This is a genomic window from Streptomyces sp. NPDC006512 (genome assembly GCF_040611935.1).
Lineage (GTDB): Bacteria > Actinomycetota > Actinomycetes > Streptomycetales > Streptomycetaceae > Streptomyces.
This window is the reverse complement of record NZ_JBEXPG010000015.1, coordinates 1-110,799: the sequence shown is the minus strand read 5'-3', so window position 1 is coordinate 110,799 and position 110,799 is coordinate 1. Positions and strand designations below refer to the sequence as shown.

General features: G+C 72.3%; 107 protein-coding genes, 2 tRNA genes, 1 other RNA gene and 1 riboswitch (1 of these 111 only partly in view). Of the genes, 31 read left to right on the top strand and 79 right to left on the bottom strand.

The features are described 5' to 3' along the window. From ABZZ17_RS13745 to ABZZ17_RS13705, 9 genes are all read right to left on the bottom strand, one after another. A protein-coding gene (locus tag ABZZ17_RS13745) for a 2-aminoethylphosphonate ABC transporter substrate-binding protein (RefSeq protein ID WP_356875402.1) crosses the window boundary here: on the bottom strand, positions 1 to 1,029 show its 5' portion. The gene continues 45 nt to the left of window position 1, outside the view; 1,029 of the gene's 1,074 nt are visible here — the first part of the coding sequence; its start codon is at positions 1,027 to 1,029; its stop codon lies off the left edge, out of view. A 32-nt stretch (positions 1,030 to 1,061) separates the two neighbouring features. Continuing rightward, entirely contained in the window at positions 1,062 to 1,859 is a 798-nt protein-coding gene (locus tag ABZZ17_RS13740) for an ABC transporter permease subunit (RefSeq protein ID WP_356875400.1), read from the bottom strand. Further along, positions 1,846 to 2,829, bottom strand: a complete 984-nt coding sequence (locus ABZZ17_RS13735; RefSeq protein WP_356875398.1) for a 2-aminoethylphosphonate ABC transporter permease subunit — start codon at positions 2,827 to 2,829, stop codon at positions 1,846 to 1,848. Before ABZZ17_RS13735 ends, ABZZ17_RS13740 begins: the two co-directional genes overlap by 14 nt. After that, positions 2,822 to 3,871 carry an ABC transporter ATP-binding protein gene (locus ABZZ17_RS13730; RefSeq protein WP_356875396.1) on the bottom strand — a complete coding sequence of 350 codons (1,050 nt, stop codon included), beginning with the start codon at positions 3,869 to 3,871 and terminating at the stop codon, positions 2,822 to 2,824. The genes ABZZ17_RS13735 and ABZZ17_RS13730 overlap by 8 nt, the downstream gene beginning before the upstream one ends. Continuing rightward, positions 3,868 to 4,593 (bottom strand): phosphonatase-like hydrolase, encoded by a 726-nt coding sequence (locus tag ABZZ17_RS13725; protein WP_356875394.1) that lies wholly within the window; start codon positions 4,591 to 4,593, stop codon positions 3,868 to 3,870. Before ABZZ17_RS13725 ends, ABZZ17_RS13730 begins: the two co-directional genes overlap by 4 nt. A gap of 5 nt (positions 4,594 to 4,598) precedes the next feature. Continuing rightward, positions 4,599 to 5,720, bottom strand: coding sequence for a TIGR03364 family FAD-dependent oxidoreductase (locus ABZZ17_RS13720; protein WP_356875392.1), 1,122 nt, complete (start codon positions 5,718 to 5,720; stop codon positions 4,599 to 4,601). Between the two features lie 157 nt (positions 5,721 to 5,877). Then, entirely contained in the window at positions 5,878 to 6,642 is a 765-nt protein-coding gene (locus ABZZ17_RS13715) for a GntR family transcriptional regulator (protein ID WP_356875390.1), read from the bottom strand. Positions 6,643 to 6,747: 105 nt separating this feature from the next. Continuing rightward, positions 6,748 to 7,563, bottom strand: coding sequence for a hypothetical protein (locus ABZZ17_RS13710; protein WP_356875388.1), 816 nt, complete (start codon positions 7,561 to 7,563; stop codon positions 6,748 to 6,750). Positions 7,564 to 7,783: 220 nt separating this feature from the next. Beyond that, positions 7,784 to 8,953 carry an ROK family transcriptional regulator gene (locus ABZZ17_RS13705; RefSeq protein ID WP_356875386.1) on the bottom strand — a complete coding sequence of 390 codons (1,170 nt, stop codon included), beginning with the start codon at positions 8,951 to 8,953 and terminating at the stop codon, positions 7,784 to 7,786. Between the two features lie 55 nt (positions 8,954 to 9,008). On the opposite strand from ABZZ17_RS13705, the gene ABZZ17_RS13700 reads away from it, so the two are divergent. Further along, positions 9,009 to 10,130 carry a Gfo/Idh/MocA family oxidoreductase gene (locus ABZZ17_RS13700; protein WP_356875384.1) on the top strand — a complete coding sequence of 374 codons (1,122 nt, stop codon included), beginning with the start codon at positions 9,009 to 9,011 and terminating at the stop codon, positions 10,128 to 10,130. 111 nt (positions 10,131 to 10,241) lie between these two features. Continuing rightward, the gene (locus ABZZ17_RS13695; protein WP_356875382.1) at positions 10,242 to 11,468 is read left to right on the top strand and encodes an ALF repeat-containing protein; all 1,227 of its coding nucleotides are present in this window, start codon (positions 10,242 to 10,244) and stop codon (positions 11,466 to 11,468) included. An 87-nt stretch (positions 11,469 to 11,555) separates the two neighbouring features. Here the strand turns inward: ABZZ17_RS13695 and ABZZ17_RS13690 are convergent, their stop codons facing one another. From ABZZ17_RS13690 to ABZZ17_RS13665, 6 genes are all read right to left on the bottom strand, one after another. Further along, positions 11,556 to 12,413 (bottom strand): fumarylacetoacetate hydrolase family protein, encoded by an 858-nt coding sequence (locus tag ABZZ17_RS13690; protein ID WP_356875380.1) that lies wholly within the window; start codon positions 12,411 to 12,413, stop codon positions 11,556 to 11,558. Between the two features lie 120 nt (positions 12,414 to 12,533). After that, positions 12,534 to 13,322 (bottom strand): YidC/Oxa1 family membrane protein insertase, encoded by a 789-nt coding sequence (locus tag ABZZ17_RS13685; RefSeq protein WP_356875378.1) that lies wholly within the window; start codon positions 13,320 to 13,322, stop codon positions 12,534 to 12,536. Between the two features lie 134 nt (positions 13,323 to 13,456). After that, positions 13,457 to 13,738 carry a DUF6412 domain-containing protein gene (locus ABZZ17_RS13680; protein ID WP_356875462.1) on the bottom strand — a complete coding sequence of 94 codons (282 nt, stop codon included), beginning with the start codon at positions 13,736 to 13,738 and terminating at the stop codon, positions 13,457 to 13,459. A gap of 268 nt (positions 13,739 to 14,006) precedes the next feature. Beyond that, positions 14,007 to 15,473 carry a sodium:solute symporter family protein gene (locus ABZZ17_RS13675; protein ID WP_356875460.1) on the bottom strand — a complete coding sequence of 489 codons (1,467 nt, stop codon included), beginning with the start codon at positions 15,471 to 15,473 and terminating at the stop codon, positions 14,007 to 14,009. Positions 15,474 to 15,511: 38 nt separating this feature from the next. Beyond that, the gene (locus ABZZ17_RS13670; RefSeq protein ID WP_356875376.1) at positions 15,512 to 15,781 is read right to left on the bottom strand and encodes a DUF3311 domain-containing protein; all 270 of its coding nucleotides are present in this window, start codon (positions 15,779 to 15,781) and stop codon (positions 15,512 to 15,514) included. Between the two features lie 10 nt (positions 15,782 to 15,791). After that, the gene (locus ABZZ17_RS13665) at positions 15,792 to 16,646 is read right to left on the bottom strand and encodes a class E sortase (protein WP_356875374.1); all 855 of its coding nucleotides are present in this window, start codon (positions 16,644 to 16,646) and stop codon (positions 15,792 to 15,794) included. Positions 16,647 to 16,702: 56 nt separating this feature from the next. Here ABZZ17_RS13665 and ABZZ17_RS13660 point away from each other — a divergent pair, with 56 nt between their 5' ends. From ABZZ17_RS13660 to ABZZ17_RS13650, 3 genes are read left to right on the top strand one after another with little or no spacing between them, the layout of a single operon-like run. Then, positions 16,703 to 17,716 (top strand): SEC-C metal-binding domain-containing protein, encoded by a 1,014-nt coding sequence (locus ABZZ17_RS13660; RefSeq protein WP_356875372.1) that lies wholly within the window; start codon positions 16,703 to 16,705, stop codon positions 17,714 to 17,716. Further along, a complete protein-coding gene (locus ABZZ17_RS13655) occupies positions 17,713 to 18,612 on the top strand; it encodes a NaeI family type II restriction endonuclease (RefSeq protein ID WP_356875370.1) in 900 nt (299 codons plus the stop codon). The genes ABZZ17_RS13660 and ABZZ17_RS13655 overlap by 4 nt, the downstream gene beginning before the upstream one ends. Beyond that, the gene (locus ABZZ17_RS13650) at positions 18,605 to 19,072 is read left to right on the top strand and encodes a very short patch repair endonuclease (RefSeq protein ID WP_356875368.1); all 468 of its coding nucleotides are present in this window, start codon (positions 18,605 to 18,607) and stop codon (positions 19,070 to 19,072) included. The genes ABZZ17_RS13655 and ABZZ17_RS13650 overlap by 8 nt, the downstream gene beginning before the upstream one ends. On the opposite strand, the gene ABZZ17_RS13645 is transcribed toward ABZZ17_RS13650, so the two are convergent. The 4 genes from ABZZ17_RS13645 to ABZZ17_RS13630 all read right to left on the bottom strand — a co-directional run bounded on the left by ABZZ17_RS13645 (position 19,069) and on the right by ABZZ17_RS13630 (position 24,418). Further along, a complete protein-coding gene (locus ABZZ17_RS13645) occupies positions 19,069 to 20,295 on the bottom strand; it encodes a DNA cytosine methyltransferase (protein WP_356875366.1) in 1,227 nt (408 codons plus the stop codon). The genes ABZZ17_RS13650 and ABZZ17_RS13645 overlap by 4 nt on opposite strands. Before the next feature lie 119 nt (positions 20,296 to 20,414). Next, the gene (locus ABZZ17_RS13640; protein ID WP_356875364.1) at positions 20,415 to 22,247 is read right to left on the bottom strand and encodes a DEAD/DEAH box helicase; all 1,833 of its coding nucleotides are present in this window, start codon (positions 22,245 to 22,247) and stop codon (positions 20,415 to 20,417) included. Next, the gene (locus ABZZ17_RS13635) at positions 22,244 to 23,656 is read right to left on the bottom strand and encodes a transcriptional regulator (RefSeq protein ID WP_356875362.1); all 1,413 of its coding nucleotides are present in this window, start codon (positions 23,654 to 23,656) and stop codon (positions 22,244 to 22,246) included. The genes ABZZ17_RS13640 and ABZZ17_RS13635 overlap by 4 nt, the downstream gene beginning before the upstream one ends. A gap of 84 nt (positions 23,657 to 23,740) precedes the next feature. Then, a complete protein-coding gene (locus ABZZ17_RS13630) occupies positions 23,741 to 24,418 on the bottom strand; it encodes a hypothetical protein (protein ID WP_356875360.1) in 678 nt (225 codons plus the stop codon). 408 nt (positions 24,419 to 24,826) lie between these two features. Here ABZZ17_RS13630 and ABZZ17_RS13625 point away from each other — a divergent pair, with 408 nt between their 5' ends. Then, positions 24,827 to 25,450 carry a hypothetical protein gene (locus ABZZ17_RS13625; protein ID WP_356875358.1) on the top strand — a complete coding sequence of 208 codons (624 nt, stop codon included), beginning with the start codon at positions 24,827 to 24,829 and terminating at the stop codon, positions 25,448 to 25,450. Here the strand turns inward: ABZZ17_RS13625 and ABZZ17_RS13620 are convergent. Together ABZZ17_RS13620 and ABZZ17_RS13615 are read right to left on the bottom strand one after the other, a co-directional pair. Beyond that, positions 25,444 to 26,472 carry a hypothetical protein gene (locus tag ABZZ17_RS13620; RefSeq protein WP_356875356.1) on the bottom strand — a complete coding sequence of 343 codons (1,029 nt, stop codon included), beginning with the start codon at positions 26,470 to 26,472 and terminating at the stop codon, positions 25,444 to 25,446. The genes ABZZ17_RS13625 and ABZZ17_RS13620 overlap by 7 nt on opposite strands. Positions 26,473 to 26,689: 217 nt before the next feature. Beyond that, a complete protein-coding gene (locus tag ABZZ17_RS13615; protein ID WP_356875354.1) occupies positions 26,690 to 27,226 on the bottom strand; it encodes an acetyl-CoA sensor PanZ family protein in 537 nt (178 codons plus the stop codon). A 161-nt stretch (positions 27,227 to 27,387) separates the two neighbouring features. On the opposite strand from ABZZ17_RS13615, the gene ABZZ17_RS13610 reads away from it, so the two are divergent. Further along, positions 27,388 to 27,564 carry a hypothetical protein gene (locus ABZZ17_RS13610; RefSeq protein ID WP_356875352.1) on the top strand — a complete coding sequence of 59 codons (177 nt, stop codon included), beginning with the start codon at positions 27,388 to 27,390 and terminating at the stop codon, positions 27,562 to 27,564. Positions 27,565 to 27,645: 81 nt separating this feature from the next. Then, on the top strand, positions 27,646 to 27,945 hold the full coding sequence (locus ABZZ17_RS13605; protein ID WP_356875350.1) for a hypothetical protein: 300 nt from the start codon (positions 27,646 to 27,648) through the stop codon (positions 27,943 to 27,945). 491 nt (positions 27,946 to 28,436) lie between these two features. Here ABZZ17_RS13605 and ABZZ17_RS13600 read toward each other — a convergent pair whose 3' ends face one another. The 5 genes from ABZZ17_RS13600 to ABZZ17_RS13580 all read right to left on the bottom strand — a co-directional run bounded on the left by ABZZ17_RS13600 (position 28,437) and on the right by ABZZ17_RS13580 (position 33,455). After that, on the bottom strand, positions 28,437 to 29,801 hold the full coding sequence (locus ABZZ17_RS13600) for a DUF445 domain-containing protein (RefSeq protein WP_356875348.1): 1,365 nt from the start codon (positions 29,799 to 29,801) through the stop codon (positions 28,437 to 28,439). A gap of 86 nt (positions 29,802 to 29,887) precedes the next feature. Beyond that, a complete protein-coding gene (locus ABZZ17_RS13595; RefSeq protein ID WP_356875346.1) occupies positions 29,888 to 30,610 on the bottom strand; it encodes a DUF1707 domain-containing protein in 723 nt (240 codons plus the stop codon). Between the two features lie 165 nt (positions 30,611 to 30,775). Next, positions 30,776 to 31,744, bottom strand: coding sequence for an ATP-binding cassette domain-containing protein (locus ABZZ17_RS13590; RefSeq protein WP_356875344.1), 969 nt, complete (start codon positions 31,742 to 31,744; stop codon positions 30,776 to 30,778). Between the two features lie 6 nt (positions 31,745 to 31,750). Next, positions 31,751 to 32,542: an ABC transporter permease gene (locus ABZZ17_RS13585; protein WP_356875458.1), complete on the bottom strand. Its 792-nt coding sequence runs from the start codon at positions 32,540 to 32,542 to the stop codon at positions 31,751 to 31,753. A gap of 97 nt (positions 32,543 to 32,639) precedes the next feature. Beyond that, a complete protein-coding gene (locus ABZZ17_RS13580; RefSeq protein WP_356875342.1) occupies positions 32,640 to 33,455 on the bottom strand; it encodes an ABC-2 family transporter protein in 816 nt (271 codons plus the stop codon). A gap of 352 nt (positions 33,456 to 33,807) precedes the next feature. On the opposite strand from ABZZ17_RS13580, the gene ABZZ17_RS13575 reads away from it, so the two are divergent. Further along, positions 33,808 to 36,117: a transglycosylase domain-containing protein gene (locus tag ABZZ17_RS13575; protein ID WP_356875456.1), complete on the top strand. Its 2,310-nt coding sequence runs from the start codon at positions 33,808 to 33,810 to the stop codon at positions 36,115 to 36,117. Positions 36,118 to 36,129: 12 nt separating this feature from the next. Here the strand turns inward: ABZZ17_RS13575 and ABZZ17_RS13570 are convergent, their stop codons facing one another. From ABZZ17_RS13570 to ABZZ17_RS13560, 3 genes are all read right to left on the bottom strand, one after another. Continuing rightward, a complete protein-coding gene (locus ABZZ17_RS13570) occupies positions 36,130 to 36,450 on the bottom strand; it encodes a multidrug efflux SMR transporter (RefSeq protein WP_030158619.1) in 321 nt (106 codons plus the stop codon). Between the two features lie 31 nt (positions 36,451 to 36,481). Beyond that, positions 36,482 to 36,560, bottom strand: a riboswitch (guanidine-III (ykkC-III) riboswitch). Positions 36,561 to 36,655: 95 nt separating this feature from the next. Continuing rightward, complete coding sequence (locus ABZZ17_RS13565; RefSeq protein ID WP_030239046.1) at positions 36,656 to 36,997, bottom strand: co-chaperone GroES; 342 nt, start codon at positions 36,995 to 36,997, stop codon at positions 36,656 to 36,658. Between the two features lie 46 nt (positions 36,998 to 37,043). After that, positions 37,044 to 37,361, bottom strand: a complete 318-nt coding sequence (locus ABZZ17_RS13560; protein ID WP_356875454.1) for a DUF3618 domain-containing protein — start codon at positions 37,359 to 37,361, stop codon at positions 37,044 to 37,046. Positions 37,362 to 37,474: 113 nt separating this feature from the next. Here ABZZ17_RS13560 and bcp point away from each other — a divergent pair, with 113 nt between their 5' ends. After that, positions 37,475 to 37,942, top strand: a complete 468-nt coding sequence (bcp, locus tag ABZZ17_RS13555; protein WP_356875340.1) for a thioredoxin-dependent thiol peroxidase — start codon at positions 37,475 to 37,477, stop codon at positions 37,940 to 37,942. A gap of 206 nt (positions 37,943 to 38,148) precedes the next feature. Continuing rightward, positions 38,149 to 38,232 (top strand) — tRNA-Leu (locus tag ABZZ17_RS13550). A gap of 56 nt (positions 38,233 to 38,288) precedes the next feature. Here the strand turns inward: ABZZ17_RS13550 and rdgB are convergent. From rdgB to ABZZ17_RS13530, 4 genes are all read right to left on the bottom strand, one after another. Beyond that, positions 38,289 to 38,903 (bottom strand): RdgB/HAM1 family non-canonical purine NTP pyrophosphatase, encoded by a 615-nt coding sequence (rdgB, locus tag ABZZ17_RS13545; protein WP_356875338.1) that lies wholly within the window; start codon positions 38,901 to 38,903, stop codon positions 38,289 to 38,291. A 30-nt stretch (positions 38,904 to 38,933) separates the two neighbouring features. Then, the gene (locus tag ABZZ17_RS13540) at positions 38,934 to 39,320 is read right to left on the bottom strand and encodes a hypothetical protein (protein ID WP_356875336.1); all 387 of its coding nucleotides are present in this window, start codon (positions 39,318 to 39,320) and stop codon (positions 38,934 to 38,936) included. A gap of 99 nt (positions 39,321 to 39,419) precedes the next feature. Further along, positions 39,420 to 40,154: a ribonuclease PH gene (gene rph / locus ABZZ17_RS13535; RefSeq protein ID WP_356875334.1), complete on the bottom strand. Its 735-nt coding sequence runs from the start codon at positions 40,152 to 40,154 to the stop codon at positions 39,420 to 39,422. 104 nt (positions 40,155 to 40,258) lie between these two features. Beyond that, on the bottom strand, positions 40,259 to 40,570 hold the full coding sequence (locus tag ABZZ17_RS13530; protein ID WP_356875332.1) for a PTS glucose/sucrose transporter subunit IIB: 312 nt from the start codon (positions 40,568 to 40,570) through the stop codon (positions 40,259 to 40,261). 140 nt (positions 40,571 to 40,710) lie between these two features. Here ABZZ17_RS13530 and ABZZ17_RS13525 point away from each other — a divergent pair, with 140 nt between their 5' ends. Further along, on the top strand, positions 40,711 to 42,012 hold the full coding sequence (locus ABZZ17_RS13525) for a PTS transporter subunit EIIC (RefSeq protein WP_356875330.1): 1,302 nt from the start codon (positions 40,711 to 40,713) through the stop codon (positions 42,010 to 42,012). A gap of 321 nt (positions 42,013 to 42,333) precedes the next feature. Beyond that, a complete protein-coding gene (locus ABZZ17_RS13520) occupies positions 42,334 to 43,608 on the top strand; it encodes a PTS transporter subunit EIIC (RefSeq protein ID WP_356875328.1) in 1,275 nt (424 codons plus the stop codon). Positions 43,609 to 43,702: 94 nt separating this feature from the next. Here the strand turns inward: ABZZ17_RS13520 and ABZZ17_RS13515 are convergent, their stop codons facing one another. After that, positions 43,703 to 44,455 carry an MBL fold metallo-hydrolase gene (locus ABZZ17_RS13515; RefSeq protein ID WP_356875326.1) on the bottom strand — a complete coding sequence of 251 codons (753 nt, stop codon included), beginning with the start codon at positions 44,453 to 44,455 and terminating at the stop codon, positions 43,703 to 43,705. A gap of 195 nt (positions 44,456 to 44,650) precedes the next feature. On the opposite strand from ABZZ17_RS13515, the gene ABZZ17_RS13510 reads away from it, so the two are divergent. Continuing rightward, a complete protein-coding gene (locus ABZZ17_RS13510) occupies positions 44,651 to 45,076 on the top strand; it encodes a hypothetical protein (RefSeq protein WP_356875324.1) in 426 nt (141 codons plus the stop codon). Further along, positions 45,073 to 45,423, top strand: coding sequence for a DUF488 family protein (locus tag ABZZ17_RS13505; protein ID WP_356875322.1), 351 nt, complete (start codon positions 45,073 to 45,075; stop codon positions 45,421 to 45,423). The genes ABZZ17_RS13510 and ABZZ17_RS13505 overlap by 4 nt, the downstream gene beginning before the upstream one ends. A gap of 47 nt (positions 45,424 to 45,470) precedes the next feature. Here the strand turns inward: ABZZ17_RS13505 and ABZZ17_RS13500 are convergent, their stop codons facing one another. The 7 genes from ABZZ17_RS13500 to clpS form a co-directional block, all read right to left on the bottom strand. Then, a complete protein-coding gene (locus tag ABZZ17_RS13500; protein ID WP_356875320.1) occupies positions 45,471 to 46,421 on the bottom strand; it encodes a cysteine synthase in 951 nt (316 codons plus the stop codon). Beyond that, positions 46,421 to 46,708, bottom strand: coding sequence for a MoaD/ThiS family protein (locus ABZZ17_RS13495; protein WP_356875318.1), 288 nt, complete (start codon positions 46,706 to 46,708; stop codon positions 46,421 to 46,423). Before ABZZ17_RS13495 ends, ABZZ17_RS13500 begins: the two co-directional genes overlap by 1 nt. Before the next feature lie 101 nt (positions 46,709 to 46,809). Next, positions 46,810 to 46,917, bottom strand: a complete 108-nt coding sequence (locus tag ABZZ17_RS13490; protein ID WP_310941867.1) for a putative leader peptide — start codon at positions 46,915 to 46,917, stop codon at positions 46,810 to 46,812. 77 nt (positions 46,918 to 46,994) lie between these two features. Continuing rightward, positions 46,995 to 47,417, bottom strand: coding sequence for a M67 family metallopeptidase (locus ABZZ17_RS13485; RefSeq protein ID WP_356875316.1), 423 nt, complete (start codon positions 47,415 to 47,417; stop codon positions 46,995 to 46,997). Between the two features lie 145 nt (positions 47,418 to 47,562). After that, positions 47,563 to 48,999, bottom strand: a complete 1,437-nt coding sequence (locus ABZZ17_RS13480; protein WP_356875314.1) for an amino acid permease — start codon at positions 48,997 to 48,999, stop codon at positions 47,563 to 47,565. Positions 49,000 to 49,328: 329 nt separating this feature from the next. Continuing rightward, positions 49,329 to 49,931 (bottom strand): DUF2017 domain-containing protein, encoded by a 603-nt coding sequence (locus ABZZ17_RS13475; RefSeq protein WP_356875312.1) that lies wholly within the window; start codon positions 49,929 to 49,931, stop codon positions 49,329 to 49,331. Next, positions 49,931 to 50,245 (bottom strand): ATP-dependent Clp protease adapter ClpS, encoded by a 315-nt coding sequence (clpS, locus tag ABZZ17_RS13470; protein ID WP_356875310.1) that lies wholly within the window; start codon positions 50,243 to 50,245, stop codon positions 49,931 to 49,933. The genes ABZZ17_RS13475 and clpS overlap by 1 nt, the downstream gene beginning before the upstream one ends. Positions 50,246 to 50,326: 81 nt before the next feature. On the opposite strand from clpS, the gene ABZZ17_RS13465 reads away from it, so the two are divergent. Together ABZZ17_RS13465 and ABZZ17_RS13460 are read left to right on the top strand one after the other, a co-directional pair. Beyond that, entirely contained in the window at positions 50,327 to 51,655 is a 1,329-nt protein-coding gene (locus ABZZ17_RS13465) for a nicotinate phosphoribosyltransferase (RefSeq protein ID WP_356875308.1), read from the top strand. 123 nt (positions 51,656 to 51,778) lie between these two features. Beyond that, positions 51,779 to 52,390: an isochorismatase family protein gene (locus ABZZ17_RS13460; RefSeq protein ID WP_356875306.1), complete on the top strand. Its 612-nt coding sequence runs from the start codon at positions 51,779 to 51,781 to the stop codon at positions 52,388 to 52,390. A 42-nt stretch (positions 52,391 to 52,432) separates the two neighbouring features. Here the strand turns inward: ABZZ17_RS13460 and ABZZ17_RS13455 are convergent, their stop codons facing one another. Together ABZZ17_RS13455 and ABZZ17_RS13450 are read right to left on the bottom strand one after the other, a co-directional pair. Continuing rightward, positions 52,433 to 52,738: a hypothetical protein gene (locus ABZZ17_RS13455; RefSeq protein WP_356875304.1), complete on the bottom strand. Its 306-nt coding sequence runs from the start codon at positions 52,736 to 52,738 to the stop codon at positions 52,433 to 52,435. Positions 52,739 to 52,850: 112 nt separating this feature from the next. Further along, positions 52,851 to 55,205, bottom strand: a complete 2,355-nt coding sequence (locus ABZZ17_RS13450; RefSeq protein WP_356875451.1) for an immune inhibitor A domain-containing protein — start codon at positions 55,203 to 55,205, stop codon at positions 52,851 to 52,853. Between the two features lie 460 nt (positions 55,206 to 55,665). Here ABZZ17_RS13450 and ABZZ17_RS13445 point away from each other — a divergent pair, with 460 nt between their 5' ends. Continuing rightward, positions 55,666 to 55,959 carry a hypothetical protein gene (locus tag ABZZ17_RS13445; protein WP_356875302.1) on the top strand — a complete coding sequence of 98 codons (294 nt, stop codon included), beginning with the start codon at positions 55,666 to 55,668 and terminating at the stop codon, positions 55,957 to 55,959. Between the two features lie 106 nt (positions 55,960 to 56,065). Here ABZZ17_RS13445 and ABZZ17_RS13440 read toward each other — a convergent pair whose 3' ends face one another. Together ABZZ17_RS13440 and ABZZ17_RS13435 are read right to left on the bottom strand one after the other, a co-directional pair. Then, positions 56,066 to 56,800, bottom strand: coding sequence for an RDD family protein (locus ABZZ17_RS13440; RefSeq protein WP_356875300.1), 735 nt, complete (start codon positions 56,798 to 56,800; stop codon positions 56,066 to 56,068). A gap of 90 nt (positions 56,801 to 56,890) precedes the next feature. Then, on the bottom strand, positions 56,891 to 58,372 hold the full coding sequence (locus ABZZ17_RS13435; RefSeq protein ID WP_356875298.1) for an RDD family protein: 1,482 nt from the start codon (positions 58,370 to 58,372) through the stop codon (positions 56,891 to 56,893). Between the two features lie 314 nt (positions 58,373 to 58,686). Here ABZZ17_RS13435 and ABZZ17_RS13430 point away from each other — a divergent pair, with 314 nt between their 5' ends. Continuing rightward, the gene (locus ABZZ17_RS13430; protein WP_356875296.1) at positions 58,687 to 59,166 is read left to right on the top strand and encodes an SsgA family sporulation/cell division regulator; all 480 of its coding nucleotides are present in this window, start codon (positions 58,687 to 58,689) and stop codon (positions 59,164 to 59,166) included. Between the two features lie 50 nt (positions 59,167 to 59,216). Here the strand turns inward: ABZZ17_RS13430 and ABZZ17_RS13425 are convergent, their stop codons facing one another. Further along, complete coding sequence (locus tag ABZZ17_RS13425; RefSeq protein ID WP_356875295.1) at positions 59,217 to 60,599, bottom strand: FAD-linked oxidase C-terminal domain-containing protein; 1,383 nt, start codon at positions 60,597 to 60,599, stop codon at positions 59,217 to 59,219. Between the two features lie 96 nt (positions 60,600 to 60,695). On the opposite strand from ABZZ17_RS13425, the gene ABZZ17_RS13420 reads away from it, so the two are divergent. Further along, on the top strand, positions 60,696 to 62,306 hold the full coding sequence (locus ABZZ17_RS13420; RefSeq protein ID WP_356875293.1) for a tetratricopeptide repeat protein: 1,611 nt from the start codon (positions 60,696 to 60,698) through the stop codon (positions 62,304 to 62,306). A 123-nt stretch (positions 62,307 to 62,429) separates the two neighbouring features. Here the strand turns inward: ABZZ17_RS13420 and hppD are convergent, their stop codons facing one another. Continuing rightward, positions 62,430 to 63,584, bottom strand: a complete 1,155-nt coding sequence (hppD, locus tag ABZZ17_RS13415; protein ID WP_356875291.1) for a 4-hydroxyphenylpyruvate dioxygenase — start codon at positions 63,582 to 63,584, stop codon at positions 62,430 to 62,432. A gap of 133 nt (positions 63,585 to 63,717) precedes the next feature. On the opposite strand from hppD, the gene ABZZ17_RS13410 reads away from it, so the two are divergent. The 4 genes from ABZZ17_RS13410 (at position 63,718) to ABZZ17_RS13395 (ending at position 66,492) form a co-directional block, all read left to right on the top strand. Then, complete coding sequence (locus tag ABZZ17_RS13410) at positions 63,718 to 64,188, top strand: Lrp/AsnC family transcriptional regulator (protein WP_356875289.1); 471 nt, start codon at positions 63,718 to 63,720, stop codon at positions 64,186 to 64,188. A gap of 88 nt (positions 64,189 to 64,276) precedes the next feature. Continuing rightward, positions 64,277 to 64,888 carry a helix-turn-helix domain-containing protein gene (locus ABZZ17_RS13405; RefSeq protein ID WP_356875287.1) on the top strand — a complete coding sequence of 204 codons (612 nt, stop codon included), beginning with the start codon at positions 64,277 to 64,279 and terminating at the stop codon, positions 64,886 to 64,888. Between the two features lie 81 nt (positions 64,889 to 64,969). Next, positions 64,970 to 65,197 (top strand): hypothetical protein, encoded by a 228-nt coding sequence (locus ABZZ17_RS13400; protein ID WP_356875285.1) that lies wholly within the window; start codon positions 64,970 to 64,972, stop codon positions 65,195 to 65,197. Further along, positions 65,194 to 66,492: an MFS transporter gene (locus ABZZ17_RS13395; RefSeq protein WP_356875283.1), complete on the top strand. Its 1,299-nt coding sequence runs from the start codon at positions 65,194 to 65,196 to the stop codon at positions 66,490 to 66,492. Before ABZZ17_RS13400 ends, ABZZ17_RS13395 begins: the two co-directional genes overlap by 4 nt. On the opposite strand, the gene ABZZ17_RS13390 is transcribed toward ABZZ17_RS13395, so the two are convergent. Together ABZZ17_RS13390 and ABZZ17_RS13385 are read right to left on the bottom strand one after the other, a co-directional pair. Next, the gene (locus tag ABZZ17_RS13390; protein ID WP_356875281.1) at positions 66,422 to 67,219 is read right to left on the bottom strand and encodes a S16 family serine protease; all 798 of its coding nucleotides are present in this window, start codon (positions 67,217 to 67,219) and stop codon (positions 66,422 to 66,424) included. The two genes, ABZZ17_RS13395 and ABZZ17_RS13390, sit on opposite strands and share 71 nt — an antisense overlap. A gap of 160 nt (positions 67,220 to 67,379) precedes the next feature. Further along, positions 67,380 to 68,021, bottom strand: a complete 642-nt coding sequence (locus tag ABZZ17_RS13385) for a helix-turn-helix domain-containing protein (protein ID WP_069920456.1) — start codon at positions 68,019 to 68,021, stop codon at positions 67,380 to 67,382. A gap of 363 nt (positions 68,022 to 68,384) precedes the next feature. Between ABZZ17_RS13385 and ABZZ17_RS13380 the strand changes: the two genes are divergently transcribed. Continuing rightward, complete coding sequence (locus ABZZ17_RS13380; RefSeq protein ID WP_356875278.1) at positions 68,385 to 69,392, top strand: hypothetical protein; 1,008 nt, start codon at positions 68,385 to 68,387, stop codon at positions 69,390 to 69,392. Positions 69,393 to 69,478: 86 nt separating this feature from the next. Here the strand turns inward: ABZZ17_RS13380 and ABZZ17_RS13375 are convergent, their stop codons facing one another. The 4 genes from ABZZ17_RS13375 to ABZZ17_RS13360 all read right to left on the bottom strand — a co-directional run bounded on the left by ABZZ17_RS13375 (position 69,479) and on the right by ABZZ17_RS13360 (position 73,565). Then, on the bottom strand, positions 69,479 to 71,263 hold the full coding sequence (locus tag ABZZ17_RS13375) for a DEAD/DEAH box helicase (RefSeq protein ID WP_281209574.1): 1,785 nt from the start codon (positions 71,261 to 71,263) through the stop codon (positions 69,479 to 69,481). A gap of 177 nt (positions 71,264 to 71,440) precedes the next feature. Next, positions 71,441 to 71,827, bottom strand: a complete 387-nt coding sequence (locus tag ABZZ17_RS13370; RefSeq protein WP_356875276.1) for a type II toxin-antitoxin system death-on-curing family toxin — start codon at positions 71,825 to 71,827, stop codon at positions 71,441 to 71,443. Beyond that, a complete protein-coding gene (locus ABZZ17_RS13365; protein WP_356875274.1) occupies positions 71,824 to 72,024 on the bottom strand; it encodes a hypothetical protein in 201 nt (66 codons plus the stop codon). Before ABZZ17_RS13365 ends, ABZZ17_RS13370 begins: the two co-directional genes overlap by 4 nt. Positions 72,025 to 72,059: 35 nt before the next feature. Beyond that, positions 72,060 to 73,565 carry an MFS transporter gene (locus ABZZ17_RS13360; protein WP_356875272.1) on the bottom strand — a complete coding sequence of 502 codons (1,506 nt, stop codon included), beginning with the start codon at positions 73,563 to 73,565 and terminating at the stop codon, positions 72,060 to 72,062. A 189-nt stretch (positions 73,566 to 73,754) separates the two neighbouring features. Between ABZZ17_RS13360 and ABZZ17_RS13355 the strand changes: the two genes are divergently transcribed. After that, positions 73,755 to 73,826: transfer RNA gene (locus ABZZ17_RS13355), tRNA-Cys, on the top strand. Between the two features lie 93 nt (positions 73,827 to 73,919). Here ABZZ17_RS13355 and ABZZ17_RS13350 read toward each other — a convergent pair. From ABZZ17_RS13350 to ABZZ17_RS13295, 12 genes are all read right to left on the bottom strand, one after another. Beyond that, the gene (locus tag ABZZ17_RS13350) at positions 73,920 to 74,609 is read right to left on the bottom strand and encodes a hypothetical protein (RefSeq protein WP_356875270.1); all 690 of its coding nucleotides are present in this window, start codon (positions 74,607 to 74,609) and stop codon (positions 73,920 to 73,922) included. Continuing rightward, positions 74,590 to 76,920 carry a hypothetical protein gene (locus ABZZ17_RS13345; RefSeq protein ID WP_356875268.1) on the bottom strand — a complete coding sequence of 777 codons (2,331 nt, stop codon included), beginning with the start codon at positions 76,918 to 76,920 and terminating at the stop codon, positions 74,590 to 74,592. Before ABZZ17_RS13345 ends, ABZZ17_RS13350 begins: the two co-directional genes overlap by 20 nt. Before the next feature lie 9 nt (positions 76,921 to 76,929). Continuing rightward, positions 76,930 to 77,340, bottom strand: coding sequence for a hypothetical protein (locus ABZZ17_RS13340; protein ID WP_356875266.1), 411 nt, complete (start codon positions 77,338 to 77,340; stop codon positions 76,930 to 76,932). A 26-nt stretch (positions 77,341 to 77,366) separates the two neighbouring features. After that, positions 77,367 to 78,527, bottom strand: a complete 1,161-nt coding sequence (gene mycP, locus ABZZ17_RS13335) for a type VII secretion-associated serine protease mycosin (RefSeq protein ID WP_356875264.1) — start codon at positions 78,525 to 78,527, stop codon at positions 77,367 to 77,369. A 27-nt stretch (positions 78,528 to 78,554) separates the two neighbouring features. After that, positions 78,555 to 79,931, bottom strand: a complete 1,377-nt coding sequence (locus ABZZ17_RS13330) for a hypothetical protein (protein ID WP_356875262.1) — start codon at positions 79,929 to 79,931, stop codon at positions 78,555 to 78,557. Next, entirely contained in the window at positions 79,931 to 80,428 is a 498-nt protein-coding gene (locus ABZZ17_RS13325) for a hypothetical protein (protein WP_356875260.1), read from the bottom strand. Before ABZZ17_RS13325 ends, ABZZ17_RS13330 begins: the two co-directional genes overlap by 1 nt. A gap of 90 nt (positions 80,429 to 80,518) precedes the next feature. Beyond that, positions 80,519 to 82,804 carry a xanthine dehydrogenase family protein molybdopterin-binding subunit gene (locus tag ABZZ17_RS13320; RefSeq protein ID WP_356875449.1) on the bottom strand — a complete coding sequence of 762 codons (2,286 nt, stop codon included), beginning with the start codon at positions 82,802 to 82,804 and terminating at the stop codon, positions 80,519 to 80,521. A gap of 41 nt (positions 82,805 to 82,845) precedes the next feature. Then, a complete protein-coding gene (locus ABZZ17_RS13315) occupies positions 82,846 to 85,140 on the bottom strand; it encodes a 2Fe-2S iron-sulfur cluster-binding protein (RefSeq protein ID WP_356875258.1) in 2,295 nt (764 codons plus the stop codon). Then, positions 85,137 to 86,057, bottom strand: coding sequence for an FAD binding domain-containing protein (locus ABZZ17_RS13310; protein ID WP_356875256.1), 921 nt, complete (start codon positions 86,055 to 86,057; stop codon positions 85,137 to 85,139). Before ABZZ17_RS13310 ends, ABZZ17_RS13315 begins: the two co-directional genes overlap by 4 nt. Positions 86,058 to 86,385: 328 nt before the next feature. Further along, positions 86,386 to 88,023: a beta-N-acetylhexosaminidase gene (locus ABZZ17_RS13305; RefSeq protein WP_356875254.1), complete on the bottom strand. Its 1,638-nt coding sequence runs from the start codon at positions 88,021 to 88,023 to the stop codon at positions 86,386 to 86,388. A gap of 206 nt (positions 88,024 to 88,229) precedes the next feature. After that, positions 88,230 to 88,514 (bottom strand): DUF3039 domain-containing protein, encoded by a 285-nt coding sequence (locus tag ABZZ17_RS13300; RefSeq protein WP_053679372.1) that lies wholly within the window; start codon positions 88,512 to 88,514, stop codon positions 88,230 to 88,232. A 28-nt stretch (positions 88,515 to 88,542) separates the two neighbouring features. Next, the gene (locus ABZZ17_RS13295; RefSeq protein ID WP_356875252.1) at positions 88,543 to 89,103 is read right to left on the bottom strand and encodes a YqgE/AlgH family protein; all 561 of its coding nucleotides are present in this window, start codon (positions 89,101 to 89,103) and stop codon (positions 88,543 to 88,545) included. Positions 89,104 to 89,366: 263 nt separating this feature from the next. Between ABZZ17_RS13295 and murA the strand changes: the two genes are divergently transcribed. Then, positions 89,367 to 90,704: a UDP-N-acetylglucosamine 1-carboxyvinyltransferase gene (gene murA, locus ABZZ17_RS13290; protein ID WP_356875250.1), complete on the top strand. Its 1,338-nt coding sequence runs from the start codon at positions 89,367 to 89,369 to the stop codon at positions 90,702 to 90,704. A 132-nt stretch (positions 90,705 to 90,836) separates the two neighbouring features. Here murA and ABZZ17_RS13285 read toward each other — a convergent pair whose 3' ends face one another. The 8 genes from ABZZ17_RS13285 to ABZZ17_RS13250 form a co-directional block, all read right to left on the bottom strand. After that, positions 90,837 to 91,118, bottom strand: coding sequence for an HU family DNA-binding protein (locus tag ABZZ17_RS13285; protein WP_007264399.1), 282 nt, complete (start codon positions 91,116 to 91,118; stop codon positions 90,837 to 90,839). A gap of 445 nt (positions 91,119 to 91,563) precedes the next feature. Then, the gene (locus tag ABZZ17_RS13280) at positions 91,564 to 92,967 is read right to left on the bottom strand and encodes an NAD-dependent malic enzyme (RefSeq protein ID WP_356875248.1); all 1,404 of its coding nucleotides are present in this window, start codon (positions 92,965 to 92,967) and stop codon (positions 91,564 to 91,566) included. A 510-nt stretch (positions 92,968 to 93,477) separates the two neighbouring features. After that, positions 93,478 to 95,784: a UvrD-helicase domain-containing protein gene (locus tag ABZZ17_RS13275; RefSeq protein ID WP_356875246.1), complete on the bottom strand. Its 2,307-nt coding sequence runs from the start codon at positions 95,782 to 95,784 to the stop codon at positions 93,478 to 93,480. 123 nt (positions 95,785 to 95,907) lie between these two features. Beyond that, complete coding sequence (locus ABZZ17_RS13270; RefSeq protein ID WP_356875244.1) at positions 95,908 to 96,483, bottom strand: ABATE domain-containing protein; 576 nt, start codon at positions 96,481 to 96,483, stop codon at positions 95,908 to 95,910. Positions 96,484 to 96,495: 12 nt separating this feature from the next. Continuing rightward, positions 96,496 to 97,107 carry a GNAT family protein gene (locus tag ABZZ17_RS13265; protein ID WP_356875242.1) on the bottom strand — a complete coding sequence of 204 codons (612 nt, stop codon included), beginning with the start codon at positions 97,105 to 97,107 and terminating at the stop codon, positions 96,496 to 96,498. Positions 97,108 to 97,165: 58 nt separating this feature from the next. After that, the gene (locus ABZZ17_RS13260) at positions 97,166 to 98,305 is read right to left on the bottom strand and encodes a uroporphyrinogen-III synthase (protein WP_356875240.1); all 1,140 of its coding nucleotides are present in this window, start codon (positions 98,303 to 98,305) and stop codon (positions 97,166 to 97,168) included. Between the two features lie 136 nt (positions 98,306 to 98,441). Further along, positions 98,442 to 99,812 carry a nitrate/nitrite transporter gene (locus ABZZ17_RS13255; RefSeq protein ID WP_356875238.1) on the bottom strand — a complete coding sequence of 457 codons (1,371 nt, stop codon included), beginning with the start codon at positions 99,810 to 99,812 and terminating at the stop codon, positions 98,442 to 98,444. A gap of 96 nt (positions 99,813 to 99,908) precedes the next feature. Beyond that, positions 99,909 to 100,877, bottom strand: a complete 969-nt coding sequence (locus tag ABZZ17_RS13250) for a LysR family transcriptional regulator (protein WP_356875235.1) — start codon at positions 100,875 to 100,877, stop codon at positions 99,909 to 99,911. Positions 100,878 to 100,975: 98 nt separating this feature from the next. On the opposite strand from ABZZ17_RS13250, the gene ABZZ17_RS13245 reads away from it, so the two are divergent. Together ABZZ17_RS13245 and ABZZ17_RS13240 are read left to right on the top strand one after the other, a co-directional pair. Beyond that, positions 100,976 to 102,244 (top strand): MFS transporter, encoded by a 1,269-nt coding sequence (locus ABZZ17_RS13245; protein WP_356875233.1) that lies wholly within the window; start codon positions 100,976 to 100,978, stop codon positions 102,242 to 102,244. Positions 102,245 to 102,337: 93 nt separating this feature from the next. Next, on the top strand, positions 102,338 to 103,684 hold the full coding sequence (locus ABZZ17_RS13240; protein WP_356875231.1) for an SH3 domain-containing protein: 1,347 nt from the start codon (positions 102,338 to 102,340) through the stop codon (positions 103,682 to 103,684). Positions 103,685 to 103,753: 69 nt separating this feature from the next. Here the strand turns inward: ABZZ17_RS13240 and ssrA are convergent. The 5 genes from ssrA to ftsE all read right to left on the bottom strand — a co-directional run bounded on the left by ssrA (position 103,754) and on the right by ftsE (position 107,685). After that, positions 103,754 to 104,142: a transfer-messenger RNA gene (gene ssrA / locus ABZZ17_RS13235) on the bottom strand. Between the two features lie 104 nt (positions 104,143 to 104,246). Beyond that, positions 104,247 to 104,732 carry an SsrA-binding protein SmpB gene (gene smpB, locus ABZZ17_RS13230; protein ID WP_356875229.1) on the bottom strand — a complete coding sequence of 162 codons (486 nt, stop codon included), beginning with the start codon at positions 104,730 to 104,732 and terminating at the stop codon, positions 104,247 to 104,249. A gap of 18 nt (positions 104,733 to 104,750) precedes the next feature. Then, the gene (locus ABZZ17_RS13225; protein ID WP_356875227.1) at positions 104,751 to 105,938 is read right to left on the bottom strand and encodes a S41 family peptidase; all 1,188 of its coding nucleotides are present in this window, start codon (positions 105,936 to 105,938) and stop codon (positions 104,751 to 104,753) included. 67 nt (positions 105,939 to 106,005) lie between these two features. Further along, entirely contained in the window at positions 106,006 to 106,986 is a 981-nt protein-coding gene (ftsX, locus tag ABZZ17_RS13220; RefSeq protein WP_356875225.1) for a permease-like cell division protein FtsX, read from the bottom strand. Between the two features lie 9 nt (positions 106,987 to 106,995). Then, entirely contained in the window at positions 106,996 to 107,685 is a 690-nt protein-coding gene (gene ftsE / locus ABZZ17_RS13215; protein ID WP_030240478.1) for a cell division ATP-binding protein FtsE, read from the bottom strand. A 223-nt stretch (positions 107,686 to 107,908) separates the two neighbouring features. Between ftsE and ABZZ17_RS13210 the strand changes: the two genes are divergently transcribed. Next, positions 107,909 to 108,100, top strand: coding sequence for a hypothetical protein (locus ABZZ17_RS13210; RefSeq protein WP_356875222.1), 192 nt, complete (start codon positions 107,909 to 107,911; stop codon positions 108,098 to 108,100). Positions 108,101 to 108,211: 111 nt separating this feature from the next. Here ABZZ17_RS13210 and prfB read toward each other — a convergent pair whose 3' ends face one another. Next, positions 108,212 to 109,321 (bottom strand): peptide chain release factor 2, encoded by a 1,110-nt coding sequence (prfB, locus tag ABZZ17_RS13205; RefSeq protein ID WP_356875220.1) that lies wholly within the window; start codon positions 109,319 to 109,321, stop codon positions 108,212 to 108,214. 315 nt (positions 109,322 to 109,636) lie between these two features. Here prfB and ABZZ17_RS13200 point away from each other — a divergent pair, with 315 nt between their 5' ends. Continuing rightward, a complete protein-coding gene (locus tag ABZZ17_RS13200; protein ID WP_356875218.1) occupies positions 109,637 to 110,647 on the top strand; it encodes a 2-oxoglutarate and iron-dependent oxygenase domain-containing protein in 1,011 nt (336 codons plus the stop codon). Positions 110,648 to 110,799 lie beyond the last annotated feature (152 nt).

Here is a 110,799-nt window from a genome sequence, read left to right as displayed (position 1 = left end):
GTTCGCGTCGATGTCGGCCCAGTCGGGTTCGAAGACCTCGACTCCCGTCATGAGCTTGGTGAGTTCGACGGCGTTGGCGTCGGTGGGCTTGACGTCCGTGCGGGCGGGGAAGCCGCCGCCGACCTCGCTGACGAGCTTCTGGGACTCCTCGCCGAGCATGAAGTCGAGGAGCTTCTTGCCGTTCTCGGTGTGCGGGGCCTTCGACACGAGGCCGGCCGCGTAGGGGAGCGCGAAGGTGGTGGGCTTGCCGCCGTCCTTCGCCGGGAACCAGATCCCCAGGTTCGGCATGGACTTGGACTGCGCGAAGTTCATCTGGACGTCGCCGTTGGCGACGAGCAGCTCGCCCTTGTCGGTCTTCGGGGCGAGCTTGCTGGTGGAGGAGGAGGGGCCGACGTTGTTGGCCTGGAGCTTCTTGAGGTACTCCAGGGCCGGTTCCTTGCCGCCGAAGTCGTGCATCGACTTGATGAGGACGGCGGTTCCGTCACCGGCGACGCCGGGTGTGGAGTACTGGAGCTTGCCCTTGTACTTGGCGTCCAGGAGCTCCTCCCAGGTCCTGGGGGCCTGGCCGAGTTCCTTCTTGTTGTAGACGAAGCCGAAGTAGTTGTTGACGACGGAGGTCCACTTGCCGTCGGCGGCCTTGTCCGCGCCGCCGACCTTGTCCGAGCCCTGCGGCCGGTAGGCCTGGAGCAGGCCCTTGCCGTCGGCCTGCTGGATGAAGGGCGGCAGGGTGATCAGTACGTCGGCCTGGGTGTTGGTCTTCTCGCGGACGGCGCGCTGCACCATCTCGCCGGAGCCGCCCTCCACGTACTTGACCTCGATGCCGGTCTTCTTCGTGAACTCGGCGAAGACCTTGTCGTACCAGCCGTCGCCCTTCTCGCCCTTGAGGCCGTCGGCGCTGTAGACGGTGACGACCTTCTCGTCTCCGCCGGATCCGGCGGAGGTGGAGCCGCAGGCGGTGAGGGCGCAGGTGAGGACGAGGCCGCCGGTGACGGCCGGGACGGCGCGCAGGAGGGAGCGGTTGCTGGGCATGGAACTTCCTTACGGGGAAAGGGAGCCGGGGATCAGCGGTACGAGGCTCTGGTGCGGATGCGGGAGACGGCCAGCAGCACCAGCAGGGTCGTGGCCATGAGGACCACGGCGACGGCGGAGCCGCTGAACAGCGAGCCGCGGTCGGTGGCGGTGAAGATCCGGACCGGGAGGGGCATCCAGTCCGGCGGGTAGAGCATCATCGTGGCGCTCAGCTCGCCCATGGACAGGGCGAAGCAGAGCCCGGCCGCCGAGGTGAGGGACGGCAGCAGCAGGGGCAGTTTGACCCGCCACAGCACGTACGCGGGCCGGGCCCCGAGGGAGGCGGCGGCCTGCTCGTAGGCGGGGTCGAGCCGGACGATCGCCGCCGACACGGACTGGTAGGCGAAGGCCGTGACGAGGACGGTGTGGGCCAGGACGACGATGGAGCTCGTGCCGTTGAGCAGCAGCGGGGGCCTGCTGAAGGCGACGAGTACGGCGAGGCCGACGACCACGGACGGCACGGCGACGGGCAACACGAACAGGGCGTCCAGGGCGCGCTTCCCGCGCTTCTTCAGGCCCGCGGCGGCCAGCGCCGCCCAGCTGCCGACGGTGAGCGCCGACAGGCTGGCGATGAGGGCGGTGACCAGCGAGGTGGTCAGTGCCGCGAGGGATTCGCCGCGCACGGCGGAGGCGTAGTTCTCGGTGGTCGGTCCGGAGGGGAAAGCTCCGGACCAGTGGGTGGAGAAGGACGCGGCCACCACGACGAACAGCGGCAGGGCGAAGAGGGGCAGGAAGAGGAGACCGAACAGGCCCCAGGCGGCCCAGCGGCCGGTCTTGCTATGCACCAGCACGCTTGCTCACCACCCGGTAGAGGCCGAACAGGCCGACGGAGATCGCGATGTTGACGACGGCGACCACGCAGGCGGCCGGGTAGTCGGATTCGAGGATCGCCTTGCCGTAGATGAGCATCGGGAGCGTCGTGACGTCCTTGGCACCGGTGAACAGGACGATCCCGAACTCGTTCAGGCACATGACGAGGACGAGGCTCCCGCCGGCGGCGAGGGCCGGCAGCGCCTCGGGGAGGATGACGCGCCGGACGATCCGGGCGGGCTTCGCGCCGAGGGAGGAGGCCACCTCCAGCTGGGCGGTGTCCAGTTGGGAGAAGGCGGCGAGCAGCGGGCGCATCACGAAGGGCGTGAAGTAGGTGATCTCCGCGAGGAGGACGCCCCAGGGGGTGGTGAGGAAGCGGAACGGGCCTTCGGCGGCGCCGGTCAGGTCGGTCCAGGCCCCGTTGGCCATGCCCACGGTCCCGTAGACGAAGAGGAGGGCGAGGGTGACGAGGAAGGAGGGGAAGGAGAGGAAGACGTCGATGAACTTCGCGACGGCCTTGGCCCCGGGGAAGGGGACGAACGCGATGACCAGCGCGAGCGCGAAGCCGAGGACGAGGCAGCCGACGGTGGCGCCGACGGCCAGCCAGACCGTGGTGCCGAGGGCCTCGCGGAAGCCGCGGGAGGCGAACACGGAGGCGTAGGCGTCGAAGGCCCCGCCGCCGTTCTCGGGGGTGAGGGACTGCTGGACGACCAGCGCGAGGGGGTACAGGAAGACCAGCGCGAGCACGGCCACGGGCGGTACGGTCCACAGCCAGCCCGGGACGCGGCGCGGCGGGCGGACCTCCCCGGGCGCGGACGGCGTCTCGGGGGCTGCGGTCCCGGCACGCGGCCCGGGCGCCGGGTGCGCGGACGCGGCGGGCGGCACGGGACCGGGGCCCGGGCCGGGCGGGGCCACGGCCGCCGGGGCCGGGACGGGCGGGGTTTCAGGCATCGGACACCCCTGCGGCCAGCAGCACCGCGTCGCGGGGCTCGAAGTGCAGGGTCACCTCGTCGCCCAGCGCCGGGGTCTCGCGCAGCTCGGGCAGGTCCGCCTTGACGCGGTGCCCGTCGACGTCCACGTACAGCCGGTGCGTGGAGCCCCGCCACTGGACCTCGGTGATCGTGCCGCGCAGGGCGTTGGGCCCCGCGCCGAGGCCGATCAGGTGCGGCCGCACGCACAGCGTGGCGCGGGCGCCGGGCCGGGCGCCCGCCGGGTCCAGCTCCAGGCCGCGCCCCTCGAACACCGCGCCGCCGTCGGCCACGGTCACCGGGAGCAGGTTGGCGTTGCCGACGAAGGAGGCCGTGAACTCGGTGCGCGGGGCCCGGTACAGCTCCTGCGGGGTCCCGCAGTCCTGGAGGCGGGCCCGGTCCATGACGGCGATCCGGTCGGCCAGGGTGAGGGCCTCCACCTGGTCGTGCGTGACGTACAGGATCGACACGTCGGGCAGTTCGCGGTGCAGCCGGGCCAGCTCGGCGAGCATGCCCGAGCGCAGCTGGGCGTCGAGCGCGGACAGCGGCTCGTCGAGCAGGAGCACGCCGGGCCGGATGGCGAGCGCGCGGGCGATGGCCACCCGCTGCTGCTGGCCGCCGGACAGCTCGCGCGGGTAGCGCCGGGCGTAGGCCGCCATCCCGGTCATCTCCAGGGCCTCGGCGACCCGGCCCGGAATCCCGGCCTTGGGGGCCTTCTGCGCCTTGAGGCCGAAGGCGACGTTCTCCTCGACCCGCAGGTGCGGGAACAGCGCGTACTGCTGGACGACCATCCCGATGCCGCGCTTGTGCGGCGGGAGCCCGGTGACGTCCCGGCCGCCGATCAGCACCCGGCCCGCGGCCGGCCGGACGAATCCGGCGACCGCGCGCAGCGCCGTGGTCTTGCCCGAGCCGGAGGGCCCGAGCAGGGCCATGACCTCGCCCGGCTCGACGGTCAGGTCGAGGGAGTCCAGGACGGTGGTGCCGGCGTAGGCGACGCTGACGCCGTCGAAGCGGATGCCGCTCACTTCGGCTCCGCGAGGAGGGCGGGGAGTTCGGCGACGGATCCGAGGACGTGCGTCGCCCCGTTGCCGGTCAGCGCCGTACGGTCGTGGGCGCCGGTGAGGACCCCGGCGACGATGCCGGCGCCGGCCCGGCGGCCGCTGAGCATGTCGTACGCCGTGTCCCCGGCGACGACCGTCTCCCGTACGTCGGCGGCGGCGCCGGTGCGCAGGAACGCGGCCAGCACCATGTCCGGGTAGGGCCGGCCGCGGCCGCCCGCGTCGGCGGGGCACAGGGTGAGGTCGGCCAGGTCCCGCCAGCCCAGGGCGTCGAGGATGGCGTCCTGGGTGACCCGGGCGAAACCGGTGGTCAGGACGACGGTGCGGCCGCCGGCGCGGAGCTCCTCGACGGCCTCGCGGGCGCCGGGGACCGGGGCGATGAGGCCGCCGTCGACGAGCTCCCCGTAGGCCTGCTCGAAAGCCGTGTTGGCGCGCCGGGCCAGTTCCTCCGTACCGAAGAGGTGGCGGAAGACCGAGATCTTCGACTCGCCCATGGTGTCGCGGACGTACCGGAGCTTGGCGGCGTGGTCGGGGCTGCCGGGCTCGACGCCGAGGTGCGCGGCGGCGCGTTCGAAGGCGCGCTCGACGAGGCCGCCGTCGGCGACGGTGGTGCCGGCCATGTCGAGGACGATCAGCCGGTGGCGGCTGGTCGGGGCGGTCGGGGTGGTCGGGGTGCTCTGGTCGGTCATGTCGGTTACCAGCCCAGTTCGTTCGCGGTGGTCTCGGCTATGGCGGGCGAGCAGGTCATCCCGCGCCCGCCGGGCCCGGTCACCAGCCAGACGCCGTCCCCCACCTGCTGGCGGTGGACGACCCGGCTGGTGTCGGTGCACTGCGCGTACACGCCCGCCCAGCGGTGCCGGACCTTCGGCAGCGGGCGGCCCAGGAAGGACTCGACGACCTCGGTGAGGTGCTCGTAGGGGTCTTCGAGGGTGTCGAAGGCGAAGGGGTGTTCGTACTCGTGGGTGTCGCCGATGGTCAGTCCGCCGTCCTGGCGCTGGACCATCAGGAGCTGCATCTTGTGCGCGGCGGCCACCGGCGCCTGCGCCTGCCCGGCGTTGAGCTCGTCGAGCGCGGGGGACGCGTAGGCGGGGTAGTAGCGGAAGCTGTCGGCGTCCGCGACCGACGTGGTCAGCGACTCGCCGAGCGGGGCGGTCTGCATCATCTGGAGCCGGACCCGGCGCACGGGCAGGTCGGGGACCAGCTCCCGGACCAGGCCGGACAGCCAGGCACCCGTGGCCAGGACGACGGCGTCACCGCGGTGCACGTCACCGTGGTCGTCGCGGACCGCGCCCGGACCCGCCAGTGCGCGGACCTCCCGGCCGGGGAGGAAGGTGTAGCGGCCCGTGGCCCGGAGGGCCTCGCGGAGGTGGAGCTGCGCGGTGCGCGGCTCGACGGCCGCGTCCCGCTCGCACCACAGGGCCGCCTCGAAGGCGCCGCGCAGGGCCGGGTTGGCCTTCCGGGCCTCGGCGGCGGTGACCAGCTCGTAGCCGCGGGCCGCGGCGTCCGGGCGGGCCACGGCCGCCTCGGCCACCGCGTACTCGCGGGCATTGCGGACGGGGGTGAGGGAGCCGATCGCGCGGAAGCCCAGGCCGGGCACCTCCGCGCCGATGCGCTCCCAGAGCTCGCGGGCCCGCAGGGCGGTGTCGAGCTCTTCGCCCCCGGCCCGTCCGCTGACCCAGATCTGGCCGAAATTGCGCAGTGACGCGCCCCGGGCCTCGGCTTCCCGCTCGATCTGGACGACCTCGTGGCCGCGTTCGACTGCTTGCCAGGCGTGCATGGTGCCGACCACGCCGCCTCCGACGACTATGACTCTCACGCCGTCCAAGGTGGTGGCGATCGGTGACCCCGGAGGATCCGGTCGGCGACGAGCCGGTGAACAGCCCGCCAAGCTTGGACCAGACCCGTTATCGTTCCGTGATGTGCAGTTGTCCCTTTGGGGGTGTATGCCGGGTGTGCGGGGTGGCCGGTGCGCGCTATTCGGGGCGCAGGCGCGTCGTGAAGCTGAACCGGTCACCACGGTAGAGCGAACGCACCCGCTCCAGCGGACTGCCCTCCCGGTCCCGCGAGAACCGGTGAATGAGCAGCATCGGAAGGGCCGGCGGGGTGCCGATCAGCAGGGCCTCACGGGGGGTGGCGAGGACCGTCTCCAGCTTCTCGTCGGCCTCGCCGAAGGGGATGCCGAGGCTGTCGTGGAGGTAGCCGTAGAAGGAGGAGTCCGGCTGGAAATCGATGTCGAGGCGGGGCGCGCGGGCGACCCGGATGTAGGTGCTCTCCAGGCCGACCCGCTCGTCATCGGCGAGCAGCACCCGCTCCAGGTGCCAGACGGGCTCACCGGTCTGCGCACCGATGCCCGGGGCGAGCGCGGCCGGGCAGGGGAAGCGCTCCAGGCCGATGAGGTTGCGGCCGGGGCGGCGGCCCTGACGGCGCACGCCCTCGGTGTAACTGGCGAGGGACAGCGGCTGCTCCAGCTTGGGGCCGGCGACGACCGTGCCGCGCCCCGACCGGCGGAGCCGGCCCTCCAGCAGCAGCTCGCGCAGGGCCTGCCGGACGGTCTCGCGGGACACCTCGTACCGCTCGGCCAGATCGCGCTCGGTCGGCAGCGCTCCCCCTTCGCCGAGCTCGTCGAGGAGGTCCGCGATCCGGGCCTTGACGGCGTAGTACTTGGGGATGCGGCCGTGCTCGGGAATACCGGAACGCACGGGCCGGCCGGGGTGGTGCTGCGGGGTCTGTTCTTCCACGTGGGGACTGTACGCGGGGCAGGTGTACGGAGATCTTCGCGCGGGGCGGGGGCGCCGGGGCCGGGGTCAGCGGGGGCGCCGGGGCCGGGGTCAGCGGGGGCGGGGTCAGCGGGGGCGGGGGCCGCGCAGGCGGCGGGCGCCCAGGAGCAGGCCGCCCCCGGCGGTGAGGGCCGCGACGGCTCCGGCCCCGTAGGCCCAGTCGTGGTCGCGGGGACCGGTGTGCGCGAGCGATCCCGCCTCGGCCGGATCCTGCGACCCCTCCACCGAGAAGCGGTACCCCCCGGCCTCCCCGACCCAGTCGCCGTCGTCACCGTGATCACCCCTGCGCTGGACGAGGGCCGCGTCGGCGACGACCTCACCGTGGGGGGTGTCGGGGGCGAAGGCGAGCCGCACGGTCACGGTGACCGTGCCGCCCGCGCCGACGGAGAACCCGGAGAAGGCGTCCCCGCCGTCGAACACCGCGATGATCTCGTCGCGGTCGGTGCGCTCCAGACTGACCGGGTGGGGGCCGCCCGGAGCCGCGAACTCCATCCGGAGGTGGGCGGGGCGCAGGGCCCGCGCCTTGTCCGTGAACACGACGACGGGATGGATCGCGGTGCACTCGCCGTTCGTGGTGTTCGTCAGGTCCAGCAGCCAGGTCTGCGCCCCGCCGCCGGCCCGGTAGACGGGCGGGCCGCCACGGATCCGGGCCCCGATGGGGAAGGCGGTGCTCTTCCCGTCCCCGCAGGTGGCCTCGACCCGCGAGGGCAGCGCGGGCGCGGGACGCGCACCGCCCCCGGCACCCACGTCCGCGACCCCGGCGGGGGCGGCGGTCGCGGGGGCGGGGGCGGCGGGGGCAGCGGCGGTCGCGGGCGCGGCGGCTGCGGCGGCGAGGAGCACGACGGTCGGGAGCACGGCGGTGAGGGCAAGGGCTTTGCGCATTCGCATGGAAGACCTTCGCTGCTCGCCGGACGGGACGATGATAGGACGAGGCGACAATCACCCCGGCCTGCCCGCACCCTGCCAGGCACCCCCGCGGCCCTCCGGGCCGCCGCGCGTGCCCCACCCCGGTTTACGCCTGAATGGCGCACGGGGTCAACCGCGACGGGGGGTGGGGGGCGGGGCGTGGGGGTGCAGCAAACCCTCCCTCGACGCGGACCGGCTAGGAACCCGCCGCCTCCGGGCCCCGGACCCGACCCCGGCCCGTCAGCGGCGCGGCCGGGTGGCCGAAGAACGGCCCCAGCGCCAGTTCCGCCGCGCCTTCCGCGATCCCGGGCCCGGACCCGGTCCCGGGCCCGGACCCGGCCCCGCCCGCCGTCACCGTGGGTGGGGGTGCGTCCGTCAGGGGGCGGGCCCTGAGGGCCGCGCGGACGCCGGTCACGAAGACGCGGGGATCCGCGTCCACGACCCGGCCTCCCAGCAGGACCCGGTCCACGTCGAGCAGCGCGACCAGGTTCGCCGCGCCCTCCCCCAGGATCCGTGCCGCTTCCGGCAGGTCGCCCCGGGCCACCGCGTCCAGGCAGAGCGCCTCCAGGCAGCCCCGCCCTCCGCACCGGCACGGCGGGCCGTCCAGCCGGAGCACCTGGTGGCCGAACTCGCCCGCCGCCGACCGGGCGCCCCGGTAGACCTCGCCGTCCAGCCGCAGCCCCGCACCGAGACCGGTACCGACGTGCAGGTACACCGACGTGCCCGTGCCCGGGCCGCCCGGGCCCCCTGCCGCGACAGCGGCGTTCGTGTCCTTGTCCAGCACCACCGGCAGCCCCAGCCGGCCCGCCAGTACCTCGCGCAACGGGAATCCCGCCCAGTCCGGGAAGCCGGTGACGCGGCCCATGACCCCGGTCCGCCAGTCGAGCGGGCCGGGCGCGGCGACCCCCACGCCGAGCAGCGGCCGGGGCCCCGCGCGCTCGGAGACCCGTACGACCGCTTCCAGGACCGCGTCCACGACCGGCCCGGGGCCCGCCCCGAAGTCCAGCGGTGCGCTCCGTCCCGCGACGACGGTGCCCGCGAGGTCGACCAGTACAGTCCTCAGTTCGTCCCGGTCCAGGTGCACGCCCACCGCGTGCCGGGCCCCGGGGACCAGGCGCAGGAGGGTGCGCGGCTTGCCGCCGGTGGAGGGTCCGCGGCCGGCGTCGGCCACCAGGCCGTCCGCGGCGAGCCGGGCCGTGATCTTGCTGACGGCCTGCGGGGTGAGGCCCGTGCGGGCGGCGAGTTCGGTGCGGCCGAGGCCCGGCGCGCCGGCGGCGCGCAGCAGGTCCAGCAGTACCGCCTCGTTGTGCCCGCGCAGCGCCGGCAGGTTCGCCCCGCCCCGGCCCGTTCCGTCACCCCTGTTCACCCGCCCATTGTCCACCCTCCTTGCACTTACACAACACTGTTGCCAAAGTGGTCGCATGAACGCCTCCCCCGCTCCCTCCCCCGCCTCCTCCGCCGGCGCCTCCCCGCTGCGCGTCGGGCTCGTCGGCTACGGACTCGCCGGCTCCGTGTTCCACGCCCCGCTCGTGACCGCCACCGAGGGCCTCGTCCTCGACACGGTCGTCACCTCCGACCCCGGCCGGCAGGCCCAGGCCCGCGAGGCCTACGACGGCGTCCGGATCGCCGCCTCCGCCGACGAGCTGTGGGAGCGCGCGGACGGCGAGGACGCCCTGGACCTCGTCGTCATCGCCTCCCCCAACAAGACCCACGTCCCGCTCGCGACCGCCGCGCTGACGGCCGGGATCCCGGTGGTCGTCGACAAGCCGCTCGCCGCCACCGCGGCCGAGGCCCGCGAGCTCGCCGCCCTCGCCGACCGGACCGGCACCTACCTCTCCGTGTTCCAGAACCGCCGCTGGGACAACGACTTCCTCACCCTGCGCCGACTGCTCGCGGGCGGCGACCTGGGCGAGGTCCTGCGCTTCGAGTCCCGCTTCGAGCGCTGGCGCCCGCAGCTCAAGGGCGGCTGGCGCGAGTCCGGCGCTCCGGAGGAGATCGGCGGCCTGCTGTACGACCTCGGCAGCCACGTCGTGGACCAGGCGCTGGTCCTGTTCGGCCCGGCCGTACGCGTCTACGCGGAAGCGGACGTGCGGCGTCCGGGTGCGGAGGCGGACGACGACACCTTCATCGCGCTCACGCACGCGAACGGTGTCCGCTCCCACCTCTACGTCAGCGCGACCACCGCCCAGCTGGGCCCGCGCTTCCGGGTCCTCGGCTCCCGGGCCGGCTACGTCAAGTACGGTCTGGACCCCCAGGAGGCCGCCCTGCGCGAGGGCCTGCGTCCGGGCGACGAGGGCCGGGCGTGGGGCGAGGAGCCCGAGCACCTGTGGGGGCGGCTGGGTTCCGGCGAGTCCCCGCTGACCGGCGGCGGCATCCCGGTGCGCACCGCGGCGGGCGACTACCCCGCCTACTACGCGGCGGTCGAGGCCGGGCTGCGCTCGGGCGGCCCGGCGCCGGTGACCGCGCACGAGGCGGCCCACTGCCTGGACGTGCTGGAGGCGGCGCGCCGGTCTTCGCTGGAGGGGGTCGCCGTAGACCTCTGACCGGCCACGGGGCAGGCGCATTTGGCGTGAAATCGACGCTTCGGAAGAAGTGGGCGACATATTCTTCACGAGCTGTCGATCATCACACGTGTGAAGGATGGAACCCCACCAGTGAAGCTGCCCCGGATCGCAACCGTCGTGGCCACCGCCGCGATAGCCCCGGCCGTCCTGCTCTCCTCGCCCGCGTTCGCCGCCGACTCCGCGCCGGCGGCGACCACGCCGTCCTCGTCGACCGTCCCCGACCAGGGCCAGCAGCCCGCGGGCCAGGGGAACACCGCCGACAACGGCGTCAAGGCGGACACGCCCGCCACGGACCCGTCGGAGGCCGCGGACCGGGCCGCCATCGAGCTGCTCCTCAAGAACCCGGCGATCGGGCCCGGCGTCCGCGCGGCGGCGGAGAAGGCCCTCAAGGGGAACGCCGCGGACCTGCGGACCTTCTTCACCGTCGAGCTGCCGAAGCAGCAGCTGGCGGACGACCGCGTACGGGTCGCCGGAATCGGTGAGGCGGGCGGGCGGCACGTACGGGCGGCCGCAGACGAGACCCTCCGGGTGAACACCCGCGAGGCGATCACCGAGTTCCTGGACAAGGGCCAGCACAAGGCCCGGTACAAGGACGACCTCGTCGAGATCACCCGCATGCTCGACGGGGCCGGCAAGGGCATCACGAAGGCCGTCAACGAACTCCTCGGCAAGGGCACGCCCGAGCAGGTCCGCGCGTTCGTCGCGACCGGCCAGCACACGATCCGCGCGGAAGACGACCGGGTCGCGGCGCTGGGGATGCTGAGGGACGCCGGCCCGGGTCTGCGGGAGGGCATCGTCAAGCTCCTCGAAGGCAACCCGAAGCCCGAGCAGCTGCGCGAGTTCATGAAGACCACGCAGCACGTGCTGCGCGACGACGACAACAAGGTCCTGATCTCGGCGATGGTGGCGAAGGCCGGCCCGGAGCTGAAGAAGGCCGCCCTCGCCGCCCTCAAGGGCACCCCGGCGGACCGGGCCGCGTTCCTGAAGACCGGGCAGCACGAGGCGCGCGCCAAGGACAAGGGAACGGGTACGGGCGGGCAGACCGGCACGCCGGGCACGGGCGGCACCCAGACGGGCGGAACGGGCGGCACGACGGGCACCGGCGGCACCACCGGGACCACTGGCACGACCGGGACCACCGGCACCACCGGGAACGGCAACGTGACCCCGGCCGGCAGCACCGGTTCCGGCCGGCTCGCGAACACCGGCGCCGGTTCCGAGAACGTCTGGATCGCGGGCACCGGCGCCGCCGCGCTCGCCGCCGGAGCCGGCCTGGTGGTCGCCAACCGCCGTCGCCGCACGTCCGCCGAGGGCTGATCGGCACCGGGTACGGGGACACGGAAGGGGCGGGCCGCCATGGGCGGCCCGCCCCTTCGCCGTGCGCGTCAGCTACGGCACGTGCGCTCAGGCGCTCTTGAACTCCTGGCGCTGGCGCCCGAGGCCCTCGATCTCCACCTCGACGACGTCACCGGCCCGCAGGAACGGCTTCGGCTCCGGCTGCCCGGCCGCCACGCCCGCCGGCGTTCCGGTGACGATGACGTCGCCCGGGTACAGGGTCATGAAGTGGCTCAGGTACCGCACGACCTCGCCGACCGCGAAGATCTGGTCCGAGGTGTGGCCGTCCTGCTTCAGCTCGCCGTTCACCCACAGCCGGACGTCCAGGGCCTGCGGGTCCGGCACCTCGTCCGCGGTGACCAGCCAGGGGCCGAGCGGGGTGAACGTCTCGCAGTTCTTGCCCTTGTCCCAGGTGCCGCCGCGCTCCGTCTGGAACGCGCGCTCCGTGACGTCGTTGGCCAGCAGGTAGCCGCCGACGTGCGCGAGACCCTCCTCGGCGGAGGACAGGTAGCGGGCGGTGGCGCCGATGACGACGCCGAGCTCCGCCTCCCAGTCGGTCTTCACGCTGCCGCGCGGGATCAGCACGGTGTCGTCCGGGCCGACCACGGTGTCCGGGGCCTTGAGGAAGACGATCGGCTCCGGCGGCGCCTCGGCGCCGACCTCGGCCGCGTGCCCGTGGTAGTTCAGCCCGATGCCCACGATCTTGCCGATCCGGCCGACCGGGGCGCCGATGCGCAGCCCCTCCGCGTCGAGGGCCGCGAGTCCGCCGGCCGCCGCGGCGTCCCGTACCCGGGACAGTACGGAGTCGTCGGCGAGCAGGTCGCCGTCCACATCCGTGATCAGGCCGGACAGGTCACGCAGGGTGCCGTCCTGGTCGAGCAGCGCGGGGCGCTCCGAGCCGGCGGGTCCGACGCGCAGCAGCTTCATGGGCATTCTCCCGTGGTCGTGGGTGGTCGGCCCGGGGCGTGCCGGGGCCGGCCGATGGGTTGCGGCCATCGGAGGATTGGTCGATCCTCCAAGATGTCCAACCAATCCGCAAGACCCTGTTCACAGACTGGAACGTGAAGCGGAACTCACTGCTCCGTCGGTCGCGCCCTCGGCGGCAGCCGCCGCACGGTCCTTGCGATGCTGGAGCCAGACCCGCTCGGCGACCGACCAGGCGGTGGTGGTCAGCAGGTACAGCCCCGCGGCGAGCGGCACCACGGCGGCCGTGATCAGCGTCCCGAACGACAGCAGGGGCAGTACGCCGCCCAGCTTGCGCATCGCCGCCTGCTGCTCGGCGGTCAGTTCCACCGGCGGCGCGGCGGGCGCCCCGGCCCGGGCGCCGGCCTTGGCCCCGGTTCCGGCCTTGGCCTTGGTCCCGGTCGCGGCCTTGGCCGTGCGGGGTGCGACGGCCGGCACCGGCAGGGCGGGGGCCGCCGCCGCGGCGCGCCGGCCCCGTACCGCGCTCCACGCGGCCACCACCGCGATCGCGGCGAACAGGCCGAGGAACACCAGGCCCTGCGGCCCGAAGAAGCCGCCCTCCTCCAGCGCCCCGGTCCAGCGGGAGCCGAGCGGGGCGGCGAACAGCCGGTGGCCCAGCAGCTCGTTGGCCTCGCCGCCCACCTTCGAGGAGGAGAACGCCTGGTACATCACGAAGAACACCGGCAGCTGGAGCAGTACGGGCAGACAGCCGGCCGCCGGGGTCGCGCCGCGGAAGGCGGCACGGCTCAGCGGATGCAGGGCGAGCCGTACGAGGACGGTGAACAGCACGATCGCGGCAGCGGTCGCGGACTCGGCCAGTACCGGCTCCAGGAGCCGGCCCAGCTCGGCGACAAGATGAGTGAAAACGGACACGCGGGCCCTCCGAGGGGTCTCGTCGAACGTCGAAGAAGGTGCATTTCGGCGTGACGACCCGCGAGGGGCGACGACAGTGATCGGCCCGACCTCGAACGGTCGGCGGAAGCAGAAGCGGAAGGTGCTGCGCGCCCCTACGCGGCCGTCGGAAGGAGACGGCCGGGTGCCCTGGGCCTGGACCGGCCCGAGGCGTCGGGATCGCGCTGCGGCAAGAACGCCGTGCGCTGCTCGCGATCACGGATCGCGGTACGTATGCGGTGCGGCGGCACGGGCCGCACGAGGCACGCGGCCAGTGCGGCGGCGCCCACGGCGACCACGGCCGCCAGCGCCACCACGGCGGCGGCCAGGCCGTTCTCCCCCGCCATCAGGCCGAGGAGCCCGCCGACGAGGAGGAGGACACCGAGCAGCCGGGACATCCGCGAGGAGGCGGAGGACGAGAGGAAGGCCGGGGAGGCGGACGAGCGAGGGGACGGGGCGGCGAAGGACAGCGGGGAACGGACGACGGCTCGCTCCGCCATGCCGGCCACCCCCTTCCGCTCGCGTCAGCACCACCCGTACGAACTCTCGTACGGGATCGGACCTCGGATCGATACTAACCGGGCGCACTGACAAGGGGAGGGGGGTCAGGACGCAACCTTCCCGGCCCCGCCCGCGTCCGCCCCCGGCCGCCGACGGCGGGGCTGCCTACCGGGGATCGGAGGCGAGCACCTCCGCGTCGGGCCGGCCGTCCGCCTCCGCGTCCCCCCGCGGCCCGGCCGCCCAGGACACCCCGAGCGCCACCGCCAGGTTCAGCATCAGCGCGACCATCCCCGCGTTCACCCCCCACACCGGGTCGTGCCCGGTGAACACCAGCCCGCAGACCACCGCCACGCCGACGGCCAGCCCGCCGACCGCGCCCGCCGCCGTCAGCCGGCGCCACACCAGCCCCAGCAGCAGCATCGGCAACAGTTGCGCCATGCCCTCGTAGGAGACGAGCGACAGCCGGACCAGGGTGCTGGGAGCGGCGTACGTCATCACCAGGGCCACCGACCCGGCGGTCACGACCACGATCCGCGAGGCGAGCACCTGCCGCTCCCCCGCACTCCACCGGGGCACGAGCGAGAGCACGCTCCGCCCCCACATCGTCCCGATGACCAGCATGAACACCGCCATCGGCACGATCGACGACAGCGCGGCGGCCACCCCGATCACCCCGACCGCCCACGCCGGCAGCGAGTCCACGACCAGCTTGAACAGCGCGAGGTTCGACTCGGCCCCCGTCAGCCCCGGCACCACGAACAGCGCGGCCATGCCCAGCAGCATCGGTACGAACAGCAGGACGTTGTACGCGGGCAGCAGCACGGCGTTGCGCCGCAGCGCGTCGGCGCTGCGCGCGCCGAGGTAGCCGGCCACGGTGGTCGGGAAGATGACGACGGTCAGCGCGTTGAGCACGGAGGTGCTCACGAACCAGCCGACCCCCAGCTCGCCCCTCCCGTCCTCGCCGGCGCCGTGCCCGGGCAGCGTCAGCCATGCCGGCTTCTCGGCGGCGAGCCGGTCGAAGAGCTCCCCGTAGCCGCCGAAGTAGTGCAGCGGGACGTACACGGCGAGGAAGCCCAGCGTCCCGATCACCAGCACGTCCTTGAGCACCGACACCCAGGCGCTGCCGCGCAGCCCGCTGACGACGACGAAGCCGGTGGTCACGGCGAAGGCCAGGAAGTAGGCCCAGTTCAGGGAGACGGCGCCGTAGGTCACGGTCGAGACGACCACGCCCATGCCGGTGATCTGGAGCTGGATGTAGGGGAGCAGGAACACCGTGGCCAGCACGGCCACGGCCGCACCGAGCCAGGGGCGCCCGTAGCGGTGGGCCACCATGTCGCTGATGCCGACGAGCCCGTGGCGGCGGGCGTAGTCCCACAGCATCGGACCGACCACGTAGCCGACGGCGTAGCCGCAGGACATGTAGGCGATGACGTACGTCACCGGGGCTCCGTAGTCGTACCCCCAGCCCGCGGCCCCGAGGTAGCTGAAGCTGGTGTAGCCCTCGCCCGCCATCAGGACCCAGATGAAGACGGTCCCCAGCGAGCGGCCGCCCACCGACCACTCCGCGAGCCCGCCGCCGCCCCCGCCCCGGCCGCGGACGGCGAGCAGGCCGAGCACGACGGTCGCCACCATGAACGCGCCGAAGACGGAGGTGGCGACGGCGGCCTGGCTCACGACGGGTCGCCCCTACGGTCGCCCCTTCGATCGTCCCTTCGGTCGCGCGTTCGGTCTTCGCGCCGGGACCCGCGCCGGTCTGCGCGCCGGGTGAGCCAGACGGCGAGCGGCGTCAGGAGGGTGGCCCCGAGCAGCCACACGAACAGGAACGGCACCCCGCCCACCCGCGGCTCGACCCGGTTCACCCACGGCAGCACCCCGAGGAACACCACGAAGGGCGCCCCCAGCCACACCAGCTGCGGACGCTTCAGCCATTTCGGACGCATCCACCCCACTTTAGGGGGACTTGAGGGTCCCCCACACCACCAGCCGGTACTTGGAGCTGTACTCGGGCGTGCAGGTGGTGAGGGTGATGTACGCATCGGGACGCCCGTACCCGTACTCGGGCCTGACCACGCTCCGCGGCACCGGTGCGATCACCCCGGTGTCCCGCTCGGTGGTCTCGTTCAGCACCTGCCCCACCACGTACGTGTAGCGCCGCCCGCGCACGTCGACCAGCAACTCGTCACCGGGGCGCAGCCTGTTGACGTACCGGAACGGTTCCCCGTGCGTGTTGCGGTGCCCGGCCAGCGCGAAGTTGCCCCGCGCGCCGGGCTGCGCCGTACCCGGGTACTGGCCGGCGTACCCCTTGTCCAGTACGGCCCGCTTGTCGACCCCCTGCGCGACGGGAACGGCGAGACCGAGGCGCGGGATGCGCAGGACGGCGTACGCCTCGTCCCGCGCGGGCTCCGGCTTCGGCTTCGCCGGCGGCTGCGGCTTCGTACGGGGCGGCGCGGCGGGCGCGGACCCCTCCGGGGACGCGGCCCCCGGCTCCGGGTCGGGTCCGGGCCCCGGCACGGCCCCTGACTCCTCCGGCTCGGAGGCGGGCGGCGGCACGGGCCCGTCGGGGGACGGGACCTCCGCCTCCCCCGCACCGCTGTCCCCCCAAGCCCTCTCAAGGCTCCGGACCTGTTCCTGCGCGGCGGCGACGGCCTGCCGGTTCGTCCACCACACCTGGTGCACCACCAGCAACGCCACCACCACACCCACCGTGGTGACGAACTCGGCGCCCACCCACAGCAGCCGCGCGAGACCCGCCCCGCGCCCCCGCCGGCCGCCCCCCTGCACCACCACACGCACGTGATCCCGCACGGCCCGCACCCTAAGTCCTCCCCCCTCAACTGACCAGCGGCAGTACGGTGTGAACCATGCGCCCCGACACGCCTGCAGAGCACATCGCCGAAGCCGAGCGCCTCATCCGCACGGCGACCCGCTACCCCGAGGACCAGGAGCCCCTGCTCCTCCAGGCCGCGGCCCACCTCGAACTGGGAGACGAACGGGACCGGGCGAGCACCCTGTACGACCAGCTCCTCTCCGGTTCACCGGCCGACCCGCACCTGATCAAGGCCCTGCAGGCCGCGAACCTGTGGGAGTACGGCCACGAGGCCGAGGCCCGCGCCCTGATCTCCGGCATCCGGGCCGCCGCCCCCGCGGACCCGGCCCCCTGGGAGGTCATCGCGGAAGCCCTCGAAGCCCACGACGAGCTGGAGGCCTCGCACGACTGCTTCACCGAGGCCGCGACCCTGCTGACCTCGGAGGACACCCCCCTCACCCCGGCCACCACCGCGCTCCTCACGGGCCGCCACCGGGTCCGCCGCCTCCTCGGACTCCCGCACGACGACTGGGACATGGTCGCCGACACCCGTCACGTCGGCCCGATCCCCCTCGACGAGCTCCACGACCCGAAGCGCATCTGGGCGCTCGGCTCCGACGACCCGGCCGAACTCCGCGCCGAGATCGCCCGCCTGCGCGCCGAACTCGGTGACCGCCGCGCCGCCCTCTCGCGGCCCTTCCCGGTGGCGATCCTGCACTGGCCCCAGCGCGAACTCTCCGAGCTCCTCACCTCGTACCCGACCCTCGCGGCGGAGTACCCCTCGCACGAGACCCACCTGACCCGCGTCGAGGCCTCGCTCCGCGCCCTCGCCGCCTCGGGCACCACGAACCTCGGCATCGTCACCGGCAGCGTCCCCTCGTACGAGGCCTTCGCCGCCTCGGAGAAGACCTCCCCGGCCTCCCCGTCCCTCCTGGCCGAGTACGCCACCACCCTCGCGGCCCGCGGCAAAGCCACCCCCTGGCCCCCGCCCCCCACCACCCCCTGCTGGTGCACCTCAGGCAAGCCCTACGCGGAGTGCCACGAGACGCCCGGAGCGGTCCACGGATGAGCAGGGGGCGTCTGATCCTGCAGGAACCGGGGGACATCTGCTCGAACGCCGAGGGGGGCGAGCACGTTCTGCAGGCCCCCGGCGAAGACACCGAGCTCCAGGCCGTCCTCGCTGAACTGCGCTCTTATGACGACATCGCGGGTCTCTACACCCGCGCCATCGCGAATTCGGTCGACTACGTACTCGACGGGGCCAGGACGGGCCGTTACAACCTGCTGTCCCCCGATGTGCATCCGGGCGAGAAGGCCTCCGTGGGAGCCAAACTGGAGTACGAGGTACTCCGCGCCTTCTGCCTGCCCAAGGTGCCGCCGCTGGACACCGTGCTGGCTGGCATACCCGTGGACATCAAGGCGACCGTCGGCGCGAACTGGACGATCCCTGTTGAGGCCCAGTGCCAGCTCTGCATCTGCACTCAGATAGGACTCGGCCGTGGCCGGCACCGGTCATGGCTCGTGCGTGCGCACCGTTCCTGGCTCTACCGGGGCACCGGGAACCGGGACGGCAAGCGGGGACTCGCCGCACACGCCCGCGAGCACTGGAGCGTGCCGCTCTACGACTGGACCCCGCTGCCGGTCAACCCGCTGACGCTGCTCACCCCGGAACAGGCTGGCAAGGTCCTCGCCAAGCGGCCGGGACAGGAACAGCGCTTCACGATGATGTTCAATTATCTGGAAGGGCTCGTCGTTCCGCGGAGCGTGATCACAACGGTCGGGGCGGGCAACCACGACCCCCTGAGGCGGGCACGCAACATCCGGGCTCGTCTCGCCCGTGACGGCCTCACTCTGCTCTGCGGGAAGTTTCCCGACCAGCGGGACCTCGCGGCCACCCACAAGATCACGTTGGGGCCGGAGGACTGGGTCGCCCTGCGGATGGAAGGAGGCCCGGAGCATGCCTGACGACAGCGCCTGGCAGCCGCCCGAGGGTTCCTGGGCCTCCTCAGCGGCGCGGCGGCGCAACATGCAGGCGATCCGCAGCCGTGACACCAAGCCCGAGCTGGTGATCCGCCGCCTCGTGCACGCGAAGGGGCTGCGCTACCGGATCGCCGCCCGGCCGCTGCCCGGCCTGCGGCGCACGGCAGACCTGGTGTTCCGGCCGGTGAAGGTGGCCGTGTTCGTCGACGGCTGCTACTGGCACGGCTGCCCTGAACACTACGTCTCGCCGAAGACCAACCCGGGCTACTGGTCTGAGAAGGTGGCCCGCAACATGGCCCGGGACCGCGATACGGACCGGCAGCTGGAAGAGGCCGGGTGGCTCGTGCTCCGGTTCTGGGAGCACGAGCGGTCAGACGTCTGCGCCGCGACGATCGCCGCCACCGTCCAGGAGCGGCGGAGCCTGTCCGCCGCCTCCGGCGTCTAACGTCCCGCCTTCCGCCCTTCCGGCCCCTCAGGGGCAACAGCCAGCAGAACCTCGGCGATGGCCTTTCCGACCGCCTTCGCCACCGGGGGCGGGAAGGCGTTCCCTACCTGGCGGTACTGCGCGGTCTTGCCGGGCAGCTTCCCTTCGGACGCGTCCCCTTCGAAGTCCCACTCCCGCGGGAACCCCTGGATGATCGCCGCCTGAGTAACGGTCAGCATCGGACCGTCAGGGCGGAAGAGGTCGCGTTCCCAGCTCTTCTTCTTCTCCACGTCCTTCGGCGCATTGGCTACACCCAGGGCGTCCACTCCGAGGTTCCTCCAGGCGGCCTTGGCCCGGCTCGGCCCGAGGTCGGCTCCGCCGTGCTTCTTGGAGCCTCCCACCAGGGTGGGTGCGATTCCGCCACTGGCGTCGCGCCAGTCGTCAAGTGCCTTCTGAGCCTGGGTGCCGGCGACCCCGCCCTGCTGGATGAACGGTTCGTACCGTTCAGCCATCGTCTCCTCAAGGGCGTCACGCACGCTCAGGAATTCCACGCCGGGGGTGGGCCACTGAAACTGCCGCCGTGCCAGGTACTTCTTCTGAATGGCGACAAGAATCGCGCGGGGGCGCAGCTGCGGCACGCCGAAATCGCTGGCCTCCAGGATCTCCCACTCGCAGACCTCATAGCTGAGATCCTCAGCATGGCCGGCGCCGTCGTATTCCTTGCGTTCACCAGTGATCGGGTCAGTCGCCTTGCCGCCCTGCAGGCGGGCGATGACCCATTCGCGATATTCTGAGAACTTCTCGTCTTTAATGCCGCGAACATTCTCGATCATGACGGCTTTAGGCAGCAGGTCATCCACGAGGTCGAGCATCCTGGGGAAAAGATCACGCTCGTCTTCCTTGCCGAGCTGCTTTCCGGCATGCGAAAACGGAGGACACGGAACACCCCCCGCGAGCAAATCGAGCTCACCCTGCTGCAACTGCCGGCCAAGATGCTTGAGCGGCTTCACGAGCTCGGCCCGCGGCTCGAAGAGGTTCACATCCTTGTTGATGATGTCGCAGTAGTCGCGTTCGAATTGCCAGCCGTCCCGATGGGCGATGTTGCGCCGCAGGGTCGCCACGGCATGCTGGTCGATCTCGACGAGGGCGAGGTGACGGAAGCCGGCCTGGTGGAGACCGATGGCTTGTCCCCCCGCTCCGGCGCAAATCTCAATCGAGGTCAGCGTGCGATCGCTGGCACCCATCGAGTCCTCCTGGTGTGGCAGATGCAGACAGGCCAGTGTCGCATCTGCCACCGACATCACATGCCGCCCGAGGCACCTCGGCCGTCCACGTGCCCCAGGACTCGTGCGCCGCCCCGTCCCTACCGGACGGCAGCCACGCCCACGTGGTCCAGCACGGCCCGGATGTCAGCCTCGTCCATACCGCCCACCGTCGGCCGTTCCTCCTGCAGGTCACCCAGTGCGCGCACGGAGGGATCATCGAGGATGGCGCCCATGAACTCGAGCTTCTCCGCGAGTCTCATGGCCACGATCTCGTCGATCGTCTCCGTCGCCGCGAGCACCGTGACCCGGGTCTCAGTCCCTGGCGCCAGCCCGAGCCGGTGGATGCGGTCGAGGCTCTGCAGGAAGCGTCCCGCCATGAAGTCACGGTCGACGTAGACCGCGTCGTGACACTCGTGGTGAAGGCTGATCCCCTCTCCCAGGGTCGCCGGATTGGAGATCAGGACGTGGCAGTCCGGATCCTCCCGGAACCGGCGCAGCTGCTCCTCCCGGTCAGGGGTGCCGCCGTGAACGGCGGCAGGACCGAATTCGCCCAGCAGCCCCTGCAGAGTGGTGATGCTGCGGACGAAGGTCGACCACACGAGGGTCTTCCGCCCAACGGCCGCATTCCTGGAAACGATGTCCCTCACCGCCCGGTATTTCGGCGGCAGCTCGTGCTGGGAAAGATTCTGGAGCAGGGTGTAGAGGGATTCGCCATCCGGAATGTCCAGAGGAGGCACCTGAAAACTGACCGGCTCGTGCCGGGTACTGCCCTCCACCAGCAGGGCCGGGCTGGTAGCGGCCATCAGCAGCCGCAGCATCGCCTTCCCCAGCGAGTCGAAGTCATCGCGCGCCAGCTCGGCGCGCGCCGTGTAGCGGCCTACCAGCGCATCGTAGATCTCCCGGTGCAAGCCCTCCAGAGGCACCGGAAGGATCACGGGCTGGAATGGCGGAAGCCCCAGCTCCTTCTTGGTCGTACGCGTGAAGAGCGGGCGCAGTACGGAGCTCGCGTAGGCGAGGTCACCGCCCGCGACTGCGTTCGTGACGACCCTGCGGCCGTGTCCCGGCCATACGAACGACAGGAGGTTCTCCAGGTCGCGGGCCCCGTTCGGCGCGGGCGTCCCGGTGAGGATCAGACGGCGCCGGCTCAGCGGCCCCAGCGCCATGCACGCGCTGCCGTAGGTCCCCTCCGCGCCGAGCTTCATCCTGTGCGCCTCGTCCAGGATCACCATGGAGGGGGCCGCGCGCAGCCATGCGGCGAGCCCGGACAGCGCCCGGTCGAGCCGTTCATAGTTGACGATCAGGATCTCGGTATGGGGGTCGGGCACCTTGCCCATCACCCGGGTCACCGGGACGGCGTCGAAGCACACACGGCTCTCGAAATCCCATGATTCGTAAGCCGATTTGGGACTCACGACGAGGAGGCGCCGCACGTCGCCCCGCTCCTTCATCGCCGCGTAGACGGCGAGAGCGACCCGGGTCTTCCCCGCACCGGGCACGCTGAAGTTGGCTCCGTGCCTCATGGAAAGCAGCCGGGCGACGTCCCTGCGCTGGAAGTCGGTCAGGCCAGCACGCCAGCCCGGCCCCAGGGCGGTCATCACATCGGCTTCGGCCACGGGTCCAGGGGCCTGCGGACCCTCGTCGAGGTGGCCAGCCGCCGTTTCCGCGTCGTCGAGGACGTCTCCGACCAACGCGGCGAGTTCCTCGTCCCACTCGACGGACTCGGGATGTGCCCACTCCGAAAGAACGTTCAGCCGGGAGAGGAAATCGTCGAGCGGCACTTCGAGCGTGAGGGGGCCCCGCTGACCGCCCAGCGGGAAGCTGGACGCCAGCTGGGCCAGGTCTGCCCGGTAGGGCTCACCTGCCTGGAGGGTGGCCTTCGTACGGGACACGTCGAACGCCAGCCTCAGCGACGGACCCGAGTGGTCGCTCACGCCTCCTCCTGGAGCATCGCCTCGAGCAGCCACGCCACGCCGTCGCCCGGTTCTCCGATGCTCCGGCCAGCTTCCCGGGCGAGCTTCGACAGGCTCGCCTTCAGCGCCAGCACCGCCTCGTCCAAGATCTCCTCGTCCAGGTTGCGCGATGCCCGGGCCAGCGACATGTCGGTCACACACTGCTCGATGTCCTGGACCGCGTCATAGAGACGGTCCGGAGCCGCCTGCTTGCGCTTGCGCACCCGGGCGTCCTTGCCCGCCGGCACCAGGGCTTCCTCCACCGCTTCCCTGGCCTGCTGCCATACTTCGGCAGCTTCCTGGAGCTTCGCGTCAGGCACGGTCCCGGTCGCACGGCCCACAGCCTTCGCCTGGAGCAGCACGTCGGTCAGCGCCTTCGCCGCAGCTACTTGCGGGCTGTCGCCCCACGCGGGGCGGCCCAGCCCCGGAATCACACCCGCGGCCTTCACGGGCGCCTCCTTGAGGCCGTCCGGCAGGAAGCGCTGGAGGTAGCGGGTCCGGAAGTCGACGTCGGCAAGACGCACGTCCGTCTTGGAGAATTCCAGCACGATCAGCGCCAGCTTGTTCTCCTTGAGCAGGTCGGCCTGGCCGGGGTTCTGCTTGACAGCCTTGGCGAAGGCCCGGTGAAGCTCACGCAGCTTCTCCTGAGCGTCCTCGAAGTCCATCAGCTTGAGCTGGGCGACCCCCGTCTCCGAGCGGGACACCAGGTCCCGCAGGCAGGAAAGCACCCACAGATCCTGCTCGGCGGTTGCCGGCCGGATACGGAAGTCCCTCGCGACATCGCCGATCGGCCGGCCGCTGGTCACCTGCTCGTCGATGGTCAGCAGCCGGTTGATGTACGAGTACGGGCGCCGGGTGTCGTGACGGAGCTGCAGCGACAGCTCTACGGCATTGATGTCGGCCCACGTGCAGGTCTCGGGGAGGACACCCACCCGGACGCTTCTCGCACCGAGTTCGCGGAGCGCCGCGACTCTCGTGTTCCCGTTGACGAGGATTCCGTCGCGGGTGATGAGGCCCGGTTCGTTCTGCCGGTATTCCTTGAGGCTCTCCTTGAGTTCGTCGAAGTCCCCGTCCCGCTTGGCGGGGTTCGACGGCAGGGCCTGGAGGAGGTGGCGGAGGTAGTCCTGGCTTTCTGGGCTCCAGGCGTCCTCCGAAAGGAGGCGGTCACGCGCCGGCTCGTAGCTGCGCTGGGCGCGGATCCGGTGCGTCGACGGGTTGAAGTAGACCTGATCGATCGGCATGTCGATGACCTGGACGACGATCGGGTTGGCCCGCCACTCGACGATCAGCGTTTCCTGCAGCCCGTCCCCCGAACCGGCTTCCTTGAGCCGCTGCTCGACCAGTTCCCGGTTCTCGGTGGCGCGCGGCGGCCGGCCGAAGTCCATGCTCACAGTTGGTTCTCCTCCAAAGGGCAACATCGGGGGTGCTGAGCGGGGGCCGCCCTGTCACGGCCCCCGCCATTCGTATTGTCGGACCTACGCCTGGCCCAAGGCCTGCCTGACCTTCTCGCGGGACTCGGCCGGCAGCGTCTGGATGTCGGCCCAGAGCCGCTCGACCAGGGCGAAGTCCCGTTCGCCCAGGTCCATCCAGCCTCCCAGCATCTTCAGCTCCATCGCCCCGAGCTTCGTCACGCCGGCGAGGACGCCGTTCAGGTCCGCCGTCAGCTTCTTGCCTCCGACCCGGCACCGGTTGCACTCGACCACGGGCTCCACCTTGCTCGTCCCGTCCGGCTGGCTCACGGGGCGGCGGGCGATGTCGAGCTGCGCGGATTCGTAGGTGCCGGCGTACACGGCGCCGGGGACGATGCCGCACGAGCGGCAGTAGTGCCCGTCCTTCGCCAGCAGTTCGCGGCGCTGGGTGTCCGTGTATCCCGTCGACGGCAGGGTCCCCTTGCCCTGCTCCCAGACCGGCTCACCCGCCGACACGAAGCGCTGTTCATGCTGGCCCAGACTGGTGTCCTCACGGTTCGTGTCGATACGCCAGCCGTGGCTCCTGAGTTCACGCACCCGGCGGTCGATCTGGCTCAGCCCCGGGAACGCCGTACGCACGTCCTCCTTCGTGAAGACGCCGCCCTCTCCGACCTCGGTCAGCAGCCACAGCGCCGCACGCCGCTTGGCTCCCAGCTTCTCATCAGTCCACGACGGCAAAGTCATGCGCGCAGTTCCCCTCTATCGAATCAGCCGGAAAACGGCTGGCCGAAACCCGTGGATACCCCCCGCCGGGAACTTCAGCCAACGCCCCAACCTTTGCTCATCGTCCGCGCGCTTTCCAGCCTGTGTCCGAATTCCCAGCCAGGTGAAAACCCTCCGGGCGTTCCGCTCGTACCGAACTCAGGTGAAACTTCGGAGGGTTGGATCTTCACTGAGAACGGAGCTGCCTTGCCCCAGGAATTGACGATGCCCGACCGCCGGTCCCCGGACCAGCGCGCCCTGGCGGCGGCTCTTACAGCCGTACAGGAGGCGACGGAGCGCTCCCAGCGAGGCATCGCGGAGGATGCGGGAATCTCCCCGGGCACCCTGTCAACCCATTTGAACGGTGCACGGGTTCCCACAGAGCCCCTGATGAAGAGCTTCTACGAGGCCGCACGGGCAGCGGCAGCCTCGATCGACGCCACCCTCCCGTTCACCCTTGCTGAGCTGACGGAGCTGCGGCACCGTGCCTCCGCCCGGCACTGCCTGTGCTGTACAGCGGCCAGTTCGGAGCGGGTACCGGGAACCCTGGACTCCCCTCCGGTGGAGCGGAAGACGCCGGCCTATCGCACCGCTTACCGGATCAAGCACGAACGACGCGCGCAGCGGAAGCAGAAGCTGGCGTCCCGATCCGCACGGGCGGCGCCCGCGGCTGGGGTGCCGGTCCCCCAGCACGAGGGGGACCGGCACCCCGCGCAATACACGGACGGGGCCGCTTGGACTGAACTGGAGACCGTTGCGCGCTATCTGTCGGAGGACAGACACCGCGACGCGGCCATCCTGCTGTGGCGGGCCGGTACGACCTTGACGCCCCTTCAGCTCTTGGAGGCCGTCTCGTCCTGCCGGAGCACGGGGCTCCACGAAGCCGCCGACGCCGTTCTCACCGGCGCCTCCCAGCGCGCCGACAAACAGGCGGTACTGAACATCACCGCCGCCTTCCACCACGCTGGCCGGCACGAGGACGTCGGATACCTATTGGCGGCATCCGCTCAGTAGCCGAGCGGGAGCGGGAGCTGTTGGTGGCCGCGGGCTTGGGCTGTGGGTGGGGTGGGGCGGGGGGTCGTGAGGGTGAGGAGGGTGCGGAGGGCGGCGAGGACTTCGGCCGGGGTGTCGCGGAGCATCGACGGGGTCGCGCTGACCACAAGGATGCCGTGGGACTCCAGGCGCAGGCGCCGGCGGAGGGTGGCCTGCCAGGCGTCGCGGGTGTAGTGGTACTCGGCCGAGTCGACCTCCAGGGCCACGCCCTCGTCGGGCCAGTAGGCGTCCGGGCTGGCCAGGAAGGCGCCGTCCGGGGTGTAGAGGCGGGCGTTCCAGAGCGGGGTCGGCAGGTCGGTGGCCTCGAGGGTGTCGCGGGCCCGGGCCTCGGCGACCGAGCGGACCCCGGCCAGGAGTTCGGCGGCGGCCGCGCGGACAGCGGGGCGGGTGAGGAGGCGGGAGGTGCGGAGTTCGGCGTGGAGGTCGTGCGGGTGGCACCAGCCCGCCTGGACGACCTGGGCCAGCACGGAGCGGATGCGGTCGGGGAGCGCTCCGGGTTCCGTGCGGGCCGCCAAGTCGGCGGCGGCGCGTACGGGGTGGGCCGCGGGGACGCCGGACACGGTCATGGTGCGGGGCCAGCGGTTCGTGGTGCGGGGGCGGACCCCGGGGGCGGGGGCGAGCCGGCGCGGGGCTCGGATCAGGACCTCGGCCGGGGTGTGCGGGGTGTCGCGGATGCCGAGGAGGGCGAGGGCGGCGCCGCCGGTGAGGACGGCCGTCTCGCCGGAGAGCGGGTCGGCGGTGGGTTCGGCGGCGTACAGGACGGCGGCGAGCGCGCGCTGGCGGGGGTCAGGGGGGCCGGTCTGCAGGAGGTAGACCCGGGGCAGCAGGCGCTGCCAGGGGCCGCCGGGGCGGGTGCGGGAGGTGATCGTGCCGGCGGGGATCCCGGCGTTCGCGGTGAGCTGGTGCCGGGTGGCGAGGCCGAGCTGCCGTCGGGCCGGCTTCACGAGGGAGGAGTTGGGCTTCGGCTGCGGTGTGGTGATCATGGCCCGGATATGCCCGGCGCCGTGGGCGGGCTACCCCGCGTACGGAGGTTCGTGACACGGGGAGGGCGGACCCCCTCCGGCGGGCGAACGGGACCGCAGCGGGGGGCCGGCCCGGGCGGGGCGGGCCGGGCGGGAGCGCGGGCGGGGCGCACGGCGTCGTCGCGGGGCGGGCACTCCGGGCGGGTGGGTTGAGCTGGGGGCCGGGGAGGTGGGGGTGTCAGGGGGTTGGGTGGGTGGGGGACAGGAAGACGACTACGCCCGTTTCGGTGCCGGGGAGGGCGGGGACCTCGCGCCAGCCCAGGCGGCGGTAGGTGGCCACCGTGTCCGTCGCCAGGCGTGAGGTCAGCAGCCACGCCCGGCCCTCGGGGGCGTCGGCGGTGATCTCGGTGAGCAGGGCCCGGCCGGTGCCGTGGCCGCGCGCGTAGCCTCGTACGGCCAGCTCGTCGATCTCCAGGGCCCCGACGAGCAGTTCCCGTACGCGGGCCGCGCCAAGCTGGGCGGCGACCTGCGGGTAGGCGCGGTTCTTCGGGAAGGGGGCCGGGGTCAGCCAGCCGGTGGCGAAGCCGTCGATGCCGGTCGCGGACTGGACGAAGGCCGTACGGAATCCCGTGCGCCGGACGTCCGTCTGGAGCCGGGCCGAAAACTGGCGAATGGTTTCTTCACCTTCGTTCCACGGCGGTCCGGAGAACACGTCCGCGTAGGCGTCGACCAGCTCGTCCGCGAGGTCGAGGACGGCTCGTCCGTAAGAGATCAAGGCGTCGACTCCTGGTGGTGGGTTGAGCGGGTTTCCCCCTGGAAGACCGAATCTACGCCTTCGGGGTTCCCTGCCCGGGCCGTCCGCAGAAACGGAGAGTGTGCGACAAATCGCCTCCGCGCCGTCCGTGTCGCACGCCCGGCCACGGCGTTGAGCAGCCCGTGGACAGACTGCTGCGCATCGCGCGCCGGTACGCACTCGCCTTCCTGCTCGTCCTCGGGGTCGTCGCGGTGTTGCCGCGTGCCGTACAGGACGCGGTGCCGCACGGCGTCATCGGCGGGGCCGTGCTCGTGCTCGGCGCGGTGGGCGCCCGCCGGGTGGCCAGGAGGCCGCGTTAGCCTCGTGGACGGGGCGTGTGCGTCGGACTGTCGGCACGTCATCAGCATCAACGTCAGCCAAGAAGACCGAGGGAGTTCTACATGGCGCGGGTACCGAGTTCCGTGGTGGCGGCCGCAGGCCTGGTCGGCGGCTACGCCGTCGCCCGCTGGACCAAGAAGCGGCCCCTGGGCGGGGTCGTCCTCGGCGCCGCCGGGGTCGTGGCCGGGCGGGAGTGGCACCGGCGCGCCGGCACCCCGGTCGCGGCCGGGCTCGGGGCGCTGTACGTCGCCGGCTTCGCGGGAGCGCACCCGCTGGCCAAGAAGGTCGGGGCCTGGCCGGCCGTCATCGGAGCCGCCGTCGTCGTGGCGGCGACGACCTGGGCGGTGGCGGACCGCGCCTGACCCTGCCCATGCCCTGGCCGGGCGGTTACGAGGAGGGATCCCGCCCCGGCGCGTACCCGGCCCCTGGATGCGGGGCCGCCCCGCCCCCGGCGCGTACTTGCCCCTGGATGCGGGGGCCTCCCCGCTCCCCGCCGCGCTACCTGCGCCGTGGATTCTGCGGGGCCAGCCGCCCCGCACCCGTACCGACCGCCCGCCCGCCGGGGCCCAGGGCCCGCCCGCCGGCCCGGGCCGGGGAAGCCTGACGGCCCCGGCCAGGGTCCGCCCGCCCGGAATCGGCCCCCACCCGCGTCGGCCCGCCGCCGCGCACCACAGGACCGGCACCGCCGAGCCGCCCACCGCGAGGGCCTCCCCGCCCCGAGCGCGAGCGCTGGGCCCGCCCGGCACCGGCCCCCACCCGCACCGGCCCACCGCCGCGCCCCGCAGACCGGCCCCCGGTACCGGCCCCCGCCAGGCCGTACAGCGCGAGCGCCAGGCCGAGCCCGCCCCGCCCCCTACGCCCCGAACGCCCGGGAGACCGAGTAGATCAGCAGGCCCGCCAGTGCGCCGACCACCGTGCCGTTGATGCGGATGAACTGGAGGTCGCGCCCGATGTGGGCCTCGATCTTGCGCGAGGTGTGCTCCGCGTCCCAGCTCGCCACCGTGTCCGTGATCAGGGAGGTGATCTCGGCGCGGTAGGTGGTGACGACGTACACCACCGCGCCCTCGATCCAGCCCTCCACCTTCGCCTGGAGCCGGCCGTCCGTCGCCAGCCGCGCGCCCAGCGCGATCAGCGAGGCCCGTACCCGCAGCCGCAGTTCGCTCTTCTCGTCCTCCGCCGCCGAGATGATCATCGAGCGGATCGCGGTCCACGCGGAGGCGATCACGTCCTGCACCTCGCCCCGCGCCAGGATCTCCGACTTCAGCCGCTCGACCCGCGCCCGCGTCTCGGTGTCCGACTGGAGGTCGGCCGCGAAGTCCCGCAGGAAGCGGTCCACCGCCCCCCGCGCCGGATGCTCCGGCATGTCCCGCATCTCCGTCACGAAGCGGAGCAGCTCCTTGTACACGCGGTCGCCGATCTTGCGGTCGACGAAACGCGGGGTCCAGCCCGGTGCCCCGCCCTGGACGGCGTCCATCACCGAGTCCCCGTGCGTCACGAGCCAGTCGTGCGCCTTCGTGCAGACGAGGTCGACGGCCCGCCGGTGCCCGCCGTCCGCGACGACCCGCTCCAGGGTCTTGCCGATGCCCGGCGCGATCTCGGCGCTCTCGGCCCGCCGCGTGATCGCCTCACCCACGACGGCCTGCACGTCGGAGTCCCGCAGGACGGTCAGCGCCCCGCGCAGCGCCGTCGCCAGCTCGGCCGTGACCCGGTCGGCGTGCGCGGGCTCCGCCAGCCAGGCGCCGAGGCGGCCGCCGATGCCGAGGGCGTGCAGCCGGGCGCGTACGACGTCGGAGGAGAGGAAGTTCTCGCCGACGAACTCCCCCAGGGTGACGCCCAGCTGGTCCTTCTTCGTCGGGATGATCGCGGTGTGCGGGATCGGCAGCCCGAGCGGCCGCCGGAACAGCGCCGTGACCGCGAACCAGTCCGCGAGCGCGCCGACCATGCCTGCCTCGGCCGCCGCCGCCACGTACCCGGCCCAGCCGCCCGCGCCCCAGGCGTGCTGGGCGTACTTGGCCAGTACGTAGACCAGCGCGACCAGGATCAGCAGGCCCGTCGCGGTGGTCTTCATCCGGCGGACGCCGCGCCGCCGTTCCTCGTCCGCCGCGTTGAACACGAACGCGCCCCGGGGCGGCGGGGGTGGCGCGGTCCGCGCCCTCGTGCGGCTGTCCACGTCTTCCACGGGCTCCTGCCTTCCCCCGGTGGCCGGTTTTGTCTGCATAGCATCCGACTCCCGGGCGGCCCGGGGAGTTCCCGGCGCGCCGTGCGGGGCGTCCGGCACCTGTCCGGCACCCCCTGGGGCGACCCCTACAGCCGCTTGCGGGGCGTCCCGCCGTCCAGCCGGTCCGGGCCGCCCTTCGGCGGCTTCCGGCCCTTGGGCTCCTTGACCTTGATCTCCACCCCGCCCCAGAAGGCGAGGCCGTTCACCACCACGCGCGGAGCCCCCGGGTCCGCCGGGGCCTGGGCGGCCCGCTGGTCGAAGGCGCCCATGATCCCGATGCCCCGTACGTCGACCTCCACACCCGGCGGCACCGTGATCTGGATGCCGCCCATCACGGCCACGCAGGTGATCACCACCTCGCGCTGCGCGAAGTTCGCCTCGCGCAGGTCGATCTCGCCGCCGCCCCAGATCGCCACCGCGTTGAAGCGGGCGGGCACCGTCCAGTGGCCCTTGCGCTGGAACCCCGACATGACGGCGACGGCCGTCGCGGAGGTGCCCGCGCCGCCGATGCGGGACTGCCAGGACTGCCGTGCCGCCCCGCCCTGAGCCGGCAGCGACGCGGGCGGTACCCCCACGGGGGCCTCCCCGGGCACGTCCGGCAGGTCGCGGGTCAGGGGGGCCAGCTCGGCGTACGTCCGGGACGCGTAGACCGCCTCCAGCCGCTCCTCGAACTCCTCCATGTCGAGCCGGCCCTCGGCGACGGCGTCCCGCAGGCGCTCCACCACCCGGTCCCGGTCGGCATCGGACGCCCTCAGCTCCGGCAGCGGCGCCTTCTCCGGCAACGGCTTCTCGGGCCGCTCGTCACTCATGCGGACCACCCTATGCAGAGATACGGGCGAGTTGAATGGCCCGTCCCCCAGCCGCTCCCCGGGATCGACCCTGATCTATCCCCGACGCCGCCGGACCCCGCGCCCCGCCTCCGGCCCCACGAGCCCCTGACGCCACCAGTCCGCCGACGCCACGCGGCCCCCGCCTCACCCCCGCCCCGCGTACATCCGCGCGATCACGTCCTCGATGTCCGGCTCCCGCACCGACAGGTCCAGCAGCGGGTACCGCGCCGCCACCTCCGCCACCAGCGGCGCCGCCGACGCCCGTGCCGGGAACGCCAGCCACTGCCGTGGCCCCTCCACCTTCACCACCCGCGCCCCCGCCACCTCGATCGGCGCGAACTCCGCCTCCAGGTCCACCACCAGCGTCCGCTCGCCCGCCCCCTCCGGGCCCACCTCGTGCAGCCCGCCCAGCGGCCCGTCGTACATCAGCCGCCCGTGGTCGATCACCATCACCCGCTCGCACAGCTGCTCGATGTCCTGGAGGTCGTGGGTCGTCAGCAGCACCGTGGTCCCCAGCTCCTCGTTCAGCTGCCGCAGGAAGCCCCGTACCTTCGCCTTGCTCACCACGTCGAGCCCGATCGTCGGCTCGTCCAGGTAGAGCACCTCCGGATCGTGCAGCAGCGCCGCCGCGATGTCCCCGCGCATCCGCTGCCCCAGCGACAGCTGCCGCACCGGCACGTCGAGCAGCTCGGCCAGGTCCAGGCGCTCCACGCACCGCTCCAGGTTCTCCGCGTAGCGCGCCGACGGGATCCGGTACATGCGCCGCATCAGCCCGTACGAGTCCTTCAGCGGAAGGTCCCACCACAGCGTCGTGCGCTGCCCGAACACCACCCCGATCCGGTGCGCGAGACGCATCCGCTCCCGCGCCGGGTCGATGCCGGCGACCCGCAGCCGGCCCCCGCTCGGGGTGAGGATCCCGGTCAGCATCTTGATCGTGGTCGACTTCCCGGCGCCGTTCGGCCCGATGTAGCCGACCATCTCGCCCCGCGCGACCTCGAAGCCGATCCCGTCCACGGCCCGGACCTGCCGCTTCTCCCTGCGGATCCAGTTCACCCGGCGGCGTACGTCGAAGACCTTCTCGACGCCCTCCAACGAGATCAGAGCCTCTGCCATCAACCCTCAACTCCCCGTACTGCGGTACGAACGGACACCCGCGCGCCACGCCAGCGACGCGGGCAGGAACACCACGAGAGCCACCAGCGGGCTCACGAACGCCGCCCACTGCGGCAGCCCGAGCGGATCGGGCCGCCCCAGCACGTACAGCGCGGGCAGCCAGTTGACGAAGGCCAGCGGCACGATGAAGGTCACCCCGCGCAGCAGGTCCTTCGCGAACACCGTCGGCGGGTACTGGAGCATCGTGCAGCCCCCGTACGTGAAGGAGTTCTGCACCTCCGCCGCGTCCCCGGCGACGAACTGGAAGGCCGCCCCGGCCACCATCACGGCCCCGAAGATCCCCGCCCCGGCCAGGATCATCACGGGCACCAGCAGCACCTTCCCGGCCGTCCACTCCACCTCCAGCGCCGAAACCGCCCAGACCAGCACCGCCAGGCCCTGCGCGACCCGGCCGAGGCGGCGCAGCGCGAACCGGTCCGCCGCGACCTGCGCGAGCACCGGGACCGGCCGCACCAGCATCGTGTCGAGGGAGCCGTCGCGGATCCGGGCCCCGATCCGGTCGGTGTTGCCGAGGAGCAGGTCAGCCAGCCCCAGCGAGGCCGAACAGGACCCGTAGAGCAGCGCGATCTCGGGGAGCGTGAACCCGCCCAGCACCTCCACGTGCGTGAACATCAAGTAGATCGTCACGAAGTCCAGCAGGGTGATCGCCGCGTTCCCGAAGGTCGAGAGGAAGAACGACGTCCGGTACGTCATCGTCGACCGGATCCACATCGCCACGATCAGCCCGTAGCCGCGCAGCCCCTCCCACGCCCGCCCGCGCGCCGCCGGTACGCCCGGCCGCCCCGGCGGCTCGTACGCCTCCGCCACACCGGTACCGACAGCGGCACCCGTCACCTCAGCCACCCTGGACCACCACCTTCCGCGTCGCCGCCGACTGCGCCAGCCGCCCCGCCCCCAGCAGCACCAGCGCCCATCCCGCCTGGAACCCCAGCGCCCGCACCGCTCCCCCGGCCCCCTCGTGCGTGCCGAGCAGGACGTCCAGCGGCACCTGGAGCATCGCCGCCCACGGCAGCACCCGCACCACCTCGCCGAAACCGCCCGGGAACACCGTCAGCGGCAGCACCATCCCCGAGAAGAAGATCGTCACGACCGTGGCCATCAGGTTGATCCCCGCCCCGTCCATCAGCCAGAACGCGGCCAGCCCCAGCAGGTACCGCACCGCGAAGCTCACGGTCAGCCCGAGCGCGACCGACACCAGGAACAACAGCCACCGCGCCGGATCACCGGGCAGCGCCAGCGGGAACGCCAGCGCCCCCGCGAGCAGCGGCACCACCCCGCGCCCCAGCAGATGGAAGGCCGCCCTCCCCATGTCCGAGGCGAGCCACCACAACTGGAGGTCCGCCGGCCGGTACAGGTCGACGGCGATGTCCCCCGTCCGCACCCGCTCCTGGAACTCCTCCTGGAAACCGCCCCCGATCATCGCCCCGGCCGCGAGCAGCGACTGGCTCACCCACACGAAGGTGAGGGCCTGCGCCTGGTCGTAGCCGCCGAGACCCGGCCGCTCGTCCCACAGCGCGATGTACGTGTACGCGACGATGAAACCGAACACGGTGTTGGTGAACACCCCTGCGGCCGTCGCCGTCCCGTAGGCCGCGTAGCGCCGGAAGCCGCCCGCCCAGACGGCTCCGTAGAGCAGCGCTCTCTGACGCACCGTATCCCCTCCGTTTTCCACGTCGTTCCTACGTCGGCCAAAGCGCGCGAGCTTAGTGCGGAGGGGCGAGCCACGCGACCGATTTATGCCCGTCCGGAGCGGAACCACCGGCCATCGGGTAGACACCATGAGGTACAGATGTGGATATTTCGCACGGCCACGAGGAGTCCGGGAAATGAGCGACCAGTCACCACCACCGGGCTGGACGCCTCGCGACCCGGACACCCCCGGCACGCCCGCGGAGCCCGTACTCGAACGCGCTCCCCGCAAGGGTGAAAAGAACCGCCCGCCGGCACCCGCCAAAGGCAGGCGACGGCGCACCGGTTGGCGCCGCGCCCTCCCCGGCTGGCGCATGCTGCTCGGCGGACTCCTGCTGCTCGCCCTGCTGCTGGGCGGCGCCCTCGTCGCCGGATACCTGCTGGTCGACATCCCGCCGGCCAACGCGGCGGCCACCGCCCAGTCCAACGTCTACCTCTACTCCGACGGCTCCCAGCTCGCCCGCGACGGCGAGGTCAACCGCGTCAACGTGCCGCTCTCCCAGGTCCCGCCCACCGTCCAGGAAGCCGTACTGGCCGCGGAGGACCGGGACTTCCACTCCGAACGCGCCGTCGACCCGAAGGCCATGGTCCGCGCCGCCTGGAACACCGTCACCGGCAAGGGCAAGCAGTCCGGCTCGACCATCACCCAGCAGTACGTCAAGAACTACTACCTGGGCCAGGAACAGACGGTGAACCGCAAGGTCAAGGAATTCTTCATCGCGATCAAACTCGGCCGCGAGAAGTCGAAGGACTACATCCTCGAGGGCTACCTCAACACCAGCTACTTCGGCCGCAACGCCTACGGCATCCAGGCAGCCTCGCAGGCCTACTACGGCAAGGACGTCGGCAAACTCACCACCGCCGAAGGCGCCTACCTGGCCACCCTCCTCAACTCCCCCAGCGCCTTCGACGTCATCGCCCACCCGCGCAGCCGCGACCGCGCCGTGGCCCGCTGGAACTACGTACTCGACGGCATGGTCAAGAAGAAGTGGATGACCCCGGCCGAACGCACGGCCGCGACTTTCCCCGAACCGGGCAGGATCCGCCCCGCGTCCGGACTTTCGGGCCAGCGCGGCTACCTCGTCGAGGCCGTCAAGGACTACATCACCGAACACAAGGTCCTCGACGACAAGACCCTCGCCGAGGGCGGCTACCGCATCACCACCACCATCGACAAACGCCGCCAGAACGCCTTCGCCGACGCCGTCCGGACCGAGATGACCGACCACCTCGACCCGGCAGCGCGCCCCGCGGACCGTCTCGTGCGGGCGGGCGGGGCCTCCATCGACCCGGCCACCGGCAACGTCGTCGCCCTGTACGGCGGCATCGACTACACCAAGCAGTACGTGAACAACGCGACCCGGCACGACTACCAGGTGGCCTCCACCTTCAAGCCGTTCGTCTTCGCCGCCGCGGTCGAGAACGGCTCCCGCACCCAGGACGGCCGCCGCATCACCCCCAACACCGTCTACAACGGCGACAACAAGCGCCCCGTCGTCGGCGGCCGGATCCGCTTCGACCCCGAGAACGAGGGCCAGATCTCCTACGGGAACATCACCGTCAACACCGCCACCGACCTCTCCGTCAACACCGTCTACGCGCAGATGGCCGTCGACGTCGGCGGGGCCGCGGTGAAGGAGACGGCCATCGCCCTCGGCATCCCCGAGAACACCCCGAACTTCGACCCGGGCCCGGCCATCGCGCTCGGCACCATGCAGGCCAGCGTCCTGGACATGACCCAGGCCTACGCGACCCTCGCCGACCACGGCCGGCGCGTCCCGTACACCCTCGTGGAGAAGATCACCAAGGACGGGGACGACATCCGCCTCCCCGACCGCGCCCCGCACCAGGCCATCAGCCGCGAAGCCGCCGACACGACCACCTCCATGCTGATCAGCGTCGTCGACAACGGCACCGGGACGGCCGCCCTCGCCGCCGGCCACCCGGCCGCCGGCAAGACCGGCACCGCCGAACTGGACCGTTCGGCCTGGTTCGCCGCGTACACCCCGGACCTGGTCACGGTCGTCTCGATGATGGGCCAGGACCCCGACACCGGCACCCTCCAGTCCCTGTACGGGGCCCTCGGCGAGCGGCGCATCGGAGGCGGCGGCTACCCGGCCCGGATCTGGGCCGCCTACACGAAGACGGCCCTGGAGGCCTCCGACCCCGTGGACTTCGACCTCGACCTCCAGCGGGGCGCCGCCCCGCCCCAGCAGCCCGACACCCCCCAGCCGCCCCCCGGCAGCTTCTCCCCGGACACGCCCGCCCCGCCGACGGACGGCCCGCCGGACGGCGGCCGCACCGACGGCGGCCAGACGGACGGAGGCCGCACCCCGGACGGCCGGACGGACGGAGGCCAGACCACTGACGGCCAGACCCAAGGCGGCCAGACCAACGGGGGCCAGGACCAGGGCGGCCAGACCCAGGGCGGCCAGACCAACGGAGGCCAGACCACCGGCGGCCGGACGGACGGCGGCCAGACCCAGGGCGGACAGACACAGGGCGGCCAGGACCAGGGCGGCCAGACGGACGGAGGCCAGAGCACCGGCGGCCGGAGCGACGGGGGCCAGACCCAGGGCGGCACCGGCCTCCGCCGCCGGCCCCCGGCCGACTACCTGGAGTAGGCCCGCACCCGCTCAGTGACCGGAGGTCGCCTTCAGCCCCACGACCGCGACCAGCAGCAGACAGATGAAGAAGATCCGGGCGGCGGTGACGGGCTCCCCCAGCACCGCCATCCCCAGCACCGCGGCCCCGGCCGCACCGATGCCCACCCACACCCCGTACGCCGTACCGATGGGCAGCGTCTTGGCGGCGTACGACAACAGCACCATGCTCGCGACGATCCCGGCACCCGTGAACACGGACGGCCACAGCCGGGTGAAGCCCTCGGTGAATTTCATGCCGATCGACCAGCCCACTTCGAGCAGACCGGCGACGAGAAGAAGAACCCAGGCCATGACAGGCACCTCCGGGACGAGACGGAACGGGGGTGCGTCGTCTTTGCGTCCTGCAACCCGGTACGGCGCGTCTCGTCGGGGGTTCCCCTCCACCGTAGCAAAGGGCAGCACGAAGGGCTGGTGACCTCGGCCACCAGCCCTCAGGGGTCCACATCCCGCTCAGATCGAATCGGTCCGAGCCTGATCAGATCAGAGCCGGATCAGATCACAGGTACAGCCCGGTGGAGTCCTTCGACCCCTCCAGCCGCTCCGCGGCCACCGCGTGCAGGTCCCGCTCGCGCATCAGCACGTACGTCGCCCCGCGCACCTCCACCTCGGCCCGGTCCTCCGGGTCGTACAGCACCCGGTCCCCCGGCTCCACGCTCCGTACGTTCTGCCCGACCGCGACCACCTCGGCCCAGGCCAGCCGCTTGCCCACGGCGGCCGTCGCCGGGATCAGGATCCCGCCGCCCGAGCGCCGCTCGCCCTCGGGCAGGTCGGACTTCACGAGCACGCGGTCGTGCAGCATGCGGATGGGCAGCTTGTCGTGGGTGGTGTTCTCGCTCACGACCCGAACCTACCTGCCCCGGCCCGCCCCGTACGCCGGTGGGTCCTCACCGCTTGCGGCGCGCCGACACCACGACCAGCCCGACCACGCCGGCGGCCAGCAGCGCCACGGGCACGATCCGCTCGAAGCGCGGCGCCCCGTCCTCGTGGCGCAGCCCGTCCTTCACGTCGGTGACCAGCCGGTTGACCGCGACGAAGGCCCGCCCGGCGGTCTGGTCGACGGTCGACGCGACCCTCGCCTTCGCGTCCCCGATGATCGTCTTCGGGTGCATGCGCACGCCGATCTCGTCGAGCGTCTCGGCGAGCTGCTCGCGGCGGCGGACGATGTCCGCCTCGATCTGAGCGGGGGTCCTGGCTTCCGGCACCGCGCTGCCTCCGTCGTTGTGTCGTCTGTGGGCGTGATCCGTCATGGACAGTCTGTCAGCTCCGTCAGCTTAGGCTCATGAGGTACCGATCCCCTCCCGAGGAGACTGTTGAGATGAGCGAGCGACTCCAGCCGGGCGACACCGCCCCCGCCTTCACCCTGCCCGACGCGGACGGCAACGAGGTCTCGCTGGCCGACCACAAGGGCCGCAAGGTGATCGTGTACTTCTACCCGGCGGCCCTGACGCCGGGCTGCACCAAGCAGGCCTGCGACTTCACGGACAACCTGGACGTCCTGGCCGCCGCCGGGTACGACGTCATCGGCGTCTCCCCCGACAAGCCGGAGAAGCTCGCCAAGTTCCGCGAGCAGGAGCACCTGAAGGTCACCCTCGTCGGGGACCCCGACAAGGAGACCCTGACGGCGTACGGCGCGTTCGGCGAGAAGAAGCTCTACGGCAAGACGGTCACCGGGGTCATCCGCTCCACGGTCGTCGTCGACGAGCAGGGCAAGGTCGAGCACGCCTTCTACAACGTCAAGGCCACCGGCCACGTAGCGAAGATCATCAAGGACCTGGGCATCTGACCCACCCGTTCGCCGGAACAGCCCGCACCCAACCGGTGCGGGCTTCTGCGTTCACCGGGGGCGCTTCGCCACGACGGCCCCAACTGCCATCCGCCGACGGCCACGTGGCCGGAACGCTCCGCGCAACCCTGTCGCCCCACGGACCACCACCCCTTTAGACTGACCACGACCCGGACGGGGAGCGTGTCCGAATTGGTCACAATGTCGCGGTTGTGGTGGAATTGGCAGTCACGCTGGGTTTAGGTCCCAGTGGGGTAAAACCCGTGGGGGTTCGAGTCCCCCCAACCGCACGTGCACACCGAAGGCCCGGCTCTCGTGAGTCGGGCCTTCGGTGTTGTGGTGGGGGTCAGCCCAGGAGTTCCCTGATGGCCGGGACCAGGGCGCGGAAGGCCTGGCCGCGGTGGGAGATGGCGTTCTTCTCCGCCGGGGCGAGTTCGGCGCAGGTGCGGGTGTCGCCCAGGGGCTGGAGGATCGGGTCGTAGCCGAAGCCGCCGCCGCCTTCGGGGGCGTGGCGGAGGGTGCCGAGGAGGCGGCCCTCGACGACGCGTTCGGTGCCGTCCGGCAGGGCGAGGGCGGCGGCGCAGAAGAAGTGGGCGCCGCGGTGCTCGTCGGCGATGTCGCCGAGCTGGGCCAGGAGCAGCGCGAGGTTGGCGGCGTCGTCGCCGTGGGCGCCGGCCCAGCGGGCGGAGAAGATGCCGGGGGCGCCGTTCAGGACGTCGACGCAGAGGCCGGAGTCGTCGGCGACGGCGGGCAGGCCGGTGGCCCGGGCGAGGGCGTGGGCCTTGAGGAGGGCGTTCTCGGCGAAGGTGACGCCGGTTTCCTTGACGTCGGGGATCTCCGGGTACGCGTCCGCGCCGACCAGGTCGTGCGGCAGGCCGGCGTCGGACAGGATGGCGCGCAGTTCGGTGACTTTGCCCGGGTTGCGGGTGGCGAGGATCAGGCGGGGCGGCGTGGAGGTCATGGCTCCATTATTTCCGGCCCGCGGGGTGGTTCAGCCGGGGGTGCAGACCTTGGAGATCTCGGCGGCGGCGTCGGCGACGGGCTTGATGTCGGGGGCGGTGTTGCCGCTCTCGATGGAGGTGCGGACGTTCTTGACGGCCGTGTTCATGGAGTCGACGGCCTTGCCGAGGTCGGCGTTGTCGGTCTGGTCGCCGATCTTCTTGAGGCTCGCCTCGATCTCGTTGAGGGCCTTCTGGGCGTCGTCGAGGCTGTTGCCGGCCTGGGAGACGGCCTGCTGGAGGTCGTTGGCGCTGTCGGCTATCGCGACTCCGGTGCTGGCGCAGTCCATGGCGGTGGAGATGGCGTCGCAGGAGGTGAGGGCCGGGACGGTGAGCGCTGCGGCCAGGGCGACGGCGGCGATGCGGAGCTTGGGCTTCATGGTGTGGGGTCCCCCCGCTGTTGGGATACGTGGACGGGCGCACGGTGGTGAGACCGTGCGCCCGTGTGTGCGTAGACGCGTGTGCGCGTCCCGCGGTTGCTACGGGGCCTGGAGTTCGAGGGCGCCGAGCTGGAGGGCTTCGAGGTCGGCGCAGCCGCCTGCGGCGAGGTCGAGGAGGGCGTTGAGTTCCTTGCGGTCGAAGGGTTCGCCTTCGGCGGTGCCCTGGACCTCGACGAAGCGGCCGTCGCCGGTGCAGACGACGTTCATGTCGGTTTCGGCGCGGACGTCTTCCTCGTAGCAGAGGTCGAGGAGGGGTTCGCCGTCGACGATGCCGACGCTGACGGCGGCGACGGTGCCGGTGAGGGGCTTGCGGCCGGCCTTGACGAGCTTCTTCTTCTGGCCCCAGGCGACGGCGTCGGCGAGGGCGACGTAGGCGCCGGTGATGGCGGCGGTGCGGGTGCCGCCGTCGGCCTGGAGGACGTCGCAGTCCAGGACGATGGTGTTCTCGCCGAGGGCCTTGTAGTCGATGACGGCGCGCAGCGAGCGGCCGATGAGGCGGGAGATCTCGTGGGTGCGGCCGCCGATCTTGCCGCGGACGGATTCGCGGTCGCCGCGGGTGTTGGTGGAGCGGGGCAGCATCGAGTATTCGGAGGTGACCCAGCCTTCGCCGCTGCCCTTGCGCCAGCGCGGGACGCCTTCGGTGAAGGAGGCGGTGCAGAAGACCTTGGTGTCACCGAAGGAGATGAGGACGGAGCCCTCGGCGTGCTTGCTCCATCCGCGTTCGATGGTGACCGGGCGGAGCTGTTCGGGCGTGCGGCCGTCGATGCGAGACATGGCTGTGAGCCTAGTCGGTGCGGGGGTACGAGAGGACCCCGTCCGGGTCGGTCCGGGACGGGGTCTCGTCGTGTGCGGGGTGGTGCGGGCCGGGTGGGTTCAGCTCACATCATGTCTTCGATGTCGGCGGCGATGGGGTCGGCGTCGGTGCCGATGACGACCTGGATCGCGGTGCCCATCTTGACGACGCCGTGGGCGCCGGCGGCCTTCAGGGCTGCTTCGTCGACGAGGCCCGGGTCCTTGACTTCGGTGCGGAGGCGGGTGATGCAGCCTTCGACCTCTTCGATGTTGTCGATACCGCCGAGCCCGGCGACGATCTTCTCAGCCTTGGTGGCCATGTGTGTCTCCCTGAGTGTTTCGAAGAACGAGTCTCGGCGGCCGTAACCAGCGTCGTCCGCTTTGTCACGGTAACTCACGGTTGGCCTATCTACGCGGGCGCGTGCCCGGTAGCTGCCGAATGATGACCATCAGCAGCAGCCTGCCCCAGCTACTGGTCTACACCAGTGTGCCGCAAGTGTTGCGACTGCCAAAAACGGGCCGGGTGAGGGAGGACGCGATGAGCGCGAGCAGTACCGCAACGGCGCCGGAGCCGAAGTGGTGGAACGGTTTGTTCCAGGGCTTGCAGAAGATGGGGCGGAGCCTCCAGCTGCCGATCGCCGTCCTCCCGGCGGCGGGCATCCTGAACCGCCTCGGCCAGCCCGACCTGTTCGGCGCGCAGGGCCTGGGCTGGACGAACGTCGCGAAGGTGATGGCGAGCGCGGGCGGCGCCCTGCTCAACAGCGACCTCGGGCTGCCGCTCCTGTTCTGCGTGGGCGTCGCGATCGGCATGGCGAAGAAGGCGGACGGCTCGACGGCGCTGGCGGCGGTGGTCGGCTTCCTCGTCTACCGCAGCGTCCTGCGCGCCTTCCCCCAGCCCTGCCCCACGGGGACGAAGGACGTGGGGGGCGGCTGCCTGGGTCCGGACGACACCCTGGCCGAGTACACCTTCCAGAATCCGGGGGTGTTCGGCGGCATCGTGATGGGCCTGCTCGCCGCCTGGTTCTGGCGGCGCTACCACCGGGTGAAGCTGGTGGACTGGCTGGGCTTCTTCAACGGGCGCCGGCTGGTCCCGATCGTCATGACCTTCGTCGCGATCGCGTTCGCCGTGCTCTGCCTGTGGATCTGGCCGCCGATCGGCGACGCCCTGGAGAGCTTCTCGGACTGGCTGGTCGGTCTGGGGTCGTGGGGCGCGGGCATCTTCGGCGTCGCGAACCGCGCGCTGCTGGTGATCGGCCTGCACCAGTTCCTGAACGTGCCGGTGTGGTTCCAGTTCGGCAGCTTCACCGGGGCGGACGGCAAGGTGGTGCACGGCGACATCCCGATGTTCCTGGCGGGCGACCCGAACGCGGGGCAGTTCCTGTCCGGGTTCTTCCCCATCATGATGTTCGCCCTGCCGGCGGCGGCCCTGGCCATCACGCACTGCGCGAAGCCGCTGCGGCGCAAGGAGGTCGGCGGCCTGATGATGTCGGTCGGCCTGACCTCGTTCGTCACGGGCATCACGGAGCCGTTGGAGTACTCCTTCCTCTTCGTGGCGCCGGCGCTGTACGCGGTCCACGCGGTGCTGACGGGCGTGTCGATGGCGGTGACGTGGGCGCTGGGCGTGCACGACGGCTTCAGCTTCTCGGCCGGTCTGATCGACTACGTCATCAACTGGGGGCTGGCCACGAAGCCGTGGATGATCATTCCGATCGGTCTGTGCTTCGCGGTCGTGTACTACGCCGTCTTCCGCTTCGCGATCACGAAGTTCGACATTCCGACGCCGGGGCGGGAGTCGGACGAGGAGATCGCGGTCATGGAGGCGGAGAACACCAAGGCGTAGCCAAGCCGTTATGAAGGCGCGGGGGACCGCGCCGGGCCCTTCGGCCCCGCCCCCGAGGCCCTCGGATCCCAGGATCCGGGGGCCTTCGCCATGTCCGGAAGGCCGCCGTTCCGGATAGCGGACCGAGTTGGGGCGCGTGTGGCGTAGACCACGAGAAATTGAAGGTTCCTTATCTAACCCTCACCGTGTTACAACTGGTCTACACCACCCATTGGTGTAGACCACGCGTGGCTCGTTCCGGCCCCCGCGGTCCCCCTTTCCGAGACGCCGCCACCCCCGTTCCGTACCCCCTGGCAGTGCCTTGTCCACTGGAGGAAGTCCATGTCCACAGCCACCGCTGCTGCGGAAAAGAAGAAGGGCGCTGGCGTGATGGCCGTCATGCAGCGCATCGGCCGGAGCCTCATGCTCCCCGTTGCCGTGCTGCCTGCCGGCGCGCTCCTGCTCCGCCTCGGCGCGGACGACATGCTCGGTGACAAGGACGTCTTCCCGACGTTCATCCTCAAGATCGCCGGGTACATGGCCGCCGGTGGTGGCGCGATCCTCGACAACATGGCGCTCCTGTTCGCCGTCGGCATCGCGATCGGCTTCGCCAAGAAGTCGGACGGCTCGACCGCCCTGGCCGCGGTCACGGGTTACCTGGTCTTCCAGAAGGTCCTCGCCACCTTCACCGACAGCAACCTGCCGAAGGTCGCCAAGGTCGACGGCGACAAGATCATCCACGTGGACGCCGCGGTCAACGCCGGTGTCCTCGGCGGTGTCGTGATGGGCATCATCACCGCCCTGCTGTACCAGAAGTTCTACCGGACCAAGCTGCCGGACTGGGCGGGCTTCTTCGGCGGCCGCCGTCTGGTCCCGATCCTCTCGGCCCTCGCGGGTCTGGTCACCGGCATCGTCTTCGGTCTCATCTGGCCGGTCCTCGGCACCGGTCTGCACAACTTCGGTGAGTGGCTCGTCGGTTCCGGTTCGGTCGGCGCCGGCATCTTCGGTGTCGCCAACCGTGCGCTCATCCCGATCGGCATGCACCACCTGCTGAACTCCTTCCCCTGGTTCCAGGCCGGTTCCTTCGACGGTGCCAACGGCGCCGTCCACGGCGACATCGCCCGCTTCCTCGCCGGTGACCCGACCGCCGGACAGTTCATGACCGGCTTCTTCCCGATCATGATGTTCGCCCTCCCGGCGGCCTGCCTCGCGATCGTCCACTGCGCCCGCCCCGAGCGCCGCAAGGTCGTCGGCGGCATGATGTTCTCCCTCGCGGCCACCGCGTTCGTCACCGGTGTGACCGAGCCGATCGAGTTCACCTTCATGTTCATCGCCCCGGTGCTCTACGCGATCCACGCGGTCCTCACCGGTGTCTCGCTGGCGCTGACCTGGGCCCTGGGCATGCGCGACGGCTTCGGGTTCTCCGCCGGCGCGGTCGACTTCCTCCTGAACCTGGGCATCGCGAACAACCCGTGGGGCCTGGCCGGCGTCGGCCTCTGCTTCGCGGTCGTCTACTACTTCGTCTTCCGCTTCGCGATCACCAAGTGGAACCTCCCCACGCCGGGCCGCGAGTCCGACGAGGAGCTCGCCGAGCTGCAGAAGGCCGAGGCCAAGTAAGCAGCGGTCAGTACGCGACGAAGCCCCCGCTCTCCCGGAAGGGAGGGCGGGGGCTTCGCCGTGTGCGCGGCCGCGGGCCGGGTCCCGCCGGGGTTCAGACCTCGTAGACGGCGCCCGCGTAAGCGAGGTCGACCCGGCCGTCGTAGACGGCGCGGGCGTCGGCGAGGTTCTGGTCCGCGTCCGTCCACGGCGGGATGTGGGTGAGCACGAGCCGGCCGACCTTGCCGCCGCGGGCGTACTCCCCGGCCTCGCGGCCGTTGAGGTGGAGGTCGGGGATGTCTTCCTTGCCGTGCGTGAAGGAGGCCTCGCACAGGAAGAGGTCGGCGCCCTCGGCGAGCGTGCCGAGTTCGGGGCAGACCCCGGTGTCCCCGGAGTACACGAGCGAACGTCCCCCGTGCTCGACGCGGATCGCGTACGACTCGACCGGGTGGCAGACCTTCTCGGTGCGCACCTTGAACGGGCCGATCTCGAAGGACGCGGACTTCAGGGCCCGGAAGTCGAAGACCTCGCTCATCGAACTCGGGTCGGGGACGTCCTCGTAGGCCGTGGTCAGGCGCTGCTCGGTGCCCTCGGGTCCGTAGACGGGGATGGTGCCGCAGCGGCCGCCCTCGTGGCGGTAGAAACGGGCGACGAAGTAGGCGCACATGTCGATGCAGTGATCGGCGTGCAGGTGGCTCAGGAAGATCGCGTCGAGGTCGTAGAGACCGCAGTGGCGCTGGAGCGCGCCGAGCGAGCCGTTGCCCATGTCGAGGAGCAGGTGGAAGCCGTCGGCCTCGACGAGGTAGCTCGAACATGCCGATTCCGCGGACGGGAACGACCCCGAGCAGCCGACGACGGTGAGCTTCATGGAGCGTGAACCTCCGTGGACGGTCCGTGGACGGAATGCGGGCCGTGCGTGGGTCGAGCGTAAGGCGCGAAACGTCCGGTCGCTCCTCCGCGGCAGGCCGTTGTGGGGGGAATCACCTGTGCTGTCACCCGGGGGAGCGACGGGGGGTACGGGCGTTGCCGCGCCGGGGGCTCCGTGCGCGGCTACGGTCGGTACATGGACACGTCCTGGTGGCCCGCGCTGGTCGCGGTGGTCGCCGTGGCGGTGGTGGTGCTGCTGCCGCGGCGGGTCCTGGGGGGCCGCGGCGGGGCGGCCGTGGCGCCGCCGCACGGGGCGGGGCCGCCTCCGGACGTGCGGGCGGGCGAGCTGTGGAGCCTGGTGGACGGCAGGTCGTGCCTGGTCATGGCGGTACGGGCGCACCGGGAGCGGGCTCGGGTCGCGTGGATCGCGGGGAAGTACGACGACCGCCGGCCCGGGGTGATCCCGCTGCCGCCGGGGATCGCGGGCCGGCAGGGGCGGGGCAGTTTCCTGGAGGCGGACCGGCCGGCGGAGGTGTCGCTGTGGGAGTTCCGCAAGCGGCTGGGGACGCTGGATCCGGCGGTGTGGGACGAGGTCAAGGGGCTGGGAGGCGGTGCGGGGTGATCCGGGTGCGGCGCGTCTACGATCCGCCCGAGCCGGGGGCGGACGGCGTGCGGGTGCTCGTGGACCGGCTGTGGCCGCGCGGGCTGTCCAAGGCGGCGGCCGCGGTGGACGAGTGGCCGCGGGCGCTGACCCCCTCGGCGGAGCTGCGGAAGTGGTTCCACGCCGGGGGCTCCCCCGAGGAGTTCCGGCGGCGCTACGAGGCGGAGCTGGGCGGGGCCGGGGCGGCGGCGGAGCTGGCCCGGCTGCGGGCGCTGGCCGGGGCGGGCCCGCTCACCCTGGTGACGGCGGTCCGGGATCCGGGGGCGAGCCACGCCGCCGTGCTGGCGGAGCTGCTGGCCGCCCCCTGACCCCGTAGCCGTAGCCGTCGCCGCCGACACCGCCGACGGCGCACGGCCTACGCCCAGAGCTGGCCCTGGAGGACCTCGATGGCTTCCTCGGTGGTGGCCGCCGTGTAGACGCCGGTGGAGAGGTACTTCCAGCCGCCGTCGGCGACGACGAACACGATGTCGGCGCTCTCCCCGGCGGCGAGGGCCTTGCGGCCGACGCCGATGGCCGCGTGGAGGGCGGCGCCGGTGGAGACGCCCGCGAAGATGCCCTCCTCGCGGAGCAGGTCCCGGGTGCGGGTGACGGCGTCCGCGGAGCCCACCGAGTAGCGGGTGGTGAGCACGGAGGCGTCGTAGAGCTCGGGGACGAAGCCCTCGTCGAGGTTGCGCAGGCCGTAGACGAGGTCGTCGTACCGGGGCTCGGCGGCGACGATCTTGATGCCTTCTACGTGTTCGCGCAGGTAGCGGCCGACGCCCATCAGGGTGCCGGTGGTGCCCAGGCCGGCCACGAAGTGCGTGATGGACGGGAGGTCGGTGAGGATCTCCGGGCCGGTGGTGGCGTAGTGGGCGCCGGCGTTGTCCGGGTTGCCGTACTGGTAGAGCATGACCCAGTCCGGGTGTTCGGCGGCCAGTTCCTTGGCCACCCGGACGGCGGTGTTCGAGCCGCCGGCCGCCGGCGAAGAGACGATCTCGGCTCCCCACATCGCCAGAAGGTCGCGCCGCTCCTGCGAGGTGTTCTCCGGCATGACGCACACGATCCGGTAGCCCTTGAGCTTCGCGGCCATCGCGAGCGAGATGCCCGTGTTGCCGGAGGTGGGTTCCAGGATGGTGCAGCCGGGGAAGAGGCGGCCGTCCTTCTCCGCCTGCTCGACCATGTGGAGCGCGGGGCGGTCCTTGATCGATCCGGTCGGGTTGCGGTCCTCCAGCTTCGCCCAGATCCGCACGTCGGCGGAGGGCGAGAGCCGGGGCAGCCGGACCAGCGGCGTGTTGCCGACGGCGGCGAGCGGGGAGTCGTAGCGCATTACTTCGAGCCGCCGGCCACGGCCGGAAGGATGGTGACGCTGTCGCCGTCCTTGAGGGCGGTGGAGATGCCGTCGAGGAAGCGGACGTCCTCGTCGTTGAGGTAGACGTTCACGAACCGGCGCAGCTCGCCGCCCTTCGCCTCGTCGACGATGCGCTCGCGGATGCCCGCGTGGCGGGTCTCCAGGTCCGTGAAGAGGTCGTCCAGGGTGGCGCCCTCGCCGTTCACGGCCTTCTCGCCGGCGGTGTAGGTGCGGAGGATGGTCGGGATGCGGACCTCGATGGCCATGGCAGGCTCCTGTGTCGTGAAGGGCGTGAAACGTTGAGAACGTGCGGGCGCGCGGTTCTTGCGCCCCCGCGCGGGGGGCTGTGTGCTCGGGCGTGTGGTGCTCAGGCGGCAGGACAGATGGCGCTGGCGAGGCGGCACAGGTCGACGTGCAGCCGCGCCACGAGCAGCAGCCTGCCGGGCGTCTCGATGCTCACGTCGTGGGGAACCATGCGGTCATGTTAACGATTCCCGGTCCCCCGTTTGGAGTGTGATCCCGCATCCTGGACTCCACCCGCTCACATACTGGTCAGTAGCTGGCTACGACCTGCACTTCTTCCTCCGTGATCGCTCCGTCGACGATCCGGTACGAGCGGAACTGGAACTCGCCGAGGCCGTCCTGGTCGGCCGTCGAGACGAGGACGTAGTGGGCGCCGGGCTCGTTCGCGTAGGTGACGTCGGTGCGCGAGGGATAGGCCTCGGTGGCGGTGTGCGAGTGGTAGACGATGACGGGCTCCTCGTCCCGGTCGTCCAGCTCCCGGTAGAGCTTCAGCAGGTCCTTCGAGTCGAACTCGTAGAACGTGGGCGAGCGGGCCGCGTTGAGCATCGGGACGAACCGCTCGGGGCGGTCGGTGCCGGCCGGTCCGGCCACGATCCCGCACGCCTCGTCGGGGTGGTCCTCGCGGGCGTGCCCGACGATCCGGTCGTACAGGTCCTGGGTGAGGGTCAGCATGAGCGACAGGATAGACAGACGGGCCCTCCCGTACCGAGGCGTGGTACGGAAGGGCCCGAATGCCGGACAGGCTGCTGCGGGGACACGGTTCCCGGCCGTGGCAGGCGGCCGGGACCCGGGGCCCCGCAGGGCCGGGGAACCCGGGTCAGGAGACCTTGTTGAAGGCGGCTCCGCGCGGGTTGCGGGACTTCAGCACGAGGTAGGAGACGCCGAGGATCAGACCCCACAGAGGGGCGCAGTACAGCGAGACGCGGGAGTCCTTGTCGATGCCCATCATCACGATGACCATGCCGATGAACAGCAGGGCGAACCAGCTGGTCCAGGGGGCGCCGGGGGCGCGGAAGGAGGACTGGGGCAGTTCGCCCCGGTCGGCCTTGGCGCGGTAGCGGATCTGGCAGACCAGGATCATGATCCAGGCCCACATGCCGGAGATGGTGGCGAAGGAGACGACGTAGTCGAAGGCCTTGCCCGGGGCGACGTAGTTGATCCAGACGCCCACCAGCATCAGCGCGGCGGAGAAGGTGGTGCCCAGCAGCGGGGTGCCGTTCTTCGTGAGCTTGGTGAAGAACTTCGGGCCCTGGCCGTTGAGCGCGAGGTCGCGCAGCATGCGGCCGGTGGAGTACATGCCCGAGTTGCAGGAGGACAGGGCCGCGGTCAGGACGACGAAGTTGACGATCGCGGCGCCGATGCCGAGGCCCATGCGCTCGAAGGCGGCGACGAACGGGGAGACGCCCGGCTGGAAGTGCGTCCACGGGACGACCGACAGGATCATGATGAGCGCGCCGACGTAGAAGACGGCGATGCGCCACGGCACGGTGTTGATGGCCTTGGGCAGGGTCTTCTCGGGGTCCTTGGACTCGCCGGCGGTGACGCCGACCAGTTCGACCGCGAGGAAGGCGAACATCACGATCTGCAGGGTCATCAGCGTGCCGCCGATGCCCTTGGGGAAGAAGCCGCCGTCGTTCCACAGGTTGGAGACGGAGGCGGTCGCGGCGGCGTCGGAGAAGCCGATCGTGAGGATGCCGGCGCAGATCAGGATCATGCCGACGATGGCGGTGACCTTGACCATGGAGAACCAGAACTCCAGCTCGCCGAAGAGCTTCACGGAGATCAGGTTGGCGCCGTAGAGGATGACCGTGAAGATCAGCGCGAACGCCCATTGCGGGAAGCTGTCGTCGGTCCAGTACGCCATGTACTTCGCGGCGGCGGTGACCTCGGTGATGCCGGTGACGACCCAGAAGAGCCAGTACGTCCAGCCGGTCGCGTACCCCCAGAACGGGCCCAGGAACTCGCGGGCGTAGTCCGAGAAGGAACCGGAGACGGGGCGGTACATGAGCAGCTCGCCCAGGGCCCGCATGATGAAGAAGATGACCAGGCCCGCGATGGCGTAGGCCAGGATCAGGCTCGGTCCGGCCTTCGAGATCGCCTTGCCCGCCCCGAGGAACAGGCCGGTGCCGATGGCTCCGCCGATCGCGATCATCTGGATCTGGCGGGCCCCGAGCGCGCGGTGGTATCCCTCGCCGTCGCCCTGTCCGCCCTCGCCGGGCGTCCTGTCGTGCTGTTCGACCTGCACAGAGGTCATGTCTGGTGCGCCTTTCTCCACGCCGACCCGCGCCTTCACTGGCTGCGGATCGGGTCCTCGATCCCCCCGGATACGGATGGAGTTGCACGCCGGCGGTCAGCCGGTTCAAGCAGGCCGGGGGACATGGGTGGCGTCCCGTCGGCGATCGTGAAGATTTATCACGTGCTTACGGGTTCCAGAGGGGTGGAAATGTGGCGCGGGGCACAAAAAAACCGGGACACAGGTCCCGAAAGTGATCAGATCACCGCATCGCGGTGATCTGATCGTTATCCGGATTTGAGCGTCCGCTGAGCGAACGCTCCGTCTCCTTGAACCTCTCTTGGGGATCTTCAGAGGGTCTCGATGAGCGTCTCCTGGAGGCCGCCGAGCCAGAGGTACGCCATCACCATCGGCTTGCGCGGGTCGTCGTCCGGGAGCCGGAACAGCATCGCGCTCTCGTCGTCCTCGGTGATGTCGAGCCGGGCCGCGATCGTCAGCCGCAGGTCGTTGAGGGCGCCGAGCCAGCGCAGCGGCAGCTCCCCCGTCAGCTCCAGGACGGCCGCCCCGTCGCCGGCCGGGGTGAGCGCGTCGAGGCTGCGCACGACCGCCAGCGCGTCCTCCCGCTTGCGGGTGCGCAGGTCGTTCTCGGTGAAGCGGCGGAACTCCGCCGAGCGGGTGCGCAGTTCCTCCGGGTCCTCCCGGGGGCCCGCGCCGGGGCCGCCGTAGGCGTCGGGGAAGAGCCGGGCCAGCGCCGGGTCGGACGGGGGTTCGGTGGGCCCGTCCGAGGCGAACAGGACGGCCAGCGGGTCGGCGTCCGCGGCGGGCTCGGGCTCGCCGGGGCCGATGAGCTCCAGCAGCTGGACGGCGAGGGAGCGCAGGATGGAGATCTCGATCTCGTCCAGCGCGACGACGGCGCCGGGGCCGCCCTTCAGGGGTTCGAACACGCCGCCCATCAGTTGCGGTCCTGCGAGAGGGTGGCCCAGAGCCCGTAGCCGTGCATCGCCTGCACGTCGCGCTCCATCTCCTCGCGGGTGCCGCTGGAGACGACCGCCCTGCCCTTGTGGTGGACGTCCATCATCAGCTTGGTCGCCTTGTCCTTCGGATAGCCGAAGTACGCCTGGAACACGTACGTCACGTAGCTCATGAGGTTGACCGGGTCGTTGTGCACCAGGGTCACCCAGGGGACGTCGGGTTCCGGGACCGCGAAGGTCTCTTCGGCCGATTCGGTGCGTTCGATCTCAAGGGGAGCAACACTCACTTGTCCCATGCTGCCACTGCGGGGGGCCCGTCGCACAAACGGGCCCCTACATCTCGTCACTTTGACGAGATGTGCGCTAGCATCCGTGACATGAACCCTGCGGATCTGGGCCTGCCGGTGGACGTGCCGTCGACAGCGCTCTTCACGGACCATTACGAGCTCACGATGCTGCAGGCCGCCCTGGCCAACGGCACGGCCGACCGCCGTTCGGTCTTCGAGGTCTTCACCCGGCGGCTGCCCGAGGGGCGCCGCTACGGAGTGGTGGCCGGCACCGGGCGCGTGCTCGACGCCGTGGAGAACTTCCGCTTCGACAGCGCGGTGCTGGAGTTCCTGCGGGAGCGGGCCGTGGTCGACATGCGCACCCTCGACTGGCTGGCGTCGTACCGCTTCTCGGGCGACATCTGGGGCTACCCGGAGGGCGAGGTCTACTTCCCCGGTTCGCCGCTCCTGCGCGTCGAGGGCAGCTTCGCCGAGTGCGTGCTGCTGGAGACCGTGATCCTGTCGATCCTCAACCACGACTCGGCGATCGCGGCCGCCGCCTCCCGGATGTCCTCGGCGGCCGGCGGACGCCCGCTGATCGAGATGGGCGCCCGGCGCACCCACGAACTCGCCGCCGTCGCCGCCGCGCGCGCCGCCTACGTGGGCGGCTTCACCTCGACCTCGGACCTGGCGGCCGGATTCCGGTACGGCATCCCGACGGTCGGCACCAGCGCGCACGCCTTCACCCTCGTCCACGACAGCGAGCGGGACGCCTTCACCGCGCAGGTGGCCTCGCTGGGCAGCGGGACGACCCTGCTGGTGGACACGTACGACGTCGCGGAAGCCGTGCGGACGGCCGTGGAGGTCGCGGGGAAGGACCTCGGCGCCGTCCGGATCGACTCCGGGGACCTGCTGCTGGTCGCCCACCGGGTGCGCCAGCAGCTCGACGAGCTGGGGGCGGCCTCGACGCGGATCGTGGTCACCTCCGACCTCGACGAGTACGCGATCGCCTCGCTCGCCGCCGCGCCCGTCGACGCGTACGGGGTCGGCACCCAGCTGGTCACGGGCAGCGGGCACCCGACCTGCTCGATGGTCTACAAGCTGGTGGCGCGGGCCGCCTCCGACGACCCGAAGGCGCCACTGGTGCCCGTCGCGAAGAAGTCCTCGGGCGGCAAGACCTCCATCGGCGGGCGCAAGTGGGCGGCCCGCCGGGTCGACGCGGAGGGCGTCGCCGAGGCGGAGGTCATCGGGACCGGGCCGGTGCCCGCGGCGCTCGCCGACCACCAGCTGCTGAACCAGCTGGTCAAGGCCGGCGAGGTGATCGCCCGGGAACCGCTGGAGACGGTGCGCGAACGCCACCGGACGGCGCGGGCGGGCCTCCCGCTGTCGGCGACGCAGCTCTCGCGGGGCGAGGCCGTGATCCCGACCGAGTACGTGTAGCCACCACGGCCCCGGGTCCGGTGCGGGCCCCAGGTTCGGGCAGGGGCGGGGCGGGGGAAGAGCCCCCGCAGGGCCCCGCCGTACCGCACCGCACCACCCACACCGATCCGAAGGACACGCGACATGCACCGCGCACTGATCGTCGTCGACGTACAGAACGACTTCTGCGAGGGCGGCAGCCTCGCGGTCTCCGGCGGGGCCGACGTCGCCGCCGCCATCACCGAGCTGATCGGGCAGACCACGCCCGGCTACCGGCACGTCGTCGCCACCCGCGACCACCACGTCGACCCCGGCGCGCACTTCGCGCGGCCCCCGGCCGTCCCGGACTACGAGACCTCCTGGCCGGTGCACTGCGTCGCCGGGACCGAGGGCGTCGGGTTCCACCCGAACTTCGCCCCGGCCGTCGCCTCGGGCGCCGTCGCCGCCGTCTTCGACAAGGGCGCGTACGAGGCCGCCTACAGCGGCTTCGAGGGCGCCGACGAGAACGGGGCCACGCTCGCCCAGTGGCTGCGGGACCGGCAGGTCACCGAGGTCGACGTCGTCGGCATCGCCACCGACCACTGCGTCAGGGCCACCGCCCTCGACGCCGCCCGCGCCGGCTTCACCACCCGCGTCCTGCTCGACCTCACCGCCGCCGTGGCCCCGCACACCACCACGAAGGCCCTGGAGGACCTCCGCGCCGCGGGCGTCACCCTCGTCGGATCCCCGGCCGTCCTCGACGGCGAGCAGGCCTGACGCCCTGGGGCGGCGGGCCCGCCGGAGGGGTCGGGAGGGGGGCTAGGCGCCTCTCAGGAGGGCGCGGATCGGGTGCCAGAGTTCCTGGTCCCGGTCGGGGGCGCAGCGCCACAGGAGGCCGTCGGGGTGGTGCAGGACGGCCGTGACCTCGTCCGGGGTCGGCGGCTGGGCGTTGCCCCGCAGGTACACCGCCCGCATCCCGAGGTTCCGCAGCCTGGTCAGGGCGCGGGCGCGGTTCGCGGCGTGCACGAGGACCCGGACATTTCCTCCTTCTCCGGATGGCCTGGGCAGCGTCAGGGCCACCACCACACTGCCGCCGGGCAATCTGACGAAACCTCCACCGGGCATGCTTTTCATCTCCCCCGTCAATAAGAAACTCGCACCACGCATCTAAACGCGATCGGCCGCCGCCCGCTAGTGGGCGACGGCCGATCACGCTTTGACCTGCGGTTTTACCGGGTCACTTGCGGGAGGGTCCGACCTCGATCGTCATTTCGGTGCCCTCGTAGGACTCCTTGAGGATCTTGATCTTGGTGTTGGTGTCAGTGACCTTCACCGAGCCGGTCGGGTTCTCGTCGTACCAGTACTTGCCCTTGGCGTCGTCGAAGACCAGGTTGGCGGCCTTCGGCTTCAGGAAGAGCGACTCACCGTTCTTGTGCAGGGTGAAGGCGTCCGTCGAGTACGCGCTGAAGGTGGCGTCGTACGGCTGGATCTTGTTCCGCAGCAGGGTGCCGTCCGACCACTTCATCGGCTTGGCGTTGGCGTCGATCGGAAGGATCAGACCGGAGCCCGGGTGCTGGCTGGTGTTGTTGTCCTTCTGGGAGGTGTCCCAGAGCCAGATCAGCAGGCCGTCCTGGTACGGGTAGTGCTCGACCCAGTCGGGACGCGTGTTGGCGTGACCGAAGTTGTACGGGCCGACCTTCAGGGTCTGGTCGAAGGAGACGTAGCGACGGTTCTCCGCCAGGTAGTACTGCGCGTACTCCTTGGTGAAGCCGGCGCCGATGCGCGAGAAGCCCTTGCCGGTCCAGCCGTTGTCGCCGTTCTCGGCGCCGTCGGTGAACAGCGGCGCACCGTCCGCGGTGAGGGTGACGGCGTCGGCCGTGAAGCCCTTGCCGCCCGCGCCGCCGTCCGTCTGGTAGCGGAAGCGGACGTCGACCTTCTTGCCCGCGTAGGCGTCGAGCGGGAAGTTCAGCGACTTCCAGGCACCCGAGACACCGGTCAGCGAGGGGCTGCCGGCCGCGTCGACCGGGAGGGCCGCGCCGTCGGCGGTGCCGGCGAGGGCGGTCCAGTTGGCGCCGCCGTCCGTGGACACCTCGGTGTAGAGGTAGTCGTAGTCGGCCTCGATGTCCCACCAGCCCTTGAGGGACAGGGCGGCGGAGGTCTTGCCGGTGAGGTCGACCGAGCGCGTCAGGGTGTTCTTGAGGTCGTCACCCATGTTGCTCCACCACTGCGAGGAACCCTCGGCGGGAGCGACGATGTCGGTGCGGACCTGCTTCTTCGGCAGCTCGACGACCAGCGCCTGCTTGTCCTTGGTGTTGTACGCGGAGACGCCCAGCTTGTGGGTGGACTTCGTCGCGGCCTTCGCCTCGGCGTAGTTCAGCCAGCCCAGCTGGAGCTTGTCCCAGGCCGTCATGTCGCCCGGGAGGTCGCCTATGGACTCCTTGCCGGTGCCGAGCCAGGAGCCCGCCGACATCAGGGACCAGAAGCCGACGCCGTTCTCGCCGCCACCGGAAGTGTCGTAGAGGTCCGGCAGACCCAGGTCGTGGCCGTACTCGTGCGCGAAGACGCCGAGGCCGCCGTTCTCGGGCTGCATCGTGTAGTCGCCGACCCAGATGCCGCTGTCGCCGATCTGCGTGCCGCCGGCCTTGTTGCCCTCGGGGCCGGTCTTGCCCGCGCTGGTGCCGTACGCGTACCAGCGGTGCGCCCACAGGGCGTTGGTGCCCTGCACGCCGCCGCCGGCCGACTCGTCCTCACCGGCGTGGACGACCTGGAAGTGGTCGATGTAGCCGTCCGGCTCGTTGAAGTTGCCGTCGCCGTCGAAGTCGTAGCGGTCCCACTGGTCGTACTGGGCCAGCTGCGCCTTGATCTGCGCGTCGGTCTTGCCGGCCTTCTTCTGGGCCTCGGTCCACGCGAGGACGCCGTCCTTGACGGTGTCCCACACGTTGGAGCAGTTGGTCTGACCGCAGTAGTTCGAGCCGTAACGGGCCTCGTTGTACGGGATCTTGACCCAGTCGGCGACCTCGCCCTCGACCGAGTAACGGCCCGAGGAGGTCTTCTCGTAGTAGGTCTTCAGCGAGTTCTTGCCCTGGCCGGTACCGAAGTACAGGTCCTGGAAGTAGTCGCGGCTGAAGTCCTTGCGCCAGGCGGTGCTGTTGTCCTGCTTGCGGTCCGGCTGGGCGATCTGGTTGTGCAGCGGACCGGGGGTGCCGCCGTACTTGGGGGCCGGGGGCTTCGGGCCCTCCGGACCGTCCGGGTCGAACATGGTCGTGTTGTCGACCTGGTCGCCGAACTCGACGAGGATCGTGAAGATCTTGTCGGTCTTCTCGCGGCCGAGCTCGACGTACTTCTTGTCGTCGAGCTTCACGACCTTGGACGCGCCGCGCTGCTCGACGTCCTTCTTGCCGGACAGCACCTGGTCAAGGGCCGCCTCGCGCTGCTGCGCCTGCTGCTTGCTGAACGGGCCTTCGAGGTCGTGCTTGACCTTCTCCTTGGACGGAGCGGTCGGGTCCTGGTGGTCGGCCGCGGGTGCGCCGCCCCAGCTGGAGTCGGCCTGGGCCGTGGTGAAGAAAGCGCCGGAGGCTGCGGTCGCGGCCATCGTCACGCCGACGGCGGCGGCACGCAGAGCGCGCTTCCTTGCGGAGTTGCTGGTCACTTGATGTCGTTCCCCTCCCGCGGCCGCAACGTAGGTCGGAACGTCTCCATAGGAGCGGGGGGTTCCGCGCGGCGCGCGTCTCAAGTGACGACATTTGACCGGAGAGTCGAGAGAAAAGACAGACCTTGACTTGTTCCTTACAACTGCACTATGCGGTCAGTCAGTTCCGCTATTCGGACGTTCCGCCGCCATACGGTCACATCCGGGGCGAACGGCCCGCCGCGCGCCCTGGAGAACCCCTCGGAACCGCCCGGAGGATGACCCGCGTGCGCCCCCCGTGCTCCGACACCGTGGGTTGGCCCACGCATACCGCTCGTCCGGCTCGGGAATCCCGTCAGGGAGTCACTTGACACGCGCACCTGTCGAGCGGCCTCCCCTCCCCGCCTTGAGGACGGAAAACGCCATGCCGCGTCCGACTGCCGCACAGCTCGCCTACGGGTCCGCCACCGTCGTCGTGTCGACGATCGCCATGCTGCTGCTCTCGCAGACGAGCACGGGCCTCGGTGTCGCCGTCATCTCCGCCGCCGCGCTCGGCCTCGGTCTGCTGGTCGCGCTGACCGTGCCGGTGCCCCGCCGGCGCGGCCGGCACGCCGCCCGGACCGGGCGTCAGGCCGCCCCGGAGGCAGCCGCCCCGGAGGCAGCCGCTCCGGCGGCCGGGCCCGCGAAGGCGGGCGTCGAGCACCCCGTACACCACTGAGAGCCGGTGCCTCCGGACCCGACCGCCACCGGGCCCGGGCGCACGGAAGCGGGCGGCCGCCCCCCTCTTCGGGGACGGCCGCCCGCTCCGGCGCGCGTACGGCGGCTCAGGCCGACCTGACCACCACGGTCTTGGCCACCTTGTCGTGCAGGGCCTGCTTGTACGGCTTGTCGATGAGCATCGACACGATCAGCGCGAGCGGCCACAGGCACAGGCAGCAGATCAGGGTCGGGATCCACAGCAGGGCGGCCCGGCCGAGCGCGGCGTTGGAGGGCGGCACGCTGCCGTCGTTGAGCATCGCGGTGCGCAGGCCCATCGCCTTCTTGCCGATGGTCTGGCCGTTCTTCTTGGTGAACCACCAGTCGTAGCCGACGAACGCGAGGATCGAGATCAGCGTCCACAGCAGACCGGTGCCGCTGTACGACCGCGTGATGACCTCCGTGGCGTCCTCGCCGCGGTCCGTGTCGACCATGTACCGGCGGGTGTTGAAGGGCAGCTGGATCAGGTACAGCGGAACTCCGACGATGAGCACGTCGATGACGCGCGCCGCGAGCCGCTTGCCGAAGTCGGCGAGCGGGGGCATCCCCGCGAGCGGATCGGGCATGCCGTAGCCGCCACCGCCGCCGTAGGGATCGCCGCCACCGCCGTACGGGGGCGGCGGCGGGGGCGGGTATCCCCCGCCGCCCGCACCGCCGGGGGGCGGCGGGGGCGGATACCCGCCGCCACCGGGGGGCGGCGAGCCGTACGGCGAACCGCCCGACGGAGGCGTCGGTTCCTGGGGCTTCTTGAGGAACGGGTCGTCCTCGGGCGGCTGGCCCGGCGGCGGCTGGTCGGTGCTCATGGCCCGAGTCGAACCCGGGCCCGCCCGGCCCGCAACGGGACCGCGTCCGTCCGGGGGAGGGACTGCGCCACCCTGACGACGGGGGCCGTCCTACCGGGCCACGTACGTGCCCGCCGCCTTGTCGTGCCAGGCCTGACGGCGGGTCCGGTCGAAGGGGCAGCGCAGGCTGCCCGGCAGGCCGAGGAGGGCGCCGACGAGCCAGCGGCGCAGGGCCGCGCCGAAGGTGGGCGGGCGGAGGGTGGCGACGGCCAGGACGCGGACGCCGAACAGCTTCTTGCCCGGGGTGCGGCCCCAACGGGCGGTCGGGAGAACCTCGTAGAGCAGCCCGAAGAGCAGGACGGCGGCCAGGAGGAGGCACGCGTAGCCGGTGGTGGTGGCGTCGAGGAGCCAGACGGTGGTGGTGCGCCCGCTCCCGCGGGCGGCGTCGACCTTGGTCTGGAGGTGGCCGGTCACCCGGGGGACGAGGGGTACGGCGGCGCCCGCCGCGGCGGCGGCGAGGACGAGGGTGTCCAGGGCGCGGGCCATGCCCCGGCGGACCAGGCCGGCGGGGCGTACGGCGCGCTCGGCCATGCGCTCGAAGACGGCCCGGGTCGCGGCGGGCCCGGGCACGGCCGCCGCCGGCGCCGGGTTCTCCGGGAGGGTGGGGCGGCGCCGGGGCGCGGGGGCCTCCTGCCCCGGGGCCGGCTCGCGGCGGGCCTCGTCGTCCCAGGGGACGGCCGGGCGGGGCCGCTCCTCACGGGGCGCCGCGGGGGCCGGGGAGCGGGGCGCGGGCTCCGCCGGACGGGTCCCGGGCGCGGCCGGGCGGTCGGGGCGGACCTCCTCGTCCCGGGGCGCGGCCGGGAAGGCGGCCGCCGGGGCCGGGGCGGCGGACCGGTGTGCGCTGGGGCGGGCGTGCTCCGGCGGGGCGCTGCGCGGGGTGGCGGACCGGGCGGGGGCCGCCTCGGGCCAGGACGAGGTCAGTCCGGACGCCGCTCCCCCGCCGGGGGCGTCGGGCCAGGCGGGCGGGCGGGCCGAGAGGATGCCCACGCTCTCGGCGGCGGCCTGTCCCGGCAGCCGTCGGGCGGGGGCCGGGGCGGCGGCGAGCGGAGCGGCCGGAGCGGGGGCGGGAGCGGGGCCCGGGGGGCCGGTGGCCGGAGCCGGGGCGAAGGCAGCCGGGGCGGGGGCGGGCGCGGGGGCCGGGGCGAAGGCGGCCGGGGCCTGGGCGGCGGCCTGTTCCCTGCTCCGGGCCAGGGAGATGCCGGCCGGCCGGCGCTCGGGCTCCGGGTCGGCCGGTCCGCCCCAGGACACGCGGACGTCGCGGGGTCCGCCGAAGCCGGCCTGGTGCGCGGGGTCGGCCTGCCAGCCCGGCGGCGCGTGCCGGGGCACGGGTTCGGGGTCCGGTTCGGGCAGCGCCTCGGTCACGGAGGTCTGGTCGAGGAACACCGGCCCGGTCTCGTCCGCGGGGGCGGCGGGGCGGCTCGTACCCGGAACCCAGGCGGCGCCGTTCCAGTACCGGACGTACCCGGGGATGGACGGGTCGGGGTAGTAGCCCTCGCGGGCAGCGTGCTCGCCGTCACCAGGGGAGGCCGTCAATGTCCCCAACTCCGATCGTGGCTTGAGGCTTGTGCAGGGGAGGACCCAAGGGGAGGACCATAGCCAAGAACCCCCTCCCGACAGGTCCGGTAACGGGAGATTCCAAGCCTTCGGGCGAACCTCGCGCTCTTATTCGCCCCGCCCCGCACCCATCCCGGCCCCAGCCGTCGCTTTTCGGTCACCCGACAGATTCAGGCCATTCCGCGGATTCCCGTCCGAAGTCGCGTCATGACCGGGCCCCCGCGCGCTCTCTGCGGGTGTGGGGCCCGGTCAGGCCCCGCGCCAGGATTCGAACGCACCGAAGTGAGGCCGTCATGCACCACCCCGTCATCGAGCGCGAGCTGGAACTCAAGCTGGTCCTGTCCCCCGAGCGCAGCGTCCCCGTCCCCGCCCGCCTCCTCTACCTCACCGACGATCCGTTCGCGGTGCACATCACCTTCCACACCGGCTCCAGCACCCCCGTCAACTGGACGTTCGCCCGCGAGCTGCTCGTCGAGGGGGTGTTCCGTCCCTGCGGCCACGGGGACGTCCGGATCTGGCCCACGAAGATCGACAACAAGGCCGTCCTGTGCATGGCCCTCAGCTCCCCCGACGGCGACGCCCTGCTGGAGGCCCCGGCCGGTTCCGTGTCGGCCTGGCTGGAGCGGACCCTGCGCGTGGTCCCGCCGGGGACCGAGGCCGACCGGCTCGGCCTGGACGCGGCGCTGGCGGAGCTGCTCACCCCGACCCCGGCCGACGACCTGTGGCTGCGGGACCCGTGGCCCTCGGACGAGTCAGCCGACGGGGACCTGTGACGCGGGGCCGCGGGCCGGCCGCGGCGCGAGGGCCCGCCGCGGCCGGGCCGTCAGAAGAGCTTGCCGGGGTTCAGCAGGCCGAGCGGATCGAAGGCCCGCTTGACGCCGCGCTGCACCTCCAGTCCGACCGGGCCCAGTTCACGGGCCAGCCACTCCTTCTTCAGGACGCCGACGCCGTGTTCACCGGTGATGGTGCCGCCCAGTTCCAGGCCGAGGGCCATGATCGCGTCGAAGGACTCGCGGGCCCGCCGCGCCTCGTCCTCGTCGGCGGGGTCGAAGCAGACGACGGGGTGGGTGTTGCCGTCGCCCGCGTGCGCGCAGACGCCGATGAGCAGGTCGTACGCGCGGGCGATGGCGGCCGTCCCGTCGAGCATCTCGGCGAGCCGGGAACGCGGTACGCACACGTCGTCGATCATCGTCGCGGGGCGCAGCGCCTCCAGCGCGGTCAGGGACATCCGCCGGGCCTGGAGCAGCAGTTCGGACTCCGCCTCGTCCTCGGCGGGCACGACGGCGGTGGCCCCGGCGGCCGTGCACAGCCCGCCGACGGCCGCGAGCCCGGCGGCGGCGTCCGGGGTGTCGAAGGCGGCCAGCAGCAGGGCCTCGGTGCTCTCGGGCAGGCCCATCTTCCCGAGGGCGTTGACGGCGCGGACGGTCGTACGGTCCATCAGCTCCAGCAGCGAGGGCGCGAGGCCCGCCTCCATGACGGCGCACACGGCCGCGCAGGCGGCGGCGACGGAGGGGAACTCCGCGGCCAGCGCCAGCTGGCGGGGCGGCGCGGGCCGCAGGGCGAGGACGGCCCGGACCACGACGCCGAGGCTCCCCTCGGAGCCCACGAAGAGCCGGGTCAGGTCGTATCCGGCGACCCCCTTGGCGGTGCGCCGGCCGGTGCGCAGGAGCCGCCCGTCGGCGAGGACGACGTCGAGGCCGAGCACGTACTCGGCGGTGACCCCGTACTTGACGCAGCACAGGCCGCCGGAGGCGGTGCCGATGTTCCCGCCGATGGTGCACTGTTCCCAGCTAGAGGGGTCGGGCGGGTAGTACAGGCCCTGGGCGGCGACGGCCCGCGAGAGCACGGCGTTGACCACGCCGGGCTCGACGACGGCGATCCGGTCGACGGCGGAGATCTCCAGGATGCGGTCCATCTTGACCAGCGACAGCACGATGCAGCCGTCGCTGGCGTTGGCGGCTCCCGACAGGCCCGTACGGGCGCCCTGGGGGACGACGGGGACCCGTAGGGCGGTGGCGGTGCGCAGGACGTGCTGCACCTGTTCGGTGGTCCGGGGCAGGACGACGGCGGCCGGGGTGCCGGCGGCGCAGAAGCTGGCCATGTCGGTGGCGTAGGAGGCGGTCACCTGGGGGTCGGTGAGCAGGGCCTCGGAAGGGAGTCCTTCGGCGAGGCGCGCGACGAGCCGTGCGGAGAGGTCATCATCCATGGGGCCAGCGTGGCAGCCGGGGCCATCGGTGTGAACACGGCCGCGACCGGCTTCGGACACCTCGGCGGGCTCTTCATATTGACGCACAGTGACCTCATGGACCGTATCGACGAGGAAACGCACCAGCCCGCGCCGCCCGTGACCTTCACCGGCCGCAAGACGGTCGTGGCGGCCGCGGTCGCCGTGGTCCTGATCGCCGGTGCCCTGCTGATCCGCCCGGCCCGTACGGCCGACGACGCGCGCCCGCCGGGGCCGAGCGAGCGGGCCGCCTCGGCGGTCGGCATGGGCGCCCCGCCGGCGGCGGTGGACCTGACGGCGCTGGTGGCGGACCGGGAGCAGTGGGTCGCGGGTCATCCGGACGACGAGGCTTCGTGGGCGGTGCTCGGGTCGGCGTACCTGGAGCAGTCGCGGCGCACGGCCGATCCGGCCTGGTTCCCGAAGGCGGAGAAGGCCCTCAAGCGGTCGCTGGAGGTCCGGCCCGCGGAGAAGGGCAACTTCGACGCGATGACGGGCATGGGGGCGCTGGCCAACGCCCGGCGGGACTTCGGGACGGGCAAGAAGTGGGGCGAGCTGGTGCGGGCGCAGGCGCCGCGGCGCTGGACGGCGTACCCGGTCCTGGTGGACGCGTACACGGGCCTCGGCGACTACAAGGCCGCCGAGAAGGCCATGGAGCGGCTGTCGGAGCTCCGGCCGGGCCTGGCCGCGCACCTGAGGGCCGCGCAGGTGTACCGGGACCGGGGCTGGCGCGAGGACGCGGTGATGCAGCTGGAGCACGCGGCGGGCGCGGCGAAGGCGCCCGCGGAGAAGGCGTACGTGCTGTACCGGCTCGGGGAGATGTCCTGGGAGCGCGGCGAGACGGCGGAGGCGATGCGGCAGTTCGAGGCCGCGCTGCGCACGGACCCGGCGCAGGCGGACGCGCTGGGCGGACGGGCCCGGACCCTGGCCGCGCTGGGCCGCTCCGGGGAGGCGGTACGGGACTACCGGCTGGCGCTCGGGCGGACCCCGGCGCCGCGGCTGGCGCTGGAACTGGGCGAACTGCTGCAGTCGCTGGGCCGGGAGGACGAGGCGCGCGCCCCGTACGAGTCGCTGGCCGTGCTGGCGGCGCGGGGCGGTTCCCACGGGGTGAACGAGGAGCTGGTGCTCGGCCTGTACGAGGCGGACCACGGCGATCCGTCGGCGGCGGTGCGCCGGCTGACGGCGGAGTGGGCCCGGCACAAGGGCGTGCAGGTCGCGGACGCGCTGGGGTGGGCCCTGCACCGGGTGGGCGATGACCAGGCGGCGCTGGAGTACGCGAAGAAGGCCACCGAACTGGGGCTGCGGAACGCCGATTTCTCCTACCACCGGGCGATGATCGAGCGGGGCCTGGGCGACGAGGCGGCGGCCCGCCGGTACCTCCAGGAGGCGCTGCGGACGAACCCGGCCTTCTCCCCGGTGCGGGGTCCGCTGGCGAAGCAGGCCCTGGAGACGATCGGGCAGCCGGCGCCGGGCGGCCCGGAGAACATGCAGCCGCGCACGCCGTGGGTGGCCCCGGAGATGCCGAAGCTGCGCCCGAAGCCGGAGGCGGCGAAGCCCGAGGCGGCGAAGCCGGACGCGGACAAGGCCGAGGCGGGGAAGCCGGGGACGGAGAAGCCCGGGGCGGGTAAGCCGGGCGCGGAGAAGCCCGGGGCGGGGAAGCCGGCGCCGAAGCCCGCCCCCTCGGCCGGCTGACCGCTGACGCCCCGACGCCCCGACGTCCTGGACGCGGGGGCGCCCCCGCCCCCGCCGGAGGGCGGGGCCGGGGGCGGGACCCTCGGACGCTGCCGGCGCGCCGGGCGCGCCGTACGCGGTCGTCTACAGGTTGCCGCGCTTCTCCTGCTCGCGCTCGATCGCCTCGAACAGGGCCTTGAAGTTGCCCTTGCCGAAGCCCATCGAGCCGTGGCGCTCGATGATCTCGAAGAAGACCGTCGGGCGGTCCTGCACCGGCTTGGTGAAGATCTGCAGCAGGTAGCCGTCCTCGTCGCGGTCGGCCAGGATCTTCAGCTCGCGCAGCTCGTCGATCGGCACGCGGGTGTCGCCGACCCACTCGCCGAGGGTGTCGTAGTAGCTGTCCGGAACGGACAGGAACTGGACGCCCGCCGCGCGCATGGTGCGCACGGTCGCGACGATGTCGTTCGAGGCGAGGGCGATGTGCTGGACGCCGGGGCCGCCGTAGAACTCCAGGTACTCGTCGATCTGCGACTTCTTCTTCGCGATCGCCGGCTCGTTGATCGGGAACTTGACCTTCTTGGTGCCGTCCGCGACGACCTTGGACATCAGCGCCGAGTACTCGGTCGCGATGTCGTCGCCCACGAACTCCTTCATGTTCGTGAAGCCCATGACCTTGTTGTAGAACGCGACCCACTCGTTCATGCGGCCGAGTTCCACGTTGCCGACGCAGTGGTCGATGGCCTGGAAGGTCCGCTTGGCGGGCGCGGCGACCATCGGCTCGACGGCGACGTAGCCCGGCAGGTAGGGGCCGGTGTAGTCGCCGCGCTCGACGAGCGTGTGGCGGGTCTGGCCGTACGTCGCGATCGCGGCGAGGACGACCGTGCCGTGCTCGTCCTTGACCTCGTACGGCTCGTCCAGGCCGCGGGCGCCCTGCGCGACGGCGTACTCGTACGCGGCGCGGACGTCCGGGACCTCGATGGCGAGGTCGACGACCCCGTCGCCGTGCTCGGCGACGTGCTCGGCCAGGAAGCGGCCGTGGTCCGTGCTCGGCTTGATGACCGAGGTCAGGACGAAGCGCGCCGAACCGTTGGTGAGGACGTAGCTGGCGGTCTCGCGGCTGCCGTTCTCCGGTCCGGAGTAGGCCACGAGCTTCATGCCGAAGGCGGTCGAGTAGTAGTGCGCGGCCTGCTTGGCGTTGCCGACGGCGAAGACGACCGCGTCCATGCCCTTCACCGGGAAGGGGTCTGCCTCACGCGCGGTGTGCGGGGTGATTTCGAGGTTCGCCAGAGACTCAGTCATGAGCGCAGAGTCCCGCCCTTCCACAAGCTGCGCAATAGTTTCCATTTCCGCTGTACAACATGACCAGCGCAGCCCCAGGATGACTGAGAGATCTGTGCAGTATGACCAGCTCCGGAGCGCCGGGAGGAACCCCATGGGAATCGACGAGCTCGACGGCCGGCTCATCGTCCTGCTCGCCCGCGAGCCGCGGATCGGCGTACTGGAGGCCTCGCGCCGGCTCGGGGTGGCGCGCGGCACGGCGCAGGCGCGCCTGGACCGGCTCCAGTCGAACGGCGTCATCCGCGGCTTCGGCCCGCAGGTCGATCCGGCGGCCCTCGGCTATCCGGTGACGGCCTTCGCCACGCTGGAGATCAAGCAGGGGCAGGGCTCGGACGTACGGGCCCACCTGGACGGGGTGCCGGAGGTGCTGGAACTGCACACGACCACGGGGCACGGGGACATGCTGTGCCGGCTCGTGGCCCGGTCCAACGCCGACCTCCAGCGGGTGATCGACCGGGTCGTCGGCTTCGAGGGGATCGTGCGGGCCTCGACGGCGATCGTGATGGAGAACCCGGTACCGCTGCGGATCATCCCGCTGGTGGAGCAGGCGGCGGCGGACGACTGAGGGCCGCCCGATCCGGAACCCAGAGTTCCAAAGAACCCTTTGCAAAGAACTCCTTGCAGAGATGTCTTTGCAACTCTATGGTCGAACCATGCCCGAAAAGAACGCGGAAGACCCGCAGCAGCAGCCACCGCAGCCGCAGCCCACCGTCCGCACCCTGGACGCCCGCTCCCTGCGCGGCCTCGCCCACCCCCTGCGGATGCGCATGCTCGCGGCGCTGCGGCTGAACGGGCCGGCCACCGCCTCCCAACTGGCGGAGCGGCTCGGGGAGTCCAGCGGGGCCACCAGCTACCACCTGCGGCAGCTCGCCGCGCACGGGTTCGTCGAGGACGCGCCCGAACACGGCAAGGGCCGCGAGCGCTGGTGGAAGGCCTCCCACGACGGCACCCGCTTCGACGAGACGCTGATGTACGACGACAACCCCGAGACGCGGGGCGCCGCCGACGCCTTCCTGCACGAGATCGCCACGATCCACGCCCAGGAGGCGAACACCTGGATCGGCGACGCCCACAACTGGACCAAGGAGTGGCGCACCGCCTCGGACCTCAGCGACTTCACGCTGCGCCTGACGCCCGAGCAGACCCTCGACCTGATCCACAAGGTGCACGAGGTGATCAACAGCTACCGGGACCTGCCGCCCGCCGAGGGCGCGGAGACGGTCCGGATCCACTCGCACACGCTCCCGCGCCGCGACCCTTCGTAACCCGCTCCCGCCCCTCCCGCCCCTCCCGCCCCGGTTCCCGCCCCTCCCCCGGTCCCGTCCTCCCCAGAAGGAGTTCCTGCCGTGCACGCCTTCGACCACGCCCTGACCCACGCCGCCCGCGCCGCCGAACTGACCGCCGAGGCCGACGCCTGGCGCCTCGCCCACGACGCGGCCCACGACGCGGCCCCCGCCGCCGCCCCCGCAGTGCCCGCCCTGCGCAACCGGCTCGGCGAGGCCCTGGTGGCCGCCGGGATCCGGCTGATGCAGCCGGCCCACGTCCACACCCGCGTCCGGCAGCACACCGCGTGAACCGACGGCCCTTCGCGGCCGTCCTGGCCGCCAACACGATCTCCACCGCCGGAAGTTCGCTCACCCTGATCGGCGTCCCGTGGTTCGTGCTCCAGACCACGGGAAGCGCCGGCCGGGCCGGGATCGTCGCCTTCTGCGCCACCCTGCCCGTCGTGGTCGCCGCGCTCGTCGGCGGCCCCGTCATCGACCGGATCGGCCGCCGCCGGGTCTCCGCCGCCTCCGACCTCGTCTGCGCCCTGTCCGTCGGCGCGGTCCCGCTGCTGCACCACGCGGACCTGCTGGAGTTCTGGATGCTGTGCGCGCTGATGGCCGTCAGCGGCCTCGTGCACACCCCGGGCCTGACCGCCCGCCACGTCCTGCTCCCCAGCCTCGCCGAACACGCCGGTACCAGCGTCCCCCGCGCGGCGAGCCTCTACGACGCCGTCTCGCGCGGGGCCCGGATGGCCGGCGCCGCCGTGGCCGGTCTGCTGATCGCCGCCTTCGGCGCCGAGACCGTCCTGCTGGTGGACGCGGCCACCTTCGCCGCCTCCGCGCTGCTGGTCACCGCCTTCCTGCGCGGAGTCCCGGCCGCCGAGCCCCAACGCACCGCCGAGAAGGTCTCGTTCGCCTCGTACCGGGCCGAACTGGCCGAAGGCTGGGGCTTCCTGGCCCGCTCGCGACTGCTGGCGGGCATCACCCTCATGGTGATGGTGACCAACGGGCTGGACCAGGGCTGGTCCTCGGTGCTGCTCCCGGTCCACGGCGACGAGGCCCTCGGCGGCCCCACCGCCCTCGGCCTCATGGTGTCCCTCTTCGGCGGCTCCGCGCTGCTGGGGGCCCTGCTCTACGGGGCGTGGGGCGAGCGCTTCCCCCGCCGGGCGGTGTTCGCGGCGGCCTTCCTGGTCTCCGGGGGCACCCGGTACGTGGTCGCCGCCTTCACCGACACCCCGCTGCCGCTCGCGGTGACCATGGCCCTGGCCGGCCTGGGCGCGGGCGTGCTCAACCCGATCCTGACCACGGTCCTCTACGAGAAGGTGCCCGACGAACTGCGCAGCCGGGTCGCCGGCGTGAGCACGGCCGGCTCCGAACTGGCCATGCCGATGGGCGGGCTCGCCGCGGGCCTGCTCGTCGACGGTTTCGGCGTGACGACGGCCCTGCTCCTCTTCGGCGGCACCTACGTGCTGACCACCCTGTCGCCCCTGCTCTTCCCGTCCTGGCGCGGCCTCGACCGCGATCCGGCGGGGATCAGCAGGACGGAACCTTCTCGTTCCGGTTCAGTCCCCGCAGCGCGTTCACGGCGTCCGTCAGCGAAGTGACGGGGATCAGCCGCAGCCCCTCGGGCAGGTCCGCCTGGGCGTCGGAACACTCCGCCGCCGGTACGAGGAACACGCTCGCCCCGTCGCGCTTGGCGGCCTGGGTCTTCAGGCCCACCCCGCCGACCGCCCCGACCTTCCCGGCCGCGTCGATGGTGCCCGTACCGGCGATGCTGCGGCCGCCGGTGAGGTCCGCGCCGCTGCCGTCGCCGTCGAGCTTGTCGACGATGCCGAGGGAGAAGAGGAGTCCGGCGCTCGGGCCCCCAACGTCGGCGAGGTTGAGCTCGACCTTCACGTCCTTCGGGTCCTTGTGGAGGAAGCCGAGTGCGGCCTGGGCGGCGGCCGACTGGGACTTGGTCATCTCCTCCAGGTTGTGCTCCTCGATCTCCTTGTCGCTTCCGCCCGAGGGGTACACCGCCTCCCGGGGCATCACGGCCTGGTCGGTCCTGAACCAGTACTCGACGAGCTCGTGCAGCCTCATCGTCGAGGACGGGCCGGTGGCCCGGATGGTGGTCATGCGCAGCTGACCTTTGGTTTCGCGGACCGGGGCGCCGCTGACCGAGATGACGGGCTTGCCCTGGTCGGAGCCCAGCACGTCGGCCGTGGGCCCGGGTACGGCGACCACGAAGGGCAGCGGCGCGAGGGCCGCGACGGCGAACAGCCCGAGGACGGGCGCGGCGCAGACGGCGAGGGCGGCGGGGCGCGGCAGACGTGTGAGGCGTGAGAGCACCCGGCCAATCTACCGACCCGGCCCGCCCGCACCCCGCGCCCGGGCCGGGCACGGCGGAGCCGGGGCCGGACTCACGGGTCCCGGCACGGCGGAGCCGGGCCCCCGCGTACGGGGGCCCGGCTCCGGCTGACCGGGTGCCGCGGCCGGTGTGGCGTACGGCTCAGCGGAGGGCGTCGGCGACCTCGCGGGCGGCGTCGACCACGCGCGGGCCCACGCGCTCCGGCACGGCGTCGGCCAGCATGACGACGCCGACGCTGCCCTCCAGGCCGGTGATGCCGACGAGCGGGGCGGCCGCGCCGCTGGCGCCCGCTTCGAGCTCGCCGTGCGTGAGGGTGTATCCGGGCTCGATGAGCGCGCCCTGACGGGCGGCCAGGATGGCCCGCCCGGCCGCACCGCGGTCCAGCGGGTGGCGGAAGCCGGCCCGGTAGGCGACGTGGTAGTCGGTCCAGGTCGGCTCGACGACTGCCACGGCCAGCGCCTCGGTGCCGTCGACGAGGGTCAGGTGCGCGGTGGCGCCTATGTCCTCGGCGAGCGACCTGAGGGCGGGCAGGGCCGCCTCGCGTACGAGGGGGTGGACCTGACGTCCCAGGCGCAGCACGCCGAGCCCGACGCGGGCGCGGCCGCCGAGGTCGCGGCGGACCAGGGCGTGCTGTTCGAGGGTGGCGAGCAGGCGGTAGACGACGGTTCGGTTCACACCGAGCCGGTTGGAGAGCTCGGTGACAGTCAGACCGTGGTCGGTGTCGGCGAGCAGCTTGAGGACCCTGAGCCCTCGGTCGAGAGTCTGGGAGGTTTCCGCGGTCACGACGCCTCTCCCTCTTTCGGTGGGCGGCGGTGACTCTCACGGGGTGGAGCGCTGCCGGTCCCTCGGCGACGCACGGAGAGGCCGCCGGTAGCGGCCATGGCACCGGCTGCGCTCCCGCGGCGGCGCTGCCACGGGGCGTTCGATGCGGGGACAGTAGCGAGCGGGTCCGCTCAGCGGAAGGCCTCGTCCAGAATCCGGGCGCCTACCGCCGATTTGCGTCGTTTACTCCGCACGCATGTATCAATTCGTAATGATCATCCGCCGAAAACCGCTTTACACGGCCATTACTCTGATCACGTTCAAAAAGATGTTGGGGGTGGGCGGGCCACAGGCCTTGAGCTCACTTAGGGGAGAGAAGCAACAGTGAACCTGAAGCGCATGGCCGTCGTGGCCGCCGCCGCCGTGGTGGGTCCGACCGTCCTCATGGCGACGCCGGCGATGGCCGACGAGGCCCAGCCGACCGCCGTCACCACGCCGGACGCGGCCCCGGCCCCGGAGGCCCCGGCCGCCGAGGCCCCCGCCGCGGCGAAGCCCGCCGCCGAGGCTCCGGCCGAGAAGGCCGTCGAGGCCCCGGCCGAGACCCCGGCCGTCGTGCCGGTCGCGCCCGTCGTGCCGGTCGCGCCGCCCGTCGTCCCGCCGGTCGTCCCGGCCACGCCGGACGCCAAGCCCGTCGCCGACGAGGCCGAGCTGGACCTGGAGGACGAGGACCTGGCCGCGACCGGCCCCGTCCTGGAGCTCAAGGACGTCCCGGCCACCTTCAAGGCCGGCACCTGGACGAAGTTCTCCGTCGCGGTCGACAACTCGAAGAACAAGCCGCAGGAGAGCTACGTGCTCGTCCTCGCCGTCGCCGACCAGGCCGGCAAGCTCAAGGGCAAGGACGTCCAGGTCCAGGTCTTCTGGAACGGCACCTGGCACTCGGTCGAGATCATCGACGACGGTGGCACCCCGGTCGCGCTGCTGACCGACGACCTGCAGATCCCGGCGGGCAAGATCAAGCTCGACGTCCGCGTGAAGTTCGGCACCGGCGCCCCCAAGGGCGACATCGCCATCGCGGCGGCCGGCGGCAGCAACGTGGACGAGGACGTCTGGTCCGAGACCGTCTGGGCCGAGTCGAAGATCGTCTCCGCCGGCAACGGCGGCGGCAACACCGGCACCAAGCCGAACGGCGGTACCTCCACCACGCCGATCGTCGACAACAGCAACAACGGCGGCACCACCAACAACGGTGGCACCGTCAACGCGGGCGGCGAGCTCGCCGAGACCGGTACCGACGCGGCCACCAGCTGGGCCCTCGGTGGCGCCGGCGTCGCGCTCGCCATGGGTGCGGCCCTGGTCGCCGGCACCGGCCGTCGTCGCCGTACCACCGCGTAAGCGGTAGGCACCACGAGAACGGGGTCCGTGCGCACCGCGCACGGACCCCGCTCCACGTTCTCCCACCGCAACGGTGACGGCGGCGGCTACCGCATCCGCGTGGCCCACTCCTGGACCTTCTTGATCCGCTCCCGCAGCTGCCCCGCCGTCGCCTCCGCGCTCGGCGGACCGCCGCACACCCGGCGCAGCTCGGTGTGGATCACCCCGTGCGGCTTGCCGCTCTGGTGGACGTACGCGCCGACCATCGTGTTCAGCGACTTGCGCAGTTCCAGCAGCTCCTTGTGGGAGACCACCGGCCGCCGGTCGGCCGGCAGCTCCAGCAGGTCCGCCTCCGCGTCCGGCTTGCGCCGGCTGTGCGCGATCTGCCGCGACTGCCGCTTCTGGAGCAGCATCTGCACCTGGTCCGGCTCCAGCAGCCCGGGGATGCCGAGGTAGTCCTGCTCCTCCTCGCTGCCGGGGTGGGCCTGCATGCCGAACTCGGCGCCGTCGTAGAGGACCCGGTCGAAGACGGCGTCGGACTCCAGCGCCTCGAAGGACATCTGCTCGTCCTCGGCGAGGTCCTCGTCCTCCAGCTTGTTCGCCTCGTCCATCTCCTTCTCGGACTCGGCGTACGGGTCCTCCTCGCCCTGCTTCTTCGGCTTGTCGAGGACGTGGTCGCGCTCGACCTCCATCTCGTTGGCGAAGCCGAGGAGGTAGGGGATCGTCGGAAGGAACACGGACGCGGTCTCGCCGCGCCTGCGCGATCGCACGAAGCGCCCGACGGCCTGCGCGAAGAACAGCGGCGTCGAGATCGTCGTCGCGTACACGCCAACCGCGAGGCGCGGGACGTCGACGCCCTCGGACACCATGCGGACCGCGACCATCCAGCGGTCGTCGTTCCCGCTGAAGGTGTCGATGTTCTTGGAGGCGCCGGTGTCGTCGGAGAGCACCAGGGTCGCCTTCGTCCCCGTGATCTCGCGGATCAGCTTGGCGTACGCGCGCGCCGAGTCCTGGTCGGAGGCGATCACCAGGCCGCCCGCGTCGGGGATGCCCTTCCTGACCTCCGTCAGGCGCTGGTCGGCGGCGCGCAGCACGTTCGGCATCCAGTCGCCGCGGGCGTCGAGCGCCGTGCGCCAGGCCTGGGAGATGGCGTCCTTGGTCATGGGCTCGCCGAGCCGGGCGGCGATCTCGTCGCCCGCCTTCGTCCGCCAGCGCATGTTCCCGCTGTAGGACAGGAAGATCACGGGCCGGACGACGCCGTCGCCGAGGGCGTTGCCGTAGCCGTAGGTGTAGTCGGCCGAGGACCGGCGGATCCCGTCGTTGCCCTCCTCGTACGTGACGAAGGGGATCGGGTTCGTGTCGGACCGGAACGGCGTACCGGTCAGGGCCAGGCGGCGGGTCGCCGGGTCGAAGGCCTCCAGGCAGGCCTCGCCCCAGGACTTGGAGTCGCCCGCGTGGTGGATCTCGTCGAGGATCACCAGGGTCTTGCGCTGCTCGCAGCGGTTGCGGTGCAGCATCGGGCGCACGCCGACGCCCGCGTAGGTCACGGCGATGCCGTGGTAGTCCTTGCTCAGCGGCCCGGCCGAGTACTCCGGGTCCAGGCGGATGCCTATCCGGGCGGCGGCTTCGGCCCACTGCTTCTTCAGGTGCTCGGTCGGCGCGACCACGGTCACCTGCTGCACCACGTGGTGGTGCAGCAGCCAGGAGGCCAGGGTCAGCGCGAAGGTCGTCTTGCCGGCGCCGGGGGTCGCGACCGCGAGGAAGTCACGCGGCTGCTTCTCCAGGTACCGGTTCAGGGCACCCTCCTGCCAGGCACGCAGCTTGCTGGCGGTGCCCCACGGCGCGCGGCCGGGGAAGGCGGGTGAGAGGTGGTGGGAGGCGGTAGTAGTCACGGTCTCCGGTTCGTCTCGGTCGCGGGTCGCGGTCGTAACGCGGTCATCCGCGGTCGTACGTAGGACAACCGGGCCACCCTACCGGCCCGGGCCCGCCCCTCGCGGAGGGACAGGCCCGTGACCTCGGCGGGTGCGGCGAGCGTCACACGGGACGCCTTCCGGCCCGCCGTGTACGCGTCACAAATCGCGCAACCGCCGGGCGATCGCGGCGACATCGGAGACGTGACCGGCCGCGACGTCGATGACCAGCCCGTACGCGGCCTCCTGATCGGCGCCCGCGAGGTCCACCCCGTTCACGGCGAGGAAGGTCGCGGCGGCGAGCCACGCGGTCCGCTTGTTCCCGTCGACCAGGGGGTGGTTCGTCGCGATGGCGTGGAGCAGCGCGGCCGCCTGCTCGTACGCGTCCTCGTAGGCCGGGGTCCCGAACATCCGGGCCCGCGGCCGGTGCACCGCCGACTCCAGCAGGCCGGGCGCGCGCATCTCGACGGACTGGTCCTGGGCCAGGCAGGCGTGCCGGGCCAGGTCGAGGACCTCGGTGAGGGTGAGGTGGCGGACGGCGCTCACTGCCCCAGCCTCCGCAGCAGCGGCCCGTGCGCGCCCGCCAGCCGGGCGGCCTCGGCCCCGACCCGCTCCCGCTCACCGGCCAGGTGGGCCCGTACCGCGTCCAGCGCGAGCTCCTCGGGCGTCCGCCCGCAGGCGTCGGCGAGATCGGCGAGCCCGTCCCGCTCGGTGTCGGACAGCGTGATGATCAGCTGGTTCATGCGGCGAACCTACTCCGCGCCCCGGACCGGCACCTTCACTTTTCGGCGGGCCCGGACGCGGGCGCGGAATCGGCGGCCGGGGCCGGTTCGAGGCGGGTCGCCACCCAGACGCCGACGAGGGCGACGGCCGCCATCGGCAGGAAGACCACCACGAAGGCGGCCGGATGCGAGGCGCCCCCCGCGACGGCGTGACCGGCGCCGACCGCTCCCCCGCCGAGCGCGGCGAAGGCGGCGCCGCCCGCGGCGAGCAAGACCACGTTCGCCAGGGCGTCCGAGATCTGGAGCGCGGCGGAGTTCGTGCCCGCCTCGTGCGGCGGCGACAGCTTCAGCAGCAGCACGCTCGTCGACCCGATGACGAGGCCCATCCCGAGGCAGCCCACGCCCCACGCGAGGGCGAGCGTCCACACGGGCACGGACTCCACGAGCACCGCCGGCGCCCCCGCGATCGCCACGGCCACCAGCACCATGCCGATCACCATCAGCCGCTCGCGGTAGGGCGCCGTCCTGCCCTTGGACTGCACCCACGAGCCGGCCGCCCAGGTCACCCCGCCCAGCGCGAGCGAGAACCCGGCCAGGGTCGGGCTCAGGCCCCGCTGGGTGACCAGCATCAGCGGCACGAAGCTCTCCGCGGCGATGAACGACCCCGCCGCGACCCCGCGCAACAGCACCACGGCCGGCAGCCCGCGCCGCGCCAGGTACGTCCCGCGCGGCAGCAGCCCGAGCACGGCCGGCACCAGCAGGGCCGCGCCCGCGAGGCCGGGCAGCAGCGACAGCCACCGCAGGTCCTGGGCGGCGTACTGGAGCAGCCCCGCACCCGCCGAGATGCCGAGGGCGAGCCGGATCCGCCGCCCGTCGAAGGCGGCCGGCGCCTTGCCCGTGTCGACGGGACCGGACGCGGTACGGCGTATCGCGGGCAGCGCGATGACGAGGGGGGCGATGACGAGCGCGGGTATCCCGAGGAACACCCACCGCCAGCCGAGGTGCTCGGTGACCGTACCGGCGGCCAGGGGGCCGACGATCGACGGCACCACCCAGCTCGCGGCGAACGCGGCCATGATCGCGGGCCGCAGCCGCTCCTCGTAGGCCCGGCTGACCACCACGTAGAGGGCGACGATGACCAGCCCGCCGCCGAAGCCCTGCACGGCCCGCCCGAGCACGAACAGCCACATGACCCCGGCGGTCCCCGAGCACACCAGGCCCGCGGCGAAGGCCCCGATCCCGACGGCGAGCGGCCGCAGCGGGCCCTGCCGGTCGGACCACTGCCCGGACAGGACCATGCCGAACAGGCTGGTGGTGAAGTACGCGGAGAACGCGAAGGCGTAGAGCGCGACCCCGTCCAGCTCCCGCGCGGCGACGGGCATGGCCGTCGCCACGGCGGTGGCCTCGAACGCGATCAGGAAGATCACCGAGATCATCCCGATGCTGAGCGCCCGGTACGCCGGCTCCAGGATCCCGCCCGGCGGCGACTGCGGCGGCGACGGCTCGTGCACGGGCACGGTGGTCTCGGGCCCGCTCGGCACGCGGGGTTCAAGGGCGCTCATCGCCCCAGAGTAAGGTGCGTAGCCCGCGAGTGACCCTGTCAATTAGGCGGATCCCGCCTCGGCCCGGCGACCTAGGTCTGTGAACGCGGCATGGCAGTCGCATTGCGTCCCCCGCGCCGGCCTTCCCCCGCCCGCGGCAGCCCCCGTACGGTCGTCACCAGCACCGAGAAACACCACGCACCACCCCACAGCCGTGTGCCCGAGTGGTTGAGGGACTCGCCTGCAAAGCGAGTTACGCCGGTTCGATTCCGGTCACGGCTTCTACTGAAGGCCGTCCAGAGGCGGGAGGTCCCCTGGACGGCCTTCAGCATGTCCGGACACCGCCGGGGGCCGGGCGGCTACCGGCCCGGGCGGCTACCGGCCCGGGTCCTCCAGGACGGCCAGCCGGTCCGGCAGCCGGTCCGGAAGTCCCGCGTCACCCTGGCAGCCGAGCTCCCTGACGAACGCCACCGCGGCCGCGTGGGCGAGGTACAGGTGCGCGTCCCGGTACGCGGCGACGTCCCCGGACGGAAAGGTCCGGTTCCACGCACTGACCGCGAGAACGGCGGGGCGCTCGCCGCGCAGGCGGGGGGTGAGGCAGTCGACGTAGACGACGCCCTTGTTCTCGTTCGCCCAAGCGGTACGTCCCAGCCGGTACCGCATCCTGGTGTGGCGCGCGTCCGCGATCTCCGGTGTCACCCGTTCCGCGCCCACGGTCAGCTCGGCGATGTTGGTCTCCTCGTACACGTAGACCGTGCAGATACGCCGCTCCCCGGCCCCGAACGGGCTCGGGACCGGGTCCTCTCTCAGTAGGGAAGCCGCCGCAGGCACGCTGTCCAGGTCCGTGGAATGAGAAAAGTCCTCCGTCCGCAAGGCCTTCCGGAGCGCGCCCTCCGCCCGGCCTCTGAACAGCCCGTGGCAGATGTCGGCCGCCGCGACCCGCTCGGGAGCCGTGCCTTCCCCTGCACCACCACCCGCCCAGCCGCATCCGGTGACCCACGTCGCCACGAACACGGCGCCGAGCCACGCCGACTGCCAGCGGGCCCTACTCAGGATCGTGGCCATGCTGGACCTCCCTGTCGGAGCCCACCCCGTAGCCGATCAGAGCGGCCTCCACCATGGACTCGGCGAACTCCGAGTCGCTCCCCCTGATGCGGTGGCTCTCGATGAACAGCTGGGAAGGCCCGAGCATCATGTCCTGGCCCGACCTGAAGATCGCGTTGACCTGCTGCCGCAGCCGCTTCTCCTCGTCGTCCTCGTGCTGCTTCTGCGCCGCCTCGGACCAGTCTCCGACCACCTGCCCGGCCATCTTCTCCAGGGCCCCGCCGCCGGTCTCCACGGCGAGGGGGACCAGGATGGCGGCCGCGCCCACGGCGGCCGTCGCCGGCAGGAAGGCGACTCCGGCGGCGACCGTCGCTCCCGCGCCGAACTCGATCCACGCGCCGCGCTCCTTCAGCGCCTTGTCGTAGGCCTCGTCCCTCTTCACCTGGTGTTCCGTGACCTGGTTGGCCCGCGACTGGTCGAGCATGCCCTGGACCTCCGCGCCCACCCGGGCCGCCTCCCGTGCGGCTCCCCGGTCCACGCGGCCGTCCGGGCCGACCTGGGCCTCCAGTACCGACGTCGTGTAGACCCGCTCGGCCGTGGAGACGGTGGCGTAGGCGTCGGGGTGCTGGCCGAGCGCGCTGAGCAGCTTCCGGGCTTCGCCGCGTTCGAGCTCCATGTGCCCGTCCTCGCCGTTCTTCGGGGCGAAGGGGGAACGGGGGTCGTTGCCGGCGAGCGCCTGGTTGACGTCGTCGACGTAGCCGGCGGTCATGGTGCCGAGGCTGTCCGCGAGCGCCTCGTGGGAGTTGAGCAGGCCCGCGTCGCCGCCGTACTTGAGGGCGACTTCCTTCATGATGCGCGCCGAGGTGTCGTCGCGTTCCAGCTTCGGTGACGGATCGTCCCAGGCGTGGCCGAGCGTCGCCGCTTCCAGGGCGTGGCCCAGGGCGTCCGGCATGTACTGCCTGATCTTGTCGAGTTCGGCGGGGTCCCTGCCCTCCATGTCGATGGTGAAGTCGTACTTCTCGTGGGCGAAGAAGTCGAGGTAGCTCTTGACCGGCTGTTTGTCGGCGCCCTTTCCGAGGTCCGCCGGCCCCGGCTTCGCCGTGCCGTCCTGGTGGTATGCCTGCGGCGGGCGCTCCGGGTCGAAGAACACCTTCGCCGCGTCCGGGCTGTGTCCCAGTGCCTCCAGGAAGCTGACCACCGGGTCGTATCCGGCTCCGTTGGTCCCGGAGGGATTGAGCAGGTTCTTCCCGAGCGTGTTCAGCTGCCGGGTCCCGTTGAAGAAGTCGGGGTCCTTCGCGTGGATTTGAGTGGCGTGCTCGGCGATGGGGACCAGGAACTTGGGGTCGTAGTTCCCGTACCGCATGATGCCGCCGAGCAGCTGGTAGCCGTAGGGCGGGTTCTGGTCGTACTTCGCCAGCGGAACGTGCTGGGTCCCGAGTCGGCGGAGTTCCTGGGCGTAGCTGTCGGGCAGGTGCGGTTCGGTCGTGGAACTGGTGGCCGTGGCGAGGTTGAAGCCCAGGTTCTTCTGGAGTTCCTGGACGTCCTTGAGCCGCTGTTCGTCGAGCCGGCCCCAGTCGTGGGTGTCGGTCGCCATGTGCCCGAAGAATTCGAGGGCGCCTTTGGGGCCGAGTCCCGCGTAGAACCGGGTGGCGAATTCGGGGACTTTGGCGTTGTCCGCCAACAGCTCGTTGAGTTCGACCAGTTCGGTGTGCGAGAGGCGGCGGCCCCTGCTCGCGAGAGCGACCGCGTGGCCGGCCTGCTCGGCGGAGAGTCCGGCGTACTTCGGCGCGGTGAAGTCGTGGTCCGCGCTGACGTTCGCGCCGAGCAGGCGGGCGAGGGACCGGTCGGTGTCGTCACAGGCGTCGACCGCCGCGTCGATCATCGCCTGCCAGCGCGGCAGGTTGACGCGGAGGGCTTCCTGGTAGTCGGGGTCGTGCCGGGCCGCGTTGCGCTCCGCGTCCGTGGTGAGCGGCGCGGCGTGCACCTTGCCCTTCCCGTCGACGCGGAATCCGGCGGCGGGCACCTCCACCTCGGAGAGCCGCTTGAGCCGGTCGCGCGAGGCCTTGAAGGCGGCGTGCGCCTGGGTGAGCGCCTGGTGGACGCCCTTGGCCGCCTTCGCGGCGTCCTCGAACTCCTTGGCCGTCTTGTTCACGAACGGCCGTGCCACGCCGGCCGTGACCCCGCTCCACTCGGCCTTGTCGGACTTGGCCTTCATGCCGTTACGGGCGGCCTCGGCCAGCTCCCCCAGCTTGCCCGCCATCGCCTGCCAGTCGCCGGCCGCCGTCTGGAGCCTGTCCAGTGGGGCGTTCAGCACGTTCTCGTACGTCACCACGGGCGCCGCCTACCTGAGGTACTCGTCGATCTTGGATGTCGTGAACGCGGCGTAGAGCTGCTGCTCGTCCCTGCTGTGTGACGCGAGCGAGTAGTTCAGGCCGTTGGAGATCTGGGCGCAGGCGGCGACGAGGGTCTTGACCTGGCTCTCCCAGCGCGTGCCGGCCCTCGCCAGGGCGGCACCGCTCGCGAAACCCTCCCTCGTCAGCGCGCCGGCCGCCTCGGCGGTGGCGGTGGCGGCGTGCTCGCCGTCGGTCTGGAGCCGCGAGTGGAGCTTGTGCGCTTCGGAGCCGACGGCGCCGATGTGGTCCTGGTTGAGCTCCAGGTCCGGGCGGCCCGCGCTGCCGGCTCCGGCGGGGGCCTGGTTGAGCCGCATGGAGGCGGTGGCCCGGGCGGCGGACCATTCCTCGTCGAACGACATGATGTGAACTCCCGTGTCGGATCCGGTCAGCGGTGGGTACGGCGTACGGCGACGGCGGTGACGGCCCCGCCGATGAGGAGGCAGGCTCCGAGGCCCAGCGCGATCCAGGGCGGGGCACTGGCGTCGGCCGCCCGCGGCGCGGGCTCCGGGGGCGGGGCTCCGGCCGAGGGGGCCCGCGTGCGCCCCGGCCCGGCCGCCGCCGCGAGGTCCGGCAACGGGTACACGTCCGGCGGGCCGGGATCCCCGGGCGCGGGCACGGCCACCCGCGGCCGCACGACCCCGTACCCGACGTAGTCGTTCCGCACAGCCCCGTCGACGGGCTTCCCGGCGGTGTTCAGGAGCACCCGGAGCACCTGGTTGTTCGTCCAGTGGGGGTAAGCGGACCAGAGCAACGCGGCGGACGCGGACGCGAGCGCGGTCGCGTCACTGGTCCCGTGCGTAGTGCAGAGTCCCGTCTTTCCTGCGCAGGCCGTGACAATGTCGATGCCGGGTGCGGACAGGTCCACTTGCGGCCCGTGCTGCGACTCCTGGGTCGCATCGCCGTCGGCACTCACGGCGCCGACGCCCACGACTCCCGGCGTGGCTGCCGGGTATTCGTGCCTGTTGGTCGTGTCCCCGTCGTTGCCCACTGCAGCAAACACCAACTTGCCCTTGGAGAGGGCATATCTAACAGCTTTGGACCGGACTTCGTCATCCTTGGTCGATCCCTCAATCCCCATGGACAGGTTGATGATCTTGACCTCCGAGTCTGCGGCATGCCGAATGGCGGCGGCCCAGGTTGGGGTGCTCAGATCCATTTCATGCGGCACTCGAATTGGAAGAATTTTCGCGTCAGGCGCCAGACCAAAGGCCCCGTCACCACTCGGATGTCTACCTGACCCCGCAATCAATGCCGCCATCGAGGTGCCATGGCTGTTGTAGCCCGTGCGTTCGTCTCCCTTGTACCCCTGCCGCTCTGCAGCGAAATCCCTTCCGGGAAGCACCTGACCCTCGAGCTCGGGGATCCGTTCAACGCCACTGTCAATAACCGCGACGGTGACGCCCTCGCCTGTGCTGATCTTCCAGATGTCATCCGCCTTCATGGCGTCCAGATGCCACTGCTGCTCGCGAATGGTTTGTGGTTGGGCAGGAGGGACGGCGACCCCGGCCAGCAGCAGACCCACCCAGGCCGCGGTCGTCTTCAGCATGCACATCCCGTCCAATGTCCGTCCTGCTCAGTCGATCACGGGCGGGACAACCCGGCGGCTGCCCTGCCAGGTCTCGTCGTCCTCGGATAGGTAGTCAGGGCGGCCCCTCTGATCTCCACGTCGCCCCGCCGGCGGCTGCGCAGCCACCCCGGAAGGTCCGATCGCCCCCGACACCATGCCGCTGCGTACAAGGCCAGAGCCTCCCTGCGTAAAGGGCTGGCCAGCGACAGCCGACTGCCGCGTGCCGACGACACCGCCTGACTCCATGGCCAGACGCCGCCCAGACGGCCCTCCTGGAGTGCCGGACGGACCGCTGACGCCCCCGATGCCGCGGCCAACCGCATGCGTAGCGTCCGCTCCAATCACCGTGCCGCGCGGAATCGCCCCGCTCGATGTACTGGGAGAGATCGGCCGCCCGCCGACGATGCCGGTGTCACGCGGCGAGGGAGACGAGGTGCCGCCGACCGTGCCCGCACGAGTTCCGCCTGTACTCGAAGGCGTGACGCCGGGCAACGCTCCGCCACTGGAGCCAGCCAAGCCAACACTCGGCGGGAGCGTGAGCGGAGTGGCGCCAATGCCCTCTGTCCCCCCAGCCGCATGGGCGGTCGGCAGCGTTGTCCGGTCCGGCAAAGTCGCGACGTGGTCGAGGACCATGCCCGTCTCGCGGCCCAGGGCCGAAGGCAGAGGCGATGTCGGCTCCGTCATGCGCGACAGAGAGACTCCATGAGACGACAGGGAACCTGACACGGCCCCCATCTCAGCCGAGCGTCCCGCACCAGATCCCGACGCCGGATACGCCGAACTTGCGGAGTAGCTCTCGTGAGCGGATCCACCGCCAGGACGAGCCCTGTCAGAAATGGTGTCTCGTTCCGGAGGGACGAACACCCCCGGCGGTGGAGGGAACGTCGGGATTTCCGCTCGGGTCAGTTGGGTTGCCGATAGCTCGTAAGACTGGGCCAGCTTCGTGAGTTGCTGGATCGCCCGTTCGTGGTCGTCGGTGAGCTTCGTGTGGGCGCGCAGGCCGGTCTCGTGGGCGTCGGGGTCGTTGGGGAACGCGCGGGCCGAGGCCAGGTTGGCGGCGGCGGTCGTGTCGTAGGCAGGGGTGTTGGCCCTGACCTCGACCATGGTCTGGGCGGCTTCGGTCAGCCATCTGGCGCCCTCCGCGCCGTACTCGGACAGGCGGAGCGTGGCGTTGCCCGCGCGGCTCGCCCAGTCCCGGAAGGCCTGCGCGGCCTCGCCCTCCCAGCCCTCGACCCGGTGCTTCTTCAGGCCTTCGCCGATTTCCCCGATCGTCGCCGCTGCGTGCGTCAGCTGGGTGGCCCGGGCCTTGACCGTCTCCGGGTCGAGGGTGGCGATCATGGCCAGCAGCTGCCCGTGCGTGCGGCCCTCGAAGTCCGTCCCCATCAGAGGCTGCCCTTCGACCTACCGGCGCTCGGGCCGGCGCTCGCGCCCGCCCGCCGCTCCTCGCGTGCCAGCGGATCGCGCTCCGGCACGTAGTCCCGCTTCGACTGCCTGACGATGTCCCGCATCCGCTGCTGCGTGTCCTCGTCGACGCCGCCGTAGCCCTTGCCCGCCGTCAGGATCGCGATGCCGAGGGCCTCGATCTGGCCCGCCATGCCCCGGGAGAGCCCCTGGAGCGCGCGGTGGACGGCCGCGTACGCGCCGAAGAGGGCGTCGGCCTCGGCGAAGCCCCTGCCCAACGTGCCCGTCGGGAGGGTGCCGTGGGCGAGTTTCCCGTCGCCGGCCTCGGAGCCGTCGAGCGTGCTCAGCAGGTCGTCGACGAGCTTCTTGTAGCCGGTCATCGACGCGTACTCGACTTCCAGAGCCCGCGCCTGCCGCGTCAGCGCGTCCGCCGCGCCCGCCGCCACACCCGCCCCGGGTAATCCTGCCTCCGCCGCCACGTCCGGCCCCTCCGTCACGCCCCGCGCCCGCCCGCACACTCGCGGTGATCACTCTAGCGCCGGGCGGCACCCGCAACGTGCCGCGCGGAATCAGGAGTTGGGCGCCGCGACGGCCGCCGACGGCCGGATCGGGATCCTGTTCACCGGGCGGCCCGTGGCCGCGCGGACCGCCGAGGCCACCGCCGCCGGGGTCGTCACCACCGGGACCGCGCTCGCCGCCTTCGCGCCGAACGGCGCCACCACGTCGCGCTCCTCGACCAGTTTGACGATGCGCACCGCGGGGGCGTCCAGCGCGGTCGGCAGGGCGTAGCCCGTCAGGTCGGGGTGGCGTACGAGGCCCGCGACCGAGCGGAGGTTCTCCGTGAGGGCCGCGCCCACGCCCTGGGTGACGCCCGCTTCGATACGAGCCTCCAGCTGACGCGGGTTGAGGACGCGGCCGACGTCCTGCGCGACCGCCAGTTCCACGACCCGGACCGAGCCGAGTTCGATGTCCACGTCGACGACCGCGCGGATCGCGCAGAACGCGAGGCCGACGAACGCGTCGCCCTGCCCGTCCCCGTCCAGCGGTTCCGTCGGGTGGGGGCGGCACTGGGCGGTCGCCCAGAGCTCCTTGCCTTCTATGGCCTCCGTCACCGACATCGAGAACGCGCCGTCGTACGACGTGATCCGGCCGTCCGAGATCTGGAGGAGCTCGGTCGACATGCCGAGCTTGTGCGCCATGGGCGTCAGGAGCTGGGTGCGGACCATCTTGGCGGCGCGTTCCACGGCGCCGCCCGACACCCACGTGTGACGGCCGTGCGCCGACGGCCCGGCCGGCGGCTGGTCGGTGTCGACGGGGGCCATCGCCACCTCGTCGACGCCGAGCACCTCCTGGACGATCTGGCGGGCGAGGGTGGCGAAGCCCTGGCCGGTGTCGACGGCGGCGCAGATGACGGTCGCGGTGCCGCCGACCACCTTCACCGTCGCGGTGGAGACCTCGTCGGCGCCCTCGGCGCCGAGCATGTGGACCATTCCGACGCCGTACCCGACGCCGCGCCGCACCGCACCCGGCTCGCCCGCGCCCTCCGGGCCGCCGGGCAGCAGCCAGTCCTCCTCCGGGGAGTCCTTGGGGAGGGAGGGCAGCGGGTAGTCGCGTACGGAACGCAGCAGTTCCGCCACCGGGGCCGGGCAGGTCACGGTCTGGCCGGTGGGCAGGAGGTCGCCGGTGGCCATGACGTTGCGCAGGCGCAGTTCGGCGCCGTCGATGCCGAGGGCGGCGGCGAGCTTGTCCATCTGGCCCTCGTAGGCGGCGCAGACCTGCATCGCGCCCTCGCCCCGTACGTGGCCGGAGGGCGGGTTGTTCGTACGGACCGCCCAGCCTTCGACGAAGGCGTGCGGGACGACGTACGGGCCGCAGGCGAACGCCACGGCCGCCGCCAGGGACTCGGAGGAGGCGTCGGCGTAGGCGCCGGCGTCCATCAGGATCTGCGCCTCGACCTTGACCAGCCGGCCCTCGGCGTCCGCGTGGTGGCGGTAGCGCAGCAGGGTCGGGTGGCGGTGGGCGTGGCCGAGGAAGGACTCCTCGCGGGTGGCAGCCAGTTTCACCGGGCAGCCCGTCCGCAGGGCGAGGAGGCCCAGCGGCAGCTGGAAGGCGGGGTCCTCGCGGTCGGAGGTCGCGCCGGGGACGCCCGTGACGACGACCCGCACCCGGTCGGGCTCCAGGCCGAAGCAGGCGGCGGCGAGGTCGCGGTCGGTGTGCGGGTCGGTGGAGGCGGTGTAGATCTCCACGCCCCCGTCGGGCCGCGGCACGGCCAGCCCGGCCTCCGCCCCGATGGGCGCGGGGTCCTGGCGGCCGATCCGGTACAGGCCCTCGACGACGACCTCGCCGGTCGCCTCGGGGTCGCCGTAGCGGAGCGGGATGTGCCGGATCAGGTTGCCGTCCGGGTGGAGCGGGGCGGCGCCGAAGGACTGCTCGGGGTCCGTGACGGCGTCCAGGAGCTCGTACTCGACCGCGATGGCGGCGGCCGCGAGGCGTGCCGTGTCGGGGTGGTCGGCGGCGACGGCGGCGATGGGCTCGCCGTGGTGGCGCACGACGTCGTGGGCGAAGACGGGCCGGTCGGCGATGCGGCGCCCGTGCGTGCCGGAGCCGGGGACGTCGGCGTGGGTGATGACGGCACGGACGCCGGGCATCTCGGCGGCGGCCGAGGTGTCGACGGACAGGATCCGGGCGTGGGCGTGCGGCGAACGCAGCACGGCGGCCCACAGGAGGCCCTCGGCCCACAGGTCGGCGGCGTACGGGAAGGTGCCCTCGGTCTTGGGGCGGGCGTCCGCGGAGGGGACGGAGGCCCCGATGCCGCGTACGGGCAGCTGCTGGTCCCCTTCCGCGGTGGTGGTCACCGTGGTGACGGTGGTCGTCGCCGTGGCCGCGTCGTGCCCGCTCACGCCATGCCTCCGTTGTGCTGGATCCCGAGGTTGCCGGGGTTGCCGGGGTTTCCGGTGTTGCCCAGGTTGCCCAGGTTGCCGGGGTCACCGAGGCCGCCGCCCGTGGCGCCGGAGTTCCCGAGGGTGCCGAGGTTCCCGAAGTCGCCCGGCCCGCCGGGGTTCCCGAGCTCGCCCGGAGTGCCCTGGCCGCCGTGGATGCCGCCCTCGCCGGGCTGGGCCTGGTGCGGGATGCGCGGCTCACCGGCTGCCGCGGCCGCGTCGTCCGCGGCGGTCGCCCCGCGTTCCGCGACGACCTCGCGGACCGCCTCGATGACGCCCTTGTAGCCGGAGCAGCGGCACAGGTTGCCGCACAGCGCCTGCCGGGTCTCCAGGTCGCTGGGGGCGTGGTTGCCCTCCAGCAGGTCGTGGATGGTCATGGCCATGCCGGGTACGCAGAACCCGCACTGCACCGCACCCGACTTGCACAACGCCTGCTGCACGTCCGAGAGTTCCCCGTCCGTCGCCAGCCCCTCCACGGTGCGGACCTCGCTCCCGGCGGCGGTCGCGGCCGGGACCAGGCAGGAGGCGACCAGCCGGCCGTCGACCTGCACCGCGCAGGCCCCGCACTCGCCCTGCGAGCAGCCGTCCTTGGCGCCGGCCAGGCCGAGCCGCTCGCGCAGCACGTACAGCAGGGACTCGCCGATCCAGGCGCCGGTGACGGGCCGGTCGGCGCCGTTGACGCGCAGGACGTAGGAGGCCGCCGGGTGCTCGTGATGGGCGACGGCGGGGCTTTCCTCTTCCTCGTACGTCGCCCCGCGCGGCGGGAAACCGGCGGAGTCGCCCTCGTCCGGGGGTGTCGAGTCGCTGTCGGCAGCGCCCTCACCCGGCACGGGCGCGGCCCCCGCTGCGCCCTGGGCCGAAACCGAAACGGGTGCCGAAGCCGAGCCCGGCTCCGCCCCCGCGGCCGCGTCCTCAGGCGGAACCCCGTCCGCACCGGACCCCGGAGCCGCATCCGGCCCCGCGTCCGAGCCCGCGTCCGGTCCCGCGTCCGAGTCCGCCCGCAGCGCCTCGAAGCCGTGCCCGTGCGTGTCGCCGGGCCCCGCCGCCTCGGCCTCCACCGGACGCGGACGCTGCTCCTCGACCGGCGTCCGGGCCGGGCCGTGGGCGGCGTCGATGTCCGGGGCGGCGTGCAGCAGCGGCTCCGGCTGCGGCCCGGCCTCGGGCAGCGGCTCCGGCAGCGGGGTGCCGACACCGGGCCCGCCGAGCACCCTCGGTCCGCGTCGCGGCGTGCCCGCCGCGGGCCCGCCGGCCCGCCGCGCGGCGTCCTCGCCGCCCGCGCCCGATGCGCCCGCGCCCGTTGCGCCGACGCCCGGCAGCACTCCGCCGGTCAGCGTCCCCTCGGCGGCCGCCCAGGGGGCCGCGGCGCCGCCCGGCAGGGTCGCCGGGGCCTGGCTCCAGTCCGATTCGGCGGCGCGGCCACGACCGTCACGCGCCTGGTCGTCACGGCCCTGAAATCCTCTGTCCTGAAGGCCTCGGTCCTGAAGTCCCCGGTCCTGCGCGTCGCCGCGCGGGTCTCCGCCGAACGCGCCGGGGAACTCCCCCGAGTAGTCGGCGGGGGATTCCCCGGGGAAGCCGCCCGGGCCGTCCTCCCGGTACGCGCCGCCGTACTCGCCCGGGTATCCGCCCTCGCCCGCGTACGCGCCCCGGTAGTCCCCCGGGTAGCCGTCCTGCGGGCCGTTCCCGAAGTCCGCGGTCCCGGCGGACGGTTCCGGCTCTCCGGCGCCACCCGTCGGCAGCGTCCACTGCCCGGTGGTGATCGACTCCCCGGGCTGGTGCACCGCCTCGGGGAACTGCCACTCGGCCGTCGCGGACGGATCCGGGTCCTGCCCGGCCTCCGGTCCGCCGGCCTCGCCGTAGGCGGCCGCCACCGACGGCGGCAGCGGGATCGACGCCGGGATGGGCCCGCGGCCCGGCCCCGCGTCGGCGTCCGCTCCGGCGCCGGCTCCACCGCCGGCTTCCGGCCACTGCACCGGCATGGTCCAGGTGCCCGTGGCCGTCGGGTCCGCGCTGGCCGACCCGAGGGGCACGATCATCGGCGGCGGCACGTAGCCGTGCCCGGGCGCGGCGAGGGGCTCCCCGCTGTCGAGCGCGTCCAGCATGTGCTGGGGCAGTTTCACGAAGGCCGTGGCCTCGGAGTCGAATTCGCCGCCGTGCGGCACCGGCTCCCAGCCCCAGTCGGCGCCCGTGTTGCCCGTGTTGCCGGTGTTGCCCGTGTTGCCGGTCGTTCCGCTCACGTTCTCGTTCTCGCTCATGAGGTCAGCGCCCTCCCGAGGGCCCTGCGCGCCAGTACGGCCACCGTCCGCCGCAGATGCAGTACTCCGGAGGACACCGGTTCCCCCTGGTCGGGCACGCAGGCGGCCGCGACGTACTCGCCGAAGGCCTCCAGTGCCTCGGGGGCCAGGGTCCGTTCCCCGTCCCAGTCGATCAGCGAGGCCACCCACTGCTCGGCCTCCAGCGGCCGCAGCGGCATCGGGGCGACCGCGCCGATCGCACAGCGCACCCCCCGGCGCGCGGGATCGAGTACGAGCCCCACGGACGCCACCGCGCGCCCCGGACCCGTACGTCCCGTGGCCTTCAGGAAGACCTGCGGGGCGTGCAGCAGCGGCACCCGTACGAAGCCGATGAGTTCGCCGGGCCGGAGCATGTCGCGGCCGGCCAGGAGGTGGGAGACGGGGATCTCGCGCCGGGTTCCGCCGGGGCCGACGATGATCAGCATCGCCTCCAGCGCCGCCAGCACGGGGAGGGCGTCACCGGTCGGGGCGGCCGTGGCGATGTTCCCGCCGAGGGTGCCCGCGTTGCGGATCTGCGGGGGGCCGGCGGCCCGGGCAGCCGCCGCGAGCGCCGGGATCAGGGCGGCGAAGTCCGGCCGTCCCATCCGGGCGTGCGTCAGGCCGGCGCCGAGGAGGGCGTGCCCGTCCTGGTACTGCCAGCCGCGGATCTCGTTGATCCGGCCCAGGCCGACCAGCGCGGCGGGCCGCAGCAGCCCGGCGTTGACGGCGGCCATGAGGTCGGTGCCGCCGGCCACGGGCACGGCCGCGGGCATGGCGGTGAGTGCCGCCACGGCCTCGTCGAGCGAGGCCGGCAGCGTCACGGACTGCGCCGCCTGGGCCGCATGCGGAGGTTGCGGCCCCTGAGCCGCATGCGATGCGTGCGGTGCGTGCGTGGTCAACCCAGCTGCCCCTTCCCGATGTCCCGGTCCCGGCGCTCACGCCTGTCCGCCGTACGGTACGTGCTCACCGCCGGGAGGTGGCAACTCTGGCACATCTTCCGGAGCACCCGGCGCGAGGGTCTCCCGGGTGCCATCCGGTCCGGCGGGCGGCCGCGCACCGGGAGGCGCGCCGGGGCGGGTCGCGAAGGCGCCCGGGCGGCGGCCGCGGGCCCGCATCCCGGGCGCCCGATTTTCCCTGTATCCACCTCATTCGGGAGAGAGTTCCAAGGGTTTCCGAAGAGTTCCGCTTCCGGTCACCGGGAGCCGCGGCGGCCGCGCCGCCCGCAGGTCACACGATCGGAGGCGCACCCTCGATCGGACGGCCCAGCACCCCCGGACGACGCTGCCACGGCAGCGGGCCGCCCGGCGGCCGGTACTCCACTCCCAGCGCGTCCAGGCGCGCGTAGTGCCCCGCCATCCGCGCCTCGAAACCGGCGTAGTCACGGGATTCCGGTTCGGGCAGCCGGGACCACACCACTTCCGCGAAGGCCACCAGCCGCGGGAACACCTGGTAGTCGACCCGGCCCTGGTTCTCCATCACCTCGGTCCACACGTTGGCCTGGGCGCCCAGCACGTGCGCGGCGGCCTCCGGCGACAGCTTCGGCGGCACCGGCTCGAAGCGGTACACGTCCTCCAGCGAACGCACGTACCCGATGGGCATCGGCTCGTCGGCGCCGCCCGTCTGACGGTGGTCCAGGTACACCTGCTGCTCGGGGCACATCACCACGTCGTGCCCGGCCTCGGCGGCGGCGATGCCGCCCGCGTAGCCGCGCCAGGAGGACACGGCCGCGCCGGGGGCCAGCCCGCCCTCCAGGATCTCGTCCCAGCCGATCAGGCGGCGGCCGCGCTCGGCCAGCCAGCGGTCGAAGTGCCCGATGAACCAGGACTGGAGGCCGTCCGCCCCGTCCACGCCCAGCTCCGCGATCCGCGCCCGCGCGGCCGGGGAGGCCTTCCACTGCGCCTTGGGGCACTCGTCGCCGCCCACGTGCACGAACGGGGACACCTCCGCCGGGAACAGCTCCAGCAGCTCCTCGAAGACCCCTTCGTAGAACCGCAGTACGCCCTCGGTGGGCGCGAGGACGTTCTCGGAGATCCCCCAGTCGTCCCACACCTCCAGGGCGGCGGTGTCCACCACGTCGGTGTTCCCCAGCTCGGGGTAGGCGGCGATCGCGGCCTGGGAGTGCCCGGGCACGTCGATCTCGGGCACCACCCGCACGTGCCGCTCGGCGGCGTAGGCGACGATCTCGCGGATGTCGTCCTGGGTGTGGAAGCCGCCGTGGGGGGTCTCGTTCCACAGCGGGGAGGCCCGGTGCCCCCACCGGCTGCGCGCCCGCCAGGCGCCGGTCTCCGTGAGCTTCGGGTAGCGCTTGATCTCGACCCGCCAGCCCTGGTCGTCCGTCAGGTGCAGGTGCAGCACGTTGAGCTTGTGCGCGGCGAGCAGGTCGATGTAGCGCAGCACCCCGTCCTTGGGGACGAAGTGCCGGGCGACGTCGAGCATCATCCCGCGCCAGCCGAAGCGCGGCCCGTCCGCGATCGCGACGCGGGGCAGGCTCCAGGTCCGGCCGGGCAGCGGCGCCTTGCGGTAGGCGTCCGGCCCGAGGAGCTGACGCAGCGTCTGCGCGCCCCAGAACAGCCCGGCGGCGGAGGCCCCGGTCAGCTCCACGCCGTCCTCGCCGACGTCGAGCCGGTACGACTCCGGCCCGAGCCCGCCCGCGGCCTGCGGGTCCACGCCCAGCCGTACGTCGCCCCGGGCGCCCGGCCGGGCCGCCGGCAGCCCCCACCCGGTGGCCGCCCCGAGTTCGCGGCGCAGCCACCGCGCGACCCCTTCGGCGCCCGGACCGGCGGCGAGCACCGGCTCGGGCCCGAAGGCGTAGCTCCGGCCGTCCCCGTCGGGAACGGCGACCTGAGGTACGGGGATCAGGTCCATGCGTCAGCCCTTCGCCACAACCAGCCAGTTGCGCCCTGCGCAACGGTCGTTCCGAAGGGCGCTCGTCGCGCCGACCCTAACCCGCGCCCGGGGCACGCAAAAGGCCCCCGGCGCGCATCGGCGCACACGGAGGCCCTTCGGCGGGAACAGTCAGGACCTTCTTCCTCGGCCCGACCGCCCCGCTCGTTCCACTCGTCCCGCTTGTCCTACTTGTCCTTGCCGCCCTTGTCCTTGTCGCCGCCGGCGCCCATGGACTCGTAGATCTCCTTGCACATGGGGCAGACCGGGTACTTCTTCGGGTCGCGGCCCGGCACCCAGACCTTGCCGCAGAGCGCGACGACGGGGGTGCCCCCGAGCGCGCTCTCCATGATCTTGTCCTTCTGGACGTAGTGGGCGAAGCGCTCGTGGTCGCCGTCGCCGTGGGACACCTGCGGCGTCGGCTCTACGAGGGTCCCCGTACCAGTCCCGCGCTCGGGCTCAAGAGTGCTCATAAAGCCAGGGTACTGAACGCCGCCGGGGTCAGTTCAGCGACGGGTCGTCCAGATAGGTGGCGACCATCGCGAGGTCGCTGCGCTGGCGGCGCAGGACCGCCCGCCAGAGCCGTTCGGGGTCGGGGAAGGACACGTCGCCCGGTTCGGAGTCCACGACGTACCAGGCGCCTTCGCCGAGCTCGGCCTCCAGCTGGCCGGGGCCCCATCCGGAGTAGCCGGCGAAGATACGCAGGCCCCCCAGCGCCGCGGCCAGCAGTTCGGGCGGGGCCTCCAGGTCGACCAGGCCGATGGCGCCGTGCACCCGGCGCCACCCGAGCGGCCCCTCCTCGCCCGGGATCACGGCCACGCCCAGCGCCGAGTCCAGCGCCACCGGACCGCCCTGGAACACCACTCCGGGGTCACCGGCCAGCGGCGCCCACGGCAGCAGGATGTCCCGCACGTCCACCGGGGTGGGCCGGTTGAGGACCACGCCGAGGGAGCCCTGCTCGTCGTGGTCGAGCAGCAGGACGACCGCGCGGTCGAAATTCGGGTCCGCGAGGGCGGGGGTGGCCACGAGCAGCCGCCCTGTGAGGGAGGACACCTCGGTCATGCGGACATGATCTCGCACAATCGTCCTCCAGGGGGAGCTGACGAGGACATCGGATCGTGCGCAGCTCAGGGCGCACGGCGGCAGGAAGGAGCGCGCGCGGCGAAAACCCCCGGAAGGCAACACTCCGCTACTTGCCGCGCACACAGGGTGCTGTGCCGAATTCATGACAGTCCTACGGCCACGTCAGCCATACAAACAAGGGGGTACTGCCCCTTACCCTTTTCACTGATCCCCTGCCCATCCCTCTCCGGAACGCGAGATCCATGACCGGCAACGATGTCCTGCTTGTCCACGGCGGAACCCCGCTCGAGGGCGAGATCCGTGTCCGCGGCGCGAAGAACCTCGTGCCGAAGGCCATGGTCGCCGCACTTCTCGGCAGCGAGCCCAGCCGTCTGCGCAACGTGCCCGACATCCGTGACGTCCGGGTCGTGCGCGGGCTCCTGCAGCTGCACGGCGTGACCGTGCGCCCCGGCGAGGAGCCGGGCGAGCTGGTGCTCGACCCGACCCACGTCGAGAGCGCGAACGTCGCCGACATCGACGCGCACGCGGGTTCCTCCCGGATCCCGATCCTCTTCTGCGGTCCGCTGCTGCACCGCCTCGGCCACGCCTTCATCCCGGGCCTGGGCGGCTGCGACATCGGCGGCCGGCCGATCGACTTCCACTTCGACGTGCTCCGCCAGTTCGGCGCGACCATCGAGAAGCGCGAGGGCGGTCAGTACCTGGAGGCCCCGCAGCGCCTTCGCGGATGCAAGATCCGCCTGCCCTACCCGTCGGTCGGCTCGACCGAGCAGGTGCTGCTGACGGCCGTTCTGGCCGAGGGCGTCACCGAGCTCAGCAACGCCGCCGTCGAGCCGGAGATCGAGGACCTCATCTGCGTCCTGCAGAAGATGGGCGCCATCATCTCCGTCGACACCGACCGCACCATCCGCATCACCGGCGTCGACCGCCTCAGCGGCTACAACCACAAGGCGCTCCCGGACCGCCTGGAGGCCGCCTCGTGGGCTTCCGCGGCCCTGGCGACCGGCGGCAACATCTACGTCCGCGGCGCGCAGCAGCGGTCGATGATGACCTTCCTGAACACCTTCCGCCGGGTGGGCGGTGCCTTCGAGATCGACGACGAGGGCATCCGCTTCTGGCACCCGGGCGGCCCGCTGAAGGCCATTCACCTGGAGACGGACGTCCACCCGGGCTTCCAGACCGACTGGCAGCAGCCGCTGGTCGTCGCCCTGACCCAGGCGTCCGGCCTGTCGATCGTCCACGAGACGGTCTACGAGTCCCGCCTCGGCTTCACCTCGGCGCTGAACCAGATGGGTGCTCACATCCAGCTGTACCGCGAGTGCCTGGGCGGCAGCGCGTGCCGCTTCGGCCAGCGCAACTTCCTCCACTCGGCGGTCGTGTCCGGCCCCACCAAGCTCCAGGGCGCCGACCTGGTCATCCCCGACCTGCGCGGCGGGTTCTCGTACCTGATCGCGGCGCTGGCGGCCGAGGGCACCTCGCGCGTCCACGGCATCGACCTCATCAACCGCGGCTACGAGAACTTCATGGAGAAGCTCGTCGAGCTGGGCGCGAAGGTCGAACTGCCGAACGGCGACCTCGTCTGATCCCCTCCCGGGGCCCCACGGGGCCCCGGGAACGCCGAAGGGCGGCCACCCCCACGGGGGTGGCCGCCCTTTGGCGTTCTACGTACCACTGCCGTCCCGGGGGCCTCTGCGGCCCCCGGCACAAGGGCGGTACTACTTGCCCTTGGCGGCTTCCTTGAGCTTGGAGCCCGCGGAGACCTTCACGCTGTAGCCGGCCGGGATCTGGATGGGGTCGCCGGTCTGCGGGTTGCGCGCGGTGCGAGCGGCACGGTGGGTGCGCTCGAAGGTCAGGAAGCCGGGGATGGTGACCTTCTCGTCGCCCTTGGCGACAATCTCGCCGACGGTCTCGGCGAGCGCGGCCAGAACGGCGTCGGCGTCCTTGCGGGTCACCTCGGCGCGCTCGGACAGAGCGGCCACCAGCTCACTGCGGTTCATGTTGTACTCCCGTGTTCAACTTGCCTTAGAGGCGTGAGATCGAAGCCGATGCTGCCAGGGCCCTCGGACAGTCCCCGGACCCGGGTCTGAACGTCAGACCCTCTCGCCCGGTTACGCATCCTGCCCCCACCAGCGGCGGGAAAGCCAATCCGGCACCCGCCAGGGTCACACGAAAAGCGCCACAGTCACGCCGCGGTGACGCTCCGTCCGCACCAGAGGCTCCGGCTGGATGCGGACCGCGGGCCACGCGGGCATCCCCGCAACCCTAGAGGCGCCCCGCCGGGCCCGCATCTCGCGACGCGCCGGGAACGGACCGTGGGCCCCGTCACAGCGGCCGCCGCGGCGGCCGTCGAACGGCCCTTCGGGTCACCCTCGGAGCCGCTCGTCGAACCGCCCTTCGAACCGTCCGCCGGGCCGGGCCCGGTGCGGGCCCGCCCGAACGGACCTAGCCGGCGGTGGCGGCCTTGCGGACGGCGCCCGCGACCGCGCCCGCGACCTTGTCGTTGAAGACCGACGGGATGATGTAGTTCGCGTTCAGCTCGTCCTCGCCGACGACGTCCGCCAGCGCGCTCGCGGCGGCCAGCATCATGTCGGTGTTCACCGTCCGGGACTGCGCGTCCAGGAGACCGCGGAAGACGCCGGGGAAGACCAGCACGTTGTTGATCTGGTTCGGGAAGTCCGAGCGGCCGGTGGCCACGACGGCGGCCGTCTGGCGGGCGACGGCCGGGTCCACCTCGGGGTCCGGGTTCGCGAGCGCGAACACGATGGCGCCTTCGGCCATGGCGGCGACGTCCTCGCCGGAGAGCACGTTGGGGGCCGAGACGCCGATGAAGACGTCGGCGCCGACCACGGCCTCCTTGAGGGTGCCGGTGTAGCCCTCGGGGTTGGTGTTGTCGGCGATCCAGCGCAGCGGGGAGTCGGCGGCCGCGTCGACGAGGTCGGGGCGGTCCGCGTGCACGACGCCGTGGATGTCGGCGCTGACGGCGTTCTTGACGCCCGCCGCGAGGAGCAGCTTGAGGATGGCCGTACCGGCCGCGCCGGCGCCGGACATGACGACCTTGACGTCTCCAACTGCCTTGCCCACGACGCGCAGTGCGTTGGTGAGGGCGGCGAGGACGACGATCGCGGTGCCGTGCTGGTCGTCGTGGAAGACGGGGATGTCGAGGGCCTCGCGCAGCCGGGCCTCGATCTCGAAGCAGCGCGGCGCGGAGATGTCCTCCAGGTTGATGCCGGCGAAGCCCGGGGCGATGGCCTTGACGATGGCGACGATCTCGTCGGTGTCCTGGGTGTCGAGGCAGATCGGCCACGCGTCGATGCCGGCGAAGCGCTTGAAGAGGGCGGCCTTGCCCTCCATGACGGGCAGCGCGGCCATCGGTCCGATGTTGCCGAGGCCCAGCACGGCGGAGCCGTCGGTCACGACTGCGACGGAGTTGCGCTTGATGGTGAGGCGGCGCGCGTCCTCCGGGTTCTCGGCGATCGCCATGCACACGCGGGCGACGCCCGGGGTGTAGATCATCGAGAGGTCGTCACGGTTGCGGATGGGGTGCTTGGACGCCATCTCGATCTTGCCGCCGAGGTGCATCAGGAAGGTTCGGTCGGAGACCTTGCCCAGGCTGACGCCCTCGATGCCGCGCAGCTTCTCGACGATCTCGTCGGCGTGCGCGGTGGACGTCGCGGCGATGGTGACGTCGATACGGAGCTTCTCGTGACCCGATGCGGTCACGTCGAGGCCGGTGACCGAACCCCCCGAAGACTCCACGGCGGTGGTGAGCTGGGAGACCGCGGTTCCGCTCGCGGGCACTTCCAGGCGGACCGTCATCGAATACGAGACGCTGGGCGCCGTTGCCATGGCCGTGTTCCTCTTCTGTCCCTGATTTCGCTGTACACAGGGCCCGCACACGGCAGGTGTGACGGGTCCCGTTGTCCGATCGTCCCACCTACCAGCCGGTACGAGGTAACCAGCTACAAATTTCGGAAGAACTCTTCCACCATACGAGAGACCAGGGGCGCGCGGAATGGTGGATTAATACAAAACAGGTCCGCGCCCCCCACTCGGTGGGGGGCGCGGACCTGTGCTGTCTACGACACCGGCCCGCCATGCTCGCCTCGCGGCAAGTGGTCGCTCTAAGCGACGAAGGTTGGGCCCGGGGGCTTGGATCGAGCCGGTGTCGTAACCAGGCTAACAAAGGATCGCCGGAAGTGATCCCCCTCCAACGGGTCGGTTCCACGGCATCACGCGCCTGGCCGCGGGCCATCCGGCCCCGTACGGGGACCGCGGCCGAACCGGAGCCGGACCGGAGCCCGGCCCGGAGCCCGGACCCGAGGGCGGAGCGTCCCCCGCGCGGGCCCCGCTCCCCCGTCAGGGACGCAGCAGCTCCGGGACCCCGTCGGCGCCCGGGCGGTCGGCGCCCGCCGAGACCACCGTCAGCTGCTGCGTCGCGCGCGTCAGCGCCACGTACAGCACGCGCAGGCCCGCCGGGGACTCGTCCGCGATCTCCGCCGGGGAGACGACCACCGTGGCGTCGTACTCCAGACCCTTGGCCTCCAGGCTGCCCAGCGCCACAGCCCGCTCGCCGAGGTCCGCCAGCCACCGGGCCGCCTCCGCCCGGCGGTCCATGGCCACGACCACGCCCACCGTGCCGTCCACCTGCTCCAGCAGCCGCCGCGTCTCCTCCCGCACCGACTCGCCCAGGTCGGCCCCGGCCGCCGTGAAACGCGGTTCCAGGCCCGTCGAACGCACCGCGGTCGGCGGCTCCATGCCCGGCATCGCCAGCTTCAGCACCCGGGAGGCCACCTCGGCGACCTCGGCCGGGTTGCGGTAGTTCACGGTGAGCGTGAACCGCCGGCGCGGCCGGCTCCCCAGCGCCTCGTCCCGGGCGGCGGCCGCCTCGTCCGGATCGGTCCAGGAGGACTGCGCCGGGTCCCCGACCACCGTCCAGGTGCCCATCCGGCCCCGCCGGCCCACCATCCGCCACTGCATCGGCGTCAGGTCCTGCGCCTCGTCGACGATGACGTGCGCGTACTCGGTACGCTCCGCCGCGATCCGCTCCGCCCGCTCCCACTGGGTCTCCTCGCGGGTGGGCATCAGCTCCTCCAGCCCGCTGAGCTGGTCGAGCGGATCCATGTCCCGCTTCCGCTTGGGCCGCGCGGGCGCGCCGAGGAGCTGCTGGAGCTCGTCCAGCAACGCCACGTCGTGGACCGAGAGGGGGCCCTTGCCGTCCGGACCGATCCGGCGCAGCGAACGCGCCAGCTGCCGGGTCTCGCGCGGGTTCAGGTCCCGGCGCGACCAGCGGCCGAGCCGCCGCTCGTCGGCCATCGCCGCGAGGACCTTGCGCGGCGTCAGCTCGGGCCACCAGGCGTTCAGGAACGAGATGAAGTCGTCCTCGGTGGAGATGTCCTCGTCGAACGCGGAGCGCAGCTCGGCCGCGAGCTCCGGATCGCTGTGCCGGCCCGCCCCGCCGGACTTCGAGTAGAGGGCGTCCAGCAGCAGCTTCCGGGCGCGCGGGCGCAGCAGGTTGACCGGAGCGGTACCGCTGAGCACGTTCTGCCGGATCCGGTTCAGCTCGGCCGACTCCAGCTCCTGGCGCCGCCCGAAGGCCACGACGCGCAGCCGCTCGGGCGCCTCGCCCAGCTCCAGGGCGCCCCGTACGGCCTTGCGGAGCACCTTCAGCATCCGGGAGGAACCCTTGACCCGGGCCACGGACGGATCGTCGTACGTGGTCGCCTCGGCCCCGTCGACGAGCGAGCCGAGCGCCCGGATGGCGACCTGCCCCTCCTCGCCGAGGGAGGGCAGCACGCCCTCGGTGTACGCCACCAGCAGCGGGGTCGGCGAGACGATCAGGATGCCGCCGGAGTAGCGGCGGCGGTCCTGGTAGAGCAGGTAGGCGGCGCGGTGCAGGGCCACGGCCGTCTTGCCGGTGCCCGGCCCGCCCGCGACCTCGGCGACGGAGGCGGCGGGGGCCCGGATGACCAGGTCCTGTTCGGCCTGGATCGAGGAGACGATGTCCCGCATCGAGTGCGTACGGGCCCGGCCGAGCGCGGCCATCAGAGCGCCGTCGCCGATGGCGGGCAGCTCCCGCCCGTCGAGCGAGGCCGTCACCTCGGGGCGCATCAGGTCGTCCTCGACCCCGAGGACCTTGCGGCCCTTGGAGCGGATCACCCGGCGGCGCACGACCCGGCCGGGGTCCTTCGGGGTGGACCGGTAGAACGGCGCAGCCGCCGGGGCGCGCCAGTCGATGACGAGCGGCGCGTAGTCGGTGTCGAGTACGCCGATGCGCCCGATGTGCAGGGTTTCGGCGATGTCGGCGGTGAGGTCCGGGCGGATCGCGTCGTCCGCCGGCTCGACGGAGGTGTACGCGCCGTCGGCGCCGCGCTCCCCGTCCTTGCCGAGGACCAGGTCGATCCGGCCGAAGAGGAAGTCCTCGAACTCGTTGTTCAGCCGGTTGAGGTGGATCCCGGCGCGGAAGACCTGCGCGTCGCGCTCGGCGAGCGCGCCGGGCGTACCCACCTGCCCCCGCTTGGCGGCGTCGTTCATCAGGAACTCGGCCTCGTGGATCTTCTCCTCAAGGCGTCGGTACACCTGGTCGAGATGCGTCTGCTCGACCGCGATCTCCCGATCGCGGACGGAATCCGCCGTGCTGTCGACAGCGGCATTCTGCGCGGCCACCAAGGCCCCCTTCTGACGTGCATGGGCGACCGTCAACCGTACGCGAATTCCGCCCCGGTCCGCACGCCCGTTCCGCGCGCCGTACGAAACGGGGGGATTTGGGTGGGGGGTGGGGGCCCGCCCCTACAGCTCTCCCGCCGCTACCGTTCTGGTGCGGCGGCGGTGGCGGGCCACGCGTTCGCGGTTGCCGCAGAGTTCGCTGGAGCACCAGCGGCGGCGGTGGCCGCGGGAGGTGTCCAGGTAGACGCGGGTGCAGTGGTCGCCCTCGCAGGAGCGCAGCAGGGCCATGTCGCCGGGGTCGGTGAGGAGCTCGACGGCGTCCCGGGCGACCGCCGCGAGGAGGCCGGCGCACTCGACTCCGCCGCAGAGCTCCCGCACCAGGTGGCCCTCGCGGTCCCGGACGGCGCACAGGCCGGGGGGCGGGCCGGCGGCGGCGGCGTTGACGCGGGCGAGGGCGTCCTCGGCGGGGCGCTGCCCGGCGAGTTCCGCCCGTACGAGGCGGTCGACGTCCGCGCGCAGGCCGCGGAACGCGGCCACCCAGTCGGGGCCCAGGCCGCCGAGGGGGGTCCGGTCGGGTACCAGGCCGGCTCCGACGAGCCACAGCCTCAGCTCGTCGCCGTCCCGGATGCCTTCGGTGTCCCCGTGGGGGGTGAAGGTGGCCAGCAGGTCGAGACAGACCCGCCCGGAGTCGAACCACATGCCCGTCACCGCCTAGGTCGCCGTGGGCGCCTCCCCAGAGTGCCGTCGGCGGGGGCGTTGCGGAACCCCCCGCGAGGGGGGCCGGCCGTCCGGCGGGTTGTCGTGGAGGAGGCGCTGGAAGAGGCGGTGGTCCCGCCAGGCGCCGTTGATGTGGAGGTAGCGGGGGGCGAGCCCGTACTCGGTGAAGCCGGCTTTGGCCAGGACCCGCTGGGAGGCGAGGTTGTCGACGAGGGTCCCGGCTTCGACGCGGTGCAGCCCGGCTTCGTCGCGGGCGATGCGGCAGACCTCCTCGACGGCCGCGGTGGCCAGCCCCTTCCCGGCCCAGGCCTGGTCGACCCAGTAGCCGACGCCGCCGCTGCACAGGGGGCCGTGTACGAGGCTGCCGAGGTTGATCGTCCCGACGGGGACGCCGCCCGCGGTCAGGACGTACGGCAGGACCCGCCCGGCGTCGCGGTCCGCGAGCAGGGTCCGCAGCCGGTCCAGCTGTCCGGCCTCGGTGTAGAACTCCTCGGCCCGGTGGGGCTCGTAGGGCGCCATGTACGTCCGGTTGCGGGCCAGTACGTCGGCCAGCGCGGCGGCGTCGTCCAGCGTGACGCCCCTCATCTCCACCCCGTCAGCGATCATCCGGGCACGCTACCGAAGCCCGGCCGCCCTGCCCAGCCGTCCGCCTCCCCCGGCCCGCTCACCTCCCGAAGCGGTCCTCGCCCCCCGCGTCCACCGACAGCCGGTACCCCCGCTTGACGACGGTCTGGATCAGCATCGGCACCCCCAGGGCCGCCCGCAGCCGGGCCATCGCCGTCTCGACGGCGTGCTCGTCGCGGCCCGCTCCCGGCAGCGCCCGCAGCAGGTCGGCCCGGGACACGACCCAGCCGGGCCGCCGGGCCAGGGCGTGCAGCAGGGCCATCCCGGCCGGGGGAACGGGCCGCAGGGCGGCGTCGACGAGTACGGCGTGCCCCCGGATCTCCAGGCGGTGTCCGGCGACGGGCAGGACCCGGGCCCGGCCGGGCAGTTCGCGGCAGAGCAGCTGGACGAGCGGACCGAGGCGGAAGCGTTCGGGCTGGACGGTGGTGACGCCCTCGGCCTGGAGGGGCAGGGCGGTGACGGGGCCGACGCAGGCGGCCAGGGCGGGCCCGCGCAGGGCCTCCAGTACGGCCTCCCGCAGTCCGCGTTCCCCGGCCCGGGACAGCAGGGAGGCGGCGGCGGGCGCGGAGGTGAAGCTGACGGCGTCGACCGCGCCCACGGCGACCGCGTCGAGGAGCCGGTCCAGGGGCGCGAGGTCCTCCGGCGGCATCCACCGGTACACCGGTACGGGCACGACGTCGGCGCCGCCGTCGCGCAGCGCCTCGACGAAGCCGGGCAGGGGTTCGCCGTGCAGCTGGAGGGCGATGCGCCGCCCCGCCACCCCGCCGTCGAGCAGCCGGTCCAGTACCTCGGCGAGGGATTCGGACTGCGGGGACCAGGACTCGACGAGCCCGGCGGCCCGTACGGCGCCCTTGACCTTGGGGCCGCGGGCCAGCAGTTCGGTCGCGCGGAGCCGGGCGAGGAGGTCCTCGCCGATCCCCCAGCCGTCGGCGGCTTCGATCCAGCCCCGGAAGCCGATCGCGGTGGTGGCGACCACGGCGTCCGGGGGGCTGTCGACGAGTTCCTTGGTGGCGGCCAGCAGTTCGCCGTCGTCGGCCAGGGGCACGATCCGCAGGGCGGGGGCGTGCACGACGGCCGCGCCGCGCCGCTTCAGCAGGGCGATGAGTTCGTCCGCCCGGCGGGCGGCGGTGACTCCGATGGTGAACCCGGCGAGCGGGCCGGTGTGCGGTGCGTCGTCCATCGTGGTGACCTGCCTCGGCTGTGCTTGCCCGGTGGGGTGGGTGTCTCGTCGCGGGGACCGAGCCTGTCAAGCCGTCGTGTCGGGCTCGGTTCCACCGCATTTCGGTGCCGTAACGCCGCCCGGCACGAGAGCGCCGTCACACGCTGGTGAGCTGCGGTTCCGCCTCCGTTCCCGCCGCGGGGGCCGGCGTCCGGGCGGGCCGGCGAAGGTATACCGCCCAGGTGACGGCGCAGCACACGGCGTAGAAGCCGAGGAAGGTGACGAAGGCGGCGCTGCCGGATCCGGAGGAGGCGAAGGCCTCCCGGAAGACCAGGTTGATGCCGAGTCCGCCGAGCGCGCCGACGGCGCCGATCAGGCCCATGGCGGCGCCGGAGAGGCGTCGCCCGTACGCGGCCGCTTCCTCGCCGCTCGTGCCGCGGGCCAGGGCCTTGGCCTGGAAGATGCCGGGGATCATCTTGTAGGTGGAGCCGTTGCCGACGCCGCTGAGCGCGAAGAGGGCCACGAATCCGACGAGGAAGACGGGCAGCGATTCCCGTACGGAGGCGAGGACGACCACGCCGGTCGCCGCCGCCATGGCGACGAACACCGCCAGGGTGATCCGCGCGCCGCCGATCCGGTCGGCGAGCGCGCCGCCGACGGGCCGTACGAGGGAGCCGAGGAGCGGGCCGAGGAAGGTGAGCGAGGCGGCCTGGAGGGGGGTGCGGCCGAACTGGGTCTGGAGGACCAGCCCGAAGGCGAAGCTGTAGCCGATGAAGGACCCGAAGGTGCCGACGTACAGGAACGCCATGATCCAGGTGTGCGCGTCGCGGGCGGCTTCGCGCAGGGCCCCCGCGTCGTTGCGCACGGGCGCCAGGTTGTCCATGCGGGTGAGGGCCAGTACGGCCGCGGCGACGATCAGCGGGAGGTAGGCGGCGAGCAGGAGGCGGGGGTGGCCGGCGCCTGCGGTCGCGATGACCAGGAGGGCGGCGAGCTGGACGACGGGGACGCCGATGTTGCCGCCGCCCGCGTTGAGGCCGAGGGCCCAGCCCTTCTTGCGGAGCGGGAAGAAGGCGTTGATGTTCGTCATCGAGGAGGCGAAGTTGCCGCCGCCCACGCCGGTCAGCGCCGCCACGGCCACGAAGGTCGCGTACGGGGTGCCGGGCTCCATGACGACGAGCGCGGCCACGGTCGGCGCGAGGAGCAGCAGGGCGCTGACGACGGTCCAGTTGCGGCCGCCGAAGCGGGCGACGGCGAAGGTGTAGGGCACCCGTACGAGGGCTCCGACGAAGGTCGCGGTGGCGATGAGGAAGAACTTCCCGGCCGGGTCGATGCCGTACTGGGGGCCCATGAAGAGGACCATCACCGACCACATCGACCAGATGGAGAAGCCGATGTGTTCGGAGAGCACGGAGTAGAGGAGGTTGCGGCGGGCGGTCTTCTCGCCGGTCTCCTTCCAGAACGTCTCGTCCTCGGGGTCCCACCGCTCGATCCAGCGGCCTCCCCTGCGCGGTGCGGTCGTACCGGTCATCACACGCCTCCACAGCTGTCGCGTCCGTGGGAAGACCGTAGGAAGGGCGCGTTTCGGCCCCGGTCCCCGCCGGATGACCGGCGGGAAACCTTGCACTCACCCGCTGTCGGCGCCCGGTGTGAGTGCGGCGGGCAACCAGCTGCCCGGCGGTACTTCCAGCCAGCCGGCCGGGCCCTGGAGTTCCTCGGCGGCGCGGAGCAGGGCGTCGAGGCCGGGGTGGCGCAGGCCCCGGCGCCAGACCATGGCCAGCGGGGACAGCGGTACGGGGTCGACGAGGGGCCGTTTCACGGATCCGGGCATGTCGGGGAAGCCGACGGTGACCAGGACCGGGTTGCGGGTCTTGGCCATGACCCGCCCGAACTCCTCCTTGCCCACCGCGACGGGGGCGGGGGGCGCCGACGCGATGCCCCGCCCGGCGAACAGTTCGCCGGCCAGCCGCGTCCACTCCCGGGTGCGCGGGTTCCCGGCGCCCGTGTACACGCTCTCCCCGGCCAGCGCGGCCAGCGGTACGTCGTCCCGCGCGGCCAGCGCGTGCCCGTCGGGCAGCAGTACGGCGAGCGGTTCGTACCGTACGGGCCGGTGCGCGAGGCGCGCGCGCAGCGCCGGGTCCAGGCCGTCCGCGTACCCGAAGGAGACGTCGAGCCGGCCGGCGACGATCTCCCCGGCGGCGTGGGTGAGGCCGCTCTCGAAGCGGGCCATCAGCTCGCAGCCGGGGGCGAGCTCGCGGGCCCGTTCCAGGACGCGGCGGCCGGTGCCGGGCCCGTCGGTGTTCACGTCGACGAGGAGGGCGCGGGGCGGGCCGGTGAAGGCGGCGGCGAGTTCCTCGTGCGCGCGCAGCACCTCGCGGGCGTACGGGAGCAGCCGCTCGCCCTCGGGGGTGAGTTCCACGGCCCGGGTCGTACGGACGAACAGGCCCGCCCCGAGGCTCTGTTCGAGCCGGCGGACGTCGCGGCTCAGCGCCTGCTGGGCGACGTAGAGGCGGGCGGCGGCGCGGGAGAAGTGGAGTTCCTCGGCGACGGCGACGAAGCCGCGCAGCAGCCGGGGGTCCACATCGCGGGAGGGCATCCCCGGAGATTAACAACCGGGGATTGACAACAGGAAGCGGTGAATGGCCTGCGAACAGGTGTTGGACCGCCGCCGGGGGCGGGCCGCAGGCTCGGGGCATGCCGCAGAAGAACCCGCTCATGGCCGTGACCGGCAGCACCCTGGTCCTGACCACCCGCTCCCCCGCCGCCGCCCCTTCCCGTGCCCGCACCCGCGCCCCGGGCCCGTACCGGCGGCTGTTCGCCCTACCCGGCACCCGCGGTTTCACCGCCGGGAACCTCATCGCCCGCCTCCCCATGGGCATGTTCGGGATCAGCGCCGTCCTGATGATCGCGGGCCAGCGCGGCTCGTACGCCCTCGCCGGCGCGGTCACCGCGACCGGCCTGGCGGCGACCGCCCTCGTCGCGCCGTGGACCGCCCGGCTGGTCGACCGGTACGGACAGGCCCGGATCGCCCTGCCCGCCACCGCGATCGCGGTCCTCGGCTCGCTGTCCCTGGTCCTGTGCGTGCGTACGCAGGCCCCCGCCTGGACCCTGTTCGCCTCGTACGCGGCGACCGCCACCACCCCCAACATCGGCGGCATGTCCCGGGCCCGCTGGACGCACCTGCTGCCCCCGTCCTCGCACCACACGGCGATGTCCTTCGAACAGGCCGCCGACGAACTCTGCTACCTGCTCGGCCCGGTGGCGGCGGCCTTCCTGTGCACGGCCGTGTTCCCGGAGGCGGGCACCCTCGTCGGCGCGGTCCTGCTCCTGACCGGCATGACGGTGTTCACCGCGCACCGCGCCACCCAGCCGCCGCCCGCCGCCGCGCGGCCCGCCGCCGGCCCTTCCCTGCTGCGCCGGCTGCTGCCGCTGCTCGCCCTGTTCGTCGCCACCGGGGCCGTCTTCGGCTCGATGGAGGTCACCTCGATCGCGCACCTCGGAGCGCAGGGGCTCGGCGCCGCCACCGGACCCGTCCTCGCCCTCCAGGCGGCGGGCTCCTGCGCGGCCGGGCTGCTCTACGGCACCCGGCGCCCCCGGAGCCTGCGGACGTGCCTGCTCGCCCTGGCCGCGGCGATGGCGCTGCCCTGGGCCGCCGCCGGCGCCGGTTCCCTCGTCCTGCTGGGCTGCGCGCTGCTGCTGGCGGGCGCGGCGACGGCCCCGGCGATGGTCACCGCGATGGCCCTGGTCCAGCGGGCCACCCCGCGCGGGCGGCAGAACGAGGGCATGACCCTCGCCGTCACCGCCGTCCTCGGGGGCATCGCCGCCGGCTCGGCCACGGCCGGCCTGACCGTCGACCACTTCGGCACGACGGCGGCGTACGCGCTGCCCGCCGCGGCCGCCCTGCTGGCGCTCCTGGCCCTGCCGGCCGCCGTGGCGGGACGTTTTGATCCGGCGGCCGAGTGATCGTTCCCGCGTGGTACTCACCGCCGCCGCGCGGGATCGGCCATAACTGAGGGGTCTTCCCCCAGCGCCCTTCCCTTTGCGGAGGAACACCCCTTGCCTGCTTCCCGTTCCGTGCCCGCGGCCCTGTTCGTCGCGGCCGTCACCGCCAGCTGCCTGATGCCCGCCGCGCCGGCCCTGGCCGCCGACTCCTCGGACCTGCGCTTCTCCCAGCCGTACGTCCCCTCGATCGCCCCCGGCAAGACGGGCCGCGTCGTCATCGCGGCTTCGGGCGGGGCGGACGCCGTGCGCAGCAGCGTCTTCCGCATCACCGCTCCGGAGCGCACGACGTTCCCCGAGGCCCGCTTCTACTGGAACGGCCAGCGCGCGGGCGGTGCGTGCGAGCGCTCCTCTGACGCCCGACTGCTGACCTGCGACGCCGGAACCCGTGCGGGGTTCACCTTCCCGGCGAACACCCGGACCCGGCTCGCGGTGGCGCTGCGCGTGGACACGGACGCCCCGGAGGGCACCACGCTGGACGGGGGTGAGTGGGCGGCCGGTACCGAGGAGTCCGCGCTGTTCGCGGTGGCGACCCCGGTGACCGGCCCCAAGGGCGACGACGGCAAGCCCGGGCACGACGGCCGGCCGGGCCACGACGGCCCCCACGGCAAGCCGGGCCGCCCCGGCCCCCAGGGCGAGAAGGGCGAGCCGGGCGAGAAGGGGGACAAGGGCGACAAGGGCGACCGCGGCGAGGCCGGCACCCCCGGCCCGGCCGGCCCCCAGGGCCGCAAGGGCCCGAAGGGCGATCAGGGTCCCCAGGGCGCCCCGGGCGAACAGGGGCCCCAGGGACCCAGGGGCGACGAAGGTCCCCGAGGTGACCAGGGCCCCCGGGGCGACCAGGGCCCCAAGGGTGACCAGGGCCCGTCCGGCGGCCTCCCGGGACCGAGGGGGGAGAAGGGCGATCGCGGCGAGAAGGGCGAGCCGGGCACCCGCGGCCCCGCCGGCCCCCAGGGCCGCAAGGGCGCCAAGGGCGACCAAGGCCCCGCCGGCCCCAAGGGCTCCAAGGGCCACCCCGGCCCGAAGGGCCCCCAGGGCGAACCCGGCCCGGCCGGCCCCCAGGGCCCGCAGGGCCCGAAGGGCGACACCGGCGGGCCCGGCAAGCCCGGCAAGCCCGGCACCTGCAAGAAGTGCGACGGCGGTCACGGTGACCACGGCGATCACGGTGGCCACGACGCCCCGAAGGCCCGCATCGTCTCCCCCGGCAAGGGCCTCGGCATCCGCTCCGGCCCCGGCACCCGGCACGCCCTGAAGGGCAAGGTCCCGACCGGCAAGGTCGTCGCCCTCCAGTGCAAGGTCAACGGCCAGAGCGTCGACGGCAATTCGATCTGGTACAAGCTCGCCGACGGCTCCGGCTGGATCGCCGCCCGCTACGCCCAGAACCTCAACAAGGTCCCGTTCTGCTGATCCCCGGCCCCGCCCGGACATGACGAAGGCCCCGCAGCAGGAGCTGCGGGGCCTTCGTCTACATGGGAAGAGTGGAGATGGCGGGAATCGAACCCGCGTCCAACGGTGCAGAAGCAGGGCTTCTCCGAGCGCATTCCGCTGCGCTTTTCTCAGCCCCGGAGATCACGCGGACAAGTCTCCGACGGGCTCAGTCACTGTTTGATTTCCCTCCAACCCCCGTGACCGGGGCTAGAGGTTTAGATCCCTAATTGACGCCAGGATCCGGACCGGGACCACTTCCGGGCTGACGCTCCTCACAGAGGCTTCAGCTCACTGTTATTAGGCAGCGAGGGTGAAGCGGGAGTTATCGCTCTTGGAGTTGGCGATTATTGTTTGCGACATGTGGTTAGCGAGATCATTGCCGCTTCCTCGGCTCGCTTCCCCTGCATCGACATCCGCTGTCGAAACCGATCATCCCCATGTATACACACTGTTCAGTTGTGTCCTGCTCACCGTACCCACCCGCCGGAGCGGGAGGCACTGACGTCATGGTACGCGAAGCGGACCACTGCGTGCCAGGAGATTAAACCGTACCGCGCTGCTTGCGCCGGACCGCCGAGATCGCGCGGTTCGTCTCGCGGGTGTCCTGCTTCTCGCGCAGGGTCTGCCGCTTGTCGTACTCCTTCTTGCCCTTGGCGAGCGCGATCTCGACCTTCGCGCGACCGTCCTTGAAGTACAGGACGAGCGGCACGATCGTGTGACCCGACTCCTGCGACTTGCGGTCCAGCTTGTCGATCTCCTCCCGGTGCATGAGGAGCTTCCGCTTGCGCCGGGCGCTGTGGTTGGTCCAGGTCCCCTGGCTGTACTCGGGGACGTGCACGTTGTACAGCCACGCCTCGTTGCCCTCGACGGACACGAAGCCGTCCACCAGCGAGGCCCTGCCCTGGCGCAGGGACTTGACCTCGGTGCCCGTGAGCACGAGACCGCACTCGTAGGTGTCGAGGATCGTGTAGTCGTGCCGCGCCTTCTTGTTCTGGGCGATCAGCTTGCGCCCTGTTTCCTTAGCCATAGTGCGGTCATTTTCGCACTACGGACCCACCCCGCGGCCACCCAATACCGTGCGCGCCCGTTCCTCGGCGCCCTCGCGGGCCGGCAGGTCCGGGGTGATCCCGCCGCCGTCGAGGCTGCGGCCCGCCGGCGTGCGGTACGTGCCGACCGTCAGCTCCGCCACGGAGCCGTCCGGGAGCTCGGTGGGCATCTGCACCGAGCCCTTGCCGAAGGTGCGGGTGCCCACCGTCACCGCGCGGCCGCGGTCCTGGAGGGCGCCGGTGACCAGCTCGGCCGCGCTCATCGTGCCGGCGTCGACGAGGGTCACCACGGGCCGGCCGGTGTCCCCGCCGGGAGCGGCGTACAGGGCGCGCTCGGAGCCCCGTACGTCGTACGTCGCCACCAGCCCGCCGTCCAGGAAGGCGGAGGCCGCGGTCACCGCCTCGGTGACGAGCCCGCCCGGGTTGCCCCGCAGGTCCAGCATCACCCCGGCCCCGGCGGGGGCCTCGCGGACGGCGGCCTTGACCCGCTCCCCGGAGCCCCGGGTGAAGGAGGCGACCTTGATGACGGTGATCCCGTCCGGGAGGCGGCGTACGGTCACCGGGTCGGCGCGCAGCCGCTCCCGGCGGACGGTCTCCGTGAGGTCCACGCCGTCGCGGCTGAGGTGCAGCACCACCGGGGTGCCCGCCTCCCCGCGCAGCAGGGCCACGACGTCGGCGACGGCGAGGCCCGTGACGCCCTGGCCGTCGACGCTCAGCAGCCGGTCGCCGGCGCGCAGGCGGGCCCGGTCGGCGGGGCTGCCGGGCTGGACGCGGTCGATCCGGATGCGGCCGTCCCGGTCGCGGTCGGCCCACAGGCCGACTCCGGTCCAGCGGCCGTCGAGGTCCTCGGCGAAGGCCGCGTACTCGCCCCGGTCGTAAACGGTGCCCCAGCGGTCCCCGCTGCGACTGACGACCTCCTGGGCGGCCTTCTTGCCCGACTTGCCCTCGGCGACGGCCTCGGCGGCGGCGCGGGCGACGGCTTCCCGGTCGGCGGTGCCGGGCTCCCGGGGCTGCTCGGGGGAGGCGGCGGGCGCGGGAACGTGCGTACGGGCGAGGGTTCCGGCGTCCGCGGCGTCCCAGCATCCGGTGCTCGCGGCGGCGGCGACGGACGTCAGGAACACCAACGTCAAGACGGCCCCGCGACGCTGGTCGCGGGGCCGGAGACAGTGAGCGGGCAGACCCGGCATGGCGCCGAGTCTAGGACAAGCCCCGCTGCGGTACGGAGGGTTGGCCGTACCGCACACGGGGCGCTTGTCACACCTTCAGGTACTTGCGCAACGCGATGAAGGCGGCCAGAGAGGGCATGAGCAGGCCGATGACCAGCACCAGCGGCAGCTTGGTGACGACGGCGTCCCAGCCGATGAAGTTGATCAGTTCGAGCTTGTCGCGGAGCGCGGCCCCGTGGTCGATCACGAAGTACTGGCCGGCTCCGAGCATCACGCAGGCGAGGGCGGCGCCGATGAGGCCCGCGACGGCCGCTTCCATGATGAACGGCACCTGGATGTAGAAGCTGGAGGCGCCGACGAGACGCATGATGCCCGTCTCCCGCCTACGGCTGAAGGCCGAGACGCGCACCGTGTTGACGATCAGCAGCAGTGCCACGATCAGCATGATCAGCATGATGCCGAGGGCGGCCCAGTTGAGGTAGCCGAGCAGCTTGAAGAGGTTGTCGAGCTGCGAGCTCTGGTCGGCGACGGACTGGACCCCGTCGCGGCCGGTGAAGGCGGAGGTGATGACCTCGTACTTCTCCGGGTTCTTCAGCTTGACGCGGAAGGAGTCGGGCATCTGGTCGGGGGTGACGACCGAGGCGAGCGCCGTGTGCCCGAAGCGTTCCTTGTAGTGCTTGTAGGCCTCGTCGGAGGACTCGTAGATGACGTTCTGGACGAGGTCCATCTTCTTGAGCTCGGTCTCGATGCCCTGCCGCTGCTCGGGGGTCACGGCCCCCTTGGAGCAGGCGCGGGGCGAGCCGACCGCGTCCGAGGCGCCGCCCGCGGCGGGGGCGCCGGCCGTGACGTTCCCGGCCGCTTCCAGGGCGTCGTTCTTGGTGCAGAGGTAGACGGTGACGTTGACCTTGTCGTACCAGTACCCCTTCATCGCGCTGACCTGGTCGCGCATGAGCAGGGAGCCACCGAACAGGGCCAGCGACAGGGCCACGGAGATGATGACCGCGAAGGTCATGGTGAGATTGCGACGGAGACCGACGCCGATCTCCGACATGACGAACTGGGCGCGCATGGCGTCCTTTCAGTGCTGGTAGCCGTAGACGCCGCGCGACTGGTCGCGTACGAGCCGGCCCTGTTCGAGTTCGATGACGCGCTTGCGCATCTGGTCCACGATCTGCTGGTCGTGCGTCGCCATGATCACGGTGGTGCCGGTCCGGTTGATCCGGTCCAGCAGTTTCATGATCCCGACGGAGGTCTGCGGGTCGAGGTTGCCCGTGGGCTCGTCCGCGATCAGCAGGGCGGGGCGGTTGACGAAGGCGCGGGCGATGGCCACGCGCTGCTGCTCGCCGCCGGACAGCTCGCCGGGCATCCGGCCCTCCTTGCCGCCCAGGCCGACGAGCTCCAGTACCTGCGGGACGGCCTTGCGGATCTCGCCGCGCGGTTTGCCGATGACCTCCTGCGCGAAGGCGACGTTCTCGGCGACCGTCTTGTTGGGCAGGAGACGGAAGTCCTGGAAGACGGTCCCCAGCTGGCGCCGCATGTGCGGGACCTTCCAGTTGGAGAGCTTGGCGAGGTCCTTGCCCAAGACGTGCACCTGGCCGTGACTGGCCCGTTCCTCGCGCAGGACCAGCCGCAGGAAGGTGGACTTGCCGGAGCCGGAGGAGCCGACCAGGAAGACGAACTCGCCCTTGGCGATGTCCAGGGAGACATCTCTGAGTGCGGGGCGGTTCTGCTTCGGGTAGGACTTGGAGACGTTGTCGAATCGGATCACGGGTGCACCACGGGGTCGCCGGGAGTAGGTGTGCGTGACCATACGCGAACGGACGGTGGGTGTGGACCCGCCAACCGCAGTTGCCCGAATTATCCCGGGTGCCCGCGCAGCCGGACCGGGATTGCCCGACGGGCCGCGCCGAATGCCGTCGGAGCTGGCACAGTGGTAGGGGGAACGGACTCGGTCCCCATGCCGTTGTACGAGGGGACGAGAGGAGGAGCGCATGACATATGACCGGCTCGTGTGCGCGAACTGCGCCGCGCCCGTCAGCCAGGGCCGCTGCCCGGTGTGCCGGGCGAACCGGGCTCGCCTCCAGCAGCAGGAGGGCCCCTTCGCCGGCCTGAATCCGGTGACACTCATCGCGCTTCTGGTGGTGCTGGTGGCAGCGCTGGCGCTGGCGGCGCAGACCGCGTAGCCGCGGCACGTCCCGATCACACGGAATGGGGAAGGGCCCGGACACCTTGGGGTGTCCGGGCCCTTCCTTCGATCAGTTCGTGATCACGCGGTCAGTTCGTGATCACGCGCCTCACGCGGTCTGCTCCTGCTGCTTGCGCCAGCGGATGCCCGCCTCCAGGAAGCCGTCGATCTCGCCGTCGAGGACCGCCTGCGGGTTGCCGACCTCGAACTCCGTCCGCAGGTCCTTGACCATCTGGTACGGGTGCAGGACGTAGGACCGCATCTGGTTGCCCCAGGAGCTTCCGCCGTCCTTGAGGGCGTCCATCTTGGCCTGCTCCTCCTGGCGGCGCCGCTCCAGCAGCTTGGCCTGGAGCACGTTCATCGCGCTGGCCTTGTTCTGGATCTGCGAGCGCTCGTTCTGGCAGGAGACGACGATGCCGGTCGGCAGGTGCGTGATGCGCACCGCCGAGTCGGTCGTGTTGACGCCCTGGCCGCCGGGGCCGGAGGCGCGGTACACGTCGATGCGCAGCTCGCCCTCGTCGATCTCGACGTGGTCGCTGGACTCGACGACCGGGAGCACCTCGACGCCCGCGAAGGAGGTCTGGCGGCGGCCCTGGTTGTCGAAGGGCGAGATCCGGACGAGCCGGTGGGTGCCCTGTTCGACGGAGAGGGTGCCGTAGGCGTAGGGGGCCTTGACGACGAAGGTGGTCGACTTGATGCCGGCCTCTTCCGCGTACGAGGTCTCGTACACCTCGGTCGCGTAGCCGTGGCGCTCGGCCCAGCGCAGGTACATGCGCTGGAGGCGTTCGGCGAAGTCGGAGGCGTCGACGCCGCCGGCCTCGGCACGGATGTTGACCAGGGCCTCGCGCTCGGCGTACTCGCCGGAGAGCAGGGTCCGGACCTCCATCTCGTCCAGCGCCTTGCGCACGGAGACCAGCTCGGTCTCGGCCTCGGCGAGGGTGTCCGCGTCGTCCATTTCCTGGGCGAGCTCGAACAGCACCGCGAGGTCGTCGATGCGCCCGCGCAGGTTCTCGGTCTTGCGGACCTCGGCCTGGAGGTGCGAAAGCTTGCTCGTGATCTTCTGGGCGGCTTCCGGGTCGTCCCACAGGGACGGCGCGGCGGCCTGCTCCTCGAGCACGGCGATATCTGCCCTCAGCTTGTCGAGGTCCAGGACGGCCTCGATCGACCCCATGGTCGAGGAGAGGGACTTCAGCTCTTCGGATACATCGACAACTGCCACGGGTCCAGCCTAGCCGGTCCCCGGACGGCGCTCTCCGGTCAGGCCGGATCGGCCCGTACGGAGAGGGGTGGGTACGGGCGTACGCTCCTCATATGACTGTTCTACTCGTGAAGCGCCGCCATGTGGACCACATGCGTGTCACCACGACGAGCTGTCTGCCGCCGGACCTCGCACGAGCCTGATCCACCCCGATCCGACTTCGGTCCTGTACGCGGCCTCGCGGTCCCGGCGCCATCCCTGCCGGCCGGCCGCTCCCTCCGCCTGCCCCGCCATCTCTGGGGCACAGGACCCTGTGACATCCGAAACGGAGCCGTCATGCCGTCCGCGCACCCCTCCTCCTCCCTGGCCGTGATCGACCTCTCCCGGGCCGACGACCCCGCGGAGCGGGGCGACTTCCTGAAGCAGCTGCACGCCGCCGCCCGCGACACCGGGTTCCTGTACCTGACCGGCCACGGGATCAGTGAGTCGGAAACCGCCCGGATCCTGGAGCTGACCCGGGCCTTCTTCGCCCTCCCGGAAGCCGACAGGCTGGCCGTGAGCAATCTGAACTCCCCGCACTTCCGGGGCTACACCCGCATCGGCCACGAGCTGACGGGCGGCGCCTCCGACTGGCGGGACCAGCTGGACGTGGGCGCGGAACGGCCCGCTCCGCAGGTGGGCCCGGGGGATCCGGCGTACCTGTGGCTGGAGGGGCCCAACCAGTGGCCGGCCGCCCTGCCGGAGCTGCGGGACGTGGTCCTGGAGTGGCAGTCACGGCTCGCGGCGGTGGCCCACCGGCTGCTGCGGGAGCTGCTGGCCTCGATCGGCGCGGACCCTGGCTTCTTCGACGCGGCCTTCGCGGACCGCCCGCACCTGCACACGAAGCTGATCCGCTACCCCGGCTCCGCCCCGTCGGGGGCCGGGCAGGGCGTCGGCGCGCACAAGGACTACGGCTTCCTGACCCTGCTCCTGCAGGACGGGGTGGGCGGGCTCCAGGTGGTGCGGGACGGCGGCTACGTCGAGATCCCGCCGATGCCGGGGGCCTTCGTGGTCAACCTGGGCGAGCTGCTGGAGATCGCGACGGAGGGCTACCTGGTGGCGACCGACCACCGGGTGGTGAGCCCGCCGGGCGCGGTGGAGCGGTTCTCGGTGCCGTTCTTCTACAACCCGCGGCTGGAGTACGAGGTGGAGACGGTCCCCGGGGACTACCTCCGCGCGGCCCCGGGCGTGGCCCACGACGCGTCGAACCCGCTGCACGCGGAGTACGGCCGCAACGAGCTGAAGGGCTGGGTACGCGCCCATCCGACGGTGGCCCGCCGCTGGCACCCGGAGCTGATCACGGCCTGACCGGCGACACGGCCGGGGAACGCGCGAGCCGGACCCCGCCGGGCGGACAGGACCTCGACGGCACTAGGGCCTGTCGTCAAACTCCCGTCGTCGCCCGGAGGGCGGCCCTGCGGCGTCTGGTGCGTGCTCTCGGTGCGCCGGGCGGAAGCCCG

Bases quoted from the DNA above. Each gene is read 5' to 3' on its own strand.
- ABZZ17_RS13735 (WP_356875398.1), bottom strand. From the start codon at position 2,829: ATGCCTGAAACCCCGCCCGTCCCGGCCCCGGCGGCCGTGGCCCCGCCC.
- ABZZ17_RS13725 (WP_356875394.1), bottom strand. From the start codon at position 4,593: ATGACCGACCAGAGCACCCCGACCACCCCGACCGCCCCGACCAGCCGC.
- ABZZ17_RS13710 (WP_356875388.1), bottom strand. From the start codon at position 7,563: ATGCGCAAAGCCCTTGCCCTCACCGCCGTGCTCCCGACCGTCGTGCTC.
- ABZZ17_RS13700 (WP_356875384.1), top strand. From the start codon at position 9,009: ATGAACGCCTCCCCCGCTCCCTCCCCCGCCTCCTCCGCCGGCGCCTCC.
- ABZZ17_RS13690 (WP_356875380.1), bottom strand. From the start codon at position 12,413: ATGAAGCTGCTGCGCGTCGGACCCGCCGGCTCGGAGCGCCCCGCGCTG.
- ABZZ17_RS13680 (WP_356875462.1), bottom strand. From the start codon at position 13,738: ATGTCCCGGCTGCTCGGTGTCCTCCTCCTCGTCGGCGGGCTCCTCGGC.
- ABZZ17_RS13675 (WP_356875460.1), bottom strand. From the start codon at position 15,473: ATGGTGGCGACCGTCGTGCTCGGCCTGCTCGCCGTCCGCGGCCGGGGC.
- ABZZ17_RS13670 (WP_356875376.1), bottom strand. From the start codon at position 15,781: ATGCGTCCGAAATGGCTGAAGCGTCCGCAGCTGGTGTGGCTGGGGGCG.
- ABZZ17_RS13660 (WP_356875372.1), top strand. From the start codon at position 16,703: ATGCGCCCCGACACGCCTGCAGAGCACATCGCCGAAGCCGAGCGCCTC.
- ABZZ17_RS13655 (WP_356875370.1), top strand. From the start codon at position 17,713: ATGAGCAGGGGGCGTCTGATCCTGCAGGAACCGGGGGACATCTGCTCG.
- ABZZ17_RS13650 (WP_356875368.1), top strand. From the start codon at position 18,605: ATGCCTGACGACAGCGCCTGGCAGCCGCCCGAGGGTTCCTGGGCCTCC.
- ABZZ17_RS13645 (WP_356875366.1), bottom strand. From the start codon at position 20,295: ATGGGTGCCAGCGATCGCACGCTGACCTCGATTGAGATTTGCGCCGGA.
- ABZZ17_RS13630 (WP_356875360.1), bottom strand. From the start codon at position 24,418: ATGACTTTGCCGTCGTGGACTGATGAGAAGCTGGGAGCCAAGCGGCGT.
- ABZZ17_RS13625 (WP_356875358.1), top strand. From the start codon at position 24,827: ATGAAGAGCTTCTACGAGGCCGCACGGGCAGCGGCAGCCTCGATCGAC.
- ABZZ17_RS13620 (WP_356875356.1), bottom strand. From the start codon at position 26,472: ATGATCACCACACCGCAGCCGAAGCCCAACTCCTCCCTCGTGAAGCCG.
- ABZZ17_RS13605 (WP_356875350.1), top strand. From the start codon at position 27,646: ATGGCGCGGGTACCGAGTTCCGTGGTGGCGGCCGCAGGCCTGGTCGGC.
- ABZZ17_RS13600 (WP_356875348.1), bottom strand. From the start codon at position 29,801: ATGCAGACAAAACCGGCCACCGGGGGAAGGCAGGAGCCCGTGGAAGAC.
- ABZZ17_RS13595 (WP_356875346.1), bottom strand. From the start codon at position 30,610: ATGAGTGACGAGCGGCCCGAGAAGCCGTTGCCGGAGAAGGCGCCGCTG.
- ABZZ17_RS13590 (WP_356875344.1), bottom strand. From the start codon at position 31,744: ATGGCAGAGGCTCTGATCTCGTTGGAGGGCGTCGAGAAGGTCTTCGAC.
- ABZZ17_RS13575 (WP_356875456.1), top strand. From the start codon at position 33,808: ATGCTGCTCGGCGGACTCCTGCTGCTCGCCCTGCTGCTGGGCGGCGCC.
- ABZZ17_RS13570 (WP_030158619.1), bottom strand. From the start codon at position 36,450: ATGGCCTGGGTTCTTCTTCTCGTCGCCGGTCTGCTCGAAGTGGGCTGG.
- bcp (WP_356875340.1), top strand. From the start codon at position 37,475: ATGAGCGAGCGACTCCAGCCGGGCGACACCGCCCCCGCCTTCACCCTG.
- rdgB (WP_356875338.1), bottom strand. From the start codon at position 38,903: ATGACCTCCACGCCGCCCCGCCTGATCCTCGCCACCCGCAACCCGGGC.
- ABZZ17_RS13540 (WP_356875336.1), bottom strand. From the start codon at position 39,320: ATGAAGCCCAAGCTCCGCATCGCCGCCGTCGCCCTGGCCGCAGCGCTC.
- rph (WP_356875334.1), bottom strand. From the start codon at position 40,154: ATGTCTCGCATCGACGGCCGCACGCCCGAACAGCTCCGCCCGGTCACC.
- ABZZ17_RS13525 (WP_356875330.1), top strand. From the start codon at position 40,711: ATGAGCGCGAGCAGTACCGCAACGGCGCCGGAGCCGAAGTGGTGGAAC.
- ABZZ17_RS13520 (WP_356875328.1), top strand. From the start codon at position 42,334: ATGTCCACAGCCACCGCTGCTGCGGAAAAGAAGAAGGGCGCTGGCGTG.
- ABZZ17_RS13515 (WP_356875326.1), bottom strand. From the start codon at position 44,455: ATGAAGCTCACCGTCGTCGGCTGCTCGGGGTCGTTCCCGTCCGCGGAA.
- ABZZ17_RS13510 (WP_356875324.1), top strand. From the start codon at position 44,651: ATGGACACGTCCTGGTGGCCCGCGCTGGTCGCGGTGGTCGCCGTGGCG.
- ABZZ17_RS13500 (WP_356875320.1), bottom strand. From the start codon at position 46,421: ATGCGCTACGACTCCCCGCTCGCCGCCGTCGGCAACACGCCGCTGGTC.
- ABZZ17_RS13495 (WP_356875318.1), bottom strand. From the start codon at position 46,708: ATGGCCATCGAGGTCCGCATCCCGACCATCCTCCGCACCTACACCGCC.
- ABZZ17_RS13490 (WP_310941867.1), bottom strand. From the start codon at position 46,917: ATGGTTCCCCACGACGTGAGCATCGAGACGCCCGGCAGGCTGCTGCTC.
- ABZZ17_RS13485 (WP_356875316.1), bottom strand. From the start codon at position 47,417: ATGCTGACCCTCACCCAGGACCTGTACGACCGGATCGTCGGGCACGCC.
- ABZZ17_RS13480 (WP_356875314.1), bottom strand. From the start codon at position 48,999: ATGACCTCTGTGCAGGTCGAACAGCACGACAGGACGCCCGGCGAGGGC.
- ABZZ17_RS13475 (WP_356875312.1), bottom strand. From the start codon at position 49,931: ATGGGCGGCGTGTTCGAACCCCTGAAGGGCGGCCCCGGCGCCGTCGTC.
- clpS (WP_356875310.1), bottom strand. From the start codon at position 50,245: ATGGGACAAGTGAGTGTTGCTCCCCTTGAGATCGAACGCACCGAATCG.
- ABZZ17_RS13465 (WP_356875308.1), top strand. From the start codon at position 50,327: ATGAACCCTGCGGATCTGGGCCTGCCGGTGGACGTGCCGTCGACAGCG.
- ABZZ17_RS13460 (WP_356875306.1), top strand. From the start codon at position 51,779: ATGCACCGCGCACTGATCGTCGTCGACGTACAGAACGACTTCTGCGAG.
- ABZZ17_RS13455 (WP_356875304.1), bottom strand. From the start codon at position 52,738: ATGCCCGGTGGAGGTTTCGTCAGATTGCCCGGCGGCAGTGTGGTGGTG.
- ABZZ17_RS13450 (WP_356875451.1), bottom strand. From the start codon at position 55,205: ATGGCCGCGACCGCAGCCTCCGGCGCTTTCTTCACCACGGCCCAGGCC.
- ABZZ17_RS13445 (WP_356875302.1), top strand. From the start codon at position 55,666: ATGCCGCGTCCGACTGCCGCACAGCTCGCCTACGGGTCCGCCACCGTC.
- ABZZ17_RS13440 (WP_356875300.1), bottom strand. From the start codon at position 56,800: ATGAGCACCGACCAGCCGCCGCCGGGCCAGCCGCCCGAGGACGACCCG.
- ABZZ17_RS13430 (WP_356875296.1), top strand. From the start codon at position 58,687: ATGCACCACCCCGTCATCGAGCGCGAGCTGGAACTCAAGCTGGTCCTG.
- ABZZ17_RS13425 (WP_356875295.1), bottom strand. From the start codon at position 60,599: ATGGATGATGACCTCTCCGCACGGCTCGTCGCGCGCCTCGCCGAAGGA.
- ABZZ17_RS13420 (WP_356875293.1), top strand. From the start codon at position 60,696: ATGGACCGTATCGACGAGGAAACGCACCAGCCCGCGCCGCCCGTGACC.
- hppD (WP_356875291.1), bottom strand. From the start codon at position 63,584: ATGACTGAGTCTCTGGCGAACCTCGAAATCACCCCGCACACCGCGCGT.
- ABZZ17_RS13410 (WP_356875289.1), top strand. From the start codon at position 63,718: ATGGGAATCGACGAGCTCGACGGCCGGCTCATCGTCCTGCTCGCCCGC.
- ABZZ17_RS13405 (WP_356875287.1), top strand. From the start codon at position 64,277: ATGCCCGAAAAGAACGCGGAAGACCCGCAGCAGCAGCCACCGCAGCCG.
- ABZZ17_RS13365 (WP_356875274.1), bottom strand. From the start codon at position 72,024: ATGAACCAGCTGATCATCACGCTGTCCGACACCGAGCGGGACGGGCTC.
- ABZZ17_RS13360 (WP_356875272.1), bottom strand. From the start codon at position 73,565: ATGAGCGCCCTTGAACCCCGCGTGCCGAGCGGGCCCGAGACCACCGTG.
- ABZZ17_RS13350 (WP_356875270.1), bottom strand. From the start codon at position 74,609: ATGGCCACGATCCTGAGTAGGGCCCGCTGGCAGTCGGCGTGGCTCGGC.
- ABZZ17_RS13340 (WP_356875266.1), bottom strand. From the start codon at position 77,340: ATGTCGTTCGACGAGGAATGGTCCGCCGCCCGGGCCACCGCCTCCATG.
- mycP (WP_356875264.1), bottom strand. From the start codon at position 78,527: ATGCTGAAGACGACCGCGGCCTGGGTGGGTCTGCTGCTGGCCGGGGTC.
- ABZZ17_RS13330 (WP_356875262.1), bottom strand. From the start codon at position 79,931: ATGGGGACGGACTTCGAGGGCCGCACGCACGGGCAGCTGCTGGCCATG.
- ABZZ17_RS13315 (WP_356875258.1), bottom strand. From the start codon at position 85,140: ATGAGCGAGAACGAGAACGTGAGCGGAACGACCGGCAACACGGGCAAC.
- ABZZ17_RS13305 (WP_356875254.1), bottom strand. From the start codon at position 88,023: ATGGACCTGATCCCCGTACCTCAGGTCGCCGTTCCCGACGGGGACGGC.
- ABZZ17_RS13300 (WP_053679372.1), bottom strand. From the start codon at position 88,514: ATGAGCACTCTTGAGCCCGAGCGCGGGACTGGTACGGGGACCCTCGTA.
- ABZZ17_RS13295 (WP_356875252.1), bottom strand. From the start codon at position 89,103: ATGACCGAGGTGTCCTCCCTCACAGGGCGGCTGCTCGTGGCCACCCCC.
- murA (WP_356875250.1), top strand. From the start codon at position 89,367: ATGACCGGCAACGATGTCCTGCTTGTCCACGGCGGAACCCCGCTCGAG.
- ABZZ17_RS13285 (WP_007264399.1), bottom strand. From the start codon at position 91,118: ATGAACCGCAGTGAGCTGGTGGCCGCTCTGTCCGAGCGCGCCGAGGTG.
- ABZZ17_RS13280 (WP_356875248.1), bottom strand. From the start codon at position 92,967: ATGGCAACGGCGCCCAGCGTCTCGTATTCGATGACGGTCCGCCTGGAA.
- ABZZ17_RS13270 (WP_356875244.1), bottom strand. From the start codon at position 96,483: ATGTGGTTCGACTCCGGGCGGGTCTGTCTCGACCTGCTGGCCACCTTC.
- ABZZ17_RS13265 (WP_356875242.1), bottom strand. From the start codon at position 97,107: ATGATCGCTGACGGGGTGGAGATGAGGGGCGTCACGCTGGACGACGCC.
- ABZZ17_RS13260 (WP_356875240.1), bottom strand. From the start codon at position 98,305: ATGGACGACGCACCGCACACCGGCCCGCTCGCCGGGTTCACCATCGGA.
- ABZZ17_RS13255 (WP_356875238.1), bottom strand. From the start codon at position 99,812: ATGACCGGTACGACCGCACCGCGCAGGGGAGGCCGCTGGATCGAGCGG.
- ABZZ17_RS13250 (WP_356875235.1), bottom strand. From the start codon at position 100,877: ATGCCCTCCCGCGATGTGGACCCCCGGCTGCTGCGCGGCTTCGTCGCC.
- ABZZ17_RS13245 (WP_356875233.1), top strand. From the start codon at position 100,976: ATGCCGCAGAAGAACCCGCTCATGGCCGTGACCGGCAGCACCCTGGTC.
- smpB (WP_356875229.1), bottom strand. From the start codon at position 104,732: ATGGCTAAGGAAACAGGGCGCAAGCTGATCGCCCAGAACAAGAAGGCG.
- ABZZ17_RS13225 (WP_356875227.1), bottom strand. From the start codon at position 105,938: ATGCCGGGTCTGCCCGCTCACTGTCTCCGGCCCCGCGACCAGCGTCGC.
- ftsX (WP_356875225.1), bottom strand. From the start codon at position 106,986: ATGCGCGCCCAGTTCGTCATGTCGGAGATCGGCGTCGGTCTCCGTCGC.
- ABZZ17_RS13210 (WP_356875222.1), top strand. From the start codon at position 107,909: ATGACATATGACCGGCTCGTGTGCGCGAACTGCGCCGCGCCCGTCAGC.
- ABZZ17_RS13200 (WP_356875218.1), top strand. From the start codon at position 109,637: ATGCCGTCCGCGCACCCCTCCTCCTCCCTGGCCGTGATCGACCTCTCC.